Origin of the sequence: Bacillus cereus group sp. MYBK15-3 (assembly GCF_051916765.1) — a bacterium.
GTDB classification, from domain to species: domain Bacteria; phylum Bacillota; class Bacilli; order Bacillales; family Bacillaceae_G; genus Bacillus_A; species Bacillus_A cereus.
Window position 1 is genome coordinate 286845 of record NZ_JBQAHG010000004.1, and the last position, 115343, is coordinate 402187.

Here is a 115343-nt window from a genome sequence, read left to right on the forward strand (position 1 = left end):
TCAAATACATGTTTCGGAATCGGGAAGAAATCATTCATCACACCTTCGAAAGATGCGCTTACTTGTGGTAAAACGAATTGAGTTGTTAACTCATCTACCTTTTTCACCTCAAGCGGCTTTCCTTTAAAAATAAAGTTTTCACGACTTGAGCTATTTTGCTTCTCATCTAAAATAGATTGGAATGTAAATGCTATATCGTCTGATGTAATTTTCTTACCATCATGCCATTTCAAATTATCTTTTAATTTCAATGTCCACGTTAATTGATCTTCTGAAGGCGTAAAGCTCTCAGCAAGAACAAACTTTTTCTTACCGTCTTCCATATGATATAGCGGCGCATATAAAGCTTGCTGCACAGTTAATGACACACGATCATTCGCATAAAGCGGATTCATCGTATCTGGATTATCGCTAACACCAATCGTTAACGTTCCTCCATCTTTCGGAGTCCCTGTTTTACTAGTGCCCGCTTGCTTCGAATCTTTTTCCCCTGAACAAGCAGCTAATGCAATAAATAATAGTAGGACAAATGGTAATACAAACAACTTCTTCTTCATATTTCGACCCCTCTCGACTATTTACACCCATAAGAAAACTCGGAATTAATACCGAGTTTTCTTATAGGTTTTAAATTACCACTACCCGTATGTATTGTCAAACTTTTTCGCAAAGGTAGAAAGTTTGTAATCTATTAATGCATTCTTGCGATAAACTATATTTATGCGGAGGAGAAAATAAAAAGACCACGAATAAGTAGCCTCATAAAATGAGTTAAAAAACTATCAACTTACAGAAAATCCCTCTAAAATGATTGTTTTATATGATCGAAAATGTAGAATGGGATTAAAGACAAAAAACACATTTAGGAGGTTATCATGACATTTGATGAATTGAAAAAAAATAAACCAACAACCTCATGGGTTGAGTATGATGAAGATGGGGAATTTTTTACTGAAGAAAATATAAGTGCAACAAATACAGTTCTTGACACTTACATTAACAACTTACAGCGATTAGGAGAGAATCCAACCGAAGTCGAAGTAATGCAAGTTGTTAAAGAGGTAGTTATTAAATTAAATGAATTAAATATCGAACATGACTATTTTATCGAAACAATGGAAAGAGAAGATCTCTATGAATTTATCGATATAGCAGCACGAATAGCTGGTCTAGAATCTGAAGAAGACATAACAGAAGAATGGCGAGAATGGTAAAAAGTTGCACCTCTAATTGTTAGAGGTGCAGCTTTTTTCATATACCAATTGAATGAATGATGTGATGTCCGCGCAGAATTCATATATTCAAACATAATATTAAAAGCATTTAATTATAAATACTAGCACACCCATCCTGACAAAAAAGACCACCAAAAGGCAGTCCCTCAAAACTCAATCTTATTCCCTACTCCTTGCTCCACCGCTCTCTCATACAAATACTTCGCAACAATAATATCTACTACTGCCAAACCAACCGATTTAAAAACAGTAATCTCTTCATCATTTTCGCGTCCAGCTTTTTCTCCGCTTATAATTTGACCAAGTTCAGCGTGAATGGCGTTTGCTTTAAATAGACCTTCTTTTATCGGAACTTGAAGGTCTCCTGTTTCGTCTAGTGCTGCTTCTTTTGATTCGACTACTACTTTGTTTGCTTTAGCTATGGCATGTGAGGGTAGTTCTTGCATGCTCGGTCTGAATGAGCCGATGGCGTTTACGTGGACGCCTTTTTGTAGTTTTTCTGAGAAGACTGGTGTGGATGCGTTCGTAGTTGTGACGATGATGTCTGCTTCGCTTATTGCTTCATTTGCATTTGTGTGAACATATGCAGGTTTGTTGAATCTCTCTTGTATATACTCCGCAAATGCATACGCCTTTTCTTCTGTTCGATTGTATAAAATGACTTTTTCGATAGCTCTTACCGCAAATACAGCTTCAGCAATTCCCTTCGCCTGTTCACCCGTCCCGATGATACATAACGTTTTTGCGTTATGACGAGCTAAATATTTTGTCGCTACTCCTGATAAGGCGCCTGTTCGAATCATCGTTAAGTACGATCCTTCTAAAAGTGCGAGCGGTTCTCCCGTTTGAAAGTCTGATAGCATCACAATCCCGTTGATCGTTTTCTTTCCTATCTGTTTATTTTGCGGGACTACCGTTACTACTTTTAAGCCAAGTGCCTCAAGCCCTTCCGCTACTGAAGGCATAATTAATGCCGTATTTCGCTCGTTCGCAAATGGTAATGAGCCCCTTATTGGTGTAATCGTTCTTTCTGCGGAAAATTCTTTTAAAGCAAGCGCCGCGTATTCAATAACTTCATTCATATTTACTAAGTTTCTTTGTTCGTTCGCGCTTATGACTAGCATATCTTTCCACCCCCTCCTCTTATCCTAACAAAAATCCTCGATTCAAATCATCTCTCGGGTCTACAACGAACTGATGAAATCCTGTAATAAAGGCATTCCCCGTTAATTTTGGAACGACAGCTTCATATGTATCTACTGCGGTTACCGACAATACTTCCCCCTCGAATTTCCCGTCAGTAATGCATTCATGGACGAAAATTTCTCCCTTTTGTAAAGCATCTTTTCCAAAAAGAGTTGCGATTCTTGCGGAAGTTCCTGTACCGCAAGGAGAACGATCTACTTGCCCATCAGCAAAGATTGTTACATTTCGTAAAGTTGCGTCTTCTCCTTTCGGTTCATCTGAGAAAATAACGCCGTATATTCCTTTTAATCCTTCTTCAAGTGGATGCTTCACTTCCATCTGGCTCTCAATGTAGTGCTTAATTTTACCGCCCCACTTTTGAATAGCAGATAAGTCTTTGAAACCGACTTTCAAGCCAAATTCTTTACAGTCTACTACCGCATAAAAAGCTCCGCCAAACGCGATATCTACTTGAAATTCATAGTCATCTATTTTAATAGGAACGTCTTTCTTATATACAAATGAAGGAACATTTTCGAATGATACGGACTCTACTTCGCTCCCGTTATATTTTGCATACGCAATGACTTCCCCAGCTGGGCTATCAATAATGAACTTTTGTTTTTCCCCCTTTACTTCAAACATGCCTGTTTCAATTCCAACTGTAATAACAGCGATAATACCGTGACCACACATCGTACTCCAGCCTTCATTGTGCATAAATAATACGCCAAAATCAGCGTGAGCACTTGCTGGCGGTGTAATGATACAACCGTACATTCCGTGATGCCCTCTCGGTTCATACATCAGAACTTCACGAAGGTGGTCCAAATGTTTTATGCAGTACGCGCGTCTTTCCAGCTGCGTTTCCCCTTTTATTTCTGGCACTCCGCCCGTAATAATTCGAAGTGGTTCCCCAGCTACGTGTGCATCAATCGTTGTATATATTTTACTAACCTTCATTTCGATCTCTCCCCTATATGTTGATACTATTTCCAACGCAAGTATCATGCCAAAGCGTATAGCATTACTTTTTTCAAATCCCCTCAGTAATGTGTATTCTTTTTTCAACAAATTCATATACAACTGTCTACTTTTTTATACACGGCTTGGACGTTACGTTATAAAACACCTCGATAACTTTGCAATTTCACTGGTATACACATGCAAAATTCCTTTTATCATTATTATTTTCAATGTAAAGTTACTTCGCTCCCAAACATATACTGTTCAAAAGCAAAAAGGAAGTGATCCCATGTATTACGGAACAAAAGGCTGGTACGTAGCTGAACTAAAAAAATTAGGCGTACGCTATCATGAAGGACGAAAACTAGAAAGTTACCGCGGACACATCTTGCGCAATTTACTACTTGCACAACAAGAGAAATTAAAAGAACAGTAATATTATAATGTAACGATATCGGCGATTCTCGGAATATATCAGCGATTTTTTAAATTTATCAGCGATTCAACACAATATATCAGCGATTTTTTAAATTTATCGGCGATTCGACATGCAATATCGACTTACAGACAAATTTCGCTAATTCATCTACCTAAACCACCAACCAATTACACATCAATACAAACAAAAAAGGTCACCCAAACGGGTGACCTTTCTTTCTTATTCACAAACAAGAATCTGTCTAGTAAATGATCCTTTTCTTGTAATACAGCGATCTGTAATTTCGAATCCTGCTTCATGGATCATGTCGTCCATTGTTTCCATCGTGACAACGACTACTTTTTTCGCGATGCGGCGTGCACTTGAGAGAATTGATAGTTGATCTTCTGGTGTGGCGTGCGTAAATAGGTCGTACGGCATATCGATAATGGCAACGTCGTAGTTCTCAGTAATTTCCTCGATTGGACCTTTTGTTACTGTTCCTTCAAATCCGAAATGCGCGATATTTTTTCTCGTTCCAAGAACTACAAGTGGATTTATATCTCTACCAACGATGTTAATCCCCATAGAAAGTGCTTCTACTACTACTGTTCCAATACCGCAGCACGGGTCAATTGCTCGTACTCCCTCTGGATTTGGTACAGCGATATTTGCAACTGATCTCGCAACACGTGTGCTAAGAGATGTCGAATAACTATGCGGTTTTTTTATGTGATGATACCAAACGGGTTCGCTTTCTACATAGTGCCCGAAGTACCAGCGTCCTCCAAGAGGAACAATCCCGAATACACGCTCTGGATTACGAACATCCGCTTCTCCTTCAATATGCATGCCGAGGTCTCGTTCAATAAGACGTCTTTCTCCATATTCAATTTTATTCTCTCCAACGAGGTCATTGATTTTAACGAAGATAACTTTAAATGTCGCTCCCGCCAAATCAATTTGTTCCACTTGTTTTAAAATGCTTTCTAAGTCGTCCCCTTCATACATAACCTCAACGCGCTCTTTTATAAACGCACTTCTACTCGGGTCAATTTTGACATCACTTTTTAAAATATTAACGTGGGACTCCATTCCAAAGAACGAGCGCATTTCCAAGTAACATAAAGCACGCTCCTCCTCACGAAATGCATACGTATATATACAGGCAGGTGTTTTACTATGATTATTCAATCTATTATCATCCTCTATCGTTTAAAATTCTTCTGATTACAATTACTCAAATACTTTTCTTTTGTATATAAAATTAAATGATATCATATGCCGGAAATAAAGAGAAACGTTAATAAATAAAAGAGACTGCCAATGGCAATCTCTTATTATTTATTAACGGAAAGAAGACACGTTGTTACCCATTTCTTCATAGTAATCTAAAATACCTTGATAAATAGCTTCCGCTGCACTTTGTCTCTGCGCTGGTGTAGCTATTTTATCTGCATCACTTTTATTATCTACAAATGCTAATTCTGCTAATACAGCTGGCATTGTATTTTCTCTAATTACGTATAAATCGCCTTTTTTCACACCACGATCTTTTGTTCCCAGTGCATCTACAAGACGCTCTTGAATTTTTTCTGCTAGTAAACGACTTTCTGATACGTTAGGATTTGTTCCTCTTGCTGTCGCTGATTCATAGTAGAACGTTTCTGTACCTTGTCCATTTTTCTCTTCCGTGCCATTACCATGAATACTTACAAAAATATCCCCATTATTTTTTTGAGCAAATTCTACACGTTTCTTTAAAGAATCAGAAGCACTTGTTCCTGGACGTGTATCATCTGTACGAGTGAATAACACAGTAAATGGTGTCTTTTTCTCAAATATTTTCTGTAATCGTAGTGATACATCTAATACAGTTTCACTTTCTTTCTCATAATAACCTGGATTACCTGAATCCGCTCCCCCATGACCTGGATCAATGATAATCGTTTTGCCCTCTAAGAAGTTACCTTGCTTGACTGGATTTAATTGATTTTTATTAACCCATTGGAAACCAGCGCCCATACGGATACGAATCCAGCTGCCGTTCTCTTCAATAACAGTTACTTGTTGTGCGTTATGTGTTCCCATTACTTTTGAAGAAGAAGAAGCTTCTGCATAAGTAGTGAATCCTTCATTAATAACTTCTGTTTTCTCTACTAAAGGTGTCCATTTATCACCTTTACTTGTTGCAATTTTGATCCATCCATCTCGTTCTTCTTTAATTTCAACCATTTGTGGATTATGCTGATTTGCACTAATCCCAGAACTTAATGATGGTGCGTGATATGTAATGAATTTTCTATCTATGTACATTTTCTTTGTTTCTACTGGACGATCACTATTCTTGCTAAATTTATCTGTTTGCGCAGTAAGTTGAGCTGCTTGTTCACGCGTAATAGAATCATTCGGTTTCCAGCCATCCTCTGTACCTAACGAAAGTTTTAATTCTACTAAAATATTAACTTCTTCTTTACCCCAATGATTCTCTAAATCAGCAAATTTTGTAGGAACTGGTCCTGTTACTTTGCTTTTCAGATTATATGCTCTTACAAGCATAGCTGCCATTTCAGCACGAGTTACTTTTCCTTCAGGATCAAATACTCCTGGTTCTCGCCCTTTAATAATATTCTCTTTTTCCATGGCTGCAATAAATGAAGCTGCCCAATTATTTTTTGCATCATTATAAGACGGCTTTGCATTTGGATCTATTTTAGCACCAATTGCTGTTGCGATAATCTTTGCTGCCTGAGCACGTGTTAAATTTCCGTATGGCATAAAGTTACCATCTGGCATACCGTTAATTACATTTCTCTCTACTAAATAATAAATTGCGTCTTTTGACCACGCACTATCTGAAACATCAGGAAATTTCTTCGTTTCTGCTAAACTACTAATTGGATGTGCTAGTAAATTTGCTGCTAATAAACCTGCGGCTATTGCTTTGTACTTCATGAAAAATAAATCTCCTCTCAAAACTTCATATTCATTCATTTTTTTAATCAAGCTAACTAAAAAATATTAACTATTAATTAATTCCTTTCATAGTGTATAACATTATATATCTATAGTAAATACGTTTCCGGCCGTATAAAAAAAATCGCATATATATAACTTATAATGAATGTATATAAAAAGCTTTAATCAGCCCTCACCAATCGGGCTTTTACGGGCAGCCCGCCCCCATCTAACTTTTTTGCTTTCGCTGAATTTTGAGGTAGTGGTCTTACTGCCCGGCAAATAGCGGGATAAAAAAGCGATTAGAACATGTCTCCTAATCGCTTTGCCAAATAAAAAGCTGATTAAAAATAATATCTTTAATCAGCTCTCTATTATCTATGAAATTATTCTTCAATTAAATTAGACATTACATATGCATACACTAATGCTTCTGTATGCGCAATAGAACTTTCATGTGTACGTTCAAATGCGTGAGAAGAATCAATACCCGCTCCAATTAAAGCATGTTTCACATCAAATCCCGCGCGAATCGCAGCTGATGCATCAGATCCGTAGTACGGATAAATATCTACTTTATATTCAATATGATTCGTTTTCGCAAGCTCTACTAAATGTTTGCGCAGTGCATAATGATACGGGCCGCTAGAGTCTTTTGCACAAATAGATACTGTATATTCATCAGATGCTTGTCCATCACCTAACGCTCCCATATCAACTGCTAAGTATTCAACAGTTTCTTCTGGAATGTTAGAGTTACCACCGTATCCAATCTCTTCATTATTAGAAATTAAGAAATGCGTCGTATATGGTAATGTTATGTTTTCATCTTGTAATCTTTTAATTAATTTTAATAAAATTGCAACACTTACTTTGTCGTCTAAATGACGTGATTTTATGTATCCACTCTCTGTAATTTGAACGCGCGGATCAAATGAAACGAAGTCTCCTACTTCAATTCCTAATTCGCGTACTTCATCAGCTGAAAATACGCGCTCATCAATACGAACTTCAATATTTTTCTCATCGCGCTTTGCTTCACCTGCATCTTTATATACATGTACAGATGTTTGATGCATTAAAATTGTTCCTGTATACGTCTTGCCACTTGATGTTTCAATTTCGCAATATTCCCCTTCTACGGAGTTCCAGCGAAATCCACCAATCATAGAAAGACTCAGGCGACCGTCAGGCTTAATTTCTTTTACCATCGCACCTAACGTATCAACGTGTGCCGTTAATAAGCGGTGCTGTGCATCATTTTTCCCTTTTACCGTTAAAATAAGAGCTCCCTTATTATTACGTTTCGTTTCTACGTTCCACTCACTGACATAGTTTTCAATGAAATTAATAATTTTTGCTGTATTTCCAGATGGACTTGGAATAGAGACAAGCTCCTTAATCAGTTCCATCGTTTCTTTTGCATGATGTGCCATTGTCGTTTCCTCCTCTTTTTCTCTACTATTCAGTATACAAAATTCACCAGAAAACCTCTACCTATATAGCTTAATTTTCTAAATTGTAGTAAAATTCTTTTTATTATATAAAAGGAGTTATAAAATATGAATATATCAAAAAAATATATACACATTGCACTCATTTGGTTTTTAGCATCATTATTTTGTTTACAAATCTCTTATGCCATTCACACTACTACTTCTATTACAATCGGCTGGATATTAACAGCTATCTTCTTCATTATTAGCTTCATTGCAACAAGAAAGCATAGCGTTACTCATTAACGCTATGCTTTTCCTATAAAACTATTCTTCTGAAACGTCTAATAAATAAATACCTCTTTCAAACCCACCGCGCTCTACTTCTTTTTTCTTACGAAGGCGTTCTACATCTTCAATCGATGCACCTTCTGCACGTGCTAATGAAATGATAACTTCTAGCGCATCCGCAAGAGAATCTAGCGCATGTTCGCGTTCTTTCATAGAAGCAAATTCACGAATTTCTTCCGTTCCAATTTTCGCTAAAGCCTGTATGTATGCTTGCCCTGTTAATTTTTGTGCTGTATACGTTTTTCCAGACATTAAAATCTTCTCTGGAACACGATCTCTTACTAACTTGTTATATGCTGACATCATTCATCCTCCTATATTTAATAACATCCGAGCTCTGCTTTATAGAAAAACCATTTTTTCTTCACGCACGCACTTAACATATCAATTCCTGATCCATGTGCTCTTACATGTGGAAAGAAATAGTGCTCTAAGTCTTCGTCCTTACCATATAGAGTTTGATACTCATCTGGAATCGCTTCTTTTTTCACATCTTTTTCTTTCGTCACCCCGTCAGAAAATGCAACACTTGGATGTCCCTCAAAAAACAACGCAGTCCGAACTGCCAAAGATGGTGTACTATGCAAAGCAGAATATGTAAGCAAAATAATAGTAATAACACCGATCATTTTCTTCATGTATTACTCCTTAAAAAAGTGCTAACACAATTATACTAAAATGTGTTAGCACTTTCTCCCCTTTATCCCGAATTAACGAGCTAATAATCAGTGAGGAATGGACAAAATCCTCACTTCACTTTATTCCCCTTTAAATGCTGGTAAACGTTTCTCTAAAAACGCAGCAATTCCTTCTTTATGATCCGCTGTTTGTCTCATTGCATATTGACCACGCTTTTCTAATTGCAATGTTTGCTCTAAATTAGAGCGATTTACTTCACATAAAATTTGCTTCGTTTGAATCATTGCTTTAATCGGTTTTTGTGACCATTCATTAATTTTTTGTTTCACAGCCGTTTGGAAATCTTCGCCGATTACTTCATCAATTAAGCCGATATCAAGCGCTTCTGTCGCTGATAACTTCTTACCTTCCCAAATAATTTGCTTCGTCATATTTTCACCGACACGCTTTTGAAGGAAGAAATGACCGCCTCCATCTGGAATTAAAGCGATTCCAATAAAGTTCATTGCAATAACAGATGATATATCCGCCATTACATAATCAGCTGTTAACGCAATACTTAACCCAAGACCTGCAGTCGGTCCATGAATTGCACTAATAACAAGCTTTGGCATCGTATATAATGTCACGACAACTTCAGAAATGGTATTCATAATGCCATCAAACTTACTTTCATCATTACTTGAAAGCATCGATTTAATATCCCCACCCGCAGAAAAACCACGGCCGTTCCCGCATAACACAACGATATGCGCAGAACTTTCCGCTACTTCTTTCAACTTTTGTAATAACTCTTTTAAGGTCGGCTCATCCAACGCATTTAACACCTCTGGGCGATTGACCATAACCGTTGCAACGTGGCCTTCATATTTCACAACGACAGATTCTGTTTTACTTGTTATTTCCATTATATATACCCCTCTTTTCTCCATAAAGATTATACTTATATAATTATAGAAAACCACTGAAAAATCCTTCTTTTTTCTCAATTTTCTGTCTAATAATCTCGCAATTTGTACATTTACCGTATAAAACATACAATTCCGTTGAAAAATATAGAAATTAAAGTCGGTTTATCCATGCTTTTCATCTATTTACCATTACAATGAAATGGTGTATTCTTAAGTTTGATAAAAAACAAATATTGAAATTCATTCGCCTTACTATGTAAAAAAGGCTTTATACCCATCTTTTGGGTGTTGTAATAAAGGAATGAAGAACTGGAGGAACATATGGTTAATAAGTTGAAACAAACGGATAACTACTTCCCACATTTCCTATTGCTATTCATTGTGTTTCAACCAATTTTAGATTTATTAACATCTTTTTCAATCTATATACTACACATGAGCGCAACAGTTGGAGTTGTAGTCCGTTTCGCCTTTATGCTTCTTGCATTAGGGTACCTACTTCTTCATCACAAACAACAAGATGCGAAAAAGTACATCCTCTATTTGTGCTTACTCGGGATCGCACTCGCAATCGGTCTTGTAAATAATATGATAGTTAAATCTCCAGTTTCATTTGGAGAAGAAGTTAAATTCATCTTAAAGAGCGTATATCCAATTGTGCTACTGTTTGGATATATTATCGCCTTTAAAGAGCTAAAAAATAAAGAGTATGTATTTCATAAAATCATTACATATTTCTTATATGCAACTTTAATTTTAAGCATTACAATGATTGTCGCAATGCAAACTGGAACGGATTTCCCAAGCTATCCTCACTCAAAAATCGGTTCAAGAGGTTGGTTCTTCGCTGGAAATGATTTAAGTTCTCTTTTCGCCATTATGTTCCCAATCATTGTCTTATATTCGATTCATAAAACAACTTCTTTCTCGAAAATATATTACTGGATTCCAACAATACTTGCGATGTATGCAAGTATTATGGTCGGAACGAAAGTCGGATATGGCGCAATTGTTATTACATTAGGCGTAGCACTTTTCTTCTCATTCATTGAATATATGATAAATCGTAAAAAAGAAGGAAAAGGATTCACACATATTGTAAATACCGTTGTTGTCGCAGTTATACTAGGAGGTTTAATCGCTCTTACACCGCATACTCCTATCGCAAAAAATATGGGCATTCACATGCAAATATACGAATACAAAAAATCAGTGCAAGAAGAGAAAGATCGAAAAGAAGGAAAAGTAATTAAAGCAGATCCAGAAGATGCAAAAAAACATGCAAAAGGTGAACTTACAGATTCTGAAGTAAAAAGTTTAATTTACAGTGATCGCGACAAATTTTTAAAAACATACAAACAATACTATAAAGACGCACCGCTTTCACAAAAACTATTCGGAATGGGTTACGCTGGTAACTACACAGATAAAATTAAATTAATTGAAATGGACTTCCATGACCTATTCTTCGCCTTTGGAATTGTCGGTTTCCTTATTTACTTAATACCTCTTCTATACTTTGGTATTAAATTATTTATCCGCATGATCACAAACTTTAAGAAAATCATGAAAGTAAAGTATATGCTATTAGCGAGCACACTCATTCTATCACTTGGCATTGGCTTTATGTCTGGCCACGTATTAACAGCACCAGCCGTTAGTATTTTCTTCGTTGTTATACTCGCTTATATCATTGTTGATTTTGAAATTGAATAAAAAGAAGGTGCTACGAAATATTAGTAGCACCTTCTTTTTTATTTAATTAATGTTTTACGTATTCTAAGCTTTCTTTTGCAATATACGCTTCTGTTACAGTAGGATTATCTGAAATAACTTTAACCCACGCTTTTCCGTTTATTATCTCTTCACCAGTAACTGTGACAACTACATTTGTATTTAAACGATACAGTCGCTCATTTGATATACTAGGATTCTTTTTCACTTCCACGTTATTCATCACACGTGCAAGTTTGTACTTGTTGTATTCTTTTTTACCTAAATAAGAATCAAAACGGTTCATATGCCCCGCTACTTTTTTACCCCAGTTCGCATCAGATGCATATTTCGCATTTAAACCAGCAGCTTTATCACCTGTATATGTTGCTGTATAACGCCAATGTCCTGGATTTAAATATCCTTCATTCATGTATAATTTTGCTGCATGTTCAATACAATCTTCTTTTGAATTGAATGCTTCTCCGTTACCATACGGACTATCGTCTGTTGCTTTTAAACCAAATAAATTATTTTTGTCTTTTGCAAGAGCGCTTGTTCCATAATAACTTTCATGGATTGCTAATGAATATAAGAATAGTGCATTTACATTATACTTGCTTTCTACTTCTTTAAATTTCTTTCCTAAACCAATTAATGGAGAGTCTGGTTTAATCGATTTCACATAACTATCTAGTTGTTCAGCTGTATAATCTGTTTTCGAACGTAATGATAAATAATTGAAATATTGATAGAAAGTTTCGTCTCCAAATGTCTTTCCATCTACACTATACATTTGCTGTCCTTGCTTCATGAAAGAAGGTGCCACACCATATCTAAATTCTGTATATCCAGGTGAACTTGTGTTATATGTATAATATTTATGGTATAAATATCCATCTGATTTCACATAATAAGACGACTGTTTCATTTCATTTGTAGGAATTAAAGTGATTTCATTCTTCTTCACATAACCTGTCAAACCAGAAAGTTGAACTTTCACACGATCTTCGCCAACTTCTAACACTTTCAATTCTGTTCCATACTGAATATACGTATATACTGTTGACAAATTCTCATCATAAATATTAATGATGTTTTGCCCAGTTATTCTTTTCGCACTTGCAAAACCATCTTTAATCCATAAAAATTCGTTCTCGTATTTTACCGCATTCATACCTTTATTTTGAGCAGCCGTAACCGCTTCTTTATACGTATTATAGCGCTCTACTTCTTGCTCTGTTCCGTTTTCTCTTACATTTGTCACAACATATTTCTTAGTTTCTACAGGATTGCTATTTCCGTTTTTTTCAATCGTCTGAAGCATGCGATCCAACATAGCTGAAGCCATCCCTCTTGTAGCTGATAAATGTGGTCTAAATGTATTATCTTCTGGATACCCTTTAATAATTTGAGTAGCCACCATAACTTGCACATGCTCTTTATAGTTAATACTATCTTTATCAGTAAAGGTAAGCGGACTTACAGCTACTTTAATATTTTTATAGTCTAACGCTCGCTTTACCATTATCGACATTTCTTCACGTGTAATCACATCATTTGGTGAGAATGTCTCGTTCGTACGACCATTAATAATTTTCGCTCCATATGCTCTACTTACACCATCATATAAACCGTAAGTCTTCGGCACATCCTCGAAATTCGAATCAGCTTTCGGTAAATTTAAAGCCCTTGCTATGAATGTAGCAAACTCTGCTCTTGTTACTAATTTATCAGGCGCATATACATTGTCTCCATACCCCATTAAAACTCCTTTAGTAATAAGTGAGCGCATATTCGTCTCAAACATATGTCCTGTAATATCATCATTTGCCGCATAACTTGAAATAGGAGTTAAAAGTAATGATCCCGTTAATGCCACTGCTGTTATACCTTTTGAAAAAGTCTTCAAGGTTATCCTCCTCGTAATCTACGAATTTATTATCACAAATTTGATTATATAATAATCACAATCATTTTAGCATAATAAATAGGAATTAAAATAAAACGTTTTTTAATTAGAATTTTCATTAAATTCAAAACAAAATAAAAGACACTTTACTTTTTTAATAAAGTGCCTTTTTCCATATGATCAATGAGTTTCTTTGTTGCCTGTTTGCCTTGCAACCGAAGCTCATCTATTGTCAATTGTAACTCTTGCTGCACAGTTCCTTGTTGCATTAATTGCTTTTTCGCAATTTCATATAAATACTCAGCACTCCATTCGCCATCCACACTTCCTATAACTGGCTGATTCACTTGACTTAAAAACGAATCAATTTTCGGATCGTATGAAATCCCGACCATTGGAGTTTTGGCTACGGCAGAAAAAACAAGTGCATGAAGACGCATACCAATTAGTAATGAACATTGTGATAAAATGAATATTTTCTCGTCGATATCCATTTTATATGGAAGCATATACGTCTCTTCTCCCATTAAGTCTACTACTTCACACGAAGCTTTTTGATCAAATGGCTCATGCATTGGAACAAATAAAATTTGGTATCCTTCTTGCTTTAATTTTTTTAATGCCGCAGCTAATTTTTTTATATAATCTTCTTTTGCATTCCAATAACGCACACTAACCGCAATTACTTTTCCATGTATCGAATGCTTTTGCAACCAATCCGATTGTTTTGTCCGTTTCCATGTTAAAACAGGGTCTGGAACAATTTCAATATCGTTTTTTATGCCAAGTTCTTTTAAATATAAAAACGAATCCTCATCTCGAACTGATACATAGGAAGCTTTTGACAAGTTCCATTTTACTAATAGACGATTATATCCTTTTGTAATTGGACCTATTCCTTGTGAATAAATATAATACGGCTTTTTTAATAATCGAGCGAGTCCCATAATACCCGTATAATATAGAATACTCTTCGTACTTGTCTGATCTTGAAGAAGGCTCCCGCCACCGCTAATGACTCCATCACTGTTTTTTATCGCATGATAAACAGCTTTTATATCCCAGCGATCTACCGATTCTACACCATACATTTCCTTTGTATATTTAGAATCATTTGATAGTACTACTAGTTCTATATCCGGGTTCTCTTTACTTAACGATTCAATAATTGATTGTAGAATCGCCTCGTCTCCAACATTATAAAAACCATAATATCCTGATAAGACTAAACGCACCCTAAATCTCCTCCAAAACTAGGTAACCGTTTATTTCATCTAACATAAACTGGTACCCATTCCTTACCTAAACACTTGATACCCTACATAGTTTCCTCTTTATCAGTTCATATGAATTATAATAAAAAATTAAATTTCTATATTTATCTTTTCAAAAATGGTATTTTGTTTATTGATATCCATTTTAATTTCAAAGCACATACACCATACAAAATGGTTGTAATACTTAATGCTATACCACTGAATAATAACGTCATAATTCTTGAAGTTGTACCATCTATCACATTACATAATTCATACAATCCTAGTCCCAAAATACATGCTATTGCTAACACACCGAAAAAGCTTTTTAAATGAATAGAATAGGCAATATAGCTTCGAATATACAAATGATTTACAATACAAATCAATACGTAAGTAATTAGTGTACTATACGCTGCTCCATCTATGCCAAACTTCTGCACGAACATCATGTTTAACACGACTTTCACACAACTCGCACCAATAACAATCCATGCTGCTTGTGCAGAACGGTTAATGCCCTGTAAAACACCTATTGATAATACCATAACCGCAGTAAAATACGAACTGCCAATCATAACTGTTAACATACTACTGCCTTTTACATCTGTGAACAATCCGACATTTAACGGTACTGTTAATGCCATCAACCATATTGTTAACGGCGCTGTCAAAACATGCGCTAGTCGATTTGTATTTTGAATTGTTATTTTCGCCAAATTTATATCTCTTTTGGCCAATGCGGAAGTTAAGAGTGGTATTAACGGAAATACAATTGCACTTGCAAAAATAACAATTATTTGCGTGAATGCAAAACCGCGACTGTATATTCCAAATTGTTCTTGAATTTCTGTTGATGATCCTTGTAATACATGCGGTATTGTAAGCGAGTCTACTAAATTTAAAAGTGGCATTGATAAAGCTCCGATAGCGATTGGGATCGATACCCGCAATATCTTTTTGCCGTTTTCTCTTAAATCTCGGAGCGAATAGGAATTGCTTTTATTGTAGTATGGACTTCTATTATATTTTATACGCAAATATATAAGCGAACTAATGACTCCAAGAAAAGAGCCAACCATCGCACCACTAGTAATAACAGTATTACTCTTATCCCATGATACTAGTATGTAAGCAATTATTAACATAAAAAACACACGTACAAATTGCTCAATGACCTGTGATACCCCTGTTGGTTTCATATCACCGAAACCTTGAAAATACCCTCTATACACCGCCATGTATGGCGCAATGAGTAATGCTAATGAAGTAATAAGCAACGGCATTCTAGTTTCTTGTCCACCGAGCATATTCGCAATTTCAATAGAAAATAATACAATGACTAAACAGCCGAAAATGCCAAATGCTATCCCAATAATTGACGCTGATTTAAATAATTTCGCAATTTCCTTTTGCTTATTTTTTTCGTTCAACTCTGCAATTAGTTTCGAAATTGCAAGTGGAACTCCGGCTACTGATAATGTAAGAGCAATCATATATACAGGAAAAACAAGGCGAAAAATACCGAGCACTTCATCTCCTGCAATATTTTGTAATGGAATTTGAAAAAAACTACCAAGCAATTTTGACAAAAAAGTTGTAATGGTTAAAATTGCTGCTCCTTTTACAAATGTTTTATTCATATTTTTTCTCTTTTCTTTTATACATATACTCTCAAACATATTGTTTTAAGCGATAGGGATTCATTTTATCCCATTGGTTATCATAACAAATTTATTATAGGTTGAATACTTGGTTTTTTTTTCAAACTAGAAAAGCGAACCCATTTAAGCCTGTCTCTTCACAATTTTTTTCTAATTCCTTCCATTATATATGTACACACTATAAGCGTTTCTGTTACGCCAAAAGAGCCCTTCCTCTCTGTCACTGCGATACATATTACTAAAAACATTATAAAAACATCCCACAACTCTACATTATAATTTATGTAAAATTGTGAGATATTCTAATTACTATCTAAACACTTAAGATTTTCAATTGCTCTTTCTGTTCATCGCTTGCCATTACTGCGATTGTTTTTTCAATACTCGGATGTACTTGCTCAAGCTTTACACTTGCTCCTACTTTATTTGATTGCTCAACAAAATTTAATAATGCCATAGCTCCTGATACATCCATATAACGCACATCTTTCATACGTAAAACAACCGGTGACTTCACATCTTGTAAAGTAGAGAAAATACGATCTACTGATAGGAAAGAGAGCGGCCCTTGAATTGTGTACGTTTCTTCTTTTTCTTTTACGATAGAAGTTTTACGTTCTTTACATTTCACCATATATATGATGAACGAAAGAATAATACCGAAGGCAACAGCAATCATTAAATCGAACTTCACCGTTACAATCATCGTTACGAGCATAACAACGACATCACCTTTAGGAGCGACATGCATCTTTTTCATGCTTCCCCAATCGAACATTCCAATACCAGTTAAAATTAAAATACCTGATAATACAGCAAGTGGAATATATTGTACGACCGAACCAAGACCCATAATAAAAATAAATAAGATAACACTATGCATACATGCCGAAAGTGCCGTTTTACCGCCACTTCTTATATTCACGATAGACCTTACAGTCGCACCTGCACCTGCTAATCCGCCAAACAATCCGCTCATCATATTACCGATACCTTGTCCAACGAGCTCTTTATTACTTTTATGACGTGTACCTGTCACATTATCCATTACGACCGATGTTAACAACGAGTCAATCGATCCTAATAAAGCAATACTAAGCGCTGGTAAAATAAGTGCTGCTATTCCTGTTCCACTTAAAGATGGAATATGAAGCGTAGGCATCGCTTCTGGAATGGTTCCAATCTTTTCAATTACTTTATTTAGTGAAAGATTTCCGATAATCGGTAACTTTACTGTAAGTCCTTCGAGTAGAGAAGAAAATAAAGGAAGCAAAGCTGTCACACCGACTAGTGCTACTAAACTAGACGGAATCGCCTTAATCCATTTGCCAGAAACAATCATTACAATAATCGTTAACACAACAAGTAGAAAACTATTTTGTACGTGTTTTATTTCGCCTAAAATAATGATTAATGCAATACCATTCATAAATCCTGAAACGACAGGATACGGAATATATCGAACGTAAGAACCGAGCTTACATACACCGAATAAAATTTGAAATAATCCTGCCATCATAAAGGCAATAAAACTTGCCTCTAACCCGTGCGTCGCAATAACTCCTGTTGCAATAACGGTAATCGGTCCAGTTGGCCCTGTTACTTGCCCAGGTGTCCCGCCAAATAACGCTGCGAATAAACCTGCAAAAATCGCACCATACAATCCAACAAGCGCTCCCTCAGACGTTCCTGTCGCGGCAATACCAAACGCAATCGCAAGTGGTAACGCAACAATCGCAACAGTAAATCCTGCTAAACATTCCTTTGCTATTTTTTGAAACATAAAAAAACCACCTTTGTATAAAGTCCATGTTCCATTGTACACCTAAAAAGATACATTCGTTAGCTCACTTTTTACATTCTCGTGACGTAAACGTATTCAACGAAAAGTTTTCCCCTTATCTTTGGAAACAATTGCAACTATGCTATAATGAACAAATTAAATCTTTTACTATATACTTGGAGGCAATATGCTAACTTTTGAAGAAAAATTATCGATTATTGAATCTTTCCCAGAACTAGAAAGAAAGAACGTATCATTAAAACGTGTAAACTTCCACTTTGAAGAAAGTCGTTTAGATAAAAAGAACGTTGTATTTCATTTACACCCAAATGGAAATGGATTTGTGTATGCAAGCGGTATTAAAGGTTACAAAACGGATGATAAAGGTATGGTTAACATCCGTGAGTTTTCAGCAGAGGAGTTACGTTCAGTAATTGAGAAATCAATTGACCTTCTATCACAAGAAGAAGTAGTAGCACCTGTAGAACCTGCGAAAGAAGAAGAATGGCAGAACGAAGATGGTCATATTCTTACTCTTATTTCAGAGGATGACATGTGGAACGTGTACGCTGGTGTAAACTTAGACGGTACATTCAACTCTTATCCAGAAGCTGCGGAATACCTTGATGAAGAAGGGTTTTCACGTAAATAAAAATAGAAACCTATTTTATCCAACGACTTTTATAGTAATCAAAGAAGACACTTAAGGTGTCTTTTTTTGTTATATAAACTCCTTTCTCACACTATCTCTACTAATTTTCATAAAATGATTCAGAGGAGGTTTATATGAATACAACTGCTAAATTAATAAATTGGAAAGAACATGGCGATATGATTATTCTAGAATGTGAATTAAATGGAAAACGCTTCGAGATATCAACATATAAACAAAGAATATATAATGCACACCTTTTATCAGATGACGTTTATATTCGTTTAGACTCATCTGATAATATAATTGGAATAAATATTTATAAAAAGTAAGAAAAGCCCCCTATTCCGTAGGCGGGCTTTATCTTTATCACACAATATCAGAGTATACTCTCTTTTTTTCATACAGTTTATGTAATTATACATATTCACCAAAAAATACACTAAATGAATATTACATGTAGTAAAATATAACTTGTGGGCACGTTCTATAAAGCAGATTCTTTTAAAAGGCGTAACATATCAATTATTATAGGGGATGTGGCGTCACTTCAATATTGATCTCAAATCTCTTGTCTTTTGTGAACTAACAATCTAGTGTATATAGACGATTCTGCTTTATAGTATGTGTTTACACTCATAACAAAGGGGTAATGGTAATACGGATAGATTCGTATGAAATGAAATGGTTCAAGTCGAAGAGAGGCACCTTAGGGTGCCTTTTCTTTTTGTATTACATCCACTTTGTTTTTCCACCTTATTTCAAATGCGCTAATTAACCTTCACCAAGAAGAAATGAGAATTAACAAAGATATTGTTTCTTCTGTTTAATATAGAAAAATGAAAGATACCCCATAGATATGGGGCATCCTTCATTTTTTATTTTTTCGCACCTTTCAACGACTCCCTCAGCACAAATTTCTGCAACTTCCCGCTCGCATTACGCGGAAGTTCATCTACAAATAAATAATGACGCGGACGTTTATAATCTGCTAGTTCATCACTTTCTTTGCAATACGTTTCTAAATCAGCTTCTGTTATTGTTTCATCTTTCTTCACAATAACTGCCACAACACGCTCTCCCCATAATTCGTCTGGCTCACCAAGTACCGCCACATCTAATATACCAGGATGACTATGAAGGAAATCTTCAATTTCACGAGGATAAATATTTACGCCACCGCTAATTACCATATCATCAACGCGATCAGCAACGAATAAATAACCGTCTTTATCAAAATAGCCTAGATCACCCGAATGATACCATCCTTTATACATCGATTTTTTATTCGCTTCTTCACGATTATGATAGCCAGCCATCATAGTTGGGCCGCGCAAAATAATTTCTCCCACTTCATAAGGAGGTAATACATCCTCTGGTTCTGCCGGTGCATCCTCGTTCGGTTTCACAATACGAACTTCATGGCTAAAGCATGGCGTGCCTGCTGAACCAGCTTTCGTAATTTGATCCTCCTCTACGAGAAACGCAACAACTGGCCCCATTTCTGTCATTCCGTATATTTGAACAAGATCAATATAAAGACGTTCTTTACATTCTTTTACTAACGCCGGTGCCATTGCTGCTCCGCCGTATATACCAATCTTCATCGAAGTTAAATCATACTGAGCTAAATCTTTTTGCAACAACATATTCCACATCGTCGGCGCTGCAAAGAACGTCGTAATCTTTTCTTCTTGAATCGTATGTAATACTGTTTCTGTATCAAAATGATGCAAAATAACATTCTTTCCGCCAACTTGAATGCGTGGTATGATTCCAGCGTTTAATTCACCACAGTGATATAAAGGCGCAACGACAAGCCCTACACTATCTCTATTATATTTAAGGAAATACGTACAAATCATACTATGCTCAGTCATTTCGCGATGACGATGTAATACGCCTTTCGGATGACCTGTCGTACCGCTCGTATAAAGCATTGAACAATAATCCGTTTCATCAATTTCGATATTTACTTTCTCAGAAGATGCTGCATTCACTTTTTCATGGTAGGAACTTGCATAGGAAGGTTTATCGTTTTCTATAGACCAAAAAGATGTATTTGGAAAATCTCTTTCAATTATAGCAACAGTTGACTCAACTGCTTTTTCAAAGACAACGACTTTCGAGGATGCGTCCTGAAGAATATAAGATACTTCTTTTGCTTTTAAGCGGAAATTAATCGGGTTAAAGATCGCTCCGATTTTCGCACAGGCTAAGTAAACGTTTACAAATTCACGGCAATTATATAAGTAAACAGATACCGTATCTCCCTTTCTTACTCCGTCTTCTAATAGAGCGTGCGCTGTTTTATTTATTTGTTCATCCCACTGTTTATACGTCCAGCGAATATTCTTTTCAGGTTCCACTAACGCCTCTTTATTCGGATACTTACCAACTGATAAATCAAAAATTCTCCCTATCGTCATGTACATGCCAACAATTTCCCCCTTTTCTCTTTCATAAATCTATCATTTCGTCCATAAGTAGACATTGTCCTTTAATGATTTGACTAATTTTTCTGATTATTATCGACATAGTTTTACATACGGGGCCGCTAAACGGTAAATGAAATTATATCAGCGATTTTCCAGATATATCGACCGTAACTTGAAATATATCAGCGATTTTCAAAATATATCAGCGCAACTCGAATTATATCAGCGATTTTTCGAATATATCGACTTACCGACAAAAACTGACAAGATATAATCGGACCGCCCGTTACTGCAGGATAAAAAAGAGGTTGTTCCGAATCGGAACAACCTCTTTCTTCTTATGCAAATAGCTCTTCTAAAATTTTCAGTTTATCTTCTGTATATTTCACAAAGCCATCGTTATATGATTTTGGATCTTTCGGATTTGCGAAGTGAGTAATTGCTCCCGTCTTCGGATGAACAAATTTACTTGATGCACCACAGCCAAGTCCGATAATTGATTGTACTTCTTCCATAATGACAATGTTGTAAATACTTTCTTGCGTCGGCATTGCATAACCAACGTTCTCTAAGTTACCTAAAATATTCTTTTGACGATATAGGTAATATGGTACGTAATTATGCTTTTGCGTCCACTCTTCTGCTTCGTGCATCATCGCTGTAATTTCTTCGCGACCTGCTACTTTATATTTACGTTTGTTTTGCGTCATTTCAGAAGCACGTTTGAATGATAACGTATGAACTGTTAATGATTCTGGCATTAACTTTTCTGTTTCATCTAACGTATGTTTGAAGATATCTAACCCTTCACCAGGAAGACCAATAATTAAGTCCATATTAATATTGTTCATTCCCATTTCACGAGCTAAATGGTATTTCTCAATTGTTTCTTCTACAGTATGATGACGTCCAATTGCTTTTAGTGTCTCTTGATGGTATGACTGCGGATTAATACTAATACGGTCAATGTTCCATTTATTTAACACTTCTAGCTTTGCTGGCGTAATTGTATCTGGGCGACCTGCCTCAACTGTTACTTCACGCACATTTTTCACATCTGGGAACGCTTCATACATTTCTTCATACAGCATATCCATCTCTTCTGCTGTAATACTTGTAGGTGTACCTCCGCCGTAATAAATCGTCGTAACTTTTACACCTTTTTCTTTTAAAAACTTACCAATTTCACGAACTTCATAATGTAAACCACCTAAGAACGAATCAACAGAGCCTTGGCGTCCATTAATCGCATAAGCCGGGAATGTACAATATGCACATTTCGTTGGGCAGAACGGAATACCGATATAAATACTTACTTCTTCTTTCAAACGGTATAAATCCGGAACAACTGCTAATTGGCAATCAACAATGCGCTGAAGAAGTTCAATTTTCTCTTCATGAATTAAATAACTTTCACGAAGCTCTTGATGCGCTTCTTCTTTTGACATACCATTTTGAAGCATTTTATGAAGAAGTTTCGTCGGACGTACTCCCGTTAAAATACCCCAGCTTTGTTCAATACCAGTTAACTGCTGAAGAACAGAAAGATATACATAAGAAACAACGTGCTTCACTTGCTTCATACGCTCTTTTTCATCTGTGAAAGCAGATAAATCTTTCGAGAATGTTTCTTCATACACATTTCCTGTGCTAACATCCGTTAATCGAGCGGATGCTTTCACATTATCCTCAATGTGTATATCAACGATAAGATTTGCTTCCTCTTGTTCAAATCCAATCGTACTATCTTCAAAAAATAAGCCGCCAATATTTTGTAGCGGACGTAAAAAACGATCATCTTGTAACGTTTTAATTGAAATTAACAACATTATCACCTTTTCATTTGCAAACTCTCTTTAGTTTACTTGAAGGGCGTTTACAGGTCAATACAGAAGGTTTTACCTGTTTCTCTTACATTTTTTCAAATAATTCTTTTTATGAATATCGCTCCTGTATATAGACATCATCATTTTCTCTTGTTAAAATTTATTAGTACTAAAATCGATACATAGTGAAAATACAATATAAAAAGGAGGAATGTTAACACTAGATTCCATAATCTAATGTGTTAAAAAAAATATGAAAAAGAAATTTTATAGTGTTTTAACTCTCTCTCTTGCATTACAAACTGTTCTTGCACCTACTTATTCATTTGCAGAGAGTGCTGAAAAATCTGCTGAAGTATATACGGAAGATCAAGTTTTTAAAAGTATTAAAGAGCATGTTAATGAGCATAGTACTCATGAAGAAGATATCGAGGTTACTGGTCAATTCCTACTATACACTTCAAAAAAACATTCATTATATACCGCGAATGATTTAAAAAACAAATCGAATATCGAGATTACAGAACAAGTCGTAACGGCGACAAAGAAAAAAGGAAATGCTTATTACATAACGACGCCAACCGGCGCTGGATGGATAGATAACAATGATAATAGCTTAGAAGTTCAAGAGATTCATAAACTATCTAATCAAAAATTAATCGTAAAAGAAGAAGCTTCCATACATGCCCTTCCGTTCCAATCATTTAAAGAAGAAGGGAAACTACAGCCACAAGTCATAACTCCTACTGAACAAGCTGGAAATTGGTTTAAAGTCCAAATAAATGAAACAACAAAATGGATTTATGCACCTTCTTCTACATTTGAAGGTACAAAAGCTTCATTATTAAAAAACAGTCGTACTGCTAAAAATAGTTTATTGAGATCGCCAGAAGCTCTACAAACAAACAATATTTATGGCGTTACATTTAAAGAAATGATTGTCCCAAAAGGAAATGACGATATTCGCCCTGGCTACCCGATGGTGCCTAAATATATTACGATTCACGAAACGGCTAATACAGCGAAGGGTGCTAATGCTCTAAATCATGCAAAATTCTTAGATAATCAAGCACGCGGAACAGCTGATCGCGCCGCATCTTGGCATTTCACAGTAGATGATAAAGAAATTTATCAACATCTTCCAGTAAATGAAGTTGGATGGCATGCTGGAAATAAAACTGGAAACTATGAATCTATCGGAATTGAAATTGCCGTTAATCAAGATGGAAACTATGAAAAAGCGGTAGAAAATGCCCGTAAATTGGCAGCTTATTTAATGAACGACTTAAATATTTCTCTAGATAAGGTCCAAAAACACCAATTTTGGTCAGGAAAAAACTGCCCTGCGTTTATGATTCAACGCGGACAATGGGATGCTTTCTTAAAAGGAACTGAAACATACTATAAGGAAAATCAAAAAAATCCCGTAACTGATGACATTACAGGTGGATGGTATGAACAAGACATTCGTCAATTAGCAGCTAGAGGCATTATGCAAGGAGAAGGGAACGGCAAGTACTTCCCAGAACGTCTTGTAACGCGTGCTGAATTTGCTACACTAATTACTCGTGCTTTACAATTACCAAGTGGAAATGCTAATTTCACAGACTTAGAACAAGTACACCCATCGTTAAGAGACGGTATTAATCGTGCAGCAAGCGCAGGCATAATCCGCGGACGTGGTGATAATACATTTGATCCAAATACTACAATTACACGCGAAGAAGCTGTTATTATGATTGATCGTTCTCTAAAACACGCTGGTATTTTTGCAAAACAAGTTGAACTACCATTCGTAGACCAAAACTTAATTTACGCTAAAGAAGAAGTACAAAGAGTGTATGGATATGGAATTGTAAAAGGTAATGAATTTAATGAATTCGTACCAAAAGGACCATCACAACGTGCACACGCAGCTGCATTTATAAACAGAATGCTTAGCGTAATTGAAGCTTAAAATATTTATCTGTATTAATTTAAAAGGCATCAGAGATTGTATAATCTCTGATGCCTTTTATACATCTTTTAACTATTTTTAGCCATGAATCTTAAACGTATTCCTAATAACAGAAGCATAAAACCGATGAATGGAACGTAATTCGTATTGTGTCCTGTAGCTGGAAGTTGTTGATTATTAGAAGAACCTTGTCCTTTTTCTGGTAAATTAGGTTTTTCTACTCCCTCACCTGGCTTCTCTGTTCCTTCACCTGGCTTCTCTGTTCCTTCACCTGGCTTTTCTGTTCCTTCACCCGGCTTTTCTGTTCCTTCACCCGGCTTTTCTGTTCCTTCACCCGGCTTTTCTGTTCCTTCACCCGGCTTTTCTGTTCCTTCACCCGGCTTTTCTGTTCCTTCACCTGGTTTTTCCGGACCTTTTTCTGTATCTTTTTCATTTGTAATTTGAAGCTTTACAACTTCAACTTTTTCATTAGAAATCGTAAATTTCATTTCCTTATCGAATAAAGTATATCCTTCTGGCGCTTGGATTTCTTTTAAAGTGTAATCTCCTGGTTCTAACTTCTTAGAAGTCGCTTTACCGCTCTTGTTTGTTGTTAATGTGTCGATTTTTGTTCCGTCTTTCCAAATTTCAAACACTGCGCCTGCTAATACTTTATTTGTATTATTAGCGTCTACCTTTGTAATTTCTAATTGACCTGTAATTTCTTCTTTCACTTTTTCATTCATAACTTCTTGTTTTACTACTTCATTTGCTACAACGTTTACTTCTATTGTTACTTCTAACGCCTTATAACCTTCTGGCGCTTTTGTTTCCTCTAACGTGTACTTTCCTGGCACTAAGTTTTCGAATTTCACAACACCTTCTTTATTCGTTGTTTTCGCTTCTCCAACTACTTGACCAGCTTCGTTCTTTAATTTAAATTCTGCACCTGCTAGAACTTTTCCACTCTCCGAATCCTTTTTGATTACTTGTAAGCTTCCTAGTTCTTTTGCGTTTTCTACTTGTACTTCTACTACTTTGTTTGCTTCCACAACGACTTCAATTTCTTCTTTTAACAATTTATATCCTTGTGGTGCTTTCGTTTCTTTTAATGTATACTTTCCTGGTTCTAATTTCTGTGAAACTACTTTACCAGTTTTATCTGTTCGTAACGTATCTACTTTTTTACCATCTTTATACACTTCGAATTCTGCATCTGATAATACTTTCGTTTTATCTTCCACATCTACTTTTACAATTTCGAATTGACCAAGGCTCTTACTGTTCGTTACTTTTACATCAACAACTTTTTCACCGTCAACTGTTACATGAATTATTTGTTTTGTTAACTCATAACCTTCTGGTGCTTTTGTTTCTTCTAACGTATATTCACCTGGCACAAGTCCGTCTACTTTAACCGTTCCAGACTTATCTGTTGTAATTCCTTCTTTTACAACATTTCCTTTCGCATCTTTCAATGTAAATTCTGCGCCTGCTAAGCGTTTCGTTTGATCTTTATCATCCATTTTAATAATTTGTAGAGAACCTAAGATTTTTTCGTTTTCTGCCTCTACTTTTACTACTTCTTTCTCGTTTTGAATTGTTACTTTCCATTCTTTATTTGAAAGCTTGTAGCCCGCTGGTGCTTTCGTTTCTTTCACTGTGTATTCACCTAGCGGTAATTTTGGTGACATCACTTTTCCACTCTCATCTGTTTTCAGTTCCGCTACCTTTTTACCATCTTTATACACTTCGAATTCTGCACCTGATAACAATTCCGTTTTATCATTCGCATCTACTTTCACGATTTCGAATTGACCTGTTACTTTTTCATTCGTAACTTCTTGTTTTACTACTTCGTTCGCTACAACGTTTACTTCTACTGTTACTTCTAACGCCTTATAACCTTCCGGGGCTTTCGTTTCCTCTAACGTGTACTTTCCTGGCACTAAGTTTTCGAATTTTACAACACCGTCTTTATTCGTTGTTTTCGCTTCTCCAACTACTTGACCAGCTTCGTTCTTTAATTTAAATTCCGCACCTGCTAGAACTTTTCCACTTTCTGCATCCTTTTTGATTACTTGTAAGCTTCCTAGTTCTTTTGCATTTTCTACTTGTACTTCTACTACTTTGTCCGCTTCCACAACGACTTCAATTTCTTCTTTTAGCAATTTATATCCTTGTGGTGCTTTTGTTTCTTTTAATGTGTATGTTCCTGGTTCTAATTTCTGAGAAACTACTTTACCAGTTTTATCTGTTCGTAACGTATCTACTTTTTTACCATCTTTATACACTTCGAATTCTGCATCTGATAATACTTTCGTTTTATCTTCCGCATCTACTTTCACGATTTCAAATTGACCTGTTACTTTTTCGGGGATCTTTTTATTCACCACATCTACAGTCACTACTTTATTAGCCTCTACATCAACAGAAACTGAACTAGATGATAATTCATATCCTTTCGGTGCTTCTACTTCTTTTAATGTATAGCTTCCAACTGGAAGTTGTTTCGATAAGGCTTCACCTTTATCATCTGTAACAATTGTTTCCACAACTTTCCCATCTTTATCGATAACATCAAATTTTGCACCTGGTAGAAGTTGACCAGATTCACTATCTTTTTTCAATAATTTAAATTGGCCATTCTCTACTTTTCTCGTATTCTTCATAACAAGTTCAATTACGTTTGTATTATCAATTGTTACTTTGACTGGTGTATCAACTTTTATATATCCTTCTGGTGCATTTATTTCTTTTACAAAATAGTCACCAAGTGGTAAATCTTTAACTTCCGCAATACCCTTTTCGTTTGTTGTAACAGTAGCCACAACGTTATTATCTTTGTCTATAACATCAAATTTTGCGTCTTTTAAAACAATATTTTCATCGTTTTCATCAACTTTTTTAATTTGTAAATGTCCTTTTTCAGCTGCTGGCTTATTCCACTTTGGCCAGTTAAATTTAAAGTTATGAACCTCAAAACCATCTCTTTGGTGTAATCCTCCAACATAGGCTTGTCCATTAATAGAACCACCTTTTGTTTCTACAACTGCATTAGGTGCAAACACACTGCCTACTACACCATATCCTTTAGTTGTTATCTTTGTAGCATTAGGAAATACCCAAATTACCTTACTAGCTAACTCAGTAAAAGATGAATTAGGATCGTATGCTTGAGATGTATTAATTAAATCCGTCGCCATCCCAGTATTTCTTGTATCATACAAAATTGCACCGCCACCAAAACTCACTTCTTCTGCATCTGAATAAATAACAATAAAGTCTTTATTCTCTACATTCGGAAGAAAAACGTCTTTTACATCAAATGTTTTCTTTCCAGTTTGGCCTGAAGAGACATAAATATTAGGGTTATTTAAATCTTCACCGATGCCAAAGCTCATATTAGGTTTTGGCTTATCAGTCTGTAGTTTACTTGCATCCCCGATTACACCATCAACGTCTTTTCTAAATTCTTTAAACTTAGCATCAATCTCCGCTTGCTCTTTATAAGAGATACGGTCATATGATGTTTTCATTGCGCCATCTGGGTCACCGTCTTTTGTCATCGCCACTGTTCCATCTTGAATAATTACTTGTCCTGCTCCCGCTTTCGTAAATTGACCGCCTAGTAATAATGATGGATATCCTTCATCTACCCAAGTTGCTCCAGCTAAGTTATTTGCTCCAGTTGCAGCCGCTACGACTGTATAACTTGATGCGTTCATATTTTTCTGAACAGCCATCGCACCTTCAATATCCGCACTCGTTGCACTATGATCTCCAAAAATGATGGCATTGTAATAAGATACATCACCTAAACCTTTTAATTCTGTTGTAGCTGCCTCTGCTTTAAATGGTAAGTGGATTAAAAAATTCATACATATTAGTAATACAACTATTAAACTACTACTTAACTTTTTAATTTTTTGATTAAATGATTTCCTCAAGAAATTCATTCCCCCTTTTAAACTTCCTAAAACCACAAAAAGAAGTACATATCATATGTACCAAACCTTACTCACATTAACTTAAAATAATCCATTTAAATAAAACAAAGAAACACTACAACTACTTAATAAGATTGCTACAATTCATTTTTGAAATAATACTTGAACTAAACTGTCATGCGGAAATACTTTTACGTATGGGAGCCCAATAAAATTAATCTGAAGAATATTTCATGTGGTGTAACTATTTTGGCAACATCATTCACTTTACATTAGTTTTCTAAAGGATTCAAGTGAATTGTATAGATTTCATACACAATTCATATTTTAAAACGCTTTCACTGTTTTTAATAAGATAAACAAAAAAACGTAGCCAAAAAGCTACGTTTTTCTGTCATCGTTTCGGTGTATTTTTATGATTCTTCAAAAACGGAAGCGGGAATTGCTTACGGAAATGCTCTTTAATCATATACTCTACACCGTTTTCGCTATTTGAACGTGTAATCCAATCTGCTGCTTGCTTTAATTCTACAGGCGAGTTCCCCATTGCTACCCCAAGTCCCACGTTTTCAATAATCTCTAAATCTTCCATACTATCTCCAATCGCAACCATTTCATTTAGCGAAATATTTAAATGCTCTCCAAGCAATTGTAATCCACGTAACTTTGATACATTTTGCGGTAAAATTTCTATTCGTTTTGAATCACATTCAACATACTCTACATCTTGAAATGCTTTTCTTAATGTGTTCAGTCCTCTTTCTTTTTCACCTTTACTTTGGAAAAGAACATCAATTTTTGGCGCTGCTACCGGATGGTCACGAAGCGCGTCACCTAACGAATCTACAAATTGAACTGGATAAAATAACGGATCTGCGCTTGATAATACAGTGCGCGCAATTAAGTTTGGTGTATTTCTCTCACGATTTCCTATTGAAAACCGTTCATGAGAAATACGTACGTTACAATCAAAGTGCTCTAACACTTGCACAATGTTAAAAGTCTTCTCTTCAGATAATCTTCTTTGAACGTACGGCTTATCTAACGTTGCTGAAACGAAAGCACCACCATGTGTCACTAATATAGAATCTAATTTTAACGCCTTTGCTACTTTATGAGCGGATTGAAAATTACGACTCGTAAATAACGTAACGTATACATCTTTTCTTTTCACAAATTCAATTGTTTCTCTTAATCCTTTTGCAATTTTTCCATTGTTGTATAGTAGTGTCCCATCTATATTAAGAGCTAGTAAGCGATAAATCATGTCGCACTCCCCCTCTTCGCTGTTGTACTCTATCCATAATTTATGAAATAAACCCGATAAATAGAACGAGTTAGAATTACTACTGAAAATTTGGTTTACTATATACATATACACTTAGTAAAGGAGATAGTACAATGCAGGCACCTCCTTCCTTTTATGAAGGCGATACGTTAGAAGTCGCAAAAAAATTACTCGGGCAAAAACTTGTTCATATTGTAGACGGAATAAAGCGAAGCGGAATCATTGTAGAAGTAGAAGCATATAAAGGCCCAGATGATAAGGCCGCACATAGTTACGGAGGCAGACGGACAGATCGCACAGAAGTTATGTTTGGTGCACCAGGGCATGCTTACGTATATTTAATTTACGGTATGTATCATTGCTTTAACGTTATTACAGCGCCAGTGGGCACCCCGCAAGGTGTTCTCATTCGAGCTCTTGAGCCGGTAGATGGAATAGAAGAAATAAAACTAGCGCGCTACAATAAGACAGAAATTACAAAAGCGCAGTACAAAAATTTAACGAACGGTCCTGGCAAACTATGCCGTGCACTTGGCATCACTTTAAAAGAACGCGGTGTATCGTTACAAAGTGATACGTTACATATTGAATTAGTTCCAAAAGAAGAACACATATCATCACAATATAAAATAACAGCAGGACCTCGTATTAATATCGACTATGCAGAAGAAGCTGTACATTATCCGTGGCGTTTTTATTATGAGGGGCATCCGTTTGTTTCAAAGAAATAAACGATATCGACTTACCGACAAATAAAAGAAGACTGTTCCAAAATGGAACAGTCTTCTCCTTTTACTCCGCACCTTCCGCAGTTGCAATATTATCCTCTAAATTTTCTCTTGATAATTCAGCCGCCATAAAATCTGCTGTTTCTGGAAGTGCTAAATGCATATGAGCTTTTTGACAAATTTGGATCGTGCAGTTTTCTACAACATAGTCGAAAACATGTCCGCCTCCGCTTCTTTCATCATCAATGTAATGTAAGTGAAATCCAGCTACCCCAATACCTTGTGCGTAATCTGGTGTCCAAAATCCAGCAAGCGTACCTTCTGTATTTTCAAACGAAAAGATTGGTTGCGATTTCGTCACTTCAACGAGTGGTGTATACGGTTTTTCTTGTCTTGGAACAGTTCTCGTTCTTACTTCACGGAACGTACCGTCCATTCGAATAGCGTAAAATAAGTTTTTACTTGGCATTAATTCATGTAATAACGCTTCAACTTCTTCACGATTCATCGGACGCTCTACCGTATAACTCATTTCTTTTTCAAAAAACGTTACAGTCGCAAACGGTGTTGTTTCTTCTGGCTCTACTTTTTCTGCTGAACCGTCTGAACGTAAATGATAAAATTCGTTATCAAATGCAATCATTTCACCGTCTAATTGATCAAATGTGCCGATGCCGAAATCACCATGTTTTTTCAAATCTTCAAAGCTAATTACACCATCATATATACCATCTAATAGCGCAAGCATTGTAGATGTTTGATATACTTCATTACTCGTTTTCGTTTTTTTTGCATCAATATCAATTAATTGCGCAACAGTCATCTCAAATCTGCCTCCATTAGTTTAATTGGTTTGGTAATAATTTTTCGCTTAATTTAATGTTGTCACGATAGTCAATTGGAATATCAATAATGACAGGGCCGTCTGCTGCTAATGCTTCTTTTAATACCCCTTCTAATTCATCAGGCGTGTTAACACGAAGACCTAACGCTCCGAAGCTTTCCGCATATTTCACAAGATCAACATCGCCAAACTCTGTAGCTGATGTTCTGCCGTATTTCATCATTTGTTGGAATGCAACCATATCATATGTGCCGTCTCTCCAAACAAGATGGACGATTGGAGAATTTAAACGTACTGCCGTTTCTAACTCCATCGCTGAGAATAAGAAACCACCGTCACCTGATACGGAAACTACTTTTTTACCTGGTTCTACTAAAGTCGCTGCGATTGCCCAAGGAAGTGCAACACCTAACGTTTGCATACCGTTACTAAATAATAATCTACGTGGTTCATAAGAACGGAAACATCTCGCCATCCAAATAGAATGGGAACCGATGTCACATGTAACGGTTGTATCGTCACTAATTAAAGAACGAAGTGTACGAATCACTTGAAGTGGATGCGTAACACCTTCTGAAGGACGATTTGGAACTTCTGCTTGTTCTGATAATTTTGCGCGTAATCGTTCTAATACCGCTTCTGATTTCGTACTTAATACAAGTTTCGGTAATTTCTCCGCGATGCTATTTACCGTTAAGGCAATATCACCAATTAATTCACGCTCTGGTTGGTAATCATGGTCGATATCTGCTTGATGGTCGTCAAGATGAATAATCGTTCTGTCGCCAAGTTTATTCCAGAACTTTGGATCATACTCGATTGGATCATAACCGATAGAAATAACAAGGTCTGCTTCTTCTAGTAAAATATCACCTGGTTGGTTACGGAATAATCCAACGCGGCCGAAGAAATGATCTTCTAACTCACGTGAAATCGCACCAGCTGCTTGATATGTTTCAACGACAGGAAGTTCTGTATCCGCAATTAATTTACGAACAGCTTTCGTCACTTCATTTGTGCTCGCTCTCATACCGAGTAAAATAACTGGTAATTTCGCTGATTTTATTTTTTCTACTACATATGTAATATCATTTGTGGGAGCGATTCCAAGCTGTGGCTTAGAAAGCGCACCGATAGACTCTACAGTTGTTTCCGCAGTCATAACGTCTTGCGGAAGACTTACTAAAGTAGCTCCCGGATTTGTGGAAGTCGCACTTCGAAATGCATTACTAAGTGCTTCTGGCACATTATCAGGATGCTCTACTTCTACGCTATATTTTGTGATTGGTTCGAATAGTGCAGCATTATCCATAGATTGATGCGTACGTTTTAATCGATCCGTACGCGGTACTGCACCAGCTAAAGCAACAACGGGATCACTCTCCGCATTCGCAGTAACAAGACCTGTCGCTAAATTTGATGTCCCTGGTCCTGAAGTTACAAGACATACGCCCGGTTTCCCTGTTAATCTACCAATAGCAGCTGCCATAAATGCTGCATTTTGTTCATGACGACAAACGATTAACTCTGGTCCTCTTTCTTGCAATACATCAAATACAGAGTCAATCTTTGCTCCTGGAATACCGAAAACATGTGTAACACCTTGTTTAATTAAACAATCAACAACAAGATCTGCTCCTTTTGTTTTTGTCTTCACGTCGTTTACTTTTACACCTGTACTCAAACTAATCATTCCTTTGTTTCATAATTTGTGTAATAAAGATTTTTAATTTCACCTAGTTAATTAATGTGGTGAAGTATCATTTATCATTATATTACAAATGCATTATTTTTCCAACAATATGAATTCGATATTATTTTGACAAGATTTAAAGAATGCGCTTACAACCTTTTGTTTATCTTAAAATAACATTTTTATATCTCTTCTAAAAATGTACAAAAATACTTCCACCTATTCACATTATTAACAAATTTATAGTACATTGCAAAGAATAATAGCAAGTGATATATTTGTAAATAATGGAATAACCATTATTTGGAATGTCATTTACGATTAGTATATCGCCTTTCAAAAAGTAAATATAGATTGTGTGTGCTGTTTAGAAAAAAGATAGGATTTTCAGCCATAATTCACCATTTTATAAAGGAAAGTGATTGTTATGAACAAAAGTGAATTTTTAGAGCAACTTAGTTCTTCCCTACGGAATATGCCTAATTTAGAAAAGGAGGATATTATCTCGGAGTACGAAACTCATTTTATTAGTGGTAAACAAGATGGAATATCTGAAGAGGAAATTTCTAAAAAACTAGGAAACCCTAAAACTATCGCTAAAGAACTTAACGTTTCATATGCAATAAGCAACGCTGACAATAGGCGCAGCCTAAAAAACATTATGACAGCACTGTTTTCTGTTATGAGCTTAAGTCTTTTAAACTTTATATTTATCATTATCGCCTTTTTCGTATTACTCTTTCTATTACCGCTTCTTCTAACACTTATAATTGCTACACCGTTATTAATTATTTCACCTATATTATTAATAGGGTTAGGATTCTTTAAAGGGTTTCATCAAATCAGTTATTCCGATGTTTACAATGTATTCATAGCCTTTTGCATCGGCTTACTAATATCCGTCATATGTTATCAAATGATAAAACATCTATACGTAGCTTTAGTTAGGTATTTGAAATGGAATGTAGCTATTTTGCAACGACACTAATGCAAAAGGAGATTAAGATGAAAAATTATATTTTATACCCATTCATGTTACTTACAATGTTATTTCTATCAGCTTGTTCAAACAGTGTACAGCCTAAGGAAAAAAATGATGTACAATCTATCAAAGATGTTGCTATTAAAGTTCCAGAAAATATATTTAGTTCCTCAAAGAAAAATGAAACTATTAGTGAAGACGAAATGAAACAAAATATAAAAAATTATATAGATTATAGTTGGGAGTTAGCTGAAAATATAATTCCTCTCGCTTCAACAAATTCTGATAAGAATTTCACTGAATCTGACCGAGAAAAATTACAAAAACTAATAGAGTTAGCGAAGCAAAATGATGCAAACTTCCATAATTTTATTAGTAACAATACAATCCCTGATGATTACAAAAAGCCTTCAAAAGAAATATATGAATTTATTTCATCGTCTACAGCACTTTCAGTAGAACTAGATCAAGAGTTAGACAAACTCGCCCAAGATGGTAACTTATTCAAGGCGAATTTTTCTTTTACGAAACGCCTTGAGAAAATAAATGGGAGGAAACAAAAAGAGATTGAAAAGTTTTTGAACGAAAAAAATATTAAAATTTCAATTAACAGCAATAAAAAAAATTAACCGATGTGTTACATATCCCTTTCAAAATAATCAATAAGAAATGGCTATTTTGAAAGAGAGTTTTTGTGATATAACTATTAAATTCCCTAAACAAAAAAGACACTCCTAAACTAGGAGCGTCTTCCACTATTACGCTTGTTGTTGCGCGCTATATAATTCTTCAAGTGGCTTCATGATAATTTTGTTAACGTCACCGATTACAACGTTTAGGCGTTGCTCAGTTTCCATTAATTTTGTAATTTTAGCATCTTGTTGAATGCGAGCTACAACTTCTTGTGCTTGTTGGTTGTCTTCTTCAGTGATTTCTTGGCCTTGCATCATTTTTTGTTGTAGGCTAAGTTGCATTGTACGGAACTCATCGAATAAGTTCTTTGAAGCTGTGTCAGCTTGAACTGCTGCGTAGCTCTCTTTTAAAGTTTTGAAGTCATCGTTTTCAGCGATTGCTTTTTGTAATTCATATGCAACATCATGAATGTTCTTTGTCATTTTATTTTTCCTCCTTTAGAAGGCTAGCGCTTTTCATACGCACTGCCTTTTCAGTGCATTTACATACGCACCTCTTCTTACCATATCAAACTATGCAAGAGATGTGAAGAAATTTCACTTTTATTTCTATGTACTCACCTTATTATCTAAGAAACAATAGTAACAATCCTTGTACGAGCCCGATCATTCCGCCTAATAACGCTCCTAAATACGTAATCATTTTTAATTCGTTTTTCGTAATAGACAGAACTAAGTCTTCTAATCTTTCTGTTGAGAATGTAGACACTTCTTGCTGGACAATTTCCGCAAGGTGTAGATTGTTTAGTATACTCTCTACGTTTTCTGTTCCCCACTTTAAGCCTTTCGTTACTGCACTTGGAACCACTTTTTCAATAATTGTTTCTCGAACTGGTTCACATACTTGCTGAACCGATTGATTTAAAAACTTACTCACTGTTTCCTCTACTTTAACTGCTGACAGCACGGAGCTTACAATCATTTCTTTCTCTACAAATGCTTCTAATTCTTTTACATCTCTTCCTTTTAACTTTTCCCACTCTTTTTGCAGTACGTCAGTTAAAAGCTGCTTTGTAGCATCTTGCCCTAAAAACTTAATAACTTCTGGCTGCACACGATCCACTAGACTCACATTTCCTAAAAACATCCCAACTAAGTTAAGTAGCGTTCCACGAGAAGCAAAGAAATCATCAATCATTTTTGAAAGACGCGCTTTCCCTTCTTCACTTTCAAAAAAGCTAATTCCTCGCTCTAAAATAAACGCCGAGGCATTCGGAATCGCATTCTCTATCTTTTCATGTACAGAATGAGGTAAAGCCTGTTCCCATGTATATGTATAATACTCTGCTAAAAATGCATGAATTTTTTCTGTAATCACATGTTCGATTTTTCGAGTTGCTTCTTCTTCTACATGTGCTACATTCCATTTTTCTAACATATATCGCAGTGATTGTTCATTCGTAATTACTTTATCCACTTCCACTTGCGCCCAGTGAATTAAACCTTTTTGAAACTCTTCATTTGTTAGCTTTTTTCCGATTCCTTCTGGTGTTAACAAATGTTCTACAACCATTTTTCCTAATTGAACAGCAAGTTCATCACGCCGCTTCGGAATTAACCCTGGTGTAAATGGAACTTGAAACTTTCCGATATAAATAGGACGATGAGGACGAAATAACATTTTTATCGCTAAATGATTCGTATATCCTCCAATAATTGCTCCGAGTCCTGTCGTCGTTAACATATTTAACCATATATTCATTACAATCAACCTTTCACTTCTCCAAAACTATAGCATATCATCATACGGACAAAAGTATAATGGTATAAAAACGTATTTGCAATATATAGCTTCGCCTATTATGCAAATAGTAGTAAAGGAGTGATTTCGTTGGTTCTCGGCCTTTTAACTTCTAAACTTCATTATGAGCAAACGTATTACACCGAAATCGCTAAACGCGCTCGGCTTTATCATAATGTCGTTGCCCAGTTTACGCCATTTTGTATTGATCCTAAAACAGACCTTGTTTCTGGTCTTATTTACGATACAGATACAGGAAAATGGAAAAAGCAAACATTCCCTATTCCTTCTTATATATATGATCGTTATTCTTTTCAAGAGGAAACAGACTTTGAAAAAGTAAAATCAATTATTCACTCTTTGCACAATCGTCCTTCCACTACCTTTTTAAATAACACACTTATTAATTCAAGTGAACTACATGATTTATTTCTCACTAATAAAAAACTGTCTCCTTATATACCAAAATTTGAAATTGCGACGATACAAAACATTTTCAAACTGTTGTTAAAAACTAAAGATATTATTATACGCCCCACTAATATACATTCTAAAGATAACTTATATCGAGTCGCTTACAAAAATAAAACGTTTCAGATCGATACGGTAAATGAAAAATACCATACTTCTATTCCAATCAAACGCACAGACGAATTTATATCTTGGTGTAAATCTAACATACGTTCATCACGTTACATAGCGCACACTATGCTACAACCACCAAATCAATTAACATATCCACTGCACATTCGAACCATTTTGCAAAAAAACAAAGAACAAACTTGGAATGTTATCGGTCAATTTATACAAAAAAGCTCATTTCCTAATCAGCTTTTACCCTCAACAACGGACGATGATTCATTACATTCATTTTCAAAAATTAAATACGTACTATCTAGTACAGGTGTGCAACTATTACACGACGCTTTACACGACATTATAAATGAAGTATTCCAAACACTAGATCAGTCTTATTCTTCGTTATTTGAACTAGAACTTTCCACAATTATGGATCAAAAAGGTGCAATCTGGCTTATGTATGTCAACACGATCCCTCCTTACGAACAATACATTCGTCATAGTGATTCATTAGCTGAAAAGATATTTCACGGACCACTTAAATTCAGTCGCTTTACACCATAATGAAAGGAGGTAAACCTATTTTGAAAGAACATATATATACATTAAACATTTCAGATGAACATCCAAATAGTATTACTTTACCTTACGTTTTTTCTATTACGCCACCTATTACATCCCTCTCCTTCGGCATACGTCATATAGCAAGTGAAGAAGTAAAAATTCATTATTCCTTTACTCGCGAAATTATTATTGGAAAACATATTGCCGATAAACTTTTACTACCTCAATCAACTACTATTCATGCATTCACACAAAACCAAACAATTATTTTCGGACCATTAATCGGCATTTTTACAACTGGCTTTAACGATGATTCTTCTAATCCTTTAGGAAATCGTTCAATTGCTCTCAGTGAGTTGTTAACACCACCATTCTCATTACGACCGTTCGTATTCGTCTTTGGCGTTCAACATATAAACTGGGAAGAAGAAACGATTGAAGGATATTTCTTTCAAGAGAAACAATGGATAAAGAAAAAGGTCCCTTTACCAAACGTCATTTACGATCGATTACCGAATCGACAAGCGGAAAATTATAAACCAATCGTCAGAGCAAAAAGAAAGTTAGAACAAGACTACTCCATTCCATGGTTTAACCCAGGTTTTTTCAACAAATGGGAAGTTCATCAACTTCTTATGAAAGACGAATCAATTAGACCCTTATTACCAAACACAGAAGCATTTCAGCATTTTGAACAAGTAGAACGGTTTCTTGGCACGTATAAATCTGTGTACATGAAACCAATACACGGGAGCTTCGGTAGAAATATTCATCAAATATTTTATTCTCAAACAGAGAATTGCTACTACTGTCGTTATCGCGAAAATGAAGAAAATAAACTAAGAAAGTATCAATCATTAGAAACTCTTCTAAACCACGTATTAAAAGGGCATGATTTAAAAAAGTTTATCGTACAGCAAGGTATTTCGTTACTTCGCTTTGATGGTCAACCTGTTGATTTCCGCATTCATACAAATAAAAATCATTTCGGTAATTGGATAGTTAGTGCAATCGTCGCCAAAATCGCCGGCAAAGGCAGTTTAACAACGCATGTAAATAGCGGCGGTAATACAAAATTGCTACAAGAGCTTTTTCCAGATTCAACGAAGCAAGTTCAAATTGAAAATAAATTAAAACAAACAGCTCTGCAAATAAGTTATGCACTCGACGAGCAAGTAACTGGAAACATCGGTGAGATTGGTTTCGATATCGGTTTAGACACAAAGGAAAATCCGTGGTTATTTGAAGCCAACTCTAAACCTGGGCGAACTGTATTCCAAGATGCCAAATTAAAAGAACAAAGTGAACTGACACGCCAATTATTTTACGAATATGCCGTCTACTTAACTGAACATTCTTTACGTGATACAAAGGAAAAAATGTCTCAAATAAAATCAGGGGCTTCATCAAACACCGAACATATCCCTTCTCCTATGATTCACTCACAAATACAAAAACAAAAACTTCCACCTAGATAATAAGGTGGAAGTTTTCTATTTACACAAGTTTTACTACAACCTCAGTTTCCACGCTACATACTCCGCAATAAAAAATATGATTGCAATATTCATTTGAATTATTATGCGTTAAACCATCTACTGCACTTAATAATTCTTGATCCATATAGGCACTATAATCGTCTATGTAATCTACAGACTTCCCATAATCTTGGAGTATACTTTGGCAATTTTGACAAGAATATGTTTGTGATTCTAATGCGTTGCAAAGCGGGCAAATCCCCATCATGATTCCTCCATACGTTATCGTTTAAAGCCTCTCTTTTTTAGAGTGAAGAGAGCAACCTATCCAGACATAGGAGTGCCCACTCCATCCCTACTTAAAAATAGAACTATAAAGTTGCTACCGATTTCATTTTTATTTCAATAAATCCTATATAAGAAGCTAATAATTAGCCTACAAGTAGCAGGCTACAATGAGAAAATTATATTTAATATCCTCCTTAGTTTGGCCTGTTTTCTTAAAAATACAACGATTACTCTTATTTCATAATTTACGAAATCAATAATTTTTTTTGACAAAATTTACAAATTATTATTTTGTATATCTTTCTAGGTAACATCCATACTATGAGTACAAACTTAATTACCGATGGATTAGCGCCAACCGGGGCGATAATCTGGTTCAACTCCAGCTAGTCCAACCAAAAAAACTTTTATAACTCTAAGGAGGATATATTCCTATGGCAAACCAAAATTCTTCAAATCAATTAGTAGTACCAGGTGCAACAGCTGCAATCGATCAAATGAAGTACGAAATCGCTCAAGAATTTGGTGTACAATTAGGAGCAGATTCTACGGCTCGCGCTAACGGTTCAGTTGGTGGAGAAATCACAAAACGTCTAGTTGCAATGGCTGAGCAAAGCCTTGGCGGATTCCACAAATAAATATATATGGCAAAAAGGTCTCAAGGCATATGCCTTGAGACCTTCCTTAATTTATTGCAACATTTGTAAAAACTTCTTCGTACGTTCTTCTTTTGGATTTGTAAATACTTCTTCTGGTGTACCTTGTTCGACAACGACACCACCATCCATGAAAATAACACGGTTCGCAATTTGATGTGCAAAACGCATTTCGTGCGTTACAATAACCATCGTCATGCCTTCTTTAGCAAGTTCTTTCATTACTTTCAGAACTTCTTGAACGAGTTCAGGATCAAGCGCTGACGTCGGCTCATCAAATAGTAACACTTCCGGCTCCATCGCAAGCGCGCGCGCAATTCCAACGCGCTGTTGTTGTCCGCCTGATAATTGGAACGGATATAAATCCACTTTATCTGCTAAACCAACTTTTTCAAGGAAATAGTTTGCTTTTTTCTTCGCTTCTTCTTTCCCCATCTTTTTCACTGTAACGAGCCCTTCCATTACATTTTGAAGTGCTGTTAAATGCGGGAATAAATTATGGTGCTGGAATACCATACCTGTTTGCGTACGAAGATTAACAATATCTTTCTTCGTTACTTTTTGAGAGAAGTTAAGCTCTTTATTACCGATACGAATATTACCAGCGTTTGGTGTTTCTAATACATTGAGACAACGTAAGAATGTCGTTTTACCAGATCCAGACGGCCCAATAATAACAACAACCTCGCCCTTCTCAACTGTTAAATCTATATGCTTTAGTACGGTATTATCTCCGAAACTTTTTTGTAAGTGCTGAATTGAAATCATAAAAACAAAAACTCCTTTTGTAAAAGGATTATTTTAATGTGTAGCGTTCTGAACGCTTTTCTAACATCTGTTGTACGATTGATAATAAGAAACAAATAACCCAATAAATAAGACCTGCTTCAAAATAAACAATTAAAAACTCGTAGTTCATCGCCGCAATTTCCTGCGCTTTTCGGAACATTTCTGTTACTAAAATTAACGATGCTAACGAAGTATCTTTCACTAAGCTAATAAATGTATTCGAAAGCGGCGGGATTGATACGCGCGTTGCTTGTGGTAAAATAACACGTTTTAATGCTTGTGGATATGTCATCCCAATTGTATAAGCTGCTTCCCACTGCCCTTTCGGAATGGAAAGGATAGAAGCACGAATAATTTCAGATGCATATGCACCGACATTTAATGAAAATCCAACAACTGCTGCTGTATATGGCTCAACTTCAATATTAAGAGTTGGAAGTCCATAGAAAATAATAAATAATTGTACAAGAAGTGGCGTTCCGCGAATGATAGATACATAGATACGAGCAATCCATTGTAAAATACGACTACCAGAAATACGTGCGAGCGCTGTTAACGTTGCCAGTATAATCCCGATAATAAATGTAATAAGCGTTAATGGAATTGTTGTAAAAACAGCTTCCTTCAGCATAGGCATGAAGGAAGTCTGCATAATATCTATCCAAGTAGACAATCGATCTGAAACCAATGCACTACTTAGATACATTTTCACCGAACCATTTTTTCGTTATTTTGTCATACGTACCGTCTTTTTTCATATCTTCTAACGCTTTATCTACTTCTTGTACAAGCTTAGTGCTACCTTTACGGAATAAGAATCCACTTTCTGAAGCTTCTTTTTCAGTATCTACAATTTTAATTTTTGCATCTTTTTTCGTTTCTAAATAATTTAATACTGATAACTTATCATTAATTGTAAAATCAACGCGTCCTGAAGCTAATAATTCTGCCGCTTGGCTAAATCCTTCTACACCAATAATTTCCGCACCGTTTTTCTTAGCAATATCTGCATAGTTACTCGTTAAAGATTGTGCTCCTTTTAAACCTTTTACATCAGCAAATGTAGCAGGCTTATCTTTATCTTTTGCAATAACTAATGCCGCTGAAGATGAAACGTACGGTTTAGAGAAATCATATTTCTTTTGACGGTCTTCACGAATACCAACTTCGTTTGCAACCATATCGAAACGTTTTGCATCTAAACCAGCAAGTAAGCTATCCCATTGTGTTTCTTTAAATACAGGTTTTACACCTAAACGTTTTGCAACTTCTTCTGATAGTTCAACGTCAAATCCAGTTAATTTATTGCTTGAATCATGGAATGTGAACGGTGCGTATGTACCTTCTGTTCCAATTACAAGTTCACCGCTTTGTTTTATCTTTTGTAACGCGTCTTGACTAGCTGTATCTTTTTTCTCTTCTTTACCGCAGCCGGCTACAATCCCGATCGCTAATGTAGTTACTGCAAGCACTGAAAATAATTTCTTCATGATAGTAATCCTCCAAGTATTCTGATAGGAATTTAAAAACTATATTGATTGTATGCAATCTTGAACAATTTTTCAATGAAAATGTTCTTATTTAGTTTATCCTTTTTCTTCATAATCAAACAAAAGGGAAAAATAATGCTACATACAAAAAATAAGTAACATTTTTTAATATAGCATTTATTGTACGAAAGGTAAAATAATACTTCTTATTTAACTGCCCTGATTCACTAAAAAAAGAACTTGTGAAAATCACAAGTTCTCTCCCATACCTATTAAGCGCTCTGGTTCCCTTCCATTTGCGTTTTGTACATATCATAATAACGCCCGCGCTTTTTCATTAGCTCATCATGAGACCCTTTTTCTAAAATGGTTCCTCTATCAAGCACAATAATTTGATCTGCGCTTTTAATTGTTGAAAGTCGGTGAGCGATAATAAATGTCGTTCTTCCTTTTTTCACAACTTCTAGCGCTTGTTGAATCATCGCCTCTGTTTCTGTATCGATACTAGATGTCGCTTCATCTAAAATTAAAATGGCTGGGTCAAAAGCGAGCGCCCTAGCAAACGATATAAGCTGACGTTCTCCGGTTGAAAGAGTACTTCCTTTCTCCGTAATTTCTTCATTTATATTGTTCGCAAATCTTTCAGCACCAACATCACGCAATGCTTTTACGATGCGCTCTTTTGAAATTTTTTCATTTTCTAAACTTACATTAGATGCTACTGTTCCGCTAAATAAAAACGGATCTTGCAGTACAATTCCCATATGTTCACGAGTTGCTTGTTTCGGCATCTCTTTTACATCATGACCATCAATCGTAAGCTTTCCTTTTTCAAACTCGTAAAACTGAAAGAGTACGTTCATAATAGAACTTTTTCCTGATCCAGTATGACCGACAAGTGCCACGGTCTCCCCTTGTTTCGCTTCAAAAGAAATATTTTTTAACACTTCATCTTTCCCATTATAAGAAAACGATACATTATCAAACTTCACATTTCCTTGTAAGCGAGGCATACGCTCTTCTTCTACTGCTTCTCCTTTTTCCTCTAACAATTCAAAAACACGCTCTGATGCAACACGCGATTGTTCTAAGTTAGCAAGCTGATTCACCATATTTGTAATCGGTGAGAACAATCGTGTTAAATAATCAACGAACGCATACAGTATCCCTAGAGAAATGACGCCTGTAGCACTTAATGAAGCTCCACCGAAATACCAAATCACACCTGTGAAAGCGATATTTCTTAATACGGATACTAAATTATGAGAAGTTGCTGCATTTAAATTCAAAATTTTATTTTGATACTTAAAATAATCGCCATTTAATTCTTCAAACTCTTTTTTCGTTTCACGCTCTTGACGGAACGCTTGAATAATTGGCATCCCTTGAATGGATTCATTTACTGTTCCATTAATATCAGATAAACGAGAGCGCATTTTATGATTGTATACAGACGCGTATTTTCTATAAAGAATTGCCCAAACGATTAAAATCGGGATAATCAGTAAACATAACGTCGCCAATTTTACATCAAGTAAAAATAGCGCAGCGAATATCCCAATAATATAGATGATACTTGAAACGAATGTCGCAAGTACCGTTACGTATAGATCACGAATGGCTTCCGTATCATTCGTTACACGCGACACAATTTTCCCTGCTGGTAAATGATCGAAATAACGAATTGGCAACGTTTGAATATGAGAAAAAACATCTTCCCTCATAATTTGAATAATTTTGTTCGCTGCCTTTTGCAAGAAGAACTGCTTTCCGTATGCAAATAATGATACGACTACTAATAAAGCAAAATAGCCACCACCAAGTAATAATAGACGGTTTATTTCTGGCTTATAAAATGCAAATACTTCTTCCTTTGTTAATGCTTTCGCTTTATAAACTTGCACCGCCTTACCATTTTGAACGGTAATCATATCCCCTTTTACAGTACGTGATCCTTCTACATTTACTTTATTCGGTACAAAATAATATTGAAAACCGACTTGCATCACGCGTACTTCTTTTCCTTTTTTCTCGCCTTGTTCAAAGCGATCACTTCGCTTATAAAAAGCCCCATTATACGAAACAGCATCTTCACTCTGTTCTGTTTCATACCAAGGTTTCTCTATCCCGACGATATGATCGTCAATCATCGTTTTAGCGACGAAAGGACCAGCAAGCTCTGCGATGACGAAAATAAATAACATTAACATCGCAGCAAAAATCGTCCCTTTCACTTTCATCGCGTATTGAAACAATCGTTTTGAAACGCTCATATTTTCACCCCACTATCCGCACTTTCACTTTCACCTTGTTGTCTTTCAAACTGTTCGGCATACCAGCCTCCCTTTTGGATAAGCTGAGCATGCGTACCTTCTTCTATAACTGCGCCTTCATCCATAACGAGAATCCAATCCGCATGTTGCACTGCTGATAAACGATGCGTCGTAATAATCGTCGTCTTTCCGCTTCTTTCCGTTCTTATATTTTCAATGATCGCTGCTTCCGTACGAGCATCTACAGCTGATAAAGAATCGTCCAAAATTAAAATTTCTGGATTTTGAATAACAGCTCTTGCAATCGAGATCCTTTGTTTTTGCCCTCCTGATAAAGAAACACCTTTCTCTCCAACGAGCGTTTCTAACCCTTCTGGTAAAAACTCTAAATCCTTTTTAAACGCAGCAATTTCAATTGCTTTCTCTAGTTCTTCTTCAGTCGCTTCCCTATTTCCGAATAAAATATTTTCTCGCGCTGTTTTTGAGAACAAAATATGCTCCTGCGGTACATAACCAATCCAGCCGAGTACATTTTCATTCGTCATTTTATCTAATGTCACATCAGAAACTGCAATATCTCCATCTCCAAGTGGATATTGACGAAGAAGCTGACGTACAAGCGTCGTTTTCCCGCTTCCTGTTTTTCCGACAACCCCAAGCGTCTCCCCTTGTTTTAAGGTGAACGAAACCTTTTTTAAATTTGTTTCAGTTGATGAAGGATATGAAAAGGTAACGTCATCAAACTGAATATAATCCGGCTCTTGCACAAGCTTTGGATGTTTCGGATCCTTTACATCTGGTTCATACGCTAACGTTTCATTCACACGGTCAAGCGAAGCATTTCCTCTTTGCATAACATTAATTAATTCACCAATTGCAAACATCGGCCAAATCATCATCCCTAAATACACGTTAAATGAAACAAGTTCACCAAGTGTTACCTTTGATTGAAATACAAGATATGCCCCGTACACTAAACCGATTAAATAACTAAGGCCAACAAGCATTTTCACAGTTGGTTGGAATAATGCGTCAATTCTCGCTACTTTCATATTTTTTTCGTAGACGTCATCTCCTAAGTGATGAAATCTTTCCTCGTCTGCATTCTCTTGTACGTATGCACGAATAACACGCACACCAGCGATTGATTCAAGCACTTTATCGTTCATATCACCAAACGCATCTTGCGCAACGGTAAATCTTTCATGCAATTTCTTTCCATATATATTCATCGCATACGCCATAATTGGAAGCGGAATAAGCGCTGCAAATGTAAGCTCCCAACTAATTGTAAATCCCATCATAAAAACGATCGTAAGCATGTATAAACTAGAATCCACAAGCGTTAATATACCAAAACCAGCTGTCATAGCGATTGCTTTTAAATCATTCGTTGCCCTCGCCATTAAGTCGCCAGTACGATTTTTTTGATAAAAAGTCGGCGTCATCTTAAGTAAATGCCCCATAAATTTAGAGCGCATCGTTTTCTCAAGTACAAATGCACCTCCAAACAATTGATGTTGCCATACGAAAGTAAGACCATACCCAACGATTGTAACCCCTATTAAAATAAGAATAGATTGCATAATTGCTTCGTTCGATAACGTTCCTGTTTTTATATTATCTATCGTAACCCCTAACACTTTCGGGGGAATAACTTCAACTATATTCACAATTAAAAGAGCTCCAATGGCAATACTATATCTCTTCCAGTGCTCCCTAAAAAACCATTTTAACTTTAGTAATACTGATAACAATGTAACCTCTCCCTTCTCGTTCTCGTTTACCTCTCATTTCTTTATCCACTATCCAGACCCATCACATTTACATTTCGTAACCCATACAATCTCATCACATTTTTCCACCTTCCAAAGTTTTTTATCGGAACTAAACAAGGGAAAATAAACAAAAAAAAGCATACCGCCGCTTGACGATATGCACAGGAATGCATAAAAAGCGTACGTTACGATATACGCAACGTACGCTTTTTATAAGACAAAGATGCCCTATATATCCGTACGGGTTGCGTAATGATATGAATGTTTTCTGCCATTTAACAGAGCTAAGCCCATTACATTTACGATTACAATCATTACGCACACCCCCTGCATTTATTTTCCATTTATAATCTTACAACTTTATTGAGTATTCTGTCAATTATTTTTTCACACTTCAAATAAAAATATATGATACACCATTTTGAAATAAGGGAATGTTCTGTAAGAAAGGGCATACAAAATAAAAAAAGAACAAGAAATCGTTTTCACAAACATTTCATTTGAAAAATGTTATCAAACCCCCTACAATCACCTTATACTCACTCTTACAAGTTGCTATTTTAGGAGGACTAATCATGACAACTAGCAATACGTACAAATTTTATTTAAACGGAGAATGGAGAGAAAGCTCTTCAGGAGAAACAATCGAAATTCCATCTCCATACTTACACGAAGTAATTGGACAAGTACAAGCAATTACTCGCGGAGAAGTGGATGAAGCAATTGCATCTGCAAAAGAAGCTCAAAAATCATGGGCTGAAGCTTCCCTACAAGATCGCGCAAAATACTTATATAAATGGGCTGATGAGCTCGTAAATATGCAGGATGAAATTGCCGATATCATTATGAAAGAAGTCGGTAAAGGATATAAAGATGCGAAGAAAGAAGTTGTTCGTACAGCTGACTTCATTCGTTACACGATCGAAGAAGCTTTACATATGCACGGAGAAAGCATGATGGGCGATAGCTTCCCGGGCGGTACAAAATCTAAACTTGCGATTATCCAACGCGCACCACTTGGTGTTGTATTAGCAATCGCACCATTTAACTACCCAGTAAACTTATCTGCTGCAAAACTTGCACCAGCATTAATTATGGGTAACGCTGTTATTTTCAAACCAGCAACTCAAGGTGCAATTAGTGGTATTAAAATGGTTGAAGCACTTCACAAAGCTGGCCTTCCAAAAGGTCTTGTAAACGTAGCTACAGGACGCGGTTCTGTAATTGGTGACTACTTAGTAGAGCACGAAGGCATCAATATGGTATCGTTCACAGGTGGTACAAACACAGGTAAACATTTAGCGAAAAAAGCTTCAATGATTCCACTTGTATTAGAACTTGGTGGTAAAGATCCTGGTATCGTTCGTGAAGATGCTGACTTACAAGATGCTGCAAACCATATCGTAAGCGGTGCATTCTCTTACTCTGGTCAACGTTGTACAGCTATTAAACGTGTACTTGTACACGAAAACGTAGCGGACGAGCTTGTTAGCTTATTAAAAGCGCAAGTAGCTGAACTATCAGTTGGATCTCCAGAACAAGACAGCACAATCGTTCCATTAATTGACGACAAATCTGCTGACTTCGTTCAAGGTTTAGTTGACGACGCTGTTGAAAAAGGTGCTACGATCGTTATCGGTAACAAACGTGAGCGTAACTTAATTTACCCAACATTAATCGATCACGTAACAGAAGAGATGAAAGTTGCTTGGGAAGAGCCATTCGGTCCAATCCTTCCAATCATCCGTGTTTCTTCAGATGAACAGGCAATTGAAATTGCTAACAAATCAGAATTCGGTCTGCAAGCAAGTGTCTTCACTAAAGACATTAACAAAGCATTTGCAATTGCTAACAAAATCGAAACTGGTTCTGTACAAATTAACGGACGCACAGAGCGCGGCCCTGACCATTTCCCATTCATCGGTGTAAAAGGTTCAGGTATGGGCGCACAAGGTATTCGTAAGAGCCTTGAGTCTATGACACGTGAAAAAGTAACTGTATTAAACTTAGTTTAATCTTATAAAAAGAAGCTGATCTATAAATAGATCAGCTTCTTTTCTATATAAATACTTCCGAAAAACGGAGTATTTCGTTCTACTTCCGATTTGGTTTTCCAAATCGAACTAAAACATGCCATAATAATTTTAATTCCTGAAGCACTTCTTCATAAGTTCCACGATCACTCCAAGATAATGGATTGCGCTTCAAATCCACTACAGCAGAGCCAATTATATTTGCATCGATGCAATGATTCCGTGCAATGCGTCTTGCTAAAGATGGCATTTTTGAACCTCTAAAATCCATTGGAACTTCGTCTACCGCAAGTACAAAACCGATGTGCCAATACAAATCAATCGCATACTTCAGGCAAATTTCTTCTAAAACTTTTCCTACATCCGTACCCTTAAATGAAGGATCTGCAACAAGCGCCTCCACGTCTTCTTTAAGAGAAATCTCTCCATGAATCTGCGCTTCAATATAATGATTAAGATTACGGGCTGGCTCTTTGCTTACTAAATCTATAAACGGCCTTTTCAGGTTAGCTAGTAAATGATTAATTAATATTGTTGGCGTCAAATTCCCTTCACCAATTGCAAAATCTCTTACGAATGTCTCTTCCAAAAGAGCAGCTAAAATCATATCAAACTCCTCATAAGTCCCCTTTTCTTTCGGATCTTGATGCGAATCTAAATATGTATATGTAGAGCGCGAAGAAACTTTTGGAGATAAGAGAAAATAACATGAACCAAAACGCGGAGCCGGCCCATCTGGATGTAACATTAAATTTAGTGCTCCGTATTTTGGCCGTTGATCATTCGTTACGCCTTCTAATTGATATGCCCCTCCAAATATTCTCTTTTCCCAAAGGTCACGTTCACCACCAGGATAAGCAGATACGCTTCCATTAGATAGCAATGTTTCAAACTGACTTTTATATACTCCTTGCTCAAACAGTGCTTCAGCAACACTTTTCATATTCGAATCTAGTCTGTCTGGATGAAAGTGTAAAGCAATCCTTGCATGAGATTTTAAATTAGCGACAGCTTCTTCAAATATTTCATCTGTAATATTAGACATTTTAAGTATATGATTAATCGTTGCTTTAGCCCCACGTTTTTCGTTCTCTGCATATTTTGAAATATACTCTAAAGCAAATAATTGAGATCTTAATAATTCCATAATCCAATCTCCCCTTTAATTGAACTGCCCTTAAACACTTCAATTAAAAGCTTATTCTTTCCTTCTTATGAAACGAACCTCATTTATTTAAAAAAGTAATTTACTAAATCTTAATTATGTATACACGCATTTTTCATAGGCAAATGTACACATTCTACAGAAATTTGATACCCTAGCCATCGCTCAGCAATATGTTCAAATGATAAAACAGATCCCGTTGTAAAAAAGCGATGCTTCGGATTCAGATTGTCAGACAAAATTCCTTTGTGCTGTAAAATGGTACTTAACTCTATCGCTGTTTCTTCTGCAGAACTAATAATCGTTATGTCTTCTCCTAGTTCCTTTTTTATATAGGACTCTAAAAGTGGATAATGCGTACATCCAAGAATTAACGTATCTATATCTTCTTTCATTAATGGAAGTAAAGCTTGTTTCACTTGCTGCGTGACATATGCTGTATCTTCTAATTGATTTTCTACAACTGTGGCTAAAGTCGGGCAAGCATAGCTATGCACTTCCAAATATGTATCCAGCTCGTGTAATGCTTTTTCATACATATTAGATTTTATCGTACCTACAGTTCCAATTACCCCGATTTCCCCTTTCTTTGTAACTTTAATTGCCGCTCTTGCTCCTGGATGTATAACGCCAATAACTGGAATGGAAAGTGCTTCTTGTAGCGCATTCAATGCAGCAGCTGCAGCAGTATTACATGCTACGACTAGCGCTTTTAATGGAAACTGTTTGAGGAACTCAACCATTTCAAATACGAAAGATTGCACCTCCTCTACACTTCTTGGCCCATACGGACAACGCTTATTATCACCAATATAATAAATGCTTTCTTTAGGCAATTGTCTTATAATTTCGCTCGCAACTGTTAATCCCCCAACACCCGAATCTAGCACACCTATTACTGAATGTTTATGACATACAGACATATACTTCATCCCCTTTTCAATCATCTAGCGCTAATAACATGTATTATATTACGAAAATTCAAATATCACATAACAATCCCTCTTACTTTTAATCACAAACTGTTCTCTATAATCTGATTATTACTATATCCATTGACGTATAAAAATTCATTTGTTACTCTTAAAGACGTTAATTTAATATTTAAATCCTCATTCGTATCTCGGTGAGGTAGAGGTTGCAATCATTAAGAGTATCATTTCAGGAGATGTAGTGGCATTGATGAAGGAATGAGAAAGGAATGGTTGCCGAAGTAAGTCGTGTCCACCATGCACGCTTGCTGGGTCTGCATTTAATAAGTGCAGAACTGTCACAAACGTTTCGTTTGTGGAGAGCTATCGAGAGGTATGTCGTGGGTTTCTTATAAGATAGAAAGCATGTAGCGGCAAATTACGTGCTTTTTTTGTTTTGTTTGGGACTTCTCTTCCTGATTCAGGAAGACATACATATCTCCTCGCTTGACTTGGTTATACTAACTTTGGAGGTATTTTTCTATGCAACAAAAAAAATGGGGCTTTTGGGTACTAACAGCTTTCGTTGTCGGTAACATGGTTGGCGCTGGTATTTTCATGGTACCAAGTACGTTGGCACAAACAGCAAGCCCACTCGGTGTCACTTTAGCTTGGTTAACCACAGGGTTTGGTGTTTTAATGCTAGCTCTTGTTTTCGGTAATTTAGCAATTCGTCGTCCTGATTTAACGACAGGGCCACAAAGTCATGCATATGCTTTATTCTCAACACCAAAAAAGAAAAAAATGGCTGGCTTCAGTATGGTATGGGGATATTGGGTTGCAAACTGGGCAAGTAACGTTGCCATCATTACATCATTTGCGGGATATTTATCACTCTTCTTCCCAATTATGAAAGATACGCGACTACTATTTTCAATCGGCTCGTTTAACGTAGAAGTCGGAAAACTAATTACATTTACGATTTGTTCCATCTTACTTTGGGGAACTCATATTATATTAACAAACGGTGTAAGCGGAGCTGGAAAACTAAACTTCTTAGCAACAACAACGAAAGTAACTGGATTCCTTTTATTCATCGTCGTTACGTTATTTGCATTCGAAGCTTCTAAGTTTGGACAATGGTACACACCGATGATTGATAAATCAGGTGCATCACATGGTCTTCTTTCACAAGTAAATTTAGCTGCTCTTACAACGCTTTGGGCGTTTATCGGAATTGAATCAGCCGTTCTTTTATCAAACCGTGCTGTTTCTCCAAAAACGGTAAAACGTGCAACAGTTGCGGGATTACTTATTACAGTTGCGATTTACTTAGGAATTACAATTTTAACAATGGGTGTACTTCACGTTGATAAATTACAAGCTTCTGAACGTCCATTAGCAGATGCACTAAATGCTGCAATGGGTCACGGCGGCGGGAAACTGATGGCATTACTTGCTCTTACTTCCCTGTTCGGTTCTATCTTAGGCTGGATTTTATTAAGCTCAGAAGTACCTTATCAAGCAGCAAAAGAAGGTTTCTTCCCTTCCTTCTTCACGAAAACAAATAAAAAAGGAAGTCCAATTTACTCATTACGATTAACAAACATTATGTCGCAAGTATTCCTATTCTCAACATTATCAGGAACCATTGCGGAAGCTTATACATTCGTTATTACCGTATCAACACTGGCCTACCTCATTCCATATCTCGTTTCACCAATCTTCCAGTTAAAACTAGTCGCAACTGGTGAAACATATAAAAATGAAATGCGGGCAAGAATTACAGATGGCATAGTCGCAGTTATCGCACTTTGCTACGCACTATGGGTTATTAAAACTGGCGCATCCGATATAAAAACGTTCCTTCTCGGAATTGGTTTATTCGTAATTGGATTTGCTTTCTATCCATTAATGAATCGTGATCAGAAAAAAAATAACGAAAAGAAAAACGGGCAAGTTGCATAACGCAATTTGCTCGTTTTTTCTTTTGTAAAACATATATAATAGAACAAAGAGGTGAAAAACATGTCAATCGAATCGCTATGGAGCAGTCGCTTCCAACAACATATTCAAAATATCATTACATACTTTGCACGTATGATTAACGGTTTACTATATAGCTTTATCTTTATTTCATGCGTTGGTGCATATTATTATGCTCAGTTTCTAAAAGCATCTCCTTCTAAAGGAATATCTTTAATAATTATAACGATTGTACTTACGTTCATTATAACGAGATGCCCTATCCGTACATTTATTCAAAAACCTGATGCTGTCTATTTGCTTGCATTAGAAGAGAAACTAACATCCTATTTCAAAAAATCTCTTCTATACAATTACATCATGCAGCTTTTCCCATTGTTATTTACGTTCCTTATTCTCGTTCCACTTGCTATGCAATCATTACAATTAACTGTACCTTTTTTATGTACAATCTTTATCGTGTTAATGATTACGAAAGCCTGGAACATGTACATACATTGGATGTGGCGTGATAGTCACGAAAAAAATATATGGCTGATCATTCGTATTACTTGTAACGCCCTAATCATTTACATGCTGTTTTATTCCGCAAATGTTCTCATATTGGGCGGACTACTCTTACTACTTGCTTTCCTACTTCTATATACGAAAAAACAGCCTACAAAACGAATACCGTGGGATTACATAATCGAGCAAGAAGAAAAAATGAACGTTCGTTTTTATCAATTTGCTAGCATTTTCACCGATGTTCCGCAACTGAATAAACAAGTAAATAAAAGAAAATGGCTTACAAATTGGATTGAACCTTTATTACATAAAAAACGAGCAACTTTCTTCTACTTACATACACTAGCATTTTTACGTGGAAATGATTATTTCGGTATATATATTCGCTTAGGATTGATCGGTGCTTTCGCCTTATATTTCATACCAAATATATACGTAAAAGGTGCTATCACTTACATCGTTCTATATATGATCTCTATGCAGCTTCGTTCACTATGGAAATATTTTTCGGGAAATATTATTGCAGCATTATATCCAATCCATACTGAAGAAAGAATGAAACAATTTCTTAGCTTAATCTTTATATTGCTAAGTATTCAACTCATTGTATTTTCGAGTGTTATACTCATTGCTACAGGTCAATTTTTACATAGCCTTATCATTATGATTGTCGGGTTACTCTGGATCAAATTTATTATTGTACCAAAAACGAAGCAAAGAATTTCCGCATTTTAACGAAAAGAATTATCTTAAAAGCCAAGGAGAAAATAAATTTTCTCCTTGGCTTTTTTATTTTGCTTCCTCAAACAAGAATCACTGAAACAACCGATATTTTATGATTTTACATACAAAAACGATAATACATGTTTACGACCTAATAAAAAGGGTATCTATTAATTAACAGAGTAAAGGAGGGGCCTATATTGTGAATAAAAAAACGGAACAATTGAAGCATCACGTTACTGACAATCAATGCAAACATGCTTTAACAACAAATCAAGGGGTAAAAATAGCTGAAGATGAATTTTCTTTAAAGATGGGCTTAAGAGGCCCAACCTTAATGGAGGATTTTCACTTTCGTGAGAAAATGACCCATTTTGATCACGAACGAATTCCCGAAAGGATTGTTCATGCACGCGGGGTTGGCGCTCATGGTTATTTTCAGCTTTATGAATCTTTAGAAACATATACGAAAGCAGATTTTCTTACTAATCCTTCAAAGAAAACACCTGTATTTGTACGGTTCTCAACCGTTCAAGGTTCTAAAGGATCCAACGACACAGTAAGAGATGTACGCGGATTCGCCACAAAATTTTATACAGATAAAGGAAACTATGATTTAGTGGGTAATAATATGCCAGTATTCTTTATCCAAGATGCTATTAAATTTCCTGATTTTGTCCATGCAGTTAAACCAGAACCACATAATGATATTCCTCAAGGAGCTAGCGCTCATGATACCTTTTGGGACTTTGTTGCGCATAATCCTGAGTCCACTCATATGGTCATGTGGCAAATGAGCGACCGAGCTATTCCGCGTAGTTTACGAATGATGGAAGGTTTTGGAGTTCACACATTTCGACTCATTAACGCAGAAGGAAAAGCCCATTTCGTAAAGTTTCACTGGAAACCTACCCTCGGGGTTCATTCATTAGTATGGGATGAAGCTCAAAAGATTGCCGGGAAAAATCCTGATTTTCATCGTCAAGATTTATACGAAGCAATTGAAAAAGGGGATTATCCTGAATGGGAGCTTGGATTACAGCTAATTCCAGAAGAAGATGAACATAAATTTGATTTTGATATTTTAGATCCAACGAAATTATGGCCAGAAGAAGAAGTTCCCGTAAAATTAGTTGGTAAAATGACACTGAACAAAAATGTTGATAACTTCTTTGCTGAAACAGAGCAGGTAGCTTTTCACCCTGGTCATGTCGTACCAGGTATTGATTTTTCAAATGACCCTCTTCTGCAAGGAAGATTATTCTCCTATACAGATACACAATTATCTCGTTTAGGGGGCCCTAATTTCCATCAAATTCCTATTAATCAGCCTGTATGTCCTTTTCATAATAATCAACGTGATGGTATGCATCAAATGCAGATTCATCGCGGTCAAACAAGCTATCATCCTAATGGATTAAATAACAATCAACCTGCAACCGTCCAAGCCGAACAAGGAGGATATGAACATTATCAAGAAAAGATTGATGGGCATAAAATTAGAGGTCGCAGTAAAAGCTTTCTTAACTTTTATTCTCAGGCTAAACTTTTCTACAATAGTATGAGCCCTATTGAAAAGCAGCACATAAAAGAAGCTTTTTGCTTTGAAGTTGGGAAGTGTAAATCAGACATGGTGAAGGCAAATGTAATTGCTCTCTTAAACCACGTCGATCGTCAATTAGCACAAGAAGTCGCTAACATTATTGGAGCTCCTTTACCTAAGGAAAATCACGAAGTAAATTCAGATGCAAAATCACCTGCACTAAGTATGTCCAATACTATTTTTAAATCTGATTCCAAAAATGTTGCAATTCTATTAAATGGTGACCCAAGCGTCTCACTTCTGTCCGAATGGATTCAAGCTTTTGTACAACACCGAATTAACTATAGTATCATAGATAATAAAATTTATCAGTTCAATGATTCCATTAAAGTAACTGACACTTATACAACAACAGACTCCTCCCTTTTTGATGCAGTATTAGTGTTTAGTAGTGAGTCTGTCATTCAACCCCCTGTTTTAGAATTTGCAGAAACTACTTTTAAACATTTTAAACCGATAGCTCATGTCCTTAGTAATCCTCATGCTTTGGACCATAGTAAGATTAAACTGGATGGAGCAGGAGTTTACAACTTAACAAATACTTCAATTGAATCATTTATAGAAGGCATTGCCCAAGGAAGATTCTGGAGCCGATAATATAATATAAGGAGCGGATTAGAATGAGTAAAAAAATTGCTATTTTAATAACGGATTATTTCGAGGATACAGAATACACAGAGCCAGTAGAAGCTTTTAAACAAAAGGGATATGAATTCACAACTATTGAAATGGAAAAAGGGAAAACGGTACACGGTAAGCAAGGAAAAAGTGAAGTCGTGATTGATAAAAGTATTGATGATGTTTCTCCAGAGAACTTTGATGCCCTCTTCATACCGGGTGGATTTTCTCCAGATATACTTCGTGCCGATGAACGTTTTGTTCGCTTTAGTAAAGCATTTATGGATGCGGAAAAACCTGTTTTCGCTATTTGTCACGGACCTCAGCTACTCATCACTGCACAAACACTTGAAGGACGCGATGTAACTGGATATAAATCTATTGAAGTCGATTTAAAAAATGCCGGCGGGAACTTTCATGACAAAGAGGTTGTCGTATGTCAAAATCAGCTAGTAACAAGTAGACAGCCAGAGGACATCCCAGCGTTTATTGAAGAATCGTTGCGTATATTAGGATAACTACTTTGGTTAACTAACCTCCTTTTATTTACATGAAAATAATGAATCAGCGGGGTTTTATTCATCCCCCCCACTGATTCATTAGCCCTCACCAACTGGTCGTTTACAGGAAATCCGACCACCACAAATAGCAAGATAAATAAAAAGAGGGGAATCCAAAAGTTCAGTTTTAATAATCTTTTGGATTCCCCCCTTTTCTCGCCCAAAAATTCCTTATCACTTTTCATAGGCATTTCTCATATAGTGAAAATGACTATATAATTCCTATCCATAAGTTAAATAATGATTTCGCACATATATAAATACAAAAGATGGGAGCCCTATTTATGAATAACAATCCACCTTCAACGCCCCAAGACAACTCCGAAAACAATAGCAGTGATATTACGCTGCAAACATTAAGGGTCATCGGACTCGTCGTCCTTATTAGTGGTTATATCCTCGTTGCGCTCTCTGAAGTAGGTGAGCTGAAAGTCTTATTAACAAACCCAAATAGCAATCCTGATTTAGCTGAAGTTGATCCGTTTTAAAAGCCATATGAAAAGCGATTTCTAGCATCGCTTTTCATATCGTTTTATCCAATCTGAGAAACCTCCCCCTCATACTTCTCTCTCCCTATCGCCTTCATAAATAGTAAAATACTGCTCATACCAACGATAAAGTACAGAGCACTCATACCCCAAGATGCAATAAATGAACCTAGCATAACACCTAATGCCCCGTTCATTTTTGCCACTTGAAAGACCATTCCGTTAATCGCCATATAAGAACCTCTTGCCTCATTTGGCACCATATCTGCCATAATAGATTGACGCACTGGCACATACATCATCTCGCCTACTGTTTGGAAAAGCCCTGCAATTAATAAAATCCATAAGCTATTGCTCGTTCCGAGTATTGTAAATCCAATCGTGTAAATAAATAAGCCTACATATAAGATTTTCAAATCGTTGAAGCTTTTCAGCATTTTAATAAGAAGTGCTGAACATAACACAACTAAAATTGTATTCTCTGCAGAAATCCAGCTCAGCATGCGAATACCTGTTAAATCAAACGTAAAACCATTCCCGAATAAAAAGTGCACCGTTTCAAATTCCTTCTGCAAACGTACCCCTAAATAATTATTAATTTGAAACTCTAACGATAATGTACATATACTCGCTGCACAAAAAATTAAAAATGCTTTATCTTTCATCACGACTTTATAACTATCTGCCATATCTTTTAATACATTTTTCTTCTCCATCGTTTTTCGTGCTACATACACTTCTTCCATATACACAGCCATCACATATAAAGTCATAATGGCAACAAGCGTTAATACGATAAACAATTGTAGTCTATAGTTTTCAAATAGTAATCCTCCAAATATCGCTCCAATCGCAATCGATAAATTAATAGCCCAGTAATTAATGCTGTACATCACTTTTCGATTTTCAGATGTACTCACATCAATTAACATCGCTTCTGTCGCAGGATTCATAAGTCCCGATCCTAAACTATTCACTAGCATAAAGATAAATGTTAACCACGGTGAGTCAACGTAATCCGAATTCGCAACTCCCATACAAGCAATGGAAATGACTTGTATACTTTGACCGATAATCATAACCTTTTTACGCCCAAGCCGGTCTCCAACATATCCACCGTATAAACCAATTACTAATGAAGCTATGACATTAATAAGTAGTAACGCACCAGCAATCGCGCTACCTAACTTTACGGAAAAATAAATCGCCATAAATGGAAAAATCATCGTGGACACAGTACGTGTTAAAAACGATGTTATAATTCTAATTTTTATATTTCGATGCATACTCCAAAATCCCATTGTTTCCCCTCCTTATGCTTACTTATTTTACTTTGAAAAAAAGGAAGAAAAAGGTTAGAATATTCTAAAGAGTTTCCCCTTTTATGATAGAAGGAAGTGTATATATGAAAATTATGGACTATTACATTAGACTAAGACTACATGCACAAGATCAACAACATATGCGAAATAGCTTACAAGAATTAGCGGATGTTTTATATTGCAGTACGAAAAACGTAAAGATTTTATTAAAGAAAATGAGCGAGGAGCAATTAATTAGCTGGACTCCAGGGCGAGGCCGTGGAAATAAAACGGAAATTCTATTTATACATAATTTCGTAGAAGCGATTGAGTCCTATACAGATGAACTGTTAGCACAAGAAAAATTAAAAGATATCTTTCTTCTTTTAAAAGAACCCCTACCCCTTGCACTTCAAAAAAAGATAGAAAATAAACTACATCATCATTTTGGATACGAACCTTCAAATGATATGTACGACGTATTAAAGATTCCTATATCGAGAAAGATATTCCCATTAGATCCGGCTTTTGTGGCTGTAACTACAGAGAGTCATCTTACGAGTCAAATTTTTGATACGTTAGTTGTCTATAACGATGTTACTGAAAAAATGGAGCCTCACATTGCGCATACATGGGAATTAAGTGAAGATGGACTTACGTGGACCTTTTATTTACGAAAAGATATATATTTTCACAATGAATCAATTTTAACTTCTAAAGATGTACAGTTTTCATTTGAAAGACTAAAGCAAGTTCAATCCCCTTTCGAATGGTTAACAGAAGAAATTGTTGAAATTGAAACACCATCACCACTGCAAATTCGATTCCATTTAGCAAAACCAAATTTATTTTTCTTACACTATGTAAGTTCAATGCAGCTCGCAATTTTACCGCGTGATACGAGTATTCAAAATCATCATTATATAGGTACTGGACCTTTCAAACTTGCTCATTACTCTGAAGATAATATCGTACTCGAAGCGTTCACCCATTATTTTAAAGAGCGCGCGTTATTAGACCGTATTGAATTTTGGGGGATTCCTGACCATGTGCAAATAGATGCTGATTATGAACTACCAAACGAAGAGGAAAATGAAAGGCATGATATACAAATAGAAGAAATAGGTTGTATTTATGCTAGCTTCAACTTTACAAAACCTGGTCCTCATCACGACATTTACTTTCGAAAAGCTTGGAGAGAACTATATGATGTTGAAATGATACTTCGTAACATAGAGGGTAGACGGACAATTGCTGCATCAAGCTTTTTCCCTGATAGAAGCCGCCTTGCAACAAGAAGATCCTACTCTTTAGAAAAGGCAAAAGAGTATTTGAAAAAGAGTACATATAATGGAGAAACGATACATATTTACTTCTTCGCATTTAAAGATAGTGCAAATGATGCATATTTCTTAAAAGAACGATGTGAAAGTTTAGGTATACAAGTAGAGCTTCACCCATTTCCCGTTTCAGATTATATGAATCGCTCTATTGATAAACATGCTGATATTATTTTCATGGGAGAAGTATTTGCTGCCAATCATGAAATTGCATTCTTAAATGTATTTAAAAATAAAAGTTGCTTCGTAAATCGGTTCATGGACCCGCACTACGAAAAACAAATTAACTGTTTACTAGATACATTTTTACTAGAAGAAAATAAAGAAAAGCGCTATGAACTCATGTATGAGATTGAAGAGTTTTTACAAGCAGAACACATCATTTTATTTAACTATCACGTTCTAAAAAGAAAAACATACCCTTCTTCTTTAAAAAACGTAACAATTGATTCATTCGGTTGGGCAAATTTTGCGAAGTTATGGATACAGCCATCCATGTCTTAAAATGTGAGTCATTATAAAAGGAGAAGGTACTACATCCTTAGCAGTACCTTCTTCACATACTATTATTTAATTACTCCATCTAAGTGATCTTTCAAGTTCAATAAATACTTCTCTATATCCGGATTCTTCACCACATCATAACAAGCAAAACTCTTTAACGGACTCATACTGAGAAACTTTTGCACGCGGTGTAAATGACTAAGCGCTGATTCTAAACTTTCTCCTTCAAAGAACTTCGTCTTATCTCCAAATGCTTTTTCAGGTGCATTCCAAGTTGTAGAGAACATATACTCTTTCTCTTTTAATAAACCACCTGTTCCATATTCATCTGCACCTTTAAAGAACAAACCGTATTCATATACTTCATCCATATACGTTTTAAATAAGCCTGGAACACTAAACCAGTAAATTGGTGTTTGATAAATAACAACATCGGCCCATAAAAATTTATCTTGTTCTTCTTTAATATTGTAACCATCTTGAATCGTTGTTGTTTTCACATGATGATTCTCGCCTAATACAGTAACCATATAATCTACTAACGTTTTATTTAATCGTCCTTCCTTTGTACCGTATTTTTCATGTCCATTTATAATAAATATATTTTTCATCGTTTTTCTCTCCCCTATATGATCTACTCTTCAGCTATTAAGCCGAGTTGCTGCTGTAGTGTAAGATTATCTTCTAAATGCCAATCTTCCGTTATCTTTCCGTCTTTCACATGTAAAATATCAATTGCAAAAAAATTAATTTTCTTACCATTATGCGTTCCTGTAAAAGAAAGACGGGCTGTTACTTTATCACCAACAACCAATAAGTCTTCAATCTCGCAATGTATATCAGGCACAACTTTACGAAAATTTTGCGCTGCAAACTTTAATCCTTCAATGCCTTGTGGTCGCCCTTTCGGCAATGTATTATCGAAGAAATCTTTAGTAACAGTCTGCGGAATAAGTTCCTCCTTACCTGTATCCCAAAATGCATAAAAACGCTGCGCCGCATGAACCATTTCTGTCGCTTCTTTTTTACTTAGTGAGGGATCAATTGTCATTGCTTTTGGCTTTGGCATTTCTTTTAATAACTGAACTTCAGTTTTTTGTTCCACACCACATGCTACAAGCACAATACAAATAACAAACAAACTAAGAAATCCAAGTAACTTTTTTATCCCCATGGAAATCACCACCTCCTTATATAAATCCTTTTTGTTTCGTATTGCTATTGTATATGCACTAACTTCCTTTATGGAAGTAGTGATATTTTTTTCATATAGTTACCAAAAGTATAGTTTTGTGATACTATAAAGCAAATTCATCTAAAAAAATTTTATGGAGGCTAGTTCCATGAGCAATATAGATCCAGTTGAATTAACGAAAGGTTTACCGGGCATACCTTGTCCTATCGCTAAAACACTTGATGTAATTAGTACAAAATGGACATTTTTAATCATTCGTGATCTTCTTATCGAAGGAACATTACGCTTTAGTGATTTACAAAAATCAATGGATGGTATTAGTCCAAAAACATTATCACTTCGACTAAAAGAATTAGAGTCTCAAGGCATTATAACGAGAAAAGTATATCCAGAAGTTCCGCCTCGTGTAGAGTACACATTAACGGATAAAGGAAAGCAATTAGAGGGGATTTTTATTGAATTAAAACGGTTTGGATTAAGCTTATAAAACAAAAAAGCCTTACCGTTAAAGTGAAGTGAACCCGAATAGTGGTACATGAAAAAAATAAGAGTTCATTACCCAGAAGAAGTAAAGTGGAAAGTGATTGAAATGAAAAAGGATGGGTATTCCAATCGGACCATTATGGAGAAACTCGGAATTAAAAATGTTTCCCAAATTAAGACATAGATGAAATGAAATGGTATCGTACAGATCAAACGTATCGGTTTCCACAACCTGTAGGAAAACAATATTCTTATGGAAAAAGACCAAAAGAGCTCAGTGAATTAGAATAGCTACGTATAGAAAATAAACACCTAAAACAAAATTACTTGTATGGGGAAAGTATCTGGAAATCGAAAGGGGCTGAAATCAGAAACTGTAGTTACTTTATGGAAAAATGTACAAACAAAAATAACAGTAAAAGAATTGCGTAACGTATTAGAATTACCCCGTTCCATATTTTATCGCTCATTACAACGAACGGAAGATCTGAAAGATGATATAGGGGTACAGACACATCGCCATCAAGCTAACAGAACAGATTGCCCCTAAACGAAAATTTTGTAGCTTTTTTAGCACGGAATTTCATTATTATCGTTTTTTATGTTTCTTAACTTGATAGAGGTGTGGTGGATCCTTTTTTAGAAGTAAATACTTCTAACACCTTGTAGTATTTGAAGATCAATTTTATCTGCTTTTGTCCTTTGAATTATAAAATCTAATCCATTTTTAGTATTGTCCGCATATTTAGGCATTGCTTCAAGAGTATCTGTCAATGGTTTGGTGAAATCGTCCCAATGTATTGGAATAACAAGCTTCGGTTGTACTTTTCGTACAGTTTGCTCGTAATACATATTTAGGAAAGCACTTTCCTGCTTTCCTAATCCCCCTATTCCTAAAAACAGGACATCAGCTCGAATATCATCTAATACACCTTCTATATAGTTAGCACTTGGTTTAACAAGGAAAGTTTTATTATTATACGTAATCAAGTAATCATATGAAGAGTCTTCATGATAGTCTAGTGCTTTAGCTGGTTGTTTAAGTGGCTTTTTTATTTTTTCTCCTTCATCAAAGGTTGGTGAATGTTTCGATGGAAGGACAGTAACAGTAAAATCACCAAACTTCATAGCCCTATTTACTTCATATACAGACATCTGGTTCTTATTTATATCACCACCAATACCTATGTTAATTGCTGACTCTGAACCATATACATGTGTTCCAGTTCGTTTAGCTATATAAGCTAAATCAAACGCATGATCATAATGTGTATGTACAATAAATAATCCCTTAAGTTTATTATTATCAGCCCCTATTTGATTAAAAATTTTATCCACAGTATCTTCATCTGTTTTTATATTGCTGAACAATATTTTTGGTAAGGATGGCCTAGAAATAAAACCATCAATCATTACTTGCGTATTTCCATCATCAAATAGTAAAGATGATGTTCCTAAGAATGTGACCTTTACCTCACCGTGATTCAATACTTTTTGTGTTGTTTTTGGAGCATAATATGCCTTGTATTGTTGAATATCTGCTGAAGGTGTTAAAAACTTATAATAAACGAAAATAGAAGCGATTAGTACTAGTACTAGTACTAGTACTAGTAATCCTATAAAAAACACGCTTAATTTTTTTCTTAATTTATATTTCAAAAAACATTCTCCTTTCTAGACAAAAGATATTATTATTTGAATGTGCTAAATCCTCCTACTTGAGGTTACCACAAAGTATCTATAAAAATTAAAAAACGCCATCCTTTCCTACGATTCTACAGAAAGAATAGCTTATTTTTTCATTTTAGGAGGAATTTTGTTTTCTTAGCTTGATAGCGATGTGGCGGTACCCCATATAGAAAAAACCGATTCCCTACACGTTAAGGGTATCGGCTTTTGTTCATTTCATTATTCTTTAGAACTTGATAGGTTGTATTTCCTAATTTTATTACGCAATATCAAAAGAATTTATTATTTATACACAATTCTAAAATACGAATTAACAGTTAATATATAATATCCAAAATAGATTATGCAATATGCAATAGAACTAATGGAAATAGGAATCATAATACTGTATATAGGCATGTTGTTTATTATTGGTAAAGCAAATAAGCTATGAGTAAGTCCGACTATTATAGGTGAAATAAAACTAAAGCTAACTTGGTTAGAAATTGACTTTCTTACTTCTTTTTTCGTAACACCTATCTTACGAAGAACCTCATAGTATTTCTGATTAGCATGTGCTTCAGATAGTTGTTTATAATAAATAATAGAACCAGTTGCTAGTACAAATATAATTCCTAAAAAGCTTCCAATAAATAATGTAACTCCATACAGTTGCATAAAATCTTCATTTGTTTCAGATTGCCCTACATAATATCCTGATACAACTGTACTAACAGCCGTTAAAGCTGTGGCACTTAAGATAGCAATAGTCGCAAGTAATTTGGCATTTCCTTTTACTCGATATAACAACTGTGAAATATTTAGTATATTCATACCGTTAAAATAGATATTGCTCTTACTTTTAATTTTCTTTAATACAATAACTGTATAAGACGTGAATAGACAGTAGGTTGCAAGAACAATCGCAATCAAAATACATAACGGGATTATTTTAGGATCCATTAGCGGACGCATAGGGTCCTCAGGGTTCTGCACAAATTTTACAACTTCGCGAAAAAAGAATGCTAAAACATAACCAAAGCCAATTAAAATAAGACCTATATATGCCAAATATTTAGATCCTTTTGGCATACTCTCTCCTTTATGATTCGCTTGGAACATTTCAATTAATGGAAATTGATAAATTAAGCGCGAGTTTTTCCAAGCTGTATATAATAGAATCGATAAAAAAACAATAATTATGTCTATTATGGCCTTTATAGATAACTCGAACGTAATTGGCACATTTAATTTCATCAAACTCATTAGAAGTTCTAAAAATAACTTAAAACTTATACTGCCAATCAATATCCCAACTATTAAAGCTACGCCCCCCATTATTAATGTTTCACAAAATAACATCGTACCAATTTGTTTTTTAGTAATACCTAGTAAAGAATATAACCCTATCTCTTTTTTACGTTTTCTTATAAAAAAATTAGTAGAGTAAATAATAAATATGGCTATAAAAATAATGAGTATCACTTTTGAAGACTGAAGAACACTATTAATCATTACATTATTAAGCATTTCTTTTTTTATTTGCGTACTATATCGAAGTGACGCAAATATAAAATAAATCAGCATACTCGAAGCTAAAGATACAAAATAAAGTATATACTCCTTAAAATTTCGCCTTATATTTCGTTGAACGATTTCAATTAAAGTCATTTATTTTAACCTCCTAAAAACTATTTCTACAAAATATACATTGTTTTAATCACACATTATGTTATAAATGGCCATATTAGATAAGATCATCAGCCTTATCTTCAGAAATGGAAGACATTACATCAATGACTTGTTGGAAGAATTGCTTACGTGTTAATTCTCCACGGTGTAATTCTTTATATAATTCACCATCTTTAATCATAATCACTCGTTTACAATAACTTGCCGCAAACGCATCATGCGTTACCATTAATATGGTTGAGTTATCATATTCATTTAATGACTTCATACTTTCTAATAAATCCGTTGCTGATTTAGAGTCAAGCGCCCCAGTTGGCTCATCCCCAAAAATCATACTCGGATTCGTAACCATGGCACGTGATGCTGCGCAGCGTTGTTTCTGTCCCCCAGATACTTGATATGGGTATTGACTTAAGATATGATCCATGCCAAACTTCTTAGAGATTTCAAGAACAAGCCGATCAATTTCACTAACCTTCACCTTTGATAAAGCGAGAGGCAATGCGATATTTTCTTTGACCGTTAACGTATCTAATAAGTTATAATCTTGAAAAATAAAACCTAAATGATTGCGCCGAAATAATGCCAACGTATCATCACTCATTTTTACAATATCTTTTCCATCTATTAAAATCTCACCACTCGTCACATGATCAATTGTTGAAAGAACATTTAATAGAGTTGTCTTACCTGAACCAGAAGGGCCCATAATCCCAACAAATTCTCCTTCTTGTACTTGTAAGTTAATCCCTTTTAACGCTTCAAATGTATTTCCACCTGTGTCATATACTTTTTTAATATTTTTTGCTTCTAGCACTGTTTTCATTTTATATTCCTCTCTCCTCTTAGTATTTACAGCCAAGAAATCTATATAAAATTAGAGTTAAGATTGTTTAGATTTTTGCTTATACCATGAAAATCCTTATTTCCAAAAAGAGTAAATACCCATATGGGTATTTACTCTTTTCTAGAATATCTTATCTTTCACCTACAACTATTATTCATATCGTAGACAATCAATTGGGTCTAGTTTAGCTGCTTTATTTGCTGGAAGTATACCAGAGACAATGCCAATCAATATAGATATTCCAACAGATAGTAGACCTAGATTTACTGAAATAACAAGTGGCCATCCACCTACGATTGCCGATACCCAAGCAAAGAAAATACCTAACACAAAACCAATTACTCCACCTAATGCTGTTAAAATACAAGCTTCAATAAGAAATTGCATTAATATTTCCCTTCTCGTTGCACCAAGTGCTTTTCGAACACCTATTTCACGTGTACGCTCTGTAACAGATACAAGCATGATATTCATCACACCAATACCACCTACGATTAAAGAGATTCCAGCAACACCAGTGAATACCATTTTCATCGTATCTAATGATTCTTCTACGACCAAATCGTTTTTTGTCTCATCCTCTACTGTAAATAGATGCTCAAATTCTGGTGGTTTCAATCCATTTAATACAGATACAGCTTGTTTCCCTACAATTTCTCGCTCGCTAGAAGAAGATAACTTAATGGTCACTGCATTATATTCCTCAACACCTGAGATCAACGGTGCATTGTCAACCGAGGTATATCCTGCATACACATTTGATTGCCATATATTATCATATTTGTACACCCCGACAATATTATATGGTTTTCCTTTTATATCTATATATAAATCATTTTCCCATTTATCATATAGTTTTTTAAATAGAGCTTCACTGATAATCAAAACAGGAATTGGTTTTTCCAGCTCAGTCTCTGTTAACTCACGCCCATGTATCATTCGTAGTTTGTGATCCTGCATAAAATTACCTGTTCCCACATTTAAATTAAGAGAAGCTTCTTTTGAACCTACATATGCTTTTACGTCCATATTTACATGTGGGTACACATCCTTTACACCTGGTATTACTTCTAATTGCTTTACCATATCTGGTGTAATCTTCGCTATTTCCAGCGGAAAATCTGGGTTGATATACTCTATATTAATTTCATCCATATGGCGGCTCTCTTCAATCTCTTTTTGCATCTTTGCAGTATTTCCATCCCCCGTTGCGAGAATTGTAATAATCGCACTGATTCCAATAATAATTCCCAGCATCGTTAAAATAGATCTCATTTTATGGGCAAAGATAGAAGAGATAGCCATACGTATATTTTCATGTATATTCAATTTTATTCTCTCCAATCCTGAACAATGTTTCCGTCACGAATAACGATTTGACGTGCTGCGGCTTCCCCGATTTCACGATCGTGAGTAATCATAATAATCGTTGAACCTTGCTTGTTTAATTCATAAAATAGATTTACAATTTGTTCACTTGTTTTCGTATCTAGTGCACCTGTTGGTTCATCTGCCAAAATAAATTTCGGGTTATTTACAATTGCGCGTGCAACTGCAACGCGTTGTTTTTGTCCACCTGACAATTCATTTGGAAAGTGGGTAGCGCGATCAGCTAAACCAACTTTTGTTAAGGCTGCTAATGAACGCTCTTGTCTTTCCTTTTTATCGACTCCCGCATAAATAAGTGGTAATTCAATGTTTTGCAACGCTGTAAGTCGTGGCAGTAACATGAAGTTTTGAAATACGAATCCAATCTCTTTATTACGAACATGCGCAAGCTCGGTTTCAGACATGTTTGAAATATTTTGTCCAGCTAATTCATAGGAACCTGTCGTAGGCTTATCTAAACACCCAATAATATTCATTAATGTTGATTTACCAGAACCAGAAGGCCCCATGATAGAAGTGAAATCTCCCTGATTTAGCGTTACATCAATTCCGTGCAATATTTGAATGGATTCTTCACCATTTTGAAAAGATTTTGTAATGCCTTGTAAATTAATCATTGCGTGGCAACCTCCATACCATCTTTTAGATTTACAGTAGGTCTAGAGATAATTTTTTCTCCTTTTTTCACTCCGGAAATTTTTGCTTCATTACTTGTTTCAAATTCAACCGTAACAACTTGTTCTTTTGCTTTTCCGTCTTTTACAACAAAGACAACGTTTTTATCACCTTTTTTTAAAATACTGGTCTTTGGAATGACTGTACCCTTTGCTTCGCCTGATTTAGTTTCTACGTATACGTGGAAACCATTTTGTAAGCCTTCACTATTGTCTAACGTCACAGTAAATGGATAACTAGAAACTGTTTTGTTTTCATCCATACTTTTTAATGGTGTAGAACCAATTTCTGTTACTTTTCCTGTCCATGTTTTACCCGCTACAGTTTTTGATGAAACTGTTATTTCTTGTCCAATTTTTACATTAGCAAGTTCAAATTCAGACATTTGACCTGCTACTTTAAATGGACCTGCATGGCGAAGTGTAATTCCGCTCATACCGTTTCTTTCATTAGAAGCTGTAATAATATCATCAATTACACCGTCAGCAGGACTCATAACAGAAAGTGTGTTTACTTTCTCTTTTGCTACTTTAATCATTTCATCCGCTTTTTCTACTTCAAACTTCTTCATTTCAAGCTGTGATTCTAATTGTTGAATTTCAATCTCTGACGCTTTTACTGCTTCTGCAGGAAGACCAGCATTTTTATCTTTTTGTAGCTTTTGTTTTGCTGCATCAATTTGTTTTTGTTGTAATGTTACTTCTTTTTGTGCAATTTTCTTTTGCATTTCCACTTCTGTTACACCTTGTTTAACAGTTGGATCATTGTATTTAAACAGAAGCTGTCCTTTCTTTACTTCATCGCCTTTTTTAACAGCTAGTTCATTCGTACCTTTTGTTGGATCAAATGAAATGATCTCCATTCCATTTGGAATCACTTCACCAGCAAACTTTTGCTTATTTTCGATTTGTTTTTCTAGTACTTCAGATGTTTTATAGGTCATAACTGGTTCAGAACTTCCGGCAAAATTCATATAAGCCCCAGCTCCTATACCAACTGTTAATACACCAACAATGACTACCTTATTTACTGTCTTCATATTATCCTCACTATTTCTTGTACTTTATTTTTGGAGACCATTATTTCCGTTTGTATAATTAGTTAACATTTTTAGAAATTATATATAAATTAGATTTCAAAGTATTAACATATCTCTTTTAAAATCAAATTGTGATAAAAATCTAGGCGTATACTTTTCGCAATATAAAAAGCCCCACCTTTTATTAGTAATTTCTCTTTGGCCTAACCTATAAATAGGATAGAAGAAATTAATTAAATAAAAAGTGGGGTAATAATTAAATATTTATTAAATTTTTCAATTCTCTTCTTTTGGTAATCTCACTTCAAAAATTGTTCTCACTACATTACTTTCTGCAGAAATCTTCCCATTATGTTTCTCAACAATATTTTTAGCAATAAACAATCCAAGACCCGTACTATTTTTCTGTACTGTTCTTGCTTTATCACCTGTATAAAACATATCAAAAAGATAAGGTAACTCTTCTTCTGGTATACTTTCTCCATAATTAATAATCTGTACAACAACGTCTCCATCTTCAATGTATCCATTCATATCAACAAACTTCCCATTATTTCCATATCGAACCGCATTTGTTAGAAGATTTTCAAATACTCGTGCTAACAAATTCCCGTCACCGTTGATAGTTAAATTTGGTGCAACATGTAATCTAGCCTCTAATTGATTTTTCTCTAATAATGGATATAATTCCAAATCTAATTGCACGAGCAATTCACTTATATTAATGTTTTTTTTATCTATTTGTTGTACACCATAGTTCATTCGTGTAATTTCAAATAACTCATCAATTAAACTTTCAAGTCGTTGTGATTTTGCGAATGCAATTGTAGAATAATATTTAATTTGTTCCGCAGTTAAGTTTTTCTCATTGAGAATTAAATCTAAATAACCTAGGACAGATGTTAATGGTGTTCTTAAATCATGAGCTAAGTTAACAACAAGTTGATCTTTACTACTTTCTGCAAAGTCTCCTCGTTCAACCGCCTCTTTTAATTTTTCACTTGCAATATTAATTGCGCGTGCAATATCGCTGAATTCATCATTTGATGAAATATAAACTTTATGTGTGAAATCTCCTTTAGAGAGATGATGAATGCCATTAGAAATTTCATCAAAATACTTTAAATAAGGTTTCGTTAAAAAGAAAAAGAATAAAATAGATAGCAAAGTGAAGGAAAGGAAAGAGAAATAAATACTTCCCCCAACCACTCTATTTGCTACATAGTCTTCATGACTAACCATCATTCTAAAAGAGAACCCTAATGTTTTATAAATTATATATGTTCCGAAAGCTGCTAACATCATACTTAGTGCAAACAAGGCAATCATTTTAAACCTAAAACTTTTTATTATTTTAGCCATTGAAAGTATAACCTACTCCCCATATCGTTTTTATTAACTTGTTCTTCCTTTTATCTTCTCCAAGTTTCTTTCGTAAAGTACGAATATGCACCGTAACTGTATTATTGTTATCATCATAATAATCATTTGTCCATATCTGCTGAAAAATATTTTCAAGGCTATATACTTTTTTCGGATGACTTGCCAATAAATATAAAATATCAAACTCTTTTGGTGTCAAATCAATTCGTTCTCCGTATACATGTACCGTTCTTTTCTCAAAATCAATAACAACGCCTCCAGCCTCTAAAACAGATGTTTCTTCTACTTTCGGTTGATTTAACGTAAGAAATCGGCGAAGTTGAGCATTCACACGTGCAACTAATTCAATTGGTGTAAAAGGTTTCGTCATATAATCATCTGCACCTAGTACAAGACCCGTCACTTTATCAAAATCAGATGTTTTCGCACTTAAGAAAATAATTGGCATATTTTGTTTGGTACGGATTTGACGCGTCACCTCATAACCATCCATTTTTGGCATCATGATGTCTAAAACCACTAAATCAATTGCCTGCGATTGAATAATTTCAATTGCGTCTTCTCCATCAGTTGCTTTTAAAACCTGGTATCCTTCTTTTTTTAAATGTATTTCAATTAATTCAGCAATCTTCAAGTCATCATCAGCTATTAGAATTGTAATCGGCTTCATTTTATCCTACCTCTTCTTTTTCTTCCTTATATTCAAATACAAAATTGATTACTCTATTAATTTCATCTGCAAAATTACTAATGTGTAATTCATTCTTTTTGAAAATAATTTGAATTCCTGTCATTCCCTTAAAAAGAAAAATTCTTTTAGTATTTTTTGAATGGCTATAAAATTCCACGTTTCTACATTGAAATCTTATCATTTTCAGAAGGAAAGTGCAGAATGTCTCTAATAAAGCATATTTTTAAATACCTTACTAGCATCATTCTAATATTTTCCCTCATTGAAAATGTAGCTCCATTATGAATAGAACCTATCGCATACAGCCAAGTTTGGAATAAAGTATCATTGACTAGATAACAAGCAAAACCAGCTCGTATTCCATTACATACATATCAAATATATATAATATCTAGATTGCTTTTTAGCCATACATCTAAAGTTCCTTTATCACTCCATAGTTTCTTCTATAATTTTGAAGGCATCCTACTTTGTTTTTTTATACGTACATACTTTTTCTACCCATGGAAAATAAATTGTTAATTTGTCTTTATCTTGTACCATTTTTTGTTTTTGAGTAAAATTGTTTCCATAATCAATATTTATCCATTCATTATCAAGCCAAGTGTATGTCCCTGCATTTTTATATTCATTTGCTATTTTTTGAGTATGCATCTCTATTAACCATATAATTTTCTTTTTTTTATTTTCTGGATTAACTTCGATTTTCTTATCAAACTGGTAAGAAACCGGACAAGTAGTGTCATTATCCGCTGATCTCCAATTCCCATTCAATTCTTTACCGCTACATCCAATTAGCAATAAACTAAAGCTAATTGGAACAATTAACTTTTTTATTTTTTTCATTATACATTTACCTTTCATTATCACTTTTTTATCTAATGCGTAGCTCAGTACAATTCCTTCTTTAACAGAAAGGTATTATATGAATTCCAACATGTATAAGATAGAGAAAATTAATTAAATAAAATGTAGGGCAAATATAAAATTTTCATTAAATTTTTAAACTCTCTGCATTTTGCAATCTTATTTTAAATATTGCTCTTATTTCATTACTTCCAGCAAGCCTTGTTCACTTATGCTATTTAAAGATACCTTTAAGCAAAATAAATGTGCTTAAAAATATCTTCCTATAAAAGATTAATTACTTTTAAGATTTAAATATTAAAACAGATTATTGGGAAATCAATATTAGTTTGTAGAGGTATAATTATGGTAGAAAATGTAAATAGATAATTTTATATGTAAAATATTCACACAAGAAATTTATCCAAGGTAGAAAAATAGTGAAATAACAGGAGTTAAGTTTATGAAACTATTAAAACTGAAGAAAAATACTTTTATAAAATAGTGAAAGAATATGAAGCACACAAAGTAACAACTAACCTATAACGAATTAGAATCGAAAATTTCTTAGAGTAGAAAAATCGGCTTTTTTTATGTCAAAATTTGCTTAGCGTATACTTTCGTTAAAATGCGGGTGGTATCCCATTTAGAAGAGAAAGTAAAGGACGTCGAAAAAAAGAAATATATCAATGGTGCGGAACCAATGGTAGCCCCTGATCGATTGGAGTGTCAATTCAATACATCCAGGTTTACGGATGTGACGTATCTCTTATTAGGAGAGCGTACCTTATATTTATCAACAATCATGGATGCCCTTAATCGCGAAATTATTAGTTATGTCATCAACGAATTACAAACACTGACATTAGCGACGAAGACATTGAAACAAGCAATGAGAGGGTGAAAAGTAAAAAATATCATCCTTCACTCATATCAAGGAAGTATTTATACTGCGAAGGAATTTCAAGCGTATGCCAAACAAAACGGCATCATCACCAGCATGTCCCGTAAAAGAAATTGCCATGATAATGCCGTCATGGAAAGCTTCTTTCGCCATTTAAAAAGTGAAGCTTTCGATTCACAAAAGATAACAAAAGTATCCAAACTGTGCGAAAGATTGCGCTAGAATACATTCATCACTAAAATTATGTGAAAATTCAATGAAAACCAAACCACCTATCCCCTAAAGAATTTAGGGAACAGATGGTTTAGGTGTTTTGATATGTGTCCCGTTGTCGGGGATCACTTTACCTCACGTCGTAAGGGGTTTTATTACTTCGCAAAACTTTCAGCCAACTGTTTCTCTCTCCACATAAATGTAATAGCGAGACCAACTATTAAAACAACGCCTGAAAATGCATATGGATAATGAATATTCATATCAAATAATATTCCGCCCATCGCTGGTCCTGCGATATTTCCTAAACTCGTATAAGTCGAGTTCATACCAGCGACGAATCCTTGCTCTTTTCCGGCTGCTTTTGATAAAAATGTCGTTAAAGCTGGACGAAGTAAATCAAATGCTAAGAAAATGAAGCAAGTAACGAGAAGTACAATCCAATAATTAAAGACTACAGTTGAGACGAATGCTAATACTGCACCTACAATTAAACATATTTGAATTAATACTTTCTCACCGAACATGTCTACCAATTTGCCAAACATAAATACTTGCACAACTACCCCAAAGATTGAACTAATTGTAATAATTGCTGCGATATCTTTCGGCGAGAAGCCAAATTTATGATCAGAGAACAAGCTAAACACTGTTTCATACGCTGATAATCCGAATGCGAGTACAAATACGATAATAAATGCAATTGCATACATTGGATGTAATGATTTCTTTAAATCACCAATAAAACTTGATTCCTTCGTATTAGAAGAAATCTCTGCAAGTTCTTCTTTCGTTAACGGTTCTTTTAAAATAAAGATCGAAATCACACATGCTATAAAGGCAATTACTGCTGCAACGAAAAACGGCACACGTATACCGTATTCTGCAATAAATCCGCCGATTCCAGGCCCTATAATGAATCCAGTACTAATAGCCGCAGATAAGTATCCCATCGCCTTTGGACGTTCCTGAATAGATGTAATATCCGCAACATACGCCGTAACACCAGGCATAATAAAAGCAGCACTAATTCCGCCTAACACCCTCGCTACATAAAGCATCCATACATCTTTTCCTAATCCAAAAAGAAGTTCTGAAACACCAAAAATAAATAATCCAATGATGATCATTTTCTTTCTACCGTAAAGATCAACCCACCGGCCTGTAATAGGTGAAGTAATGAGCTGTGCCATTGCAAACACTGCAACGAGATATCCCATCGTCTTCCCTGTTAAATGCATATCATTCATAAAGGACGGCATAACCGGAATGATTAATCCAATCCCTAGAAAAGCGATAAATATATTACTCAAAAGAATGACCAATACCATCTTTTGTTCTTTTATCGGTTTCTTCACTTTTTAACACCTCTTCCCGTAAGTTCCTCTCAAAAAATAATGCCCAAGAAGCTTTTTCTTTATCCTTCTATTTGTGGGCTGGTCATGAGTAGAGATGCCCCCTACTCGTTAGAATTTCACACTATCCTTCCACACATACATACGCATCAGGTGAATGACTATCATTCAGTTTTCCTCAAAAATGAACCTACCTTTTCAGACAGGTTCATCTCACTATTTCTTTATATGTAGTGCATGTGTTAAAAAATCTAGTACTTCTGCCTTTTGCAAATCTACTTGCTCATCATCTTTATGATCATATAAATACACTTGTTCCGCTGCTGATTCAACAAGAGCGATAAATAACTTCGCTGTTCGTTCTGCGTGAACCGAATCACGAATTTCACCAGCTTCTTTTGCCTCATTTAAAAATTCACTTAGCCACATATAAAGAGGCTCATACACAGCTTCCCACTCTTTTATATGTTCTGTAGATGCAAGACCAGCATACATTAAAGCTTGTATTTCACGATATTCAGCTATAAAGTGAAACACCGCATCGATTACTTGTGCCACTTTATTTGAAAAAGGTACATCTTTTTGTACTTTTTCTTTCACTGCAAGTATCATCTTTTCAACCATCACTTCTGCTATTGCAGGCATAACAGATAACTTAGAAGGAAAATATAAATAGAAAGTTCCTTGCGCAATGCCAGCTAATTTCACGATATCAGAAATCTTCGTTTTTTCGACGCCCTTTTCCTGAAACACTTCAATAGCTGCATAGACAATTTTCTCTTTTTTATTCATCATCTAAACCCTTTCACACGCATATTGAATGACTGTCACTCATTTTATAAGATAATTGATTGTACTGTCAATGATAGTGAACTCTAAGAGGAAATCATTTTTTATAATAAAATCTCCTAATGAACAATTAGGAGATAAAAATACAATATATCTTTAAGAAAGTGCCTTTAATCCTGTCACTCCACATACAATAAGAAACACACTAATGATACGCGCTTTACTTTTCGACTCACCAAACAAGAACATGTTTAACAAAACTGCACCTGCTGTTCCGATACCAATCCAAACCGCATACGCGACACTTACTTGTAAAAATAAGAAGGAAGTATACAAAAATGCGAAGGATGTAGCAAACCCACCTATATAAATCGCACCATTGGCTAATGTCTTATCTTTACTATACATTTTAAGTCCTATCACACCGACTATTTCACTAATTGCAGCACAAAATACGAAAAACCAACCCATTTTTAAGCAGCTCCTTCCACAGTTTCTTCTTTATTGTCAGCTAACTTTAAACCGATAACGCCGGCTACTACCATAAGAATGAAGAATAGTTTGCCTGCGCTGAAACTTCCACCGAAAAGAAATACATCCATTAAGAAAGTACCTACCGTACCAGCTCCAGCGAAAATAGCATATACAGTTCCTGTTGCAAGATGTTCACACGCTTTAGAAAGGAAGTGAAAATCAACAGCGATAACTCCTAAAATAATAATCCAATGCCACCAAGTATTAGCCGTATTAAAACCAAACACCCAAAAAATTTCAAAGATACATGTTAATATGACATATAACCAAGCTCTATTTTTCATACCTCTCACCTCTTATGACTGACTATCAGTCATTTTTATTTTAAAAAAATATACTCTTTCATCAATACTATATAAAAACAACTATCATCCTCATTTACCATTGTATTTGTTCCATTTCTAAGCTAACTGCATCCTGTCACACAAAAATGACTGAATGTCATTCATATATATATTGTACATGAACATTTTAAAAATTGTCAATGCCGAAAGTTTATTTAAAATTTCTTTCATCCTATTTGTATATTTTTTAATACTCTGTCAATAATGCTAGTAACATAATATTTTCTCCACTCCCCCTTGGAGAGATCCCTTGAATGGAGCAGTTAGCTTTTGCTAGCTGCTCTTTTTTATTTATCCATACACTATGATGAAATACTTATAGATCAAATCCATTTTTCATCACATAACAACCATCTATTTATTTTCCAATGAGTTTTTGTATGCACGAATTTTATTCTCAAGCATCTTCTCTGTAACTTCTAAGTTTTCTCTTTGAATCTGAATAGATTTCCTATGATCTTCTAGGAGCTGTAAACGAGCTTCTGTTGTATGCTCCCCTTCTGTATATAATCTAGCGTATTCTCTTATTTTCGCTATTGGCATTTGCGTTTGTTTTAATTTCATTACAAACTGCAACCACTTTATATGTGACTCTTCGTAAAGTCGATTTCCATTTGTATCACGATTTGCAATTAATATATTTTCCTTTTCATAATAACGTAGTGTATGTGTGCTCACGCCTAATAATTTTGCTACCTCGCTAATTGTGTACATACTAAAACTCCCTTCACATGCTTACCCTCATATATTTTATAACCGTATCAAATTTATAAAAAACGTTTGACTTAGAGTATACTCTAACAAATACAATCTAACCATAAATGAATTTGAATTTAGGGGGATTTTATATGAAATACACGGTTATTACTGGCGCAAGTTCCGGAATTGGTTATGAAGCAGCTTTAGCATTTGCATCTCGCGGAAAAAATTTAGTACTTGTAGCTCGAAGACAAGAAGAATTAAACGAATTAAAATTGAAAATTAACGAAATGCATCCAGAATTGGATGTTGTCATTCGAAAAACTGATTTATCTGTTACTGCAGATGTTTATAAACTTTATGAAAGCCTACAATCTTTTCAAATTGAAACATGGATTAACAACGCAGGTTTTGGTAATTTCGCCTCAATTGCTGAACAAAATTTAAATAAAATCGAAACGATGTTACATGTAAATATAGAAGCACTAACAATACTCTCTTCTCTTTTCGTTCGAGATTATTCAATAGTTGATGGAACACAGCTTATTAACGTTTCATCGGGCGGCGGATACACGATTGTTGCTGATGCTGTTACGTATTGCGCTACAAAATTTTATGTAAGTGCCTTTACAGAAGGGCTGTCTCACGAACTGAAAGAACAAGGCGCAAAACTGCAAGCAAAGGTTTTAGCACCTGGGGCAACTGAAACAGAATTTGCAAAGCGTTCATTTGATATTGATGAATTCCAATACGATAATGTTGTACCGAAATTCCACACTGCAAAACAAATGGCACAATTTATGCTCGATCTTTATGATAATGATAAAGTTGTAGGAATTGTTGACGGTTTAACGTATAACTATGAACTTAAAGATCCACTTTATAATTTTGCCGTAAGACAAAAGAATTCAAATTCTTAATAACCTATCCATTTCTTATGGAAATATATATTCCCACTATATATGTAAATAATAGTGGGAACTTTTTCCCTATAAATTTTTCATCCAACATACCGCACCATCGCCACTTCATCACAATAATCCACCTTTGGGCAATGTCTACAATCAATCCATACTTTCTCTGGCAACGTTTCTTTATTTACAAAATCAAATCCACACTTTTGAAAAAATACTGTTTCATATGTTAAGGAAATTACTCTTCTTACATTTATTTTCGTAGCTTCCTCCATTACATGATTTACGAGCATACGCCCTATCCCTTTCCCTGCATATGTATGCGAAACTACTAACGATCGTATTTCTGCAAGATCTTCCCCCAATACATGCAATCCAGCAACTCCAACAATTCTCTCGTCTTCTTTCATAACATATAAACATTGCAAATATTGATAAAGAGACAAAAGAGAACGTGGTAAAACAACTCCCTCTTTTGCATAAACCTCAATAAGACTATAAATTTCTTTCACATCACTCGTCACCGCATTACAGATTTTCATATTACATCCCCTTGCCCTCGATATTAATATTTATAACTTTAAATGAATTTTAATTCATAATTTTATATAATAATACAGCTCTCTTTTCTCCTCGTCAATCACTTTATACAAACAAAAAACCAAGCAATCTAATCGATGCTCGGTTCCTCATCTCGTATCGGCAATACTGTTGAATATTTAATTTCACGAAGTGCCAAACTCGTCTGTATACGTGTAATACCAAGCTTATTCAGCTTTCTAATAAACTGCTCTAGTTCTTTACGATCACGATTTGCAACCTTTAATAAATAATCGTACTCTCCTGTTAAACAGTGACATTCTAACACTTCCGGCATTGATTCTAATTCTTTCTCCAACACTTCCAACTTGTCAAATTGATGAATATTCGTACTCATAAAAATAAAGCATAATAAATCAAACCCAAGCTTTTCTTGATTTAAAATCGCAACTTGCTTATCGATGAAACCTTCCCCATCTAACCTTTTTATTCTTGCATGCATCGCAGCCGGTGATAAATTAACGCGACGTGCCAGCTCTGCATTACTTACTTGTGAATCCTTCTGCAATATATCTAAAATTTGTACATCCAAATCATCCAACACTTTAATAACAGACGACTCCATTACAATTCCTCCTTTTTTCTTACCGATGATTATTCGAAAAAACAACTTATAATTTATATAAAACTGAATATTTTTCTGTAAATATCATTTTAAAATAAATATTTTATCGAGTTTTCACCATTATACAAAAGAATATATTACATAATAAAGAAAAATGCTAAAATTATTTACAATTAGTATTGATTACAAAAAAGGGGATTTTATCATGCCTTATTTTTACGTCTTTTTACTATTACTAACGAGCTTATTATGGGGAGGAAATTTCGTCGTTGGAAAATCACTCGTCGATCATGCATCACCGATGACACTGACAAGTTTAAGGTGGCTGATTGCGATTGTTTGTTTATTACCAATGGTATGGTTTAAAGAAAAGAAAATCCTTCCACCACGTACCGCGATACTTCCGTTAATATTCATGGGAATTTCAGGAGTCGCTCTTTTTAACATCTTTCAATTTTTAGCATTAGAAAAAACATCCGCTACGAATGTAGGTCTTATCTCTACATTGAATGCAATTTCAATCGCATTATTTTCAGTATTATTTCTAAAAGAAAAAATAAATACACTTCAAATCCTATCCATGATTCTTTCATTCTTCGGGGTCATCCTCGTCCTATTAAAAGGTGATTTCTCGCTTTTATTTTCACTACATTTTAATAGCGGTGATTTATGGATGATTGCAGCAGTTTGTATTTGGGGAATCTATTCTGTTTGTAGTAAATGGGCAACAAAAACAACTACACCACTTATGGCAACGTTGTACTCTGGTATTTTCGGCGTTATTTTATTACTACCGTTCAACATAGGTAGCTTCACTATTTCAAATATAAATACTTCTTTCATCACATCACTTTTATATACTGGGCTTATTTCGACAGTTCTTTGTATGGTATTTTGGAATATTGGCGTACAAAAATTAGGCGCAACTACATCAGGTATTTTTCTAAACTTCAATCCAATTTTCACAGCCATTTTAGCATTCATATTCCTCGGAGAAGATTTAACGTGGATACAAATTTTAGGGACAGTTGTCGTTGTAACAGGATGTTATTTATTTTCTCATTTCAAAACTGTTGCCGTTCAGCCAACTAGACCTTTAATACGAAAACATTCTTAATGAAAAAACATCGTCATCTAGGTTGGCGATGTTTTTATTTACTCTTCATTTCTCTTATATACTGCTTTTCCTCTTCTGGCGATAAACGTTCCGTCGCCTTGCCAGTATCTCCACCTTGAAGGCTCCATAAAAAGTTATGCTCCTCAACAGTTTGAGAAAAATCTCCTTTTTCCCACCTATTTATAATAGAAAATAACTTCATTTTATATTGAAAACCTGTACTATTTTCAATATCTCTTTTTACATTAGAAATTTCCTTTTTTGTCATCTCTACAAATCCCCATTTTTCAGAGGATTTTACCTTTTGGTGCACCATTTTATGCATAGTAGAAATAATTTCACCTTCACTAATTTGCGGAGCTTCTTCTGCAGCTTTTTTCTCTTTTTCGTTTGCCGCTCGCTCGGTTTGAATATTTTTATTTTCTTTTTCCACATATGCAAGCAATTTCTTTCCGCCAACTATAGACGAGAAAATTACTATAATTGTAATGCATATACCTACGATCCATTTAAAAAGCATTATCTCTTCATCGCTTCCCTAACAATATGACTATCTACATATTGCTTAAACTTCACGATTTTTCCGTTCTCAAGTTGCCATACATGAACAAATTCTGCTTCAAATGATTTTCCTGTTTCTTTATAAACTCCAGAATACATACCTTCAGCAATAATTACATCTTTTCCGTTTACTTCATGATATGTATTTACACTTGCTTTATAATCATCCCATTCTGATCCTAAACGGCTAAATACATTTTCCATTATAGCTTCTACGCCTTTATATGTTCCGCCGTACGGAAAACCTTCTGCCTCTGTCCATTCCACTTTTTCAGAGAGGGCTTCTGCTAAATGCTTTGCATTCGAAGAAGCTGATCCTTCATACGTGCTTTTAATAATTTCTAAATTTGATTTAGGCATATTACTTCCTCCCGTTTATTTATTTTCACACAAGATGTAACCATAACAGTTACATCTTGTGTGAAAAAACATTTAAATTGTTTTACTCTTAATCTATTATCTGTAATCATTATAGTTACAATAATTCTTCAAGTCAACAATTTATAAATAAAATTTACTTCGTTTTCATTACTTTCTCTTTTAAGAAACGATCTACATATCCTTCTGCTTTTACTACGAATAAATACGCACCCATTGATAATAATGCAAGATCTAATTCATATCCTGGATTCTTTCCATCTCCTAATAAACCTGCTGCTCCATTTACCTTTACGATAGCTCCAGCTAAAATAAGAGCGAATAACAATCCTACATATCGTACACCTAAACCGATAATTAATAATATACCACCAACTAATTCTACAGTTGCTACGCCGTATGCAAGGCCACCTGGTAAACCGATGCTTGTAAACCACCCTGCTACATTATCGATACCTGATTGAAACTTTGCTAAACCGTGTGCAAAGAACGTAACTCCTAACACGATACGAATAATTAAATTCCCAATATATTGATTCATTTTGAACTCTCCTTTTTGTTTTGTTATGGTGAACTTTTATTTACAAGTCAAAACAATACGGTATTTTATTTCATTCGTCAAATACTTTTTTAAAGAAAACAAAAAACATTATCCGTTTTACGGATAATGTTTTCTTACAAAATAGCGCTAATTCAAGCTTTTATTCTATCGCATAGAAAAAGTTGAAACATTTTTCCAGCACCAATATAAGACAGTAAAGACACGTCCTCTTCTACAACCATTCCAACAACATTCACTTTCTCATCTACAGATAAATCATTTATGGCAACTTGCATCTCCCCTGCATATCTACCATACAATTCATTATCAATTGTAATACTCCCTTTCTTTCTTACAATTGTATGCATCGGCTTTATCACCACTCTATTTCCTTCCCTTGATTCTACAGATCGAATAACATCACGAGCCGGATCTAGTCTATTTGTATGCACTTGCTCTACCACTTTTAATACTTCTTTATCAGTTATAAATGATTTGTAACGCAATGGAATAATCCCTCTACTTGCACTAGCTACTTCTTGCATACTTTTTAAACTTGCGCTTATATCTCCAATCAATACTTTATCAACACCACAATCTTGAACAAGTTCTAAGTACGCTTCAAGTGGGCGCATATTGCGATGTTTTTCTAACGTTGGTAACCCTTCATATAACGGCCCTCGTTTTTCCGCATCTCCTGGAATAAATGCCATTGTCTTTATTCCGCACTTCTGTAAATATTGATTTTGTTTTTGTAAGAAAGACTTTGCTAGTCCTGTCTCTGGGCGCGGGTAAAAATTATGCCATGCTTCTACATTCTCTACTCTTATATGTTCTGCAAGTAATTCTTTCCAAAATGATTTTGTAATCGTACTCGCATTTAAAGCTACTTTCATCTTATGAGATACGCTTGCAATTTCTTTTGGCGCAATGCCGTAATCCATTCTTAAACCGGTAATGCCCCAGTTCAATAACTCTTCCACATTTTCATATGTTAGCCCTAAATGGTGTAACGATTTTGGAGAAACATCAACCATTAGCTCCATTTCACGTGCAAGAGCTTGTCTCCCTAATATTTGAATTAACTCTTTATACGTATTTGGATCATCTTCTGGAATGTGCAGTGATGTAAAAATAGATGTAAACCCATTTTCCTTCGCTACTTTTAACCACTCTTCTTGTTTCTCTACTCGTTCTTTTGAAAGATAAATGGAAACTCCGATCATATAAATCTCCCTTTCTATTAATAGAAAAAGAGAAAGGAATCCCTTTCTCTATATGTTTTCTGCCATTTCTTCTTTAAATCCGAAGAAGTACGTAAAGATAAATCCGAAAGCATATGCAATTACTAAACCTAAGAAATATAGTAAATATTTATTGTCAGCAATTAACGGAATTAAAGATAGCCCTGATACGCCAATTCCAAGTGAAGCCGTTTGCATAACTGCTTGGAATGCACCACCGACAGCCGCTCCTAAACAAGCAGTAATAAACGGTTTCCCAAGTGGTAATGTAACCCCGTATAATAGCGGCTCACCAATTCCTAAAAAGCCAACTGGCAATCCACCTTTAATTACATTTCGAAGTCGTTTGTTTTTTGTTTTCACATAAATCGCAATTGCTGCGCCCACTTGGCCAGCACCAGCCATTGCAAGTACTGGTAATAAAGGTGTTACGTGTGTTTGATTAATAAATTCCATATGAATTGGTGTTAAACCGTGATGCAATCCGACCATAACGAGAGGTAAAAATGTTCCCGCAAGTACTGCGCCAGCAAATGCTCCGCCAATATTTAAAATCGCATTAATTCCGCTCGTAATACCATCTGATAAGAAACCTGCTAATGGCTGAATGGCTAACATCGTTACGATACTTACAACTAATACAGTAATGAGTGGTGTCACAATAATATCAACTGCATTTGGCACTGCTTTTCGAACTTGTCTTTCCACTACAACCATAAGCCATGCTGCAAAAATAACTGCGAATAATCCGCCCCGTCCAGGCACTAATGCTTCACCAAACAATTTTACGTTTGCCATCGCCGGGTTGAAAATTAAAATACCAGCAATTGCCCCAAGAACCGGTGTCCCACCGAACTCTTTCGCTGTATTCCAACCAACTAAAATTCCTAAGAATGTAAAGATACCGCCGCCAATGAGTAGTAACATTTGTAACCACGTTGCATTTGGATCAGCACCAGCATTTTTCGCAAAGTTAGCAACCCCGTTTATAATTCCTGACGCAACAAGTCCTGGAATTAACGGAATGAAAATACTTCCTATTTTTCGTAAAAAGTTTTTCACCGGTGTATTATTTTTCTTCTTAATCTCTGATTTCATCTCTTGCCCAATATCTTCAAGGTGATGATCTGCTACCTCACCAATTCGTAGTCCTGTTAAGCCTTCCATTTCAGCTGCTACTTTATTTACTGTTCCTGGACCAACGACAACTTGAAGCGTCTCATCTTCTATAACACCCATAACACCTTCAACCTTTTTCAAAAGGTCCATGTTTACTTTACTTTCATCATGAAGCGTTAATCGTAGTCTCGTCATACAATGAGCAATACTACGAATATTTTTTATTCCTCCAAGTTGCTCCGAAATTTCCTTGGCCATTCTCTCTTCTTTCTTCATAATAGAATCCCCCTCCCTATTATTTTATAGTGCTTTCTTCACAAACCCTTTTGCGCATTTTAGTTTCTCCAGTGCTTCCCCATATTCGCACTGCAACAACACCATAACAATGGCAGCTTTTACGTTACGTTCTGCCTTTTCATAATACTCTGCCGCTACTTCATAACTAGCGCCTGTTGCTTCCACAATAATTCGTTTTGACCGTTCTACTAACTTTTCATTTGTGGATTGAACATCTACCATTAAGTTTTTATATACTTTTCCTACACCAATCATCGAAGCTGTTGAAATCATATTCAACACTAATTTTTGTGCTGTACCAGCTTTTAAACGTGTTGATCCTGTTAATATTTCTGCACCTGTCTCTACTTCCACATTTAACTTTGCATATTTACTTATTTCAGCATTTTTATTACAAGAAATACTCGCTGTACTCGTTCCTACGCTCTGTGCGTATTTCAAGCCGCCAATTACGTAAGGAGTTCTACCACTTGCAGCAATTCCAATCACTGTATCTTTCTCATTTAATCCAATACTTTTTAAATCTTCTTCTGCTAACTCTTCGCGATCTTCAGCACCTTCCACCGCTTTAGTAAACGCTTTCAATCCACCGGCTATAAATCCTTGCACCATTTTATCATCCGTGCCAAATGTCGGCGGACATTCCACTGCATCTAGAATACCTAAACGACCACTCGTACCAGCACCAATGTAAATTAAACGTCCCTCTTCTTCAAAAGATTTAATAACAGTCTGTACAACCTTTTCAATTTGTTCTATCTCTTTTTCAACTGCTAACGCAACAGTTCGATCTTCTTCATTCATACTTTGCAACACTTCTTTTATGCTCATCTCATCCAAATTCATTGTTTTCTCATTACGATGTTCTGTCGATAAATTTTCTAACATATTGCCACCCTCTTTGAAATTATATTTCACACTTTTATTATAACTTTAAGAAACTAAAAATCAATGACTCTTTCTTATTTTATGAAATAAAATTTCACAACATGACATATTTTTGTCAAAGATCATAAAGTGAAACTTTAATCAGTGGGGGTTTTGTTCATCCCCACTGATTATTAGCCCGCACCAATCGGGCATTAACGGGCAGTTGATCCCCACCTAACTTTCTTTGCTTCCGCTGAATTTTGAAGTGAGGGTCTTACTGCACGGCAAATAGCGGGATAAAAAAAGATGAGTCTCCTCATCTTTTCTTCTACTTTAACTTCCGTAACCGCAACGCTTCTTCTCGTGTCTCCATAAATTGATTCAATACTTTATTACCAATTCGATTGAAAGTAATCACATATAAAGCATCGATCATATTCAATTGCGTCATTCTCGAAGCAATACTCGCAATACGATGATCTTGTTCTACATCTGGCATACAAAGGCGAATATCCGCTTCTTTATATAACGGTGATGATTGATCTAGTTTCGTAATTCCAATAACAGTTGCACCTTGTCTCTTTGCATACTGCGCCATTTCAAGCACATCTTTCGTTCGACCAGATGTTGAAATCGCAACAAATATATCGCCTTCTTTTAAATTCGTCACAAGCGGCAGCATCATATGAAAATCAGATAGCATCATCGCTGTAAATCCGAGCCTTGTAAATTTATAAGCTCCGTCCATCGCCGGAGTAGCTGATCCGCCTACTCCATAAAAGATAATTTTATCGGCATTTACAATACGATCTGCAGCTTTTTCAAGTTCTTTTTTATCTATCGCCGTCACGCTCGCCTCAATTGCAGCTTTATTCACATAAGTAACTTTATTAAATAAATCGTACGGTCCATCTTCTGTATTCATCACTGAAAAATCGTTAATATTATAATCAGCAATCGTTAATTCACGAACGAGTGCTATCTTAAATGCTTTAAAGCTCCCAATCCCAATCGACTTACAAAAACGAACGACACTCGCCTCACTTGCGCCTGCATTCGTTGACACTTCTTTCGTCGTTAAGTTCGGAACAATCTCTGCATTCTCCATTATGTACATGGCAACCTTCTTCTCAGCTGGTGAAAATTGATCCATATTACTTTCAATTTTAAATAGTAATGTTGAAGCTTTCACTATTTAACCTCCACTTCTTACGGTTGCGTTCACTTATTTTCTCTTGCTTCAAGAAGGTAATAACCATCATCGCCAGGAGGATGAAACACATTTACAATGCGATTCCCTTTTTGATAAACAGTTCTTTCCCCTTCTGTCCACTTCTTTTCCCAACCGTTCATCCAAATCGCAACATCAGGTAAAAAAGCAGTATATTTCAGCTTCTGACCGTACTCACCATCTGCTTCTTCCGAAAAAATAGAAACCGGAAAATCTTTCACTTTTGATTCTTTCCATGCCGTAAATGGTATACATACTGCAATAAGTACGATTACACCGATAACCTTCTCCTTCGTAATCTTCACACTTCCCTCTCCTTGTCATATCACATACATAGATTTTACCATAATTACAAACCCTTCATGCTATATGATCATTGCTTTTGGGAATAAAAAAAGAGCTTACCTACATCAGATAAGCCCTTCCTCTCTATACAAAATATTTCTTCAAAAGTGGCGGTGTAATAATCGTCGTCAATATAACAACAATAACAATCGCTGTGAAATTTTCTTTCGCTAATAAATTCGCCGTAAGTCCATTTGCAGCGATGATAAGCGCTACTTCACCACGTGATACCATCCCCGCGCCAATACTAATAGAAGATTGGAGATTAAATCCTGTCAGTCTCGCTCCTAAACCTGATCCGATTAACTTTGTGAAAATTGCAATGAGAGTCATAATAATAATGAACCAAAGCTGGCTTCCAATGCCTTGAAATGTAATTTCCATTCCGATACTTACGAAGAATACTGGAACAAATATTGCATAAGCAATCGGTTCAATTTTATGTTCCACCTCATGCTTATACTCTGTTTGAGAAATAGCAATTCCTGCTGCAAATGCTCCAATAATGCCTGCAATTCCCATCATTTCACTGTAATAAGAAAAAGAGAAGCAAATAATAAGAGCCGCGCTAATTAACGCTTCTGTTACACGAAGCGGGACAAGCATTTTCATAATCCAAGGAACGACTTTCCAAGCAATAAAAACAATACTTACAAAGAAAATAATTTTCTTTACAATGACAAGTGTTATATTCACATCTTGTGTTCCTAAAAAACTCATTACAAATGCTAATAAAATAACGACAATGACATCATCAAATACGGCAGCACCTAAAATTGTTGTACTTTCTCTCGTATTCATTTTTCCTAGATCACGTAGCGTCTGCACCGTAATACTAACCGATGTCGCGCAAAGTAATAACCCTAAAAAAATGGCATGGGATTGTATTAATCCAAACAGCAATCCTGTTACATAACCACCGATGAAAGGAAAAATAATTCCACCAGCCGCTACTGCAAATGACGATTTCAAATTCCGATTTAACTCTTCTAAATCCGTTTCAAGTCCCGCCATAAACATAAGTAACAAAACACCAATCTCACTCAGTTCATCAATCAGTTCAGAACTATTAATAATACCGAGTACAGCCGGACCGATAATAATACCGACAATTAACTTACCAAGTACAGAAGGCTGACCAAGTCTCACACTAATGTCACCAGCTAATTTCGTACAAAGTAAAATGACGACAAGTTCAAAATAAAATAACATAGCATCTGCTCCTACTTTAACTTTAATCAGTGGGTCGTTAACCCTCGTCCATTTCTGCAAGTAGTTTCCCCTATTGATCCGCATTTTATTTGTCATATTTTTATTTGACAAAATATTCTGAATTATATTAAGATTAATCCAGCAATTTTAAAAAACTACATACCATAACTGCACCTCCACTTCCTTACTTACTCTTTTTTAATGGGCTCATGCTATAGTCGCAGTTATGGAAATGAAAAAACGGGGGGAGAGTCCAAAGTGAAGTCATTATTACGAAAAAAAGCGCTTAGTACTGAATCACCAAAGCAGCTAGATAGAACATTAACTGCACTCGATTTAACGTTTTTAGGAATCGGCGCCGTAATTGGGACAGGGATCTTTGTATTAACAGGTATTGTTGCAGCAAAACATTCTGGTCCTGGTATTATGCTATCATTCCTTATTGCTGCATTTACTTGTGCTTGTGTAGCCTTTTGTTACGCTGAATTTGCTTCTTCTATTCCTGTCTCAGGAAGTGTGTATACTTACGCATATATGACAGTCGGAGAAGTCGTCGCCTTCATCGTCGGATGGTGTTTAATGCTCGAATATTTACTTGCCGTTGCAGCAGTAGCTGTCGGTTGGTCTGGTTATTTACAATCATTACTACAAGGTTTCAATATACACCTGCCCGCCATAATCGCCTCGGCGCCTGGCGTAGGAAAAGGTGGCCTCATCGATTTACCCGCTGTTTGTATTTTACTAATCATTACCGGTCTTTTAAGCTTCGGTATACGCGAAAGCGCTCGCATTAATAATATTATGGTTCTTATCAAGCTAGCAGTTATTATCGCTTTTATCGTAGCAGGCGCAAAATATGTAAAACCTGAAAACTGGACACCGTTCATTCCATTCGGATACGACGGTATTATTACTGGGGCTGCCACTGTGTTCTTCGCCTTCTTAGGATTTGATGCAATCGCAACCGCTGCAGAAGAAACGAAAAAACCGCAGCGTGATTTACCAATTGGTATTATCGGTTCTCTTCTTATTTGTACTGTTTTATATATGATTGTATCTTTCGTTTTAACAGGTATGGTTCCTTATACGCAATTAGACGTTTCTGATCCAGTTGCATTTGCATTGCATTTCGTTGGTGAGGATACAATTGCAGGACTACTCGCTGTTGGAGCGATGACTGGAATGACAACCGTCCTCTTAGTCGTTATGTATGGACAAGTTCGCGTTTCGTATGCAATGAGCCGTGACGGTCTACTTCCAAAAGCGTTAGCACGTGTAAATAAAAGAGTAAAAATCCCTTTATTAAATACGTGGATTACTGGCGTTGTTGCTGCTTTATTAGCAGGCCTTTTAGACTTACATTTGCTAGCGAATTTAGTAAACATCGGCACATTAACAGCCTTTACATTTGTTTGCTGCGCAGTACTTATTTTACGAAAAACACACCCTGATTTAAAACGCGGATTCCGTACACCTTTCGTACCTGTATTACCAGTTGTTGCGATTCTTTGCTGCTTATATTTAATGATCAATTTGTCTAAAACAACATGGATTAGCTTTGCAGTTTGGCTTATAGTCGGCTTATGCTTCTATTTCTTCTACTCTAGAAAGCATAGTCATTTAGCTATTGAAAAAACAAATGATGAACAGAAAAAAGCATAACAAAATAGCTCGCCGATAAAACGGCGAGCTATCTTTCTGTACTATTATATTTTTTCGTTAACGATTGTAAAATGAAAAATATGCCGATGCAAGCTGTAAACCATGCCCAATTTCCTATTGGTGTCGAGTATTTGATCATTCCAATACCCACAAGCACTAAGAAAATAATCACCTGATATATGAGCTTCCACTTTTGCATATATTCCCTCCTTTACTTCGTCCCCTTCTTTTTCTTCTTCCAGGCATTCAAACTATCAAAGAAGAAGTTAATAAATAACGTTCCTAATCCTGCTAATAAAAACGTCATTAAGAATAAAACCCAAATACTTTTATCTTTTAATAAATAATATCCTACAAGGAGCACAACCGCGATCCATACATATTCAAGAATTCTTTTTAGCTTTTTCTGTTCCAAATTATTCGCTCCTTCTTTCTATGCTACTTTTAGTATAACAAAAAAGAAGCCTATCATGATAAGCTTCTTTTCTTCTCTCTTATTTGTTCATACTTTTTTCAACAAGTGAAATCGCATACTCTAATGTACGATTCATCGTTTCTACCTGTGCATCTTTTACTTGCACATCTTGTAATACAGCTTCTGCAACTGTAATTTTTTGTTGCAATGATTTCACTGAACCATCTGTTACATTTACAGCTTGCGCTTTCTTCACTACTGCTTTTGCAGATTCAATATTGATCTGTAATTTTTCTTTCGTTGTTTTTGGTTGTTCTTCTGCCACTTTTGATTGTACGAATGTTACATTAGCTGATTTTAATTCGGTATATGTTTGAATAATTTGTTCCCCAGTACTTCCTACATTTTCAAATGCTTGCTTTGCAATGTTATAGCTTTTCTCTAATTCTTGAAAGGCTTCCTTTGAATATTGACCTGGCTTATCACCAAATTCATACGTACTAACTAACACTTCTTTTACTTTTCCAAGCTCTTCAAATAACGCATTTACTTGCTCTAACTTCGTACGGTTAGAAAACTCATTGTATGATGCTAATACTTCTGAAGAACTTAAAGCTTTACTATATAATTTTGCTAACGCGATTTGTCCATTTAACGGAATACCACCATTTCCGTTACTATCAGGATCCGCTCCAAATGCAAATGGTACGTTCGGGTTATAAACTTTTCCTTGAGCTGGCTGACTATTTACTTTTTTACCATCTACGTAAATTGCCAATTCGCTTCCGTTATACGTTCCTGTTAAATGATACGTTTTGTTCGCTTCTAATTGAACACCAACACGTTTATAGCTACCTCCAATGTGAGCCCATAATTCAACATATCCACTTCCTGTAGACTCAAATCCAATTCCGCCGCTCTCTGTATTTTGCAAAATACCTTGTCCGCGAATTTCATTCATTGAAAATACAGTTTCTAATGTAAACGTATTTACTATTTTCTCTTTTTGTGCTGCTGAAAATGGAAGGTATCCAAATGTATTTGCTTTTCCGTTTAACTTCATAACATTCTTCTTCAATGCTTTATCATATTCAATAGTCACATTGCCCTTCACATCACCTTTTGTACCAAATGGTGAATTGTCTTTAAATGTACCATCTGCAAAGTTTACATCGAAAACATCAGCTTTTGGTACTTTCACATTCGGGTCAATATTATCTTTTTTCGTAGTAATTTCCGCAGTTAACGGCTGTGCGGTTTCATTGCCAAATGAATCAATCGCAACTACTTCAAGTGTATATGCTTTCCCGCCATCTAACCCTGCAAGCGTAAACGTAAGATCTTTCGGCACTGGATCACGATAAAACTCTGAGAATGCTAACAATTTATTTTTTATTTCACCCGTTTGCTTATCTCTAGCCTGCACACGGTAAGAGTGAACAAGGAGGTTGTCCAATGCTTGCGGGAATGTTACTGTTGCCGCATTTTCTGTTACATTTGATACAGCAAGCTTTGCATCTTTAGCAAAGTAAGGCTTTTCTTTATCACGATCTTCTACATGTGTAAATGTTTCTTTCTTTGCTGGTAATTTAATTTTCCAAGGCTCGCCTGTCCAAGAATTCGTATGGAAATCACGGCGATTAATCGTCACTTCTTCTTCATCTACTTCTACTAATAAACCTTGGCTTAACGTACTAGCTCCTGGCGGGATATTCCCTTGTACTTTACCACCTTCAACTTCCATATAACTTACTGAAGATGTACCAACTGATGTAAAGTCTTTTTGATGTATCGATCTCGGATCATCTAACGGATAATGTGAATGACCTGAAAACGTAATAACTTGTGGATATTCTTTTAACACTGCATTAATTTTTGCGCTATCTTGTGTTCCCCATTCCTGACTACCGTACACTGTATCTTTAATATGTTGATGTAAAAATACAAAAATCGGTTTTTCTGGATCATCTTTTTGTGCTTTTGCCATTTCTTCTTTTAACCAATTAATTTGCTTGTCCGAATAATAACCATGTGTTGTTCCATTCTCTGGAGACATAACAAGGAAGTGATAACCTTTTACCACCTTATGATAATAAATTGATTCCATACCTGTTTTTTCTAAGAAACGCTTCTGTGCACCCTCTACGGATAAACCGTTCCAATAATCATGGTTACCGAGAGAATTCATTCGCACTGCATCTTTATTTGCATTTTCATTATACACTTGCATGAAACGATCATATTGCTGCACTGATCCTGTATCTGTGAAATCACCTACAATAACAAACGCATCTTGCTTTGGTGCTAATGTATTAAACTGTTCAATCGCTCTTTTCCAGCGAAACGTATCATCCGTTCCACTATTTTTAATATGCACATCACTTACAACTGGAAAAACTATCTTCTTCTCACTTGATGCCTTTTCTTGCTTTTTCTCTTCCGCCTTGACTGATGTACTCCACGGAAATGATACGAATGCTAATACAAAAACCATTAATAATCCAATAAGGCCTTTTACTTTTCTTAAAGCATTTCTGTCCACGTGAATCCTCCTCATAATAATTGATTCATTACAAGGGCTATTTTATCTAATATATGTTAATGTCGTTTAAATAACAAATGAACTTTATTAGATTTTTGTAAATATACAGTTAATTAGAAATTAAGTCCAACATTCCTCGTACTATGGTATACAACCACCTTTTGTCTAAAAGAGTCTAATCATTCTTTTCCTATGACCATTTACATATAATCTTTTCTATAACACTAATGATAAGTTAAGGTTTAAGCCTATTAGACAATCTTAATTTTTAATATTTCCTTCTTTTTTTAACACATCGGCCATGCTTTTACATTTAATAGTAATAAAAGACAACTTAAAAGGAGGGGTTGTATTGAAGAACAAAAAAAATATTGGCTGTTTCGCTCCTTTATCTATCATTTATCCAGACCCTTGTCCACCGCCCCCTCCTCCAAATCCAAATTGTGAACGAGTAACAAATGAATTTGCAGGAAATTTCCTCATAACGAATAACACCATCCCCTCTGTCAAAGATGGATCACAATTAATGATACTGTGGCAAAGTGATGGGATACTACTTATATCAGGTACTGTCTCGGTTTACAATAGTACTAGCAGCACGGAAGCAATTATGATTCAAATTGTTGGAGCAGTAACTAATGTTTTCACTGTGTTTCCTGGTAATACAATATCTTACACAGGAAAAGACTTAGAGTCAGTCAGTATTATCAATATACAAAGTAACCCTTCACTATATTTAGAAGGTAAGTACTGTTGCGAATTTACATGTTGCTTATAGAATACCAATTTCATTGCTTTCTCAATAAAAAAGCATACCATTTACGGTATGCTTTTTTATGAAATCGGATAACGTACAGTAATACAAAACTCTCCTTGATTAACAGTTGTTCCTGTCGTAGTAATTCGAACAGTCGTAAAATATCGGACAGTGAAAGTACCACTACTTTGCGGTTGTACAGTAATTGTATCAATTACTGTAGCTCCAACTAAAAAATCAACTGTAATCGGGTTCGCACCTACATCATATTTCACGTAACCTGAACCATATACTTCTTGCGTGATATTATTTGTATATACAATTTGAGTACCAGCACCTGTAATAGACCAGTCTGTACATACTTGGTCTTGCACAAGTGTTTTATTAGAACAACAAGACAAACTGGAACTTCTCATTCCCATTTCGATCCTCTCCTATTCTGCTATGAAAGTGGATAACGTGTTGTAATACAAAATTCTCCCTGATACGTTCCAGCAGGTGTTGCAGGTAACACAACTTGTATACTATCAAAGCGACGATACGTAAAAGCAATACTCGTTCCTGGGTTTAATGTTTGTGTATCAATTGTACCCCCAGCAGAATCAAGCGCTTCTACAGTAATTGGGCCTGGTCCAACATCATATTTAACAAAACCAGTACCAACTACGTTTTGGTTAATATTATTTGTATAGAGAACATTATCAATTGCTGTTGCAACTACAGTAGCAGACCACGGACTACACACTTTATCTTGCACATAATTTTTATCTGGACAACAAGTTAATGCTGACCCTGAGCACTCACAAGACATAGTTGTTTCCCCTCTCTCTTTTATATTCCCTATATGTGTATGTCCCTCAGAGTCTTTTGCCTGTACTATTCATCTATTTTCAAAAAATATTCAAATGACTAGATAGATTCCGTTTTGTTTCTTTTCTTCATATATTTATAGACAAAGATACTAGCAACAATAAGAATAACGCCTCCTAATATCGGTAGCATATATTGTCCAACAACATCCGCTGCTTTTTCCCAATGCGGACCTAATTTCATTCCAAAATAAACATACAAAGTCGTTAACGGGAACATTGCTACAAATGTATATATACTAAATTTCCATATGTTCATTTTCGCCATACCACACGGAACAGAAATAAGCGTTCGAACCCCTGGTACAAAGCGTCCAACAAATGCTACAACTGGTCCATATTTCTCAAAGAAATCATCTGCTTTTTGAATTTGTTCTTCTTTAATAAAGAAGTATTTTCCGTATTTTATTAATAGCGGACGACCACCGTAATAACCGAGTGCATATAACGTTAAAGGTCCTGTCGTTCCACCAAGTGTCCCTGCTAATACAGCCAACCAAAAATTCATATCTCCCTCGTATACCCAATACCCAACCATAGGCAACACTACTTCTGCCGGAATAAATTCAAACGTTAATGCTAACACAACTCCAAAATAAGAAAACTGCTTTAAAAACTCGATTATATCTAAAATAATTTGCTCCATATTTTTAACTCCTATCCTACGTTTACGTTATGCTTTTCTTGTAATTGAACTGGCGCCATTTTTACAATTCGGTTCAAAATAAATAACACAACTCCAATATCATCTAAAATACCGATAAACGGTAGGAAGTCTGGAATTAAATCGAGCGGCATCGCTACATACCCAACTAAAAAAGCAACAGATAAAATTTTCTTCTTTATTGAAACCTCTTTTGAAGTAAAAAAGTCAAATAGGAATGGAACAAATCGGCGAACATGAAATACAACTCTTAATCTACTAATAAGTTTTTTCATTTTTATATCTCCTCTCTTTGTATACGAAAAGGACCCTACCAAATATGGTAAGGGTCCTCAAAAAGACAGAAAGGGGCCTTTACCATTGCTGGTAAAGGTCTCACTAACAACGAAACGTTGCCAATAAAGCCGAGGGTTTCTCCCTGTAATGACGACTTTATTGTAATAAGTTACTCCCCTTTATACACAATTTTATACACTCACATTAAAATATTTCAGAGGGCTTGTCAATATATTTTATATTCCAATCCCTTCCGTAAAAAACAAAAACGTATAGGAAATTTCTTACTATCTCATAATATACATAACCATTTTTGAACGAAAGGAGATGTTTCATTTGCATACCGTCTGGACAGGTGCACTTTCACTTGGACTATTAAATATAGGAATTAAACTATACAGTGCCGTAGAAGAAAACGATATAAAATTTTTAAGCCTCCATAAAGAATGTTTAACACCTATTAAATATAAAAAATTTGCTCCTGATTGTACGGATGAAGAAATTGATGATAACGATATTGTAAAAGCCTATGAATACGCACCTCATAAATATATTATTATGGATGAAAAAGAATTAGCTGAATTACAACAAGCTCATGAACCACGATCCATTCGTATTATATCTTTTGTCCAAAATAACGAAATTGATTCTGTTCTCTATGATCGCTCTTATTTTATAGGACCTACTCCAGGACATGAAAAATCGTATTTATTATTAAAAGAAGCTCTTGAACGTACAAATAAACTTGGGCTTATTCATATTTCTATTAGAAAAAAACAACATTTAGCTATTATCCGTAACTTTGAAGATGGACTAATGTTACAAACCATCCACTACCCTAATGAAATTCGCGCTATAACAAATACACCTAACTTACCAAGTAACGAAAATTATCCGATTCAAAAACAAGAACTCACAGCAGCAATCAATTTAATCCACCATCTTACAAATCCTTTTGAACAAGAGATGTATACAGATGAGTATAAAGAAGCCCTTACCGAACTAATCGAAAACAAAATTGAACAGCAGGAAAAAACCGAAACAATCTCTCCAGCTCCGAACATCATTAATATTATGGAGACATTACAGGCAAGCATTGAACAAGCAAAAATAAAAAGAGACAATAAAACAGAAAAAGAGGCCAAATAAAATTGACCTCTTTTTCTTTAAAGCGGATTACATTTCGGCATTTCAAGTCCAGACGATTGAGCTAGTTTTAATAAGTAGTAACATTCTTCTCTTGCCATATGATCTGCCATTCTAGCTGATAATGCACTTAATACTTCATGAGATAACTCGAGCTCTTCCACTTCATGTAAAAAATGCGAAAATAATTTCAATTCAAGTGAAACATCTTTCGTAAACTTCTTTAATGCAGGAAAATGATGCAGCTCTGTCCGTAAATACCCTGTCATTTCAACTGCCTTTAAGTAAAATTGTTCAAAATGCTTCGTAAATTCTTCGCTTTTCTCTTTCAATCTTTTTTCAACAAGATCTAATCCACCAGAAATAGAGCCTGCATGACCAGCCGCATCCGTTAACCAAACGAGATGATAATGTAATTCATGAAAAACAGGCGGAACTTCCCCTTTCTTCAAAAACTCTAAAACTGTTATATACTCTTCCACTTCGTTTACCATATGATTAATAAAAGTTGGCGTAAAATGAATAGTAATTTTCCCTTCCAGCTGTTTCTGTATAATATTTAATTTAAACGCCCGAATCTCCTTAGCGGCTTGTTCTGCCTCTTTTGAAAATGCCATCAGATTCACATTCCGAACTTTATTTAACAAATTCGTAAATGTTTCAACAAAGTAAGTAGCTTTTTTTATATCCTCTTTTTCCTTCGGAGCTAATGCATCCAGTAAAAATTGTGCATGATCAGTAAGTACCTTTAACCAAAATTGATGCTCAAACAACGCACTTTCTTCATAATTTCTCTCCACTAAATCCCCTCCGTCTATTCATCCTTCTCTATCACTTGAAGTTTATATCCATCCGGGTCTTGTACCACAATACTCTTCTCACTTTTGTTTTCTGTATATGCGATTTTATAAAATACTAACCTCTTCTTTACATTCCCTATGTTAGAAATTGAAAAGGTTAGAACATCAACTGAGTCCGTAACACTCTTCTCACGCCCGCCCAAACTGCGATTCATCACAAAACTAATTCTCGTTGAATCAGTATCATACCAAACCCCTGTAATATCTAATTGCGGCCTTTCTGAACTAGGTGTTATCCCTAAAATCCCTTCATAAAAATACAGAGTTTCCTTTAAGTTCTTTACTTCCAATACAATGAATTGTTTCACAGTCTCCACATTCATTCCCCCCGTACCTATTACTTTTTTATATGTGTCATAAATGCTCATTATGTCTGAATACAATACGTAGTAATGAACATGTAAGGAGGTTTATTCGTGAATAAATATATGAGATCATTCGTGCCCTATCATAGCCCTCTCGATCCTTGTCCTCCTATCGGAAAAAAATATTATTCTACTCCTCCTAATTTATTTTTAGGCTTTCAACCGCCAAACTTGCCGCAATTCACACCAAAAGAAGCACTACAAAAAGGGACTTTATGGCCTGTTTTTTATGACTATTATGAAAATCCTTATAAAAAAGGGCGGTGACTACTGACGTGAATCAATCGCTACCAGAAGAATACTATCAGCTTTTACTGGAGCTTCAAGAATTAGACTTTGTACTAGTTGAACTCACTCTTTATTTAGATACACATCCAGATGACACCGCTGCGATTAATCAATTTAATGATTTTTCCTATAAACGGAGAGTATTAAAACAAAAGATGGAAGAAAAATACGGACCACTCCAACAGTTTGGAAATAGCTATTCTAATGCCCCTTGGGAATGGAGCAAAGGTCCTTGGCCATGGCAAATATAAAGGAGAGAAACTATGTGGATTTATGAAAAGAAATTACAATACCCAGTTAAAGTGGGAACTTGCAATCCCGCACTTGCAAAATTATTAATCGAGCAATACGGTGGTGCAGATGGAGAATTAGCTGCTGCACTACGTTACTTAAATCAACGTTATACAATTCCTGATAAAGTCATTGGCCTACTTACTGATATTGGTACAGAAGAATTTGCTCACCTTGAAATGATTGCTACAATGGTTTATAAGCTGACGAAAGATGCGACCCCTGAACAAATGAAAGCTGCTGGTCTTGACCCTCATTACGCTGATCATGACAGTGCTCTTCATTACCATAACGCTGCTGGTGTTCCATTTACTGCAACCTATATACAGGCTAAAGGTGATCCAATTGCCGATCTATACGAGGATATTGCAGCTGAAGAAAAAGCACGCGCAACATATCAATGGCTCATTAACTTATCAGATGATCCAGATATAAATGACAGCCTACGCTTCTTACGTGAACGAGAAATTGTCCATTCACAACGTTTCCGAGAAGCAGTTGAAATTTTAAAAGAAGAACGCGATAAAAAAATATTTTTTTAAAACACGTATCCTAGCGATATGTGTTTTTTTATGTTAAAAGTTAAATCCTTCCTATTAAACATATAAATAGTATATTTATTCGATTTAATGCATTATTTTTTAATATTTTCAAAATTCCCTATTGCTTTCTAGTCATCAGACCTTTAAAATAATAACAGTTACTCGACAAATTATTTGAATTTTCGACAAAAACACTCATTAGGAGGATTTTCTTTATATGCATACAACTTTAAAACCAGCGCAAATACTTTCGATTAGTTTATTACTATTCGCAGTTTTCTTCGGTGCTGGTAATATGATTTTCCCGCCCCTTCTCGGTCTTTCTTCCGGAGAAAATATGTGGGTTTCCATTACAGGGTTTATTATTACAGACGTCGGTTTATCTTTACTTGCTATCGTTGCTGTTGCCCTTGCTGGTGGTAGTTTTAACACTTTAGCGAGCCGTGTTCATCCAAAATTCGCAGCAGTATTCGCTATCATTATTTATCTTTCAATCGGCCCACTATTTGTTATTCCACGAACTGGATCTGTATCTTATGAAATCGGGATTGCACCACTTTTCCCAGATCAATGGTATTCTATGTTAGTTTTTAGTGCGATTTTCTTTACAGTCGTTTACTTCTTATCATTAAATCCATCCAAGCTAGTAGATCATATCGGTAAAATATTAACGCCAATTTTACTTGTAATTATTGCAATTATGGCAACAAAAGCGATTCTTTCACCAGGGACGTTTGCAGAACCTATCGGTGACTATAAAGACATCCCGTTTTTCAAAGGATTTCTTGAAGGATTTTTAACGTTAGATGCAATTGGCGCTCTCGTACTATCAACAATTGTTGTAAATGCAATTCGTCAAAACGGTATACAAGAGAAGAAATCTATCGCGAAATATACAATCATTTGCGGAAGTATCGCTGCTCTATTCTTAACAATTGTTTACTTCTTACTCGGTTATATCGGAGCTTCAAACGGAAACTTAGGGCAATTCGAAAACGGTGGTCAACTATTAGCTACTGTTATGTATCAATTCTTTGGGACAAGCGGTAATATTTTATTAAGTATCGCCATTATCTTCGCTTGTTTAACAACGGCAATTGGCGTTGTAAGTGCATTTGCAAATTACTTCACAACAGTGCTAACAAATGTTTCATACAAAAAGCTTGTGCTATACGTTTGTATCTTTAGTTTCGTTATTTCAAACTTAGGATTAAGCTTATTAATTAAAATCACACTACCTGTATTAATTATTTTGTACCCAATTACAATCATTTTAATTTTCGTATCATTTATCGATAAATATACGAAACGTAAACCTTCTGTCTACATCGGAGCGATGATCGCAGCATTTATTATTAGCTGTATTCACGCACTTGATAATGTGGAAATGATACCAGATTTTATCGCTAATATCGTACACACCATTCCTTTTTATAACTTAGGAATTGGCTGGATCATTCCAGCAATAATCGGTGGTATAATTGGATACTTTATTCCGCAAACAGAAGCTGCAGGTGAAGTTTCTACAAAATAAAGAAAAGAAGCAAGCATGAAATCCATGCTTGCTTCTTCTTTCTCTTCACATCGTATGCTTAAAAGTAAATAACTCTTCTTTTGACTGCACAACAGATTGTTCCCCTTCTACAACATCCTTCTTTAGCTCTCCGCCTAACCTTACTTTCAACATCGCCTCTTCTATACTTTTCACAATCATATTTCCTGAAAAAATAGTAAGCCCAAAAAATGTAATTGGGACGAGAGGAATCCATGGATGCACTGTTAATGATCTAAAGTATACTCCAATTAAACCTGACCATTCATGCGTATAAGATTCCACCTCTTTTATAGGTCCACCAAACGTAACAGTCCCACCAAAGAACACTTCAAGTAATCCTAAGTGCAGTAAAATAGTAAGGCTCTGCGTAAACTGTTGAAGAAATACGAGTATAAAAGTCATATAGAGATGCGGAAAAAGATGTTTTATAACAATACGTCTTCTCGATCCGCCTAATATGCGCGCGGCATCAACAAATTCTTCCGTTCGCAATTTACGAACTTCCTTCGCAACATACAGTGCAATAACTGGCATTACAAGCAGTACAAGTAATACCACTTGAAACGAAGCCCTTTCAAAAAAGGTTGTTGTCTCCTCTCCGCTTCCAAATGCATTTGCAGATTGAAGAAAAAAATACGCAATCATAACTGTCGGAATAACTGTAAAACTATCAAAGAAAGCCTCAATTTTTGAAAATCCTCTTTTTATATACGTTCCGAGTACGACACCGAAAAACACACCTATTACCATTCTAAGTGCCGCAATTAAAATAGATATACCAATCGTCCACTTCGCGCCCTCAATGACTAAATGTAACAGGTCATACCCTTTCCGGTCTGTCCCGAGTAAAAATTGGAATGAAGGTGGAAACGGTGGCACTTGTGGATTTTCATCCGCATCATATTGCAATGTAACTTGTCTAATATGTCCATCATTCCATAACGTATTTCCGATGCTCAAAAGAACTAATAGGAGAAGAAACCCAATGCTTATCCAAAATCTTTTATCACGTTTTATATACGTCCACATATTATAATCTCTCCTTCATCGCAGCCGGAATGAGATAATGAAACAATTTAAATAAAATAAAAATCGGAATATATATAAGAAGCACACTAACGATGAAAACCTCAACTCTAATACCAAAATACGATTTCAAAAACATAAAAATACCACCCGTATTAAAAATCCATTCTATAATATATAAATTAGATAACATAAAAAAGATATTCGTTTTTGCAAAGAATAATGTACTAAGCAACACATTTCGTAAAATATGACGATTTAAAATATGAAAGCGCCCCAGCCCTTTCGCCTTAGCAAATAGTACATAATCTTTTTCTAGTTCATTTTCAAAACGAAGCACGACCATTTTTACAAACATAATCGTAGTCGGGATGCTCAAACACAATATTGGCAACCCCCTAATCGACTCGCCTCCAATTGAAGCAATTTGAAAAGGTAAAAAACCTGTTTGTTTAAAAAACCATACAACTAAAATTTGTGATACTAAAATAAGAAGAATATCTGGAATGGATTCTAGGAAGATAAGAAATGATTTAATTCGATGTTGTATACGCGGTGAACTACTCATAATTACATAAACGATACAAAATGCTACAAATAATGAAATAAAAAAAGCAGCCAAAAAAATAATAATCGTTTCTTTATAATGGACGAACAGCTGCGGAAATAAAAATTTACCTTTCACATATTGCAAATTGGAAATATCCATTAAGTTCACAAACACTTCTTTTAAACTCTGTATGTACTCTGATGCATGCAGCTCAAATCCATAAAATAATTTCGGCAGTGCTCCTAAACAAATAATCCCCAAAATCGAAATAATAAATTGAATCGTCACTTCCATCCCATTCAAAAATACCTTTTTGACCATTTTCGCCCTTCTCTCTCTATAATTTACCTCTTAATTTTATTCTTAATTTTCTGAATTGTAAATATTTTAAAGGCAAAAAATCACTAGGCTATGATCCTAGTGATTCTTTATGCGCATGCCTTTCTCTTTTCGCAAACGGCATATACAAAATGAAACATCCAATAAGCGCAGCTATTTCTAATGAAATAATATAGTAAGGATGCGGCCCTAACATATCGAGTAATGAAGCTGTTTCTGGCTTATGAGCTAAAAACATATAATTACCACCTGTTTTGTAATTCACAAACGAAACAAGCGGAATCAATATGTTTAAAAATATCATCGTACGCTTAATAGATTGCAAGGTCGGTCTATAGCCTTCCACCCAAGTCATAAAGAGTGGTGCCCAAATAAGCAATACATGCGCGATAAAATATTCAATGAAACGAAAATGCGGAAAAGCATATTGCAAATTTGGTGTTAAAATGGCTTGTGATGCACCAATAACTCCCGTAAAAAATACAATCTCATATATTCGATAACTTTTCGTTACAATCATAATCGACGCTAACAACAAACTAATTGTACATAACTCAAACGGTAATGAAGTAGCTAGCTCAAAAATCCCCGCTTTCCACTCCCACATATGAAGCCCAATTTCACTACCTATAAATAAAAATGCAATCGCATATCGAACCGTTATATTCCACTCATTTTGACGTAATAAATCTTGGTATTGATACAGAAAAAATATCCCCACCAACATAATAAATAATATAATGGCATGTTGCCTTGAGTATGGAATAAACGGTTTTAATGGATGCGCACTAAAATAAGCTTCCATCTTCCTTCCTCCTCTCCTTCATACAATATTATTGTAAGAAAGAAACAACGAGTCAATTCATTTGCTTACAATAGGACAACCTCCACCTTACATTTACATATTCATACCTTACAAAACTGTAAGGTTATTGTAAGCTAAAACGATTTGTCAGATTCTTCACCTCTTCTATACTTAATGTAGATACTAAAACGAACGAAAAGGTGATAAATAGATGAAGAAGAAAAATAAAGTGTTAATTACTAGTGTAGTAGCAATCGGAATTGCAGCTGGATCATACTTTGCATTTGCTGGGGGCGGTTCCGAAGTAGCAATGGCATATAGCGGATATAAAGTAACTGAAAAACAAATCCAAAACGCGCAAAAATTTGGTGGCGAAGTTATTCCAAATGGAATTGAAACTATTTCATTCGATCCAACAAAAGGAACATATGAATTAGCTGTAAAAAAAGGCGATGAAGTGAAAAAAGGTCAGCTTCTATTTAAATACAATGACCCGACTGCTAAACAAGGTGTAACAGAAGCAGAAATGCAAAAGAAAATCGCCCAAAAAGAAGTAACGTTGTTCCAAAAACAAATTGATGCGGCGAAACAAAAATTACAAAAAGATAAAAATGCAGGCCTTCCTGCTGAAGCATTAAAAGCATCAGAAGCTGAAGTTGGGCAATTAGAATCACAACTTGAAATGAAAAAGTTTGAAGTTGAAAAAGCTGATGAAATGATTAAAGCAGCAAAAGAGAAAGTAAACACTCTTTCTGTAACAAGTCCTGCTGATGGCGTAATTGATGATATCGTGAAAACTGCTGACGAAAAAACAGGTATGAGCGGGGTTACTCTTCGTCACGCTGGTCAATTTAAGGTAAAAGGTCAACTTTCTGAATATGAGCTTGCTAGTATGAAAGTTGGGCAAGAAGTAACTGTTTCATCAAAAACTGTCGCTGGTAAGACTTGGACAGGAAAAGTAACAGAAATCGGTTCTACACCATTAAAGAGCATGGATGAAAATAAAACGGTTTCTAACTATCAATTCACTGTCACATTAGATAATAGTGACGAATTACAAAACGGCTTCCACGTTTACGTAACAAGTAAATCTGGCGAAGCAACTGGTACAATTGTTCCGAAAAGCAGTATCGTGAAAAAAGGTGATAAAAATGTTGTCTTCGTTGTAAAAGACGGTAAGGCGAAAGAACAAGCAGTTACTGTTGAATTCGAGACTGATAGCGAAGCAAAAGTTTCTGGAGTGAAAAAAGGAGAGGAAATTATCTCTAAACCTGAAAAAGACTTAAAAGATGGTATGGAGGTTGTCGCCCAGTGATTAACTTAAAAGGCATCACGAAATCCTTCCAAAATGGTGCAGAATCCGTTCAAATATTACACGGAATTGACGTAACACTGAACCAAGGAGAATTCACTTCTATTATGGGACCTTCTGGTTCTGGTAAATCAACATTAATGAACATTATCGGTTGCTTAGATAAACCGACGACAGGTACGTACGAACTAGCCGGTCAAAATATTTCAAACATGACTGAAACAGAACTTGCACACGTACGTAATAAAGAGATCGGATTCGTATTCCAAAACTTCATGTTATTACCGAGACTTACAGCGCTTCAAAATGTAGAACTACCTCTTATTTACGCTGGAGTCGATAAAAAAGAAAGACGCGAGCGCTCATTAGCTGCTTTAACAAAAGTCGGTTTAGCTGATCGCGCTACTCACTTACCGAACGAATTATCAGGTGGACAAAAGCAGCGTGTCGCTGTTGCACGTGCAATCGTAAATAACCCAAAGTTCATTTTAGCCGATGAACCGACGGGGGCACTTGATACGAAAACGAGTACACAAATTATGGACCTCTTTTACGAATTAAATAAACAAGGCTCAACAATTATTATGATTACCCATGACCGTGAAATCGGGGAAGCTGCAGCACGTCAAATTGTAATTCGTGACGGAAATATCGTCCAAGATTGGAGAGGTTAATTTTGAATACGAGTGAAAATATACGCATGGCCCTTTCCTCTATCTTTGCTCATAAAATGCGTTCTATTTTAACGATGTTAGGTATTATTATCGGTATTAGTGCCATTATTACTATCATTTCAATGGGTGATGGTACAAACGCAAAGTTTAAAAAAGAATTAGGCCAAGGAAAAGATAACGAAGTAACGATTTACTACAACAATCCTGATTACGGAACAGATAGTGCCAAAATCACACCTGATATGCTAAACCGTCTGCAAACTGTACCAGGCGTTAAAGATGTGTATCCAGACGTAAGTATGAAAGTAAAAGCATCTGCTGGTTCAAAAGATGTAAATCTTGATTTAAAAGGTGGAACAGGCGCCTTTATGACAGATTCGAAAATAAAATTAGTTCACGGTCGTGAATTAAATGACAGTGAACTAAACCAAGCAATCCCTGCTGTTATATTAAATGAAGAAGCTTTCAACAAATTATTTAGTAGTGGTTGGGAATCAAATCAATACACAGATATAAAAGGAAAGCCGTATAAAATAGTTGGTGTATACGAAACGAAAAACGACTTTGGAATGCCTATGCCTGAAGGTTATACATCACTTGAAAATGCGCCTGTCATTTCAGGAGTAAATGAGTATGACTCTGTAAGATTAACAATGACCTCTCCGACAGAACGTAAAAGTGTAGAAAAACAAGCCGTTTCTGTCTTAAACGAAATGAAAGCTCCTAAATTTGAGCACAAATTCGAACCACAAGACTTAGGTGAATTTACGAAACAACTAGACGAATCAATCGGTATGATGAAAATGGTATTTGGTGGTATTGCTGCTATCTCCTTACTTGTTGGTGGTATCGGTGTAATGAACATTATGCTCGTATCTGTAACAGAACGTACACGTGAGATTGGTATTCGTAAAGCACTTGGTGCAACACGTGGTAAAGTATTAACACAATTCTTAATCGAATCTTGTATTTTAACAGGACTTGGTGGTTTCATCGGATTCATGCTCGGTATTTTCTTCGCTTGGATCGTCTCAATCTTTGCTGGATGGCCACTCGTTGTCTCAAAAGAACTTGGACTTCTTGCAGTAGGTATCTCCATGTTAATCGGTATTATATTCGGTTTACTACCAGCTAACAAAGCTGCCAAACTGGATCCAATTGAATGTTTACGATATGAATAAACAAAAACGTAGGAGTTTACACTCCTACGTTTTTTATTTATCTACTAAATTGAGTTTCTTCTATTATATATGTTCCACGTTACAACTATCATTCTAATACTCTTCATTATTTATAGGTACTAAGGCTATTATCTAATTCTATTATTGCAAAAATACTATGTAACAGACGAAAATCAAGGCGTAATTTTTTCCATACTTCGACTGATTTTGTAACAATTATACCGATATTTTATTAAATTTCACCTCATTTATATATTTTCACGCCTAAAAAGATTATCGTTTTATAACTAATTTTCCATTCAAACAGTAAAATATGCTACTTCCGTAACGCTATAGATATCACTTAGAAATATTACTGTAATATTATTAACGTTACAGTAATTGAAATACTACTCCTTTTGTGTTTCATATGCCCTGATACGCCAAAAAACAACAAGGAAGCGCTATCAGGATATTTATAGAATTGTTACAGAATATTAATGCCCCGTTACGAAAGCTTTGTAATTTTATGTTTTTCGCAAATAAGAAAATAATGGTTGCTATAATGAGGTCAACGAAAACAAATGCAATGGAGGCTATTATGAAAAAATTTATGGGTATAGCAACAGCAGCGGTTTTTGGTCTTGGGATTTTCACAACATCTGCTAAAGCAGAAACAATCGTAACGACTGACGTACTAAACGTACGAGAAAACCCAACTACTGAATCAAAAGTTGTAGGAAAATTATTAGATGGATATAAAGTAAATGTTTTACATACAGAAAATGGTTGGTCAAAAGTTCAATTGAATAGCGGTAAAGAAGCTTTCATAAGCGCTGACTATACAAAAGACACTTACTACGTAACAGCAAACGTATTAAACGTACGTGCTGGAGCAAACACAGACTCAGAGATTCTTGGTAAGTTGAAAAAAGATGATATAATTGAAACAACACACCAAGTACAAAATGATTGGATTCAATTTGAATATAACGGAAAAACAGCTTATGTTCATGTTCCTTACTTAACAGGTAAAGCACCAGTTAAAGTTCAACCATTAGCTAAAGTTGAAAAAACGACTACAGTTCAAGATACAGCTAAAGTTCGTGAAGCTGCTAAAGCTCAGGAAGTAGCTGAAACTCAAGCAAAAGCTAAAGCTCAAGAAGCAACTAAAGCTCGCGAAGCAGCTGAAGCTCAAGCAGAAGTTAAAGCTCAAGAAGCAGCTAAAGCTCAGGCAGATGCTGAAGCTCAAGCAGAAGTTAAAGCTCAAGAGGCGGCTAAAGCTCGTGAAGCAGCTAAAGCTCAAGCAGATGCTGAAGCTCAAGCAGCGGCTAAGGCTCAAGAAGCAGCCAAAGCTCGTGAAGCGGCTAAGGCTCAAGAAGCAGCTGAAGCTCGTGAAGCTGCTAAAGCTCAAGAAGCAGCTAAAGCTCGTGAAGCTGCTAAAGCTCAAAAACCAGCTACACAACAACCTGTTGCAAAAGAAACTGAAACAAGTGCACCATCATCTTCTCGTGAGTTACGTGTTGTAGCAACAGCTTACACAGCAGATCCACTTGAAAATGGTTATAAAGCAGGCGACCAAGTAAAATCAGCTTTAGGTCATAACTTAACAGCTAATCCAAACATGAAACTTATTGCAGTTGATCCAAGTGTAATTCCATTAGGTTCAAAAGTATGGGTTGAAGGTTACGGAGTAGCAATCGCTGGTGATACTGGTGGAGCTATTAAAGGTAATAAAATCGACGTTTTAATGCCAGATAAAGGTACATCAAGTAGCTGGGGACGTAAAACAGTTACAGTTAAAGTATTAAACTAGTTAGTAAAAAAGAGTCAGTCTCATCGTTGAGGCTGGCTCTTTTTTTATGATTCTTACATTCTTTCTTTCTCTTGAAAGTAAGTAATATTGTCTCGAAGCCACTTCCTCTCCGACACAAACAAGTTTCCACGTTTTTTATACACTTTATCAAATATCTTTAAAACTTCTTCATGATTAGCAAACTTATGTAAGAAACGAAGAGCAATGATAATCTCTGCTTCATTTTTCCGTCTTCTAGCAACAATTTTATTCACACGTTCGCAAATTGGTCTCATTGCCATTTCGTCGCCATACGTATAAATAGCTCGAACAGCTTCATATTTCACCATCACATTTCTATCCTGTAAAGCTTCAATATAAACTATTTGTAAGTCCGATCCCCCTATTTTTGCTAACACCTCAATAACAGTTGAACGAACATAGGCACTATTACTATATAAAAGCTTTGTTAACGGCAGAATCGATTGATTTGTTCCAATCTCAAGCAAGGTATAACAAATATTTGTAATCTCATCTTTATTTTCTTGAGTATCCAGCAACTTTAGTAAAGCACTCTCCGCTTCTAATGATTTACATAACTTTAAGGAAGAAACTGCCCAAAAACGAACACTATCGTTTTTATGGTAAATATACGGAATAATTTTATTTGTATCACTTACTTCTGGCAGTGTATAAATATTACTAAGCAGTTCACTTAACAAAGTCGGGTTTTGTTCACATTCCAAACAATCTATAAGATAATCAGCAATACTGATCTCTTTCGTATTAATAGCAAGTTTCGTCATTACATAATACATATCTTTCTTCATTGCTATTTTTTTTGCTTTGGTTACCTTCTGCTGTAAATAAGGAAACGTTAATAGGTCATCTAGCTCTTTTGCTTCATCATAAGCACGATGCCTAACCTCTGTATCTTCATCAGCCATCCGCCTTAATAAACCATCTATATACTCTTCCATCTCCTTCGCTCCCGTCAAAATCAAATCTATCTCTTTGCATTCTATATACGATAGACTACTATATCAACAGAAAAAAGAGAATGCCACAGCATCCTCTCCTTCTCTTCCCTATTCCACACAAGTAAACTGCGTCCAAGCTCCTACATAATCTAGTAAGAATAACTCCTCTTCCGCAATTGTACCGACGATATTTTTCCGTTCATCTATCGGCATTTCTTTCAGAATGATTTGCAGTTCACCTTTATACTTACCAAATGAATTGTTTCCAATTACAACTTGCCCTCTTTCCTGCAGCACACTTTCGCGCACTGGGAAGTCATAGTCTTTGTACTTTTTACGCACTTCTGTAGAACGTACCATATATTCTGTTATGTCACCGCGCCTTACATGTAATTCTTGCAGCGTGGCTCTCTTTTCTACTTCAGTCGCTTCGTCTACAAAGTGTACCTTTAGCTGTAACATGTAGCGATTTAAGTTTCCTAGTTTCTCTAACTCTTCCTCACTCGCATAAGCATTTCCGATAATGACATCATCGATTAGCCCTGTTGCCCATAAATGCTTCGCTTGTACTTCAATTGGTAAATTACGATGCTCTTCTAACGTACATAATCCGTCGTTAATATCCCATGGACCGATGTTTGCGGCATGTGATGTAATAAAAGCTGCACTGCGAATACCATGCTTTTTAAAGCGTTCACTACAGCGAATGAAATAATCGTACGGAAGACCAGTGAATTTTTGCGGATAAAAATTATGGCAACCAATTAAAGCTGATTTATTCGCTTGATGCGAAAGAATATTTTCTAAGTACGCAATATCGTTACTTACATTTAACTCAATTTTTAAACCGTACGGATTATTCGTCATTTTCGCTTCAGTTAACCCGTCGAAGCCTACATCTAAACGAATACCGTCTGCGCCTAACTCCGCGAAGAATGATAAATCGCTATAACTAATACCAAGCTGATCAAACACAGCCGGAGCTACATCTAAAATAACTTCCATATTGTTATCTTTTGCGTGATTGATAATCTCTTTAAATTCAGCTACAATTTCTTCTTTCGGACGATTCACAGATAACAAACAAGTAAATATTCTTGAAAAACCGTGTCGTGCCGCTGCGGAAATATAAGCCATATCTTTTTCTTTCGTTGAATGTTCTGGGTAAAGTGAAATTCCTAATTTACGCTCCATGCTTTTGCATCTCCTTCACACGTTGTATTAATGCCATGCTCGTAAATCTATATTTTGCAGATAAACACGTTGCACATAAAATTGTCGGTACAATAATTACGTACGGTGATTGCAATCCTAACATTACATATGCACCCATTGAACAACCGATAAATAAAACTGATACTAATAGTAACACTAATAAAGATTTACTTTGTACCCATTTCGAATAATGGGCAATACACTGTCCGACCACGAATGTAATTAAGATGATAATTGCTCCGAGCATTCTGTTTTCTCCTCTCCTGCTAATTGTTGTTTCTCATACATTTTGAAGAATGGATAGTAAATAACGAACGAGATAACAAAGTTAACAAGTACAAGTACACCAGCCATAATTGTCCAGTCCGTACTAATCACCGCTGCAATTGGTGCTAACATCGTAAATGGCAGTTTCGCCATCATAAGTGGAATCATACCTGAAACAACTGCGAAATATGATACTGTCGTTGTCACTAACGGTGTAATAACGAACGGAATAATTAAGATTGGGTTCATTACAATTGGTGCACCGAAAATAATTGGTTCGTTAATATTGAATAAGCCTGGCACGAATGATAATCTACCTAACTCTTTTAAGAACTTAGATTTAGAGAACATAAACATAATAACTAAAGCTAACGTTGAGCCTGATCCGCCAATCCATACGAACCATTGAATGAACTGCTCTGTAAATAAGTTTGGTAACTGATGTGCATTTCCTGTAGCCGTGAATACTTCCATATTTTCAAGAATTGCTGAATCCCACATCGGACGAATAATTGGTCCTAAAATCGCTGGTCCATGTATACCGAATGACCAGAAAAACACGATTAAGAATACTGTTAATAAACCACCGAATAAATTATTTCCTACTAATACTGATTTTAATGGTGCGATTAAATATGTAATTGTTGTATTTACATCGAATTTCAAACCGTAGCGAATGCCCCAGAATAAAAGAATAACTGCTAATGTTGGAATTAATGCTGCAAACGAATTTGAAACTGCTGGTGGTACACTATCTGGTAATTTAATCGAGATATTATGCTTAATCATAAAATGATAAATTTCTACTGCAATTAATGCTGTAACAATTGCGCCAAATAAAGACGTTGCACTTAATGTTCCTACTGAAATATATCTACCTGCATCAATAACACCTGGTACAGCTTTCGTAATTTGAATTGGTTCAACTGATGCTAGTAAAAAGGCGAGTACAGATAATAACCCTGCACTTAACTGATTGAGCTGATAAAAGTTCGCGAGCGAAGCCCCTACACCAAACGCTGCGTATAATGCCATTAGTCCTACTGTAAATCGAAATGGAATATCTAAAATATGGCGAAACGGTGCAATCCATTCCATATATGCATCAATTGGTAAATTTAAAAAGATAACGAAAAATGATCCGACGATCGTTAACGGTAATGTAGAAATAACCCCGTTTCGAATTGCTAATAAATGTCGTTGTCCTGCAATCTTTTGCGTTGTTGGCATAATCTTTTGTTCCATAAAACTCATAAACCCATTCATCAATAGCCCTCCTCTTTCTCTCTACTATAAAAGAATGAAATAAACTTTATAAAATTATAATGTTTATATTTAAAAAGATATAATTATGCTAAAACTAATTGTTCTGCTTGCTTAAGCACTTTCAAACCATCACACATACCATAATCTCGTTGGTCTATAATCGTAACTGGTATGTTGTATGAGTTCGCAAGAAACTCTACAGCTGGAAATAAATATTTCACTTGTGGACCGATTAAAACGACATCTGCTTCCTTTATTTCAAGTTTCACAAGTTCTGAATCAACCGCCTTAATTTTATAATTCTTCCCCTGTTTCTTTGCCTCTTCTTGCATTTTTCTTACGACCATACTCGTTGACATACCTGCTGCACAACATAATAAAATGTACATCTTATACGGTCACTTTCTCTTCTACTCGTTTATGAAGAGCAATAAATTCTTCAGCCAGTTCTTTCACTGTAATTGCATTCATTAAATGATCTTGTGCGTGCACTAACAGTAAACTAATTTCTGCATGATTTCCTCTTGCCTCTTCTTGAATTAAATCCGTTTGAATACGGTGCGCTGCTGAAATTTCCTCACTAGCAAGTTTCATCTTTTCACCGGCATTCCCGAAATCTCCTTGTCTTGCAAAAGCAATTGCTTCAAGCGCCGCGCTTCTCGCATTGCCACCATGTAAAATTAACGCAAATGGAGTTTGCATATCAGCCATTTTAAATTCCCCCAAGCTATATGTTTTCTATATTTTTATCTTATTATGAAAACGCATACAATTAAACATAAAAAACTTCCGTTATGTAACGGAAGTTTTTATATACTTTTTCAAAATGATAATAAAATCTCTTGAAAATCTTCAATTACCTCGGTCTGAGTAAGTTTCTCTATCGTAGTTTGACTAGACATAATATCATATAAAAAATCATAAAGCCTTTGCAAATCTTCATTATTATTGCGCTTTACACTAAATAAAATAATTACTTGTACTTTTTTATCTCCCCAATCAACAGCCTTTTCAAGTGTGCAAAACATCAGAAAAGTTTCCTCACTTAATAACTGCATCGGATGCGGGATTGCAACTGAATTCCCAACCGCTGTCGGAGACGTATTTTCTCTTTCTATAACAGAAGCATAAAAGTTTTCTGGTACATAGCGTTTCTCAGCAGCTTTCTCACATAAAAACTGAATAACATCCTCTTTCGTAGAAGCATTATGATTTAAAAAGATTAAATCTTCCTTAATATAAGGCTGCACACTAGTATTCACATGCGTAAACAACCGCTGACCAATCGATTTAATCTCTTTATCATCAAATATTGAATTCACTTTTATAACTGGAACAGGCAAGCCACTCGGTATATGAATCGTACTAATAATACAATCTATTTTTTCTTTATAAAGATCTTCTACTTTCAATTGATAATAGCCTGTAATACCTACAATCTCTAATTTATCTCGGAACTGTGATAAAATTTTATATTTTAATAGTTGTGCACTTCCTTGACCAGTCGCACAAACTAATAAGCATCTTTTCTTTTGATTTTGCTCCTGCAAACGGCTCATCGCTCCGCCGAAGTGAATTGCAATATAACCAATTTCACTTTCAGGGATCGATTCACCCGTATATTCACCAATGATATCTCCAACAAGAACCGCAATTTCAAAAGCATACGGATAATTCTTTTTCACTTCTGCCAAAAGAGGATTTCTCGTATTTAACTTATACTTCAAACGATTTAATAACGTTTTTAAATGAATACCAAATCCAAATAATAATTCTTCATCATAATAAAAAATAAGATTCCGTTCTTCCGCTACTTTAAAAAGAATATGTTGCATAAATGCATATATATCTTTCCCTAATAGCTCTTCTACATTTTCATAGCGATCTCTCGTTGTAACAGCAGTACTTAATAAATGCATCGTCACATATAATACTTCTTCTTCTGGAAATGAAAATTTCAACTCTTTCTCTAAATCTCCTAAAATCTGCTTCGCAATTGTATATTCTTTCTTTAGTATAAGTTCTGATTGCTCCGCATGCAGTCCTTTCATATAATATTGACTTTGACAACGCTTTAATGCGATTGCAATATGAATGACTAAATTATCAATTTCTATATCAGATAAATATATTGTTCCGCCTTCAATATACTTTAATATAATTGAACGAATGAGTGATATATGAGGTAGCGATAAATATGTCTCCGTCTGCTCAAATTGCTCATGAAACGGAGTATGATCATAACGCGGTAAACCATATTGTGATAAACAAGAACGAATATTAAATTCCTCTCCAACAATACGTATACCATAATACGGTCTCTTCTCAATTTGTAATTCATAGCAACCACATATATCTGTAACATCTTTCATAATTAAATTGACCGTTGATTTGCTCACATACATCTCTTCCGCTAATTCTGAAAGCTTCACATATCCCTCTGTCATTAAAACACGCTGCAGAATGTACGCTATTCTTTCTTCATAAGAAGTTGGGATCTTTTCCGTCTGTTTTTGAAATAGACTCACACAAAAGTCTTCAAATTTCTTCTTTTGTATAATTTCTAATTCGTACCCATTCCCTCTTTGCGATTCGATTTTCGCTCCGTTTTCTTCCAATATATCATTTAATAATTTTATATCCTTTTGAATCGTCTTCGTTGATACATGTAAACGGCCTGCTAAAAAAGCTCGATTTAACATCGATTTCTCTTCTAAAAATTCCTCTAAAATAGAAATTAATCGCTGATGCACCTTTGTCATAGCTCTTCCTCTCGCTCTTTATATATAAAGGGGGAAAAGCTGCTGAAATCAGTAGTTTTTCCCCTTTATATTCTCTCTATTTCTTTAATGTAAATCCGAATTTATCCCATGCTTGTAAATAGTCTAGTAAGAAAATCTCTTCTTCTACAATTCGACCAACTACATTTGTTTTTCCTGTATTCACCATATCTTTTAATGCAATTTGTAATTCGCCTTTATACTGGCCATATTGTTCATTATCAATTAATAAATCTCCACGCTTAATTTCGCGCGTATTATGAGGTTTAAATTCTTCTTTTTTATATTTCACACGACTTTGTGTAGAACGAATCATATATTCAGATACATCTCCGCGATAAAAATGTGGTTCGTCTAATACGATAATTCTT

The 115343-nt window shown here is 35.3% G+C and carries 112 protein-coding genes, 2 pseudogenes and 1 riboswitch (2 of these 115 cut by a window edge); of the genes and pseudogenes, 36 read left to right on the forward strand and 78 right to left on the reverse strand.

Translation table 11 applies throughout. The features are described 5' to 3' along the window. Positions 1 to 557, reverse strand: the 5' portion of a protein-coding gene (locus ACTFR8_RS18980) for an ABC transporter substrate-binding protein (RefSeq protein ID WP_065845514.1). 1030 nt of this gene lie to the left of the window's left edge; 557 of the gene's 1587 nt are visible here — the first part of the coding sequence; the start codon lies at positions 555 to 557; the stop codon falls past the left edge of the window. Positions 558 to 875: 318 nt separating this feature from the next. Here ACTFR8_RS18980 and ACTFR8_RS18985 point away from each other — a divergent pair, with 318 nt between their 5' ends. After that, a complete protein-coding gene (locus ACTFR8_RS18985; protein WP_086391578.1) occupies positions 876 to 1214 on the forward strand; it encodes a hypothetical protein in 339 nt (112 codons plus the stop codon). 167 nt (positions 1215 to 1381) lie between these two features. On the opposite strand, the gene ACTFR8_RS18990 is transcribed toward ACTFR8_RS18985, so the two are convergent. Then, a complete protein-coding gene (locus tag ACTFR8_RS18990) occupies positions 1382 to 2359 on the reverse strand; it encodes an ornithine cyclodeaminase family protein (RefSeq protein WP_088361351.1) in 978 nt (325 codons plus the stop codon). Positions 2360 to 2378: 19 nt separating this feature from the next. Beyond that, positions 2379 to 3431 carry a proline racemase family protein gene (locus ACTFR8_RS18995; protein WP_252209829.1) on the reverse strand — a complete coding sequence of 351 codons (1053 nt, stop codon included), beginning with the start codon at positions 3429 to 3431 and terminating at the stop codon, positions 2379 to 2381. Between the two features lie 160 nt (positions 3432 to 3591). Between ACTFR8_RS18995 and ACTFR8_RS19000 the strand changes: the two genes are divergently transcribed. Further along, positions 3592 to 3822 carry a YflJ family protein gene (locus tag ACTFR8_RS19000; RefSeq protein ID WP_100240272.1) on the forward strand — a complete coding sequence of 77 codons (231 nt, stop codon included), beginning with the start codon at positions 3592 to 3594 and terminating at the stop codon, positions 3820 to 3822. A 222-nt stretch (positions 3823 to 4044) separates the two neighbouring features. Here the strand turns inward: ACTFR8_RS19000 and ACTFR8_RS19005 are convergent, their stop codons facing one another. The 3 genes from ACTFR8_RS19005 to ACTFR8_RS19015 all read right to left on the reverse strand — a co-directional run bounded on the left by ACTFR8_RS19005 (position 4045) and on the right by ACTFR8_RS19015 (position 8198). Continuing rightward, complete coding sequence (locus ACTFR8_RS19005) at positions 4045 to 4998, reverse strand: TRM11 family SAM-dependent methyltransferase (RefSeq protein WP_001059316.1); 954 nt, start codon at positions 4996 to 4998, stop codon at positions 4045 to 4047. A gap of 153 nt (positions 4999 to 5151) precedes the next feature. Beyond that, on the reverse strand, positions 5152 to 6759 hold the full coding sequence (locus ACTFR8_RS19010) for an N-acetylmuramoyl-L-alanine amidase (protein ID WP_252209828.1): 1608 nt from the start codon (positions 6757 to 6759) through the stop codon (positions 5152 to 5154). A gap of 389 nt (positions 6760 to 7148) precedes the next feature. Next, complete coding sequence (locus ACTFR8_RS19015; RefSeq protein WP_000930027.1) at positions 7149 to 8198, reverse strand: M42 family metallopeptidase; 1050 nt, start codon at positions 8196 to 8198, stop codon at positions 7149 to 7151. Between the two features lie 126 nt (positions 8199 to 8324). Between ACTFR8_RS19015 and ACTFR8_RS19020 the strand changes: the two genes are divergently transcribed. Continuing rightward, positions 8325 to 8504 (forward strand): hypothetical protein, encoded by a 180-nt coding sequence (locus ACTFR8_RS19020; RefSeq protein WP_030023540.1) that lies wholly within the window; start codon positions 8325 to 8327, stop codon positions 8502 to 8504. Positions 8505 to 8525: 21 nt separating this feature from the next. On the opposite strand, the gene ACTFR8_RS19025 is transcribed toward ACTFR8_RS19020, so the two are convergent. The 3 genes from ACTFR8_RS19025 to ACTFR8_RS19035 all read right to left on the reverse strand — a co-directional run bounded on the left by ACTFR8_RS19025 (position 8526) and on the right by ACTFR8_RS19035 (position 10120). Continuing rightward, positions 8526 to 8852 carry a nucleoside triphosphate pyrophosphohydrolase gene (locus ACTFR8_RS19025; protein WP_001277348.1) on the reverse strand — a complete coding sequence of 109 codons (327 nt, stop codon included), beginning with the start codon at positions 8850 to 8852 and terminating at the stop codon, positions 8526 to 8528. Between the two features lie 17 nt (positions 8853 to 8869). Continuing rightward, positions 8870 to 9187, reverse strand: coding sequence for a hypothetical protein (locus ACTFR8_RS19030; RefSeq protein ID WP_000738198.1), 318 nt, complete (start codon positions 9185 to 9187; stop codon positions 8870 to 8872). 120 nt (positions 9188 to 9307) lie between these two features. Next, complete coding sequence (locus tag ACTFR8_RS19035; RefSeq protein WP_001999174.1) at positions 9308 to 10120, reverse strand: enoyl-CoA hydratase; 813 nt, start codon at positions 10118 to 10120, stop codon at positions 9308 to 9310. A gap of 300 nt (positions 10121 to 10420) precedes the next feature. Here ACTFR8_RS19035 and ACTFR8_RS19040 point away from each other — a divergent pair, with 300 nt between their 5' ends. Then, positions 10421 to 11815: an O-antigen ligase family protein gene (locus tag ACTFR8_RS19040; RefSeq protein WP_252209827.1), complete on the forward strand. Its 1395-nt coding sequence runs from the start codon at positions 10421 to 10423 to the stop codon at positions 11813 to 11815. A 46-nt stretch (positions 11816 to 11861) separates the two neighbouring features. Here the strand turns inward: ACTFR8_RS19040 and ACTFR8_RS19045 are convergent, their stop codons facing one another. The 4 genes from ACTFR8_RS19045 to ACTFR8_RS19060 form a co-directional block, all read right to left on the reverse strand. After that, a complete protein-coding gene (locus ACTFR8_RS19045) occupies positions 11862 to 13724 on the reverse strand; it encodes an S-layer homology domain-containing protein (protein WP_000847506.1) in 1863 nt (620 codons plus the stop codon). 146 nt (positions 13725 to 13870) lie between these two features. Next, positions 13871 to 14959 carry a polysaccharide pyruvyl transferase CsaB gene (gene csaB, locus ACTFR8_RS19050; protein WP_087966295.1) on the reverse strand — a complete coding sequence of 363 codons (1089 nt, stop codon included), beginning with the start codon at positions 14957 to 14959 and terminating at the stop codon, positions 13871 to 13873. Between the two features lie 143 nt (positions 14960 to 15102). Then, a complete protein-coding gene (locus ACTFR8_RS19055; RefSeq protein ID WP_001043992.1) occupies positions 15103 to 16623 on the reverse strand; it encodes a putative polysaccharide biosynthesis protein in 1521 nt (506 codons plus the stop codon). Between the two features lie 334 nt (positions 16624 to 16957). Next, the gene (locus ACTFR8_RS19060) at positions 16958 to 18427 is read right to left on the reverse strand and encodes a SulP family inorganic anion transporter (protein WP_000486654.1); all 1470 of its coding nucleotides are present in this window, start codon (positions 18425 to 18427) and stop codon (positions 16958 to 16960) included. 187 nt (positions 18428 to 18614) lie between these two features. Here ACTFR8_RS19060 and ACTFR8_RS19065 point away from each other — a divergent pair, with 187 nt between their 5' ends. Both ACTFR8_RS19065 and ACTFR8_RS19070 read left to right on the forward strand, forming a co-directional pair. Beyond that, positions 18615 to 19079, forward strand: a complete 465-nt coding sequence (locus ACTFR8_RS19065) for a hypothetical protein (RefSeq protein ID WP_000954998.1) — start codon at positions 18615 to 18617, stop codon at positions 19077 to 19079. A 134-nt stretch (positions 19080 to 19213) separates the two neighbouring features. Next, positions 19214 to 19411 (forward strand): hypothetical protein, encoded by a 198-nt coding sequence (locus ACTFR8_RS19070; RefSeq protein ID WP_001098260.1) that lies wholly within the window; start codon positions 19214 to 19216, stop codon positions 19409 to 19411. A 546-nt stretch (positions 19412 to 19957) separates the two neighbouring features. Here ACTFR8_RS19070 and ACTFR8_RS19075 read toward each other — a convergent pair. Beyond that, positions 19958 to 21514 (reverse strand): fatty acid--CoA ligase, encoded by a 1557-nt coding sequence (locus ACTFR8_RS19075; RefSeq protein WP_200462034.1) that lies wholly within the window; start codon positions 21512 to 21514, stop codon positions 19958 to 19960. A 341-nt stretch (positions 21515 to 21855) separates the two neighbouring features. Then, positions 21856 to 23346, reverse strand: coding sequence for a coproporphyrinogen III oxidase (locus ACTFR8_RS19080; protein ID WP_001999181.1), 1491 nt, complete (start codon positions 23344 to 23346; stop codon positions 21856 to 21858). A 250-nt stretch (positions 23347 to 23596) separates the two neighbouring features. On the opposite strand from ACTFR8_RS19080, the gene ACTFR8_RS19085 reads away from it, so the two are divergent. Continuing rightward, complete coding sequence (locus tag ACTFR8_RS19085) at positions 23597 to 25300, forward strand: S-layer homology domain-containing protein (RefSeq protein WP_000726532.1); 1704 nt, start codon at positions 23597 to 23599, stop codon at positions 25298 to 25300. A gap of 68 nt (positions 25301 to 25368) precedes the next feature. On the opposite strand, the gene ACTFR8_RS19090 is transcribed toward ACTFR8_RS19085, so the two are convergent. Next, a complete protein-coding gene (locus tag ACTFR8_RS19090; RefSeq protein WP_440027689.1) occupies positions 25369 to 29229 on the reverse strand; it encodes a SpaA isopeptide-forming pilin-related protein in 3861 nt (1286 codons plus the stop codon). A 394-nt stretch (positions 29230 to 29623) separates the two neighbouring features. Continuing rightward, on the reverse strand, positions 29624 to 30496 hold the full coding sequence (locus ACTFR8_RS19095) for a Cof-type HAD-IIB family hydrolase (protein ID WP_000640418.1): 873 nt from the start codon (positions 30494 to 30496) through the stop codon (positions 29624 to 29626). Between the two features lie 134 nt (positions 30497 to 30630). Here ACTFR8_RS19095 and ACTFR8_RS19100 point away from each other — a divergent pair, with 134 nt between their 5' ends. Beyond that, positions 30631 to 31248, forward strand: coding sequence for a DNA-3-methyladenine glycosylase (locus tag ACTFR8_RS19100; RefSeq protein ID WP_001148797.1), 618 nt, complete (start codon positions 30631 to 30633; stop codon positions 31246 to 31248). A 61-nt stretch (positions 31249 to 31309) separates the two neighbouring features. On the opposite strand, the gene alsD is transcribed toward ACTFR8_RS19100, so the two are convergent. Together alsD and alsS are read right to left on the reverse strand one after the other, a co-directional pair. Then, positions 31310 to 32068 carry an alpha-acetolactate decarboxylase gene (gene alsD / locus ACTFR8_RS19105; RefSeq protein WP_000215020.1) on the reverse strand — a complete coding sequence of 253 codons (759 nt, stop codon included), beginning with the start codon at positions 32066 to 32068 and terminating at the stop codon, positions 31310 to 31312. A 16-nt stretch (positions 32069 to 32084) separates the two neighbouring features. After that, positions 32085 to 33773 (reverse strand): acetolactate synthase AlsS, encoded by a 1689-nt coding sequence (alsS, locus tag ACTFR8_RS19110; RefSeq protein ID WP_097856508.1) that lies wholly within the window; start codon positions 33771 to 33773, stop codon positions 32085 to 32087. Between the two features lie 436 nt (positions 33774 to 34209). Between alsS and ACTFR8_RS19115 the strand changes: the two genes are divergently transcribed. Beyond that, entirely contained in the window at positions 34210 to 34770 is a 561-nt protein-coding gene (locus tag ACTFR8_RS19115; protein WP_252209825.1) for an HAAS signaling domain-containing protein, read from the forward strand. A 17-nt stretch (positions 34771 to 34787) separates the two neighbouring features. Then, complete coding sequence (locus tag ACTFR8_RS19120; protein WP_000800756.1) at positions 34788 to 35393, forward strand: NDxxF motif lipoprotein; 606 nt, start codon at positions 34788 to 34790, stop codon at positions 35391 to 35393. A 129-nt stretch (positions 35394 to 35522) separates the two neighbouring features. Here the strand turns inward: ACTFR8_RS19120 and ACTFR8_RS19125 are convergent, their stop codons facing one another. Both ACTFR8_RS19125 and ACTFR8_RS19130 read right to left on the reverse strand, forming a co-directional pair. Continuing rightward, positions 35523 to 35879, reverse strand: a complete 357-nt coding sequence (locus ACTFR8_RS19125; protein WP_000164610.1) for a YlbF/YmcA family competence regulator — start codon at positions 35877 to 35879, stop codon at positions 35523 to 35525. A 142-nt stretch (positions 35880 to 36021) separates the two neighbouring features. Continuing rightward, on the reverse strand, positions 36022 to 37158 hold the full coding sequence (locus ACTFR8_RS19130) for a DUF445 domain-containing protein (protein WP_130067753.1): 1137 nt from the start codon (positions 37156 to 37158) through the stop codon (positions 36022 to 36024). A 129-nt stretch (positions 37159 to 37287) separates the two neighbouring features. Here ACTFR8_RS19130 and ACTFR8_RS19135 point away from each other — a divergent pair, with 129 nt between their 5' ends. Beyond that, positions 37288 to 38340, forward strand: coding sequence for a YheC/YheD family endospore coat-associated protein (locus ACTFR8_RS19135; protein ID WP_000242813.1), 1053 nt, complete (start codon positions 37288 to 37290; stop codon positions 38338 to 38340). Positions 38341 to 38360: 20 nt separating this feature from the next. Further along, positions 38361 to 39818 carry a YheC/YheD family endospore coat-associated protein gene (locus tag ACTFR8_RS19140; protein ID WP_000658091.1) on the forward strand — a complete coding sequence of 486 codons (1458 nt, stop codon included), beginning with the start codon at positions 38361 to 38363 and terminating at the stop codon, positions 39816 to 39818. A gap of 19 nt (positions 39819 to 39837) precedes the next feature. On the opposite strand, the gene ACTFR8_RS19145 is transcribed toward ACTFR8_RS19140, so the two are convergent. Beyond that, positions 39838 to 40083 (reverse strand): hypothetical protein, encoded by a 246-nt coding sequence (locus ACTFR8_RS19145; RefSeq protein ID WP_000510475.1) that lies wholly within the window; start codon positions 40081 to 40083, stop codon positions 39838 to 39840. Between the two features lie 457 nt (positions 40084 to 40540). Here ACTFR8_RS19145 and sasP point away from each other — a divergent pair, with 457 nt between their 5' ends. Then, positions 40541 to 40744 carry a small acid-soluble spore protein, SasP family gene (gene sasP, locus ACTFR8_RS19150; RefSeq protein ID WP_000013338.1) on the forward strand — a complete coding sequence of 68 codons (204 nt, stop codon included), beginning with the start codon at positions 40541 to 40543 and terminating at the stop codon, positions 40742 to 40744. 51 nt (positions 40745 to 40795) lie between these two features. Here sasP and ACTFR8_RS19155 read toward each other — a convergent pair whose 3' ends face one another. The 5 genes from ACTFR8_RS19155 to ACTFR8_RS19175 form a co-directional block, all read right to left on the reverse strand. Further along, positions 40796 to 41530 carry an amino acid ABC transporter ATP-binding protein gene (locus ACTFR8_RS19155; RefSeq protein WP_000623610.1) on the reverse strand — a complete coding sequence of 245 codons (735 nt, stop codon included), beginning with the start codon at positions 41528 to 41530 and terminating at the stop codon, positions 40796 to 40798. A 28-nt stretch (positions 41531 to 41558) separates the two neighbouring features. Beyond that, positions 41559 to 42257 (reverse strand): amino acid ABC transporter permease, encoded by a 699-nt coding sequence (locus ACTFR8_RS19160; RefSeq protein ID WP_000281499.1) that lies wholly within the window; start codon positions 42255 to 42257, stop codon positions 41559 to 41561. After that, positions 42244 to 43041: an amino acid ABC transporter substrate-binding protein gene (locus ACTFR8_RS19165; RefSeq protein ID WP_000732836.1), complete on the reverse strand. Its 798-nt coding sequence runs from the start codon at positions 43039 to 43041 to the stop codon at positions 42244 to 42246. Before ACTFR8_RS19165 ends, ACTFR8_RS19160 begins: the two co-directional genes overlap by 14 nt. A 272-nt stretch (positions 43042 to 43313) precedes the next feature. Further along, entirely contained in the window at positions 43314 to 45314 is a 2001-nt protein-coding gene (locus ACTFR8_RS19170; protein ID WP_000116650.1) for an ABC transporter ATP-binding protein, read from the reverse strand. Continuing rightward, positions 45311 to 47071 carry an ABC transporter ATP-binding protein gene (locus ACTFR8_RS19175; protein WP_000953785.1) on the reverse strand — a complete coding sequence of 587 codons (1761 nt, stop codon included), beginning with the start codon at positions 47069 to 47071 and terminating at the stop codon, positions 45311 to 45313. Before ACTFR8_RS19175 ends, ACTFR8_RS19170 begins: the two co-directional genes overlap by 4 nt. A 596-nt stretch (positions 47072 to 47667) precedes the next feature. Between ACTFR8_RS19175 and gapN the strand changes: the two genes are divergently transcribed. Then, positions 47668 to 49107 (forward strand): NADP-dependent glyceraldehyde-3-phosphate dehydrogenase, encoded by a 1440-nt coding sequence (gene gapN, locus ACTFR8_RS19180; RefSeq protein ID WP_000213634.1) that lies wholly within the window; start codon positions 47668 to 47670, stop codon positions 49105 to 49107. Positions 49108 to 49186: 79 nt separating this feature from the next. Here gapN and ACTFR8_RS19185 read toward each other — a convergent pair whose 3' ends face one another. Both ACTFR8_RS19185 and racE read right to left on the reverse strand, forming a co-directional pair. Beyond that, the gene (locus ACTFR8_RS19185; protein WP_000422022.1) at positions 49187 to 50272 is read right to left on the reverse strand and encodes a DUF3626 domain-containing protein; all 1086 of its coding nucleotides are present in this window, start codon (positions 50270 to 50272) and stop codon (positions 49187 to 49189) included. A gap of 110 nt (positions 50273 to 50382) precedes the next feature. Further along, positions 50383 to 51213 (reverse strand): glutamate racemase, encoded by an 831-nt coding sequence (gene racE, locus ACTFR8_RS19190; protein WP_000109667.1) that lies wholly within the window; start codon positions 51211 to 51213, stop codon positions 50383 to 50385. A 201-nt stretch (positions 51214 to 51414) separates the two neighbouring features. Beyond that, positions 51415 to 51596: riboswitch (Lysine riboswitch) on the forward strand. 148 nt (positions 51597 to 51744) lie between these two features. Here racE and ACTFR8_RS19195 point away from each other — a divergent pair. The 5 genes from ACTFR8_RS19195 (at position 51745) to ACTFR8_RS19215 (ending at position 57686) form a co-directional block, all read left to right on the forward strand. Beyond that, entirely contained in the window at positions 51745 to 53169 is a 1425-nt protein-coding gene (locus ACTFR8_RS19195) for an amino acid permease (RefSeq protein ID WP_001186301.1), read from the forward strand. Positions 53170 to 53229: 60 nt separating this feature from the next. Continuing rightward, positions 53230 to 54429, forward strand: coding sequence for an ABC transporter permease (locus tag ACTFR8_RS19200; RefSeq protein WP_000021369.1), 1200 nt, complete (start codon positions 53230 to 53232; stop codon positions 54427 to 54429). Between the two features lie 190 nt (positions 54430 to 54619). Continuing rightward, positions 54620 to 56617: a catalase gene (locus ACTFR8_RS19205; protein WP_252209824.1), complete on the forward strand. Its 1998-nt coding sequence runs from the start codon at positions 54620 to 54622 to the stop codon at positions 56615 to 56617. A 23-nt stretch (positions 56618 to 56640) separates the two neighbouring features. Then, positions 56641 to 57156: a type 1 glutamine amidotransferase domain-containing protein gene (locus tag ACTFR8_RS19210; protein ID WP_000037532.1), complete on the forward strand. Its 516-nt coding sequence runs from the start codon at positions 56641 to 56643 to the stop codon at positions 57154 to 57156. 326 nt (positions 57157 to 57482) lie between these two features. After that, positions 57483 to 57686 carry a hypothetical protein gene (locus ACTFR8_RS19215; RefSeq protein ID WP_252209823.1) on the forward strand — a complete coding sequence of 68 codons (204 nt, stop codon included), beginning with the start codon at positions 57483 to 57485 and terminating at the stop codon, positions 57684 to 57686. Positions 57687 to 57730: 44 nt separating this feature from the next. Here the strand turns inward: ACTFR8_RS19215 and ACTFR8_RS19220 are convergent, their stop codons facing one another. Next, positions 57731 to 58987 carry an MDR family MFS transporter gene (locus ACTFR8_RS19220; RefSeq protein ID WP_000508236.1) on the reverse strand — a complete coding sequence of 419 codons (1257 nt, stop codon included), beginning with the start codon at positions 58985 to 58987 and terminating at the stop codon, positions 57731 to 57733. A gap of 83 nt (positions 58988 to 59070) precedes the next feature. On the opposite strand from ACTFR8_RS19220, the gene ACTFR8_RS19225 reads away from it, so the two are divergent. Continuing rightward, positions 59071 to 60831: an SgrR family transcriptional regulator gene (locus ACTFR8_RS19225; protein ID WP_142387885.1), complete on the forward strand. Its 1761-nt coding sequence runs from the start codon at positions 59071 to 59073 to the stop codon at positions 60829 to 60831. Between the two features lie 62 nt (positions 60832 to 60893). On the opposite strand, the gene ACTFR8_RS19230 is transcribed toward ACTFR8_RS19225, so the two are convergent. After that, the gene (locus ACTFR8_RS19230) at positions 60894 to 61442 is read right to left on the reverse strand and encodes an NAD(P)H-dependent oxidoreductase (protein WP_002098791.1); all 549 of its coding nucleotides are present in this window, start codon (positions 61440 to 61442) and stop codon (positions 60894 to 60896) included. Between the two features lie 23 nt (positions 61443 to 61465). Then, the gene (locus ACTFR8_RS19235) at positions 61466 to 62005 is read right to left on the reverse strand and encodes an ester cyclase (RefSeq protein WP_053512552.1); all 540 of its coding nucleotides are present in this window, start codon (positions 62003 to 62005) and stop codon (positions 61466 to 61468) included. Positions 62006 to 62174: 169 nt separating this feature from the next. Between ACTFR8_RS19235 and ACTFR8_RS19240 the strand changes: the two genes are divergently transcribed. Continuing rightward, positions 62175 to 62513: a winged helix-turn-helix transcriptional regulator gene (locus ACTFR8_RS19240; RefSeq protein WP_000065115.1), complete on the forward strand. Its 339-nt coding sequence runs from the start codon at positions 62175 to 62177 to the stop codon at positions 62511 to 62513. A gap of 48 nt (positions 62514 to 62561) precedes the next feature. Then, positions 62562 to 63011: pseudogene (locus ACTFR8_RS19245) on the forward strand (IS3-like element ISBt2 family transposase); the annotation flags it as partial. A 137-nt stretch (positions 63012 to 63148) separates the two neighbouring features. Here the strand turns inward: ACTFR8_RS19245 and ACTFR8_RS19250 are convergent. From ACTFR8_RS19250 to ACTFR8_RS19295, 10 genes are all read right to left on the reverse strand, one after another. Continuing rightward, the gene (locus ACTFR8_RS19250; protein ID WP_252209822.1) at positions 63149 to 64168 is read right to left on the reverse strand and encodes an MBL fold metallo-hydrolase; all 1020 of its coding nucleotides are present in this window, start codon (positions 64166 to 64168) and stop codon (positions 63149 to 63151) included. 312 nt (positions 64169 to 64480) lie between these two features. Beyond that, positions 64481 to 65848, reverse strand: a complete 1368-nt coding sequence (locus ACTFR8_RS19255) for an FtsX-like permease family protein (protein ID WP_252209821.1) — start codon at positions 65846 to 65848, stop codon at positions 64481 to 64483. A 76-nt stretch (positions 65849 to 65924) separates the two neighbouring features. Further along, the gene (locus ACTFR8_RS19260; protein WP_000859668.1) at positions 65925 to 66695 is read right to left on the reverse strand and encodes an ABC transporter ATP-binding protein; all 771 of its coding nucleotides are present in this window, start codon (positions 66693 to 66695) and stop codon (positions 65925 to 65927) included. Between the two features lie 171 nt (positions 66696 to 66866). Continuing rightward, a complete protein-coding gene (locus tag ACTFR8_RS19265) occupies positions 66867 to 68045 on the reverse strand; it encodes an ABC transporter permease (RefSeq protein WP_252209820.1) in 1179 nt (392 codons plus the stop codon). A 2-nt stretch (positions 68046 to 68047) separates the two neighbouring features. Beyond that, positions 68048 to 68722 carry an ABC transporter ATP-binding protein gene (locus ACTFR8_RS19270; RefSeq protein ID WP_000609180.1) on the reverse strand — a complete coding sequence of 225 codons (675 nt, stop codon included), beginning with the start codon at positions 68720 to 68722 and terminating at the stop codon, positions 68048 to 68050. Then, the gene (locus tag ACTFR8_RS19275; RefSeq protein WP_000859791.1) at positions 68719 to 69819 is read right to left on the reverse strand and encodes an efflux RND transporter periplasmic adaptor subunit; all 1101 of its coding nucleotides are present in this window, start codon (positions 69817 to 69819) and stop codon (positions 68719 to 68721) included. The genes ACTFR8_RS19270 and ACTFR8_RS19275 overlap by 4 nt, the downstream gene beginning before the upstream one ends. 276 nt (positions 69820 to 70095) lie before the next feature. After that, the gene (locus ACTFR8_RS19280; protein WP_061667624.1) at positions 70096 to 71181 is read right to left on the reverse strand and encodes a HAMP domain-containing sensor histidine kinase; all 1086 of its coding nucleotides are present in this window, start codon (positions 71179 to 71181) and stop codon (positions 70096 to 70098) included. After that, positions 71174 to 71872, reverse strand: a complete 699-nt coding sequence (locus ACTFR8_RS19285) for a response regulator transcription factor (protein ID WP_252209819.1) — start codon at positions 71870 to 71872, stop codon at positions 71174 to 71176. The genes ACTFR8_RS19280 and ACTFR8_RS19285 overlap by 8 nt, the downstream gene beginning before the upstream one ends. Before the next feature lies 1 nt (position 71873). Continuing rightward, positions 71874 to 71996, reverse strand: coding sequence for a hypothetical protein (locus ACTFR8_RS19290; protein WP_255288293.1), 123 nt, complete (start codon positions 71994 to 71996; stop codon positions 71874 to 71876). A gap of 362 nt (positions 71997 to 72358) precedes the next feature. Beyond that, a complete protein-coding gene (locus ACTFR8_RS19295; protein WP_252209818.1) occupies positions 72359 to 72739 on the reverse strand; it encodes a hypothetical protein in 381 nt (126 codons plus the stop codon). Between the two features lie 670 nt (positions 72740 to 73409). Here ACTFR8_RS19295 and ACTFR8_RS19300 point away from each other — a divergent pair. Next, positions 73410 to 73903, forward strand: a pseudogene (locus ACTFR8_RS19300) (DDE-type integrase/transposase/recombinase); the annotation flags it as partial. Between the two features lie 108 nt (positions 73904 to 74011). Here the strand turns inward: ACTFR8_RS19300 and ACTFR8_RS19305 are convergent. From ACTFR8_RS19305 to ACTFR8_RS19325, 5 genes are all read right to left on the reverse strand, one after another. Further along, positions 74012 to 75214 carry an MFS transporter gene (locus tag ACTFR8_RS19305; protein ID WP_000742955.1) on the reverse strand — a complete coding sequence of 401 codons (1203 nt, stop codon included), beginning with the start codon at positions 75212 to 75214 and terminating at the stop codon, positions 74012 to 74014. Positions 75215 to 75427: 213 nt separating this feature from the next. After that, complete coding sequence (locus ACTFR8_RS19310) at positions 75428 to 76006, reverse strand: TetR family transcriptional regulator (protein ID WP_088361310.1); 579 nt, start codon at positions 76004 to 76006, stop codon at positions 75428 to 75430. A 150-nt stretch (positions 76007 to 76156) separates the two neighbouring features. Next, positions 76157 to 76471 (reverse strand): DMT family transporter, encoded by a 315-nt coding sequence (locus ACTFR8_RS19315; RefSeq protein WP_000539671.1) that lies wholly within the window; start codon positions 76469 to 76471, stop codon positions 76157 to 76159. 2 nt (positions 76472 to 76473) lie between these two features. Then, positions 76474 to 76818 (reverse strand): DMT family transporter, encoded by a 345-nt coding sequence (locus ACTFR8_RS19320; protein ID WP_000796018.1) that lies wholly within the window; start codon positions 76816 to 76818, stop codon positions 76474 to 76476. Between the two features lie 414 nt (positions 76819 to 77232). Next, complete coding sequence (locus tag ACTFR8_RS19325; protein WP_065224695.1) at positions 77233 to 77592, reverse strand: MerR family transcriptional regulator; 360 nt, start codon at positions 77590 to 77592, stop codon at positions 77233 to 77235. A gap of 134 nt (positions 77593 to 77726) precedes the next feature. Here ACTFR8_RS19325 and ACTFR8_RS19330 point away from each other — a divergent pair, with 134 nt between their 5' ends. Then, complete coding sequence (locus ACTFR8_RS19330; RefSeq protein WP_252209817.1) at positions 77727 to 78497, forward strand: SDR family NAD(P)-dependent oxidoreductase; 771 nt, start codon at positions 77727 to 77729, stop codon at positions 78495 to 78497. An 80-nt stretch (positions 78498 to 78577) separates the two neighbouring features. Here the strand turns inward: ACTFR8_RS19330 and ACTFR8_RS19335 are convergent, their stop codons facing one another. Together ACTFR8_RS19335 and ACTFR8_RS19340 are read right to left on the reverse strand one after the other, a co-directional pair. Continuing rightward, positions 78578 to 79033 carry an N-acetyltransferase gene (locus tag ACTFR8_RS19335; protein ID WP_000686667.1) on the reverse strand — a complete coding sequence of 152 codons (456 nt, stop codon included), beginning with the start codon at positions 79031 to 79033 and terminating at the stop codon, positions 78578 to 78580. Between the two features lie 128 nt (positions 79034 to 79161). Continuing rightward, positions 79162 to 79656 carry an Lrp/AsnC family transcriptional regulator gene (locus tag ACTFR8_RS19340; protein ID WP_000446088.1) on the reverse strand — a complete coding sequence of 165 codons (495 nt, stop codon included), beginning with the start codon at positions 79654 to 79656 and terminating at the stop codon, positions 79162 to 79164. 205 nt (positions 79657 to 79861) lie between these two features. On the opposite strand from ACTFR8_RS19340, the gene ACTFR8_RS19345 reads away from it, so the two are divergent. Further along, the gene (locus tag ACTFR8_RS19345) at positions 79862 to 80773 is read left to right on the forward strand and encodes a DMT family transporter (protein WP_252209816.1); all 912 of its coding nucleotides are present in this window, start codon (positions 79862 to 79864) and stop codon (positions 80771 to 80773) included. Positions 80774 to 80807: 34 nt separating this feature from the next. Here the strand turns inward: ACTFR8_RS19345 and ACTFR8_RS19350 are convergent, their stop codons facing one another. The 9 genes from ACTFR8_RS19350 to ACTFR8_RS19390 form a co-directional block, all read right to left on the reverse strand. Beyond that, a complete protein-coding gene (locus tag ACTFR8_RS19350) occupies positions 80808 to 81293 on the reverse strand; it encodes a PRK06770 family protein (protein WP_000897980.1) in 486 nt (161 codons plus the stop codon). Then, entirely contained in the window at positions 81293 to 81694 is a 402-nt protein-coding gene (locus tag ACTFR8_RS19355) for a nuclear transport factor 2 family protein (RefSeq protein ID WP_001126689.1), read from the reverse strand. Before ACTFR8_RS19355 ends, ACTFR8_RS19350 begins: the two co-directional genes overlap by 1 nt. A 154-nt stretch (positions 81695 to 81848) precedes the next feature. Next, positions 81849 to 82253, reverse strand: a complete 405-nt coding sequence (locus ACTFR8_RS19360; RefSeq protein ID WP_001077751.1) for a DoxX family protein — start codon at positions 82251 to 82253, stop codon at positions 81849 to 81851. A gap of 152 nt (positions 82254 to 82405) precedes the next feature. Then, positions 82406 to 83479 (reverse strand): DUF871 domain-containing protein, encoded by a 1074-nt coding sequence (locus tag ACTFR8_RS19365; protein ID WP_252209815.1) that lies wholly within the window; start codon positions 83477 to 83479, stop codon positions 82406 to 82408. A 48-nt stretch (positions 83480 to 83527) separates the two neighbouring features. Beyond that, positions 83528 to 84892 carry a PTS transporter subunit EIIC gene (locus ACTFR8_RS19370; RefSeq protein ID WP_000711293.1) on the reverse strand — a complete coding sequence of 455 codons (1365 nt, stop codon included), beginning with the start codon at positions 84890 to 84892 and terminating at the stop codon, positions 83528 to 83530. Positions 84893 to 84916: 24 nt separating this feature from the next. Further along, positions 84917 to 85801 carry an N-acetylmuramic acid 6-phosphate etherase gene (gene murQ / locus ACTFR8_RS19375; protein ID WP_252209814.1) on the reverse strand — a complete coding sequence of 295 codons (885 nt, stop codon included), beginning with the start codon at positions 85799 to 85801 and terminating at the stop codon, positions 84917 to 84919. A gap of 310 nt (positions 85802 to 86111) precedes the next feature. Continuing rightward, positions 86112 to 86975 (reverse strand): MurR/RpiR family transcriptional regulator, encoded by an 864-nt coding sequence (locus tag ACTFR8_RS19380; protein WP_000648164.1) that lies wholly within the window; start codon positions 86973 to 86975, stop codon positions 86112 to 86114. Between the two features lie 29 nt (positions 86976 to 87004). Further along, positions 87005 to 87319 (reverse strand): hypothetical protein, encoded by a 315-nt coding sequence (locus ACTFR8_RS19385; protein WP_000704958.1) that lies wholly within the window; start codon positions 87317 to 87319, stop codon positions 87005 to 87007. 124 nt (positions 87320 to 87443) lie between these two features. Then, the gene (locus ACTFR8_RS19390) at positions 87444 to 88667 is read right to left on the reverse strand and encodes a cation:proton antiporter (RefSeq protein ID WP_370940894.1); all 1224 of its coding nucleotides are present in this window, start codon (positions 88665 to 88667) and stop codon (positions 87444 to 87446) included. A gap of 162 nt (positions 88668 to 88829) precedes the next feature. Between ACTFR8_RS19390 and ACTFR8_RS19395 the strand changes: the two genes are divergently transcribed. Then, complete coding sequence (locus ACTFR8_RS19395; protein ID WP_000838711.1) at positions 88830 to 90233, forward strand: amino acid permease; 1404 nt, start codon at positions 88830 to 88832, stop codon at positions 90231 to 90233. Between the two features lie 28 nt (positions 90234 to 90261). On the opposite strand, the gene ACTFR8_RS19400 is transcribed toward ACTFR8_RS19395, so the two are convergent. The 3 genes from ACTFR8_RS19400 to ACTFR8_RS19410 all read right to left on the reverse strand — a co-directional run bounded on the left by ACTFR8_RS19400 (position 90262) and on the right by ACTFR8_RS19410 (position 93190). After that, positions 90262 to 90432 carry a hypothetical protein gene (locus ACTFR8_RS19400; RefSeq protein ID WP_001174850.1) on the reverse strand — a complete coding sequence of 57 codons (171 nt, stop codon included), beginning with the start codon at positions 90430 to 90432 and terminating at the stop codon, positions 90262 to 90264. Positions 90433 to 90444: 12 nt separating this feature from the next. Continuing rightward, positions 90445 to 90648: a hypothetical protein gene (locus ACTFR8_RS19405; RefSeq protein ID WP_000435800.1), complete on the reverse strand. Its 204-nt coding sequence runs from the start codon at positions 90646 to 90648 to the stop codon at positions 90445 to 90447. A 79-nt stretch (positions 90649 to 90727) separates the two neighbouring features. Then, positions 90728 to 93190: a LamG-like jellyroll fold domain-containing protein gene (locus ACTFR8_RS19410; RefSeq protein WP_200462228.1), complete on the reverse strand. Its 2463-nt coding sequence runs from the start codon at positions 93188 to 93190 to the stop codon at positions 90728 to 90730. A gap of 352 nt (positions 93191 to 93542) precedes the next feature. Here ACTFR8_RS19410 and ACTFR8_RS19415 point away from each other — a divergent pair, with 352 nt between their 5' ends. Continuing rightward, on the forward strand, positions 93543 to 93968 hold the full coding sequence (locus ACTFR8_RS19415; protein WP_000791330.1) for an S-Ena type endospore appendage: 426 nt from the start codon (positions 93543 to 93545) through the stop codon (positions 93966 to 93968). 56 nt (positions 93969 to 94024) lie between these two features. On the opposite strand, the gene ACTFR8_RS19420 is transcribed toward ACTFR8_RS19415, so the two are convergent. From ACTFR8_RS19420 to ACTFR8_RS19435, 4 genes are all read right to left on the reverse strand, one after another. Beyond that, positions 94025 to 94369, reverse strand: coding sequence for a DUF3992 domain-containing protein (locus ACTFR8_RS19420; RefSeq protein WP_000525814.1), 345 nt, complete (start codon positions 94367 to 94369; stop codon positions 94025 to 94027). Between the two features lie 20 nt (positions 94370 to 94389). Next, positions 94390 to 94758, reverse strand: a complete 369-nt coding sequence (locus tag ACTFR8_RS19425; RefSeq protein WP_001277540.1) for a DUF3992 domain-containing protein — start codon at positions 94756 to 94758, stop codon at positions 94390 to 94392. Between the two features lie 98 nt (positions 94759 to 94856). Then, a complete protein-coding gene (locus ACTFR8_RS19430; protein ID WP_000435017.1) occupies positions 94857 to 95462 on the reverse strand; it encodes a DedA family protein in 606 nt (201 codons plus the stop codon). Positions 95463 to 95473: 11 nt separating this feature from the next. Further along, a complete protein-coding gene (locus ACTFR8_RS19435; RefSeq protein ID WP_000733854.1) occupies positions 95474 to 95755 on the reverse strand; it encodes a YkvA family protein in 282 nt (93 codons plus the stop codon). A gap of 337 nt (positions 95756 to 96092) precedes the next feature. On the opposite strand from ACTFR8_RS19435, the gene ku reads away from it, so the two are divergent. Then, positions 96093 to 96905 carry a non-homologous end joining protein Ku gene (gene ku / locus ACTFR8_RS19440; RefSeq protein ID WP_252209813.1) on the forward strand — a complete coding sequence of 271 codons (813 nt, stop codon included), beginning with the start codon at positions 96093 to 96095 and terminating at the stop codon, positions 96903 to 96905. 17 nt (positions 96906 to 96922) lie between these two features. Here ku and ACTFR8_RS19445 read toward each other — a convergent pair whose 3' ends face one another. Beyond that, positions 96923 to 97702: a DUF2935 domain-containing protein gene (locus tag ACTFR8_RS19445; RefSeq protein WP_000440975.1), complete on the reverse strand. Its 780-nt coding sequence runs from the start codon at positions 97700 to 97702 to the stop codon at positions 96923 to 96925. A 14-nt stretch (positions 97703 to 97716) separates the two neighbouring features. Beyond that, positions 97717 to 98130 carry a VOC family protein gene (locus ACTFR8_RS19450; protein ID WP_001986206.1) on the reverse strand — a complete coding sequence of 138 codons (414 nt, stop codon included), beginning with the start codon at positions 98128 to 98130 and terminating at the stop codon, positions 97717 to 97719. Between the two features lie 48 nt (positions 98131 to 98178). Between ACTFR8_RS19450 and ACTFR8_RS19455 the strand changes: the two genes are divergently transcribed. From ACTFR8_RS19455 to brnQ2, 4 genes are all read left to right on the forward strand, one after another. Continuing rightward, a complete protein-coding gene (locus ACTFR8_RS19455) occupies positions 98179 to 98394 on the forward strand; it encodes a spore coat associated protein CotJA (RefSeq protein WP_001046257.1) in 216 nt (71 codons plus the stop codon). Between the two features lie 8 nt (positions 98395 to 98402). Then, positions 98403 to 98666, forward strand: a complete 264-nt coding sequence (locus tag ACTFR8_RS19460; RefSeq protein ID WP_001076510.1) for a spore coat protein CotJB — start codon at positions 98403 to 98405, stop codon at positions 98664 to 98666. Between the two features lie 12 nt (positions 98667 to 98678). Further along, positions 98679 to 99248, forward strand: coding sequence for a spore coat protein CotJC (cotJC, locus tag ACTFR8_RS19465; protein ID WP_000265273.1), 570 nt, complete (start codon positions 98679 to 98681; stop codon positions 99246 to 99248). Positions 99249 to 99465: 217 nt separating this feature from the next. Continuing rightward, positions 99466 to 100782 carry a branched-chain amino acid transport system II carrier protein BrnQ2 gene (gene brnQ2 / locus ACTFR8_RS19470; RefSeq protein ID WP_000557552.1) on the forward strand — a complete coding sequence of 439 codons (1317 nt, stop codon included), beginning with the start codon at positions 99466 to 99468 and terminating at the stop codon, positions 100780 to 100782. 45 nt (positions 100783 to 100827) lie between these two features. Here the strand turns inward: brnQ2 and ACTFR8_RS19475 are convergent, their stop codons facing one another. The 3 genes from ACTFR8_RS19475 to ACTFR8_RS19485 form a co-directional block, all read right to left on the reverse strand. Next, positions 100828 to 101832: an ABC transporter permease gene (locus ACTFR8_RS19475; protein WP_252209812.1), complete on the reverse strand. Its 1005-nt coding sequence runs from the start codon at positions 101830 to 101832 to the stop codon at positions 100828 to 100830. A 1-nt stretch (position 101833) separates the two neighbouring features. Continuing rightward, the gene (locus ACTFR8_RS19480; protein ID WP_252209811.1) at positions 101834 to 102700 is read right to left on the reverse strand and encodes an ABC transporter permease subunit; all 867 of its coding nucleotides are present in this window, start codon (positions 102698 to 102700) and stop codon (positions 101834 to 101836) included. 88 nt (positions 102701 to 102788) lie between these two features. Next, complete coding sequence (locus tag ACTFR8_RS19485) at positions 102789 to 103523, reverse strand: YwaF family protein (RefSeq protein ID WP_000388681.1); 735 nt, start codon at positions 103521 to 103523, stop codon at positions 102789 to 102791. 211 nt (positions 103524 to 103734) lie between these two features. Here ACTFR8_RS19485 and ACTFR8_RS19490 point away from each other — a divergent pair, with 211 nt between their 5' ends. The 4 genes from ACTFR8_RS19490 to entC all read left to right on the forward strand — a co-directional run bounded on the left by ACTFR8_RS19490 (position 103735) and on the right by entC (position 108485). After that, on the forward strand, positions 103735 to 104838 hold the full coding sequence (locus ACTFR8_RS19490) for an efflux RND transporter periplasmic adaptor subunit (protein ID WP_000728830.1): 1104 nt from the start codon (positions 103735 to 103737) through the stop codon (positions 104836 to 104838). Continuing rightward, entirely contained in the window at positions 104835 to 105509 is a 675-nt protein-coding gene (locus ACTFR8_RS19495; protein WP_000609104.1) for an ABC transporter ATP-binding protein, read from the forward strand. The genes ACTFR8_RS19490 and ACTFR8_RS19495 overlap by 4 nt, the downstream gene beginning before the upstream one ends. Before the next feature lie 26 nt (positions 105510 to 105535). Beyond that, the gene (locus tag ACTFR8_RS19500; RefSeq protein ID WP_432759777.1) at positions 105536 to 106690 is read left to right on the forward strand and encodes an ABC transporter permease; all 1155 of its coding nucleotides are present in this window, start codon (positions 105536 to 105538) and stop codon (positions 106688 to 106690) included. Between the two features lie 457 nt (positions 106691 to 107147). Then, on the forward strand, positions 107148 to 108485 hold the full coding sequence (gene entC / locus ACTFR8_RS19505) for a cell wall-binding protein EntC (RefSeq protein WP_252210023.1): 1338 nt from the start codon (positions 107148 to 107150) through the stop codon (positions 108483 to 108485). A 53-nt stretch (positions 108486 to 108538) separates the two neighbouring features. On the opposite strand, the gene ACTFR8_RS19510 is transcribed toward entC, so the two are convergent. From ACTFR8_RS19510 to ACTFR8_RS19545, 8 genes are all read right to left on the reverse strand, one after another. Beyond that, positions 108539 to 109444, reverse strand: coding sequence for a HEAT repeat domain-containing protein (locus ACTFR8_RS19510; RefSeq protein ID WP_252209809.1), 906 nt, complete (start codon positions 109442 to 109444; stop codon positions 108539 to 108541). A 108-nt stretch (positions 109445 to 109552) separates the two neighbouring features. Continuing rightward, the gene (locus ACTFR8_RS19515; RefSeq protein WP_044584158.1) at positions 109553 to 110638 is read right to left on the reverse strand and encodes a DUF871 domain-containing protein; all 1086 of its coding nucleotides are present in this window, start codon (positions 110636 to 110638) and stop codon (positions 109553 to 109555) included. Beyond that, positions 110628 to 110906: a hypothetical protein gene (locus ACTFR8_RS19520; RefSeq protein WP_000900048.1), complete on the reverse strand. Its 279-nt coding sequence runs from the start codon at positions 110904 to 110906 to the stop codon at positions 110628 to 110630. The genes ACTFR8_RS19515 and ACTFR8_RS19520 overlap by 11 nt, the downstream gene beginning before the upstream one ends. Next, complete coding sequence (locus tag ACTFR8_RS19525) at positions 110882 to 112192, reverse strand: PTS sugar transporter subunit IIC (protein WP_001013053.1); 1311 nt, start codon at positions 112190 to 112192, stop codon at positions 110882 to 110884. The genes ACTFR8_RS19520 and ACTFR8_RS19525 overlap by 25 nt, the downstream gene beginning before the upstream one ends. 83 nt (positions 112193 to 112275) lie before the next feature. After that, positions 112276 to 112581 carry a PTS sugar transporter subunit IIB gene (locus ACTFR8_RS19530; RefSeq protein WP_074619032.1) on the reverse strand — a complete coding sequence of 102 codons (306 nt, stop codon included), beginning with the start codon at positions 112579 to 112581 and terminating at the stop codon, positions 112276 to 112278. Between the two features lies 1 nt (position 112582). Next, positions 112583 to 112903, reverse strand: a complete 321-nt coding sequence (locus ACTFR8_RS19535; protein WP_000774631.1) for a PTS lactose/cellobiose transporter subunit IIA — start codon at positions 112901 to 112903, stop codon at positions 112583 to 112585. Between the two features lie 110 nt (positions 112904 to 113013). Then, positions 113014 to 114954, reverse strand: coding sequence for a BglG family transcription antiterminator (locus ACTFR8_RS19540; RefSeq protein WP_252209808.1), 1941 nt, complete (start codon positions 114952 to 114954; stop codon positions 113014 to 113016). A 76-nt stretch (positions 114955 to 115030) separates the two neighbouring features. Then, on the reverse strand, positions 115031 to 115343 hold the final stretch of the coding sequence (locus ACTFR8_RS19545) for a DUF871 domain-containing protein (protein WP_001253348.1). It continues 776 nt past the right edge of the window; only the last 313 of its 1089 coding nucleotides appear in the window; the start codon falls outside the window, past its right edge; it ends in the stop codon at positions 115031 to 115033.

What these genes read in the sequence shown, in the direction of transcription:
- ACTFR8_RS19115 (WP_252209825.1), top strand. Translation starts at nt 34,210, where the DNA reads ATGAACAAAAGTGAATTTTTAGAGCAACTTAGTTCTTCCCTACGGAAT.
- ACTFR8_RS19065 (WP_000954998.1), top strand. Translation starts at nt 18,615, where the DNA reads ATGCTAACTTTTGAAGAAAAATTATCGATTATTGAATCTTTCCCAGAA.
- ACTFR8_RS19055 (WP_001043992.1), bottom strand. Translation starts at nt 16,623, where the DNA reads ATGAATAAAACATTTGTAAAAGGAGCAGCAATTTTAACCATTACAACT.
- ACTFR8_RS19160 (WP_000281499.1), bottom strand. Translation starts at nt 42,257, where the DNA reads ATGTATCTAAGTAGTGCATTGGTTTCAGATCGATTGTCTACTTGGATA.
- ACTFR8_RS19515 (WP_044584158.1), bottom strand. Translation starts at nt 110,638, where the DNA reads ATGGAGCGTAAATTAGGAATTTCACTTTACCCAGAACATTCAACGAAA.
- ACTFR8_RS19340 (WP_000446088.1), bottom strand. Translation starts at nt 79,656, where the DNA reads ATGGAGTCGTCTGTTATTAAAGTGTTGGATGATTTGGATGTACAAATT.
- ACTFR8_RS19165 (WP_000732836.1), bottom strand. Translation starts at nt 43,041, where the DNA reads ATGAAGAAATTATTTTCAGTGCTTGCAGTAACTACATTAGCGATCGGG.
- ACTFR8_RS19070 (WP_001098260.1), top strand. Translation starts at nt 19,214, where the DNA reads ATGAATACAACTGCTAAATTAATAAATTGGAAAGAACATGGCGATATG.
- ACTFR8_RS19490 (WP_000728830.1), top strand. Translation starts at nt 103,735, where the DNA reads ATGAAGAAGAAAAATAAAGTGTTAATTACTAGTGTAGTAGCAATCGGA.
- ACTFR8_RS19130 (WP_130067753.1), bottom strand. Translation starts at nt 37,158, where the DNA reads ATGAATATATGGTTAAATATGTTAACGACGACAGGACTCGGAGCAATT.
- ACTFR8_RS19095 (WP_000640418.1), bottom strand. Translation starts at nt 30,496, where the DNA reads ATGATTTATCGCTTACTAGCTCTTAATATAGATGGGACACTACTATAC.
- ACTFR8_RS19390 (WP_370940894.1), bottom strand. Translation starts at nt 88,667, where the DNA reads ATGACAAATAAAATGCGGATCAATAGGGGAAACTACTTGCAGAAATGG.
- ACTFR8_RS19365 (WP_252209815.1), bottom strand. Translation starts at nt 83,479, where the DNA reads ATGATCGGAGTTTCCATTTATCTTTCAAAAGAACGAGTAGAGAAACAA.
- ACTFR8_RS19120 (WP_000800756.1), top strand. Translation starts at nt 34,788, where the DNA reads ATGAAAAATTATATTTTATACCCATTCATGTTACTTACAATGTTATTT.
- ACTFR8_RS19025 (WP_001277348.1), bottom strand. Translation starts at nt 8,852, where the DNA reads ATGTCAGCATATAACAAGTTAGTAAGAGATCGTGTTCCAGAGAAGATT.
- ACTFR8_RS19430 (WP_000435017.1), bottom strand. Translation starts at nt 95,462, where the DNA reads ATGGAGCAAATTATTTTAGATATAATCGAGTTTTTAAAGCAGTTTTCT.
- ACTFR8_RS18995 (WP_252209829.1), bottom strand. Translation starts at nt 3,431, where the DNA reads ATGATACTTGCGTTGGAAATAGTATCAACATATAGGGGAGAGATCGAA.
- ACTFR8_RS19350 (WP_000897980.1), bottom strand. Translation starts at nt 81,293, where the DNA reads ATGCTTTTTAAATGGATCGTAGGTATATGCATTACAATTATAGTAATT.
- ACTFR8_RS19010 (WP_252209828.1), bottom strand. Translation starts at nt 6,759, where the DNA reads ATGAAGTACAAAGCAATAGCCGCAGGTTTATTAGCAGCAAATTTACTA.
- ACTFR8_RS19400 (WP_001174850.1), bottom strand. Translation starts at nt 90,432, where the DNA reads ATGCAAAAGTGGAAGCTCATATATCAGGTGATTATTTTCTTAGTGCTT.
- ACTFR8_RS19125 (WP_000164610.1), bottom strand. Translation starts at nt 35,879, where the DNA reads ATGACAAAGAACATTCATGATGTTGCATATGAATTACAAAAAGCAATC.
- ACTFR8_RS19435 (WP_000733854.1), bottom strand. Translation starts at nt 95,755, where the DNA reads ATGAAAAAACTTATTAGTAGATTAAGAGTTGTATTTCATGTTCGCCGA.
- ACTFR8_RS19310 (WP_088361310.1), bottom strand. Translation starts at nt 76,006, where the DNA reads ATGATGAATAAAAAAGAGAAAATTGTCTATGCAGCTATTGAAGTGTTT.
- ACTFR8_RS19525 (WP_001013053.1), bottom strand. Translation starts at nt 112,192, where the DNA reads ATGAATGGGTTTATGAGTTTTATGGAACAAAAGATTATGCCAACAACG.
- ACTFR8_RS19255 (WP_252209821.1), bottom strand. Translation starts at nt 65,848, where the DNA reads ATGACTTTAATTGAAATCGTTCAACGAAATATAAGGCGAAATTTTAAG.
- brnQ2 (WP_000557552.1), top strand. Translation starts at nt 99,466, where the DNA reads ATGCATACAACTTTAAAACCAGCGCAAATACTTTCGATTAGTTTATTA.
- ACTFR8_RS19220 (WP_000508236.1), bottom strand. Translation starts at nt 58,987, where the DNA reads ATGGGATTTTGGAGTATGCATCGAAATATAAAAATTAGAATTATAACA.
- ACTFR8_RS19530 (WP_074619032.1), bottom strand. Translation starts at nt 112,581, where the DNA reads ATGTACATTTTATTATGTTGTGCAGCAGGTATGTCAACGAGTATGGTC.
- ACTFR8_RS19020 (WP_030023540.1), top strand. Translation starts at nt 8,325, where the DNA reads ATGAATATATCAAAAAAATATATACACATTGCACTCATTTGGTTTTTA.
- ACTFR8_RS19275 (WP_000859791.1), bottom strand. Translation starts at nt 69,819, where the DNA reads ATGAAGACAGTAAATAAGGTAGTCATTGTTGGTGTATTAACAGTTGGT.
- ACTFR8_RS19040 (WP_252209827.1), top strand. Translation starts at nt 10,421, where the DNA reads ATGGTTAATAAGTTGAAACAAACGGATAACTACTTCCCACATTTCCTA.
- ACTFR8_RS19145 (WP_000510475.1), bottom strand. Translation starts at nt 40,083, where the DNA reads ATGGGGATTTGCCCGCTTTGCAACGCATTAGAATCACAAACATATTCT.
- gapN (WP_000213634.1), top strand. Translation starts at nt 47,668, where the DNA reads ATGACAACTAGCAATACGTACAAATTTTATTTAAACGGAGAATGGAGA.
- ACTFR8_RS19330 (WP_252209817.1), top strand. Translation starts at nt 77,727, where the DNA reads ATGAAATACACGGTTATTACTGGCGCAAGTTCCGGAATTGGTTATGAA.
- ACTFR8_RS19080 (WP_001999181.1), bottom strand. Translation starts at nt 23,346, where the DNA reads ATGTTGTTAATTTCAATTAAAACGTTACAAGATGATCGTTTTTTACGT.
- alsD (WP_000215020.1), bottom strand. Translation starts at nt 32,068, where the DNA reads ATGACTGTTGCGCAATTAATTGATATTGATGCAAAAAAAACGAAAACG.
- ACTFR8_RS19075 (WP_200462034.1), bottom strand. Translation starts at nt 21,514, where the DNA reads ATGTACATGACGATAGGGAGAATTTTTGATTTATCAGTTGGTAAGTAT.
- ACTFR8_RS19285 (WP_252209819.1), bottom strand. Translation starts at nt 71,872, where the DNA reads ATGAAGCCGATTACAATTCTAATAGCTGATGATGACTTGAAGATTGCT.
- ACTFR8_RS19355 (WP_001126689.1), bottom strand. Translation starts at nt 81,694, where the DNA reads ATGCCTAAATCAAATTTAGAAATTATTAAAAGCACGTATGAAGGATCA.
- ACTFR8_RS19480 (WP_252209811.1), bottom strand. Translation starts at nt 102,700, where the DNA reads ATGGTCAAAAAGGTATTTTTGAATGGGATGGAAGTGACGATTCAATTT.
- ACTFR8_RS19425 (WP_001277540.1), bottom strand. Translation starts at nt 94,758, where the DNA reads ATGTCTTGTGAGTGCTCAGGGTCAGCATTAACTTGTTGTCCAGATAAA.
- ACTFR8_RS19520 (WP_000900048.1), bottom strand. Translation starts at nt 110,906, where the DNA reads ATGCTCGGAGCAATTATCATCTTAATTACATTCGTGGTCGGACAGTGT.
- sasP (WP_000013338.1), top strand. Translation starts at nt 40,541, where the DNA reads ATGGCAAACCAAAATTCTTCAAATCAATTAGTAGTACCAGGTGCAACA.
- ACTFR8_RS19230 (WP_002098791.1), bottom strand. Translation starts at nt 61,442, where the DNA reads ATGAAAAATATATTTATTATAAATGGACATGAAAAATACGGTACAAAG.
- ACTFR8_RS19060 (WP_000486654.1), bottom strand. Translation starts at nt 18,427, where the DNA reads ATGTTTCAAAAAATAGCAAAGGAATGTTTAGCAGGATTTACTGTTGCG.
- ACTFR8_RS19370 (WP_000711293.1), bottom strand. Translation starts at nt 84,892, where the DNA reads ATGAAGAAAGAAGAGAGAATGGCCAAGGAAATTTCGGAGCAACTTGGA.
- ACTFR8_RS19200 (WP_000021369.1), top strand. Translation starts at nt 53,230, where the DNA reads ATGTCAATCGAATCGCTATGGAGCAGTCGCTTCCAACAACATATTCAA.
- ACTFR8_RS19535 (WP_000774631.1), bottom strand. Translation starts at nt 112,903, where the DNA reads ATGGCTGATATGCAAACTCCATTTGCGTTAATTTTACATGGTGGCAAT.
- ACTFR8_RS19185 (WP_000422022.1), bottom strand. Translation starts at nt 50,272, where the DNA reads ATGGAATTATTAAGATCTCAATTATTTGCTTTAGAGTATATTTCAAAA.
- ACTFR8_RS19030 (WP_000738198.1), bottom strand. Translation starts at nt 9,187, where the DNA reads ATGAAGAAAATGATCGGTGTTATTACTATTATTTTGCTTACATATTCT.
- ACTFR8_RS19325 (WP_065224695.1), bottom strand. Translation starts at nt 77,592, where the DNA reads ATGTACACAATTAGCGAGGTAGCAAAATTATTAGGCGTGAGCACACAT.
- murQ (WP_252209814.1), bottom strand. Translation starts at nt 85,801, where the DNA reads ATGTTAGAAAATTTATCGACAGAACATCGTAATGAGAAAACAATGAAT.
- ACTFR8_RS19235 (WP_053512552.1), bottom strand. Translation starts at nt 62,005, where the DNA reads ATGGGGATAAAAAAGTTACTTGGATTTCTTAGTTTGTTTGTTATTTGT.
- ACTFR8_RS19240 (WP_000065115.1), top strand. Translation starts at nt 62,175, where the DNA reads ATGAGCAATATAGATCCAGTTGAATTAACGAAAGGTTTACCGGGCATA.
- ACTFR8_RS19035 (WP_001999174.1), bottom strand. Translation starts at nt 10,120, where the DNA reads ATGGAGAAAAGAGGGGTATATATAATGGAAATAACAAGTAAAACAGAA.
- ACTFR8_RS19345 (WP_252209816.1), top strand. Translation starts at nt 79,862, where the DNA reads ATGCCTTATTTTTACGTCTTTTTACTATTACTAACGAGCTTATTATGG.
- ACTFR8_RS19260 (WP_000859668.1), bottom strand. Translation starts at nt 66,695, where the DNA reads ATGAAAACAGTGCTAGAAGCAAAAAATATTAAAAAAGTATATGACACA.
- ACTFR8_RS19100 (WP_001148797.1), top strand. Translation starts at nt 30,631, where the DNA reads ATGCAGGCACCTCCTTCCTTTTATGAAGGCGATACGTTAGAAGTCGCA.
- ACTFR8_RS19315 (WP_000539671.1), bottom strand. Translation starts at nt 76,471, where the DNA reads ATGGGTTGGTTTTTCGTATTTTGTGCTGCAATTAGTGAAATAGTCGGT.
- ACTFR8_RS19170 (WP_000116650.1), bottom strand. Translation starts at nt 45,314, where the DNA reads ATGAGCGTTTCAAAACGATTGTTTCAATACGCGATGAAAGTGAAAGGG.
- ACTFR8_RS19335 (WP_000686667.1), bottom strand. Translation starts at nt 79,033, where the DNA reads ATGAAAATCTGTAATGCGGTGACGAGTGATGTGAAAGAAATTTATAGT.
- ACTFR8_RS19320 (WP_000796018.1), bottom strand. Translation starts at nt 76,818, where the DNA reads ATGAAAAATAGAGCTTGGTTATATGTCATATTAACATGTATCTTTGAA.
- ACTFR8_RS19155 (WP_000623610.1), bottom strand. Translation starts at nt 41,530, where the DNA reads ATGATTTCAATTCAGCACTTACAAAAAAGTTTCGGAGATAATACCGTA.
- ACTFR8_RS19475 (WP_252209812.1), bottom strand. Translation starts at nt 101,832, where the DNA reads ATGTGGACGTATATAAAACGTGATAAAAGATTTTGGATAAGCATTGGG.
- ACTFR8_RS19295 (WP_252209818.1), bottom strand. Translation starts at nt 72,739, where the DNA reads ATGAAAAAAATAAAAAAGTTAATTGTTCCAATTAGCTTTAGTTTATTG.
- ACTFR8_RS19485 (WP_000388681.1), bottom strand. Translation starts at nt 103,523, where the DNA reads ATGGAAGCTTATTTTAGTGCGCATCCATTAAAACCGTTTATTCCATAC.
- ACTFR8_RS19510 (WP_252209809.1), bottom strand. Translation starts at nt 109,444, where the DNA reads ATGGAAGAGTATATAGATGGTTTATTAAGGCGGATGGCTGATGAAGAT.
- ACTFR8_RS19215 (WP_252209823.1), top strand. Translation starts at nt 57,483, where the DNA reads ATGAATAACAATCCACCTTCAACGCCCCAAGACAACTCCGAAAACAAT.
- ACTFR8_RS19195 (WP_001186301.1), top strand. Translation starts at nt 51,745, where the DNA reads ATGCAACAAAAAAAATGGGGCTTTTGGGTACTAACAGCTTTCGTTGTC.
- ACTFR8_RS19420 (WP_000525814.1), bottom strand. Translation starts at nt 94,369, where the DNA reads ATGGGAATGAGAAGTTCCAGTTTGTCTTGTTGTTCTAATAAAACACTT.
- ACTFR8_RS19540 (WP_252209808.1), bottom strand. Translation starts at nt 114,954, where the DNA reads ATGACAAAGGTGCATCAGCGATTAATTTCTATTTTAGAGGAATTTTTA.
- ACTFR8_RS19360 (WP_001077751.1), bottom strand. Translation starts at nt 82,253, where the DNA reads ATGAATCAATATATTGGGAATTTAATTATTCGTATCGTGTTAGGAGTT.
- cotJC (WP_000265273.1), top strand. Translation starts at nt 98,679, where the DNA reads ATGTGGATTTATGAAAAGAAATTACAATACCCAGTTAAAGTGGGAACT.
- ACTFR8_RS19280 (WP_061667624.1), bottom strand. Translation starts at nt 71,181, where the DNA reads ATGGCTAAAATAATAAAAAGTTTTAGGTTTAAAATGATTGCCTTGTTT.
- ACTFR8_RS18985 (WP_086391578.1), top strand. Translation starts at nt 876, where the DNA reads ATGACATTTGATGAATTGAAAAAAAATAAACCAACAACCTCATGGGTT.
- ACTFR8_RS19210 (WP_000037532.1), top strand. Translation starts at nt 56,641, where the DNA reads ATGAGTAAAAAAATTGCTATTTTAATAACGGATTATTTCGAGGATACA.
- ACTFR8_RS19225 (WP_142387885.1), top strand. Translation starts at nt 59,071, where the DNA reads ATGATAGAAGGAAGTGTATATATGAAAATTATGGACTATTACATTAGA.
- ACTFR8_RS19450 (WP_001986206.1), bottom strand. Translation starts at nt 98,130, where the DNA reads ATGAGCATTTATGACACATATAAAAAAGTAATAGGTACGGGGGGAATG.
- racE (WP_000109667.1), bottom strand. Translation starts at nt 51,213, where the DNA reads ATGTCTGTATGTCATAAACATTCAGTAATAGGTGTGCTAGATTCGGGT.
- ACTFR8_RS18990 (WP_088361351.1), bottom strand. Translation starts at nt 2,359, where the DNA reads ATGCTAGTCATAAGCGCGAACGAACAAAGAAACTTAGTAAATATGAAT.
- ACTFR8_RS19085 (WP_000726532.1), top strand. Translation starts at nt 23,597, where the DNA reads ATGAAAAAGAAATTTTATAGTGTTTTAACTCTCTCTCTTGCATTACAA.
- ACTFR8_RS19290 (WP_255288293.1), bottom strand. Translation starts at nt 71,996, where the DNA reads ATGACAGGAATTCAAATTATTTTCAAAAAGAATGAATTACACATTAGT.
- ACTFR8_RS19500 (WP_432759777.1), top strand. Translation starts at nt 105,536, where the DNA reads ATGGCCCTTTCCTCTATCTTTGCTCATAAAATGCGTTCTATTTTAACG.
- ACTFR8_RS19015 (WP_000930027.1), bottom strand. Translation starts at nt 8,198, where the DNA reads ATGGCACATCATGCAAAAGAAACGATGGAACTGATTAAGGAGCTTGTC.
- ACTFR8_RS19270 (WP_000609180.1), bottom strand. Translation starts at nt 68,722, where the DNA reads ATGATTAATTTACAAGGCATTACAAAATCTTTTCAAAATGGTGAAGAA.